We start from the raw sequence: 82,982 nt of genomic DNA, 5'->3' as shown, positions 1-82,982 counted from the left end.
TCTTAACCTCTTTCCAGGCTAACCTCCTGTTAAAAAACATATTTTCTATTGAAAATCATGTTTACATTTAGTTGACAAATAAATCTTCGTTTATGAAAGCATTTCATTCTATACAGAAATAAATGTTGGCAAAAAATCCCGCCATAACCCGGTCAGACCGCTGAACAGGCTGCTTGCCCCGTTTACTTGTCAAAATGGTCCTAATTGTAAAGCCCTCTGCGCAAATTTTATTCTGCAGAGGGAGGGCGGTAGCTATGGGCAATTCAGTCCGTCTCCGCGGCAGTGGTATTTCTCTTTTCTCTCTTTCCTCTTTTTTTATAACTCAAAACCGGATAACTCGAAATGAATGCAAATTTTGGGAAGCCATCTTTCCCACATCTGCGCCTTTTTGCCTGGCTGAATATTGTCTTTCAGGTAGTATTTCCGCTGGCAGTGTCATTTACACCAGCAATAGCCGGTGACGTCAGGGAAGCCCATTTCCTGAATAAACCGGCGGACTCTGAGTTTTCCCGCACCCGGGTCTATACGCTTTCAGTGGGGGAAACCACGGCGTCGGTGGCGAAAAAATTCAACATAAGCCTGTCTGCGTTAAGTAAGCTCAACCAGTTCCGGGTTTTTGCTCACGGATTTAATAATCTTCAGCCTGGAGATGAGTTAGATGTTCCATCCGCGCCGTTATCCTCTTCTTTGCAGAACAATCCACAAAAAAATAGAGAAAGCACAAAGGATGATGAAACGACGAATAAAATAGCCGGACTGGCCTCCCAGGCCGGGGGGTTCCTGAAAAATACCCATCAGGGGCAGGCGGCTGCCTCAATGGCCAGAGGGATGGCCACCGGTACGGCCGGCGGCGTATTACAGCAATGGCTGAGCCATTTCGGTACCGCTCGTGTGCAGCTGAACGCTGATGAAAAGTTCTCGTTGAAGAACTCCCAGCTTGACCTGCTGGTTCCCTGGTATGAGCGCAGCGACATGCTGGTGTTCTCGCAGGGAAGTCTCCACCGCACCGACGACCGTGCCCAGGGTAACCTGGGGCTAGGTACGCGCTGGTTTAATGACGACTGGATGCTGGGAGCTAACACCTTTCTGGACCACGACTTTTCTCATGAGCATACCCGTGCGGGCCTCGGGCTTGAGTACTGGCGTGATTATATGAAGCTGGGGGCCAACAGCTATATGCGCCTGAGCGGCTGGAAGGATTCACCGGACCTGACTGATTACCAGGAGCGCCCGGCCAATGGCTGGGACATTCGTGCCCAGGCGTGGCTGCCTGCGCTGCCGCAGCTGGGCGGCAAGTTGGTGTTTGAACAATACTATGGTGATGAGGTGGCGCTGTTCGGTAAGGACAACCGCCAGAGTGACCCGCATGCCATCACGGCGGGTATTAACTACACTCCGTTCCCGCTGCTGACCCTCGGCGCCGAGCAGCGTCAGGGGGGTTCCGGTAAGAACGATACGCGCTTTGATGTGAGCCTGACCTTCCAGCCGGGGGTATCGTGGCGTCAGCAGCTTGACCCGGCTGCGGTCGGGGCGATGCGCAGCCTGGCGGGTAGCCGTTACGACCTGGTGGACCGCAACAACAACATCATTCTTGAGTACCGTAAAAAGGAGGTTATTCACCTCCATGCGCTGGACCTGGTGACCGGACATCCGGGTGAGCACAAATCCCTTGGCGTCTCGGTAACCAGCAAGTACGGTCTGGACCATATAGACTGGGAGGCGTCGTCCCTGCTGGCTGCGGGTGGCCTGATTGAGGCCGACAATGCCGGCGGATATAACGCGGTGCTGCCGCCATACCATCAGGAAGCATCGGCGGTAAACACCTACACCCTCACCGGTGTGGCCGTTGATAAGAAAGGCAACCGTTCAGGGGAGAGTCATACTCAGCTCACCGTTGAGACGCCTCTGCTGGACAAAAAGAACAGCACCTTCACGCCGGCAGACAGCATTCTGGCGGCGGACGGTGAGAGCAAGGAAGTCCTGACGCTGACCGTAAAAGACAGTCAGATGAAGCCGGTGGACACGGCGGTGCAAGACATTAAGATCATCACTACCCGGGGTACCGGTGCGGTGAAAGCTGCCCGTGCGGCGGGGATGACTGAGGCAACGGTTTCTGCGCCGGTTAAAAAAAGCACCGGGGTATATGAGGTGACGGTAACGGCAGGAACCACCAGTGAAAGCCTGACGCTGACGCCGGAGATTTTTGGGGAGACATTAACGGCTGCTCAGTTGAGCATCAGCCGGGATATACCAAATTCTGGCAGATCGAAATTTTATCTCATTCAGCCCAGTATTGTTGCGAACAATACTGAATCGTCAGAGCTGCATTTTAATGCAAGGGACGTGCATGGCGAGGTCATCAGTGGCATTGCTGGCCGTCTGAGTTTTGGTGTGAAGGGCAGTGACGGACAGCCGCCAGCAAAGGGTGAAGTTACCGTGTCGGTGGTGAAAGAAGACGGCGTCACGGGTAACTATACGGCATCCCTGAGCGGCACAAAAGCGGACACCTGGACGGTCGTGCCCCTGTACAACAATATGACCCTGGGCGTCGCTGGTGAAAAGGTCACGCTGACCGCCAGTCGCAAGCCAGACGTCGTTAAGTCAGACATGAAGATAGAGGGTGAGCCTTTCGTTGCTGATGGTAAATCACAGGCGATCGTTACTTTCACCCCGGTGGATGAATATGGTAATGCCATTAAGCATCTGGGGAGTGGTGCAGTAAGCTTTTCTGTTGGATTCCTGATGGAAGAGCCAGACCAGGCTTCCCGCCGGGCGCTGACTGCGAATGCCGCTCTGCAGCAGGATCTTGATGTGGGGCCGGTGGAGGAGAGCCCGGATGGGGTGTATCATGCTACGCTTTCCGGGACCCGTACGGGGATTTTTGCCGTACGCGCATGGGTTGATGCTGTTGAGGTAAGTGGACTGGTCAGGCATCTGACCCTGACGGCGGATACAATGACTGTTAGTGGCGACTCGAAATTTCAGGCTGAACCTCCTGAAATTGAAGTGGGGGGGTGACAGAGCTGACCCTCAGAGCAATGGATGCAAATAATAACCCCATGAGGAGGCTCGCCAAAAATAACCTCCTGAGCTTCCATATAGCGGATAGCAGTGGTGCCGTGCCGGCGCATGTTACGATTTCCGGGGTGCCGACAGAGACCGAAGCGGGCGTTTATACGGTGTCACTGACGGGAACGACTGCGGGTGAGTACACGGTCACACCGGAGATTAATGGTAAGGCGATGTCCGTCACGCCGGCGCGTGTCACTCTGAATGCAGGTGCACCGGATGATACGAATGCAAACGGTAAATCCACGATTATTATAACGCCGCCGAACATTGCGGCGGATGGTGATGAACAGTCCACCCTGACGGTGTTTGTGGCGGATGCGTACGGTAACGGCGTACCTAAGCTGGAAAGCAGCCTGGTGGCGGCGGTGAAAAATGCGGCGGGAGCCACGGTCACTGCGCCGGAGGTGACGGTGATGCCAGCGCAGGCGAGCAACACGCAGGGTGAGTACACCTTTACCCTGACCGGGGAAAAGGCGGGGCACTATACCGTCAGCGTCAGCCATGGTGCCGGACAGGTGCTGAGCCTGGAAGGGGTTAACACGGTGACCCTGAATCCGGGCACGACGCCCTCTGATGCGAACGGGACATCCGAATTTGTCGTGACCCCGTCTGTTATCACGACGGATGCCAGTGAGCAGGGCCATGAGGCCACGCTGACATTCACGGCCCGTGACGGAAAAGGAAATGCTATCAATGGAGATCTTACCGGTAATCTGACGTTTAAACTGAAAGACGCCGCCACTAACACGGATGTGAATACTACTGGTTACACACTCTCTGCAGTCACGAAAGTGGCGGGTAAAGACAATGAATACACTGCAACGCTGAGGGGGACGAAAGCGGGCGCCTATAAGGTAGTTCCGGTATTCAACAGTCAGGAACTGACCGGCGCGGCACAGCCACTTGAAATGACGGCCGCCAAAGCCTCTGACGTGACTACCTCAGACTTTAATATTGAGGGTAGCCCGATAGCAGCTGATGGAACGGCCACTGCGACTCTGATATTTACGGCGAAAGACGTCAATGATAACGGTATTGGTGATCTTGTCGACAGAAATGCCCTGGCCTTCACAGTCACGGACAGTAATGGCACTGTTATGGGCAGTCCGGAGGTTACGGTAACAGATGTCGCGATGACGGGCAGCGTGGGATCCGGTCGTTACACCGCCAGCCTGAAAGGGACAAAGGCGGGTGATTATACGGTGACTCCGGTCGATGCTGGTACACCACTGACCGCGAAGGGAAAACCGGTGACGCTGCAGGCTGGCGCACCAAGTCAGGGGAACGGAGCAAGCAGTATCATTCCGAACCCCACGTCAATTGAGGCTAATGATACCGACAAGAGCAGGCTGAATCTTGAGCTTAAGGATGCTAAGGGTAATGTCCTCAGTGGCAAAGCCAGTAAACTCAATGTGTTAGTGACCAGAAATAGTGCCCCGGTTACCGGTGTTACATTTGACGGCTTTACCGAGACCACAACAGCGGGGACGTATCAAGGTCAATTACATGGTACATCGGCGGGTGCTGTGAGTGTGCAAGTGACATATGACGGCGGTAACATCCAGAACCTGAAGACGGACGTAACCCTCCGGCCGGGCGCGATTGACCCGTCACCCGCATCCGGCACCTCATTCACAATTGCCGATCCGGGGATTAAATCCGGAGCCACGACGACAGCGACCTTTGTTGCACATGATGCAAAAGGTAATGCTATTGTGGACCTGGGCAGCCGCCTGTCTTTTGTGTCTGCCAATAATCAAATGGTTTCCGTTGGCCAGATTACCTATGCGAACGGTAAGTACACCGCTACACTGAACGGGCTGTTGGCGACGCCAGTGGCAGGTATTGCTGTCCATCCTGAGATTGACAGTACTGCTGTTGGTACTCTTAGTCAGAGTCTTGTCGTGACAGCCGGCGACCCCGACTATACCAGCGGGCGCTCCGGTCTTGTCACGGACAAACCATCGGCTGTCGCAGACGGAACGGAGCGCATCACACTGACGCTGACCCTGAAGGATGCACTGAATAATCCGCTGACCAGCGCAGATGCCGGGGCGCTTGCCGGGACACTTTCCCCGACAACGGGTGCCTCGTTCAGCGGCTTTACGGCGACGGGTGCGGGCACCGGCGTGTACACGGGTACACTGACCGCAACAGCGGCTGGGGTATACACATTCACGCCAACCCGCAACGGCGCAGCGATGAATGCGTCTCTGGTGAAAAATATGACCTTTGTTGCAGCGTCTCCGGACGCCACGAGGTCGTCAGCCCTGACGTTTGTTGGCGATGGTGCCAGTACGACAGTAATAGCCGGAAGCACGGCCACACTGTCGTTCACCGCGAAGGATGTAAACAACAACCCGATCGAGACACTTGACGCAACGACGCTTGCGTTCGTACCGGATAACACCGCGAATGTGGATATTGGCCCGCTGACTCGCGCGACTGGCGGCATATACACAGCGGTCGTCACCGGAAAACTTGCCGGAGCGACGACATTCCACGTCACTTATAAGGGTAGCCAATTGGGCACCAGCACGGCGAGGCTCACGGTGAATCCGGGTACCCCGGTAGGTGGTAGTGGCAAATCAGTATTCAGCAAGTCAATGCCATCGGATGTACTGGCAGACAACGTACAGGCGCAGACATACACGCTGGTCCTCAAGGACGTGTATGGCAATATCATCACCGGCGCTTCGACCAGCGATCTGGCCCCCGGATTCAGCGACAGCGCGAGCACAGACACGTTCAGCGGTTTCACTGAGATGTCGCAGACACCGGGGACATACACAGCCACGCTCAAAACGACAAAACCACGTACAGTCAACGTCACGGCGAAATACAAGAGCAATACTATCACTGGCCTGAGCGTGCTTAGCACGACGTTCGTTTCAGCTGCGCCGGATGCCACGATGTCGTCATCCCTGACGATTGACGGTAGCACAAGCGCGACGGTAATAGCCGGAGGCACGGCTACGCTGTCGTTCACCGCGAAGGATGCAAACAACAACCCAATTGAGACACTCAACGCCTCGACGCTCGCGTTTGTAGCGGATAATGCCGCGAACGTGGATATTGCTGCGCTAAGTTACACGTCGGGTGGCACATACAAGGCGGTCGTTACCGGGAAACTTGCGGGAGTCACGGCATTCCACGTCACTTATAAAGGTAGCCAATTGGGTACCAGCACGGCGGCGCTCACGGTGAATCCGGGTACCCCGGTAGGTGGTGTCGGTAAATCAGTGTTCACCGGGACAGTGGCATCGACAGTGCTGGCGGACGGCGTAGAAGAACAGTCGTATGAGCTTGTACTCAAGGACGGGTACGGCAATCTCATCACTGGCGTGCCGGCCAGCAACCTGACTCCTGGGTTCAGCGCCAGTGTGAGCGCTGATACGTTCAGCGGATTCACAGAGGAGGTGCAGACACCGGGTGAATACAAAGCCACGCTCAAAACGACAAAAGCACGGACAGTCGTCGTTACACCGCAATACAAGGGTGCCTCCATCCCAAATCTGACATCTACGGTCAGCACGACGTTCGTCGCCGGTCCGCCGGATGCGTCTAAGTCCACGGTGCCGTCGGCATTGAGTATAAAGGAAGAGGCGACGGTCACGGGTGTAACCTGGGTACTGAAGGACAGGTTCGATAACCTGGTTACCGACAGCAGTAAAGTGGATATAGCGGTAAAGGGAACCGGCACGAGCCGTTTCGATATCGCAAATAAATCACTGGACGCGACTACGGGACATTATACGGCGGACATCAGCGGTGTCGCTCACGGCACGCCGAATGGACTCGCTCTGTTGTACGGAACTGCAGAAATAACGTCCTTCCCGGTTGTAATGGTAACGGTCGAAAAGACACTTCACGTCAATGACGACGGCACATACAATGGATCGTCAGGCATCACTATGCCATGGGAGGGCGCATTGAATTATTGCAAAGACAAGCGTCTCCCCACCAGAGCCGAAGCCCTGGCACTCGCTGACTCTGGATACTTCGATGGCATCACTAAAGCGAGCCCGGGAGAAGAAGGCGCAGAAGGCATGTTCACGGTGTGGACCTCGGATTCCAGCGACGGCGAATATGGGATAATATCAACGGCCATCCCGGTCACAGACAGTTCCAGATGGTCTGCATCGTTTGATGATGAGAACATATATCACAGCGTATTATGCGTAGCAAAGTAGTCTGCAATCGATCAACCAGGGCCATTTCTGGGTTGGTATTTTCAGGTGCGGGGTGTGCATTGCAAAATCAGGCGATGCGACGCCCGGGGAGAACCAACTCTAGATCATGCGCATAAGTCGTCGGATGGGGCGTTGTTCTCGTCAAGAGGCAGCGCCTAGGCTTACTGTTGTCGCCGGTGTATTGGATGGGACTGATACACGCCCGTCTTGCTCACCCGGCGGGTGCGGCATCAGGGTCCTGACTCACCGTCTGCGGTATAACGCCATTGGTGCAGCCTGAATGTCTTTGTTCAGGTGACGAATTTGCTTATAAAGCCGGCGACACTGCAGATGGTGTTTACTTACTGCCCGGGGTGCAATGGAATGCATCCCAGGCTTTTTAAACCATAATCCCATCCAGTCAAAACCCCGTTCTGTTTTCCCGAGCTGGGTTTTGTCCGGGAGGAGTATAACACCATGATTTTCCAGGAAATGATTGAGGTCCCGCACCGCACGACGTAAGGTCCATCGCGTGGGGGCCAGCATAATAAAGTCATGCATGTCGCGCTGGCGGCATGCAACTGGCGTGACATGGCCGCGGATTACCGGTTGACACAGGTAAACCAGCTATGTGTCTATCAGCGTACCTTAACCGCAATTACCGTCAGGACGATGGCGAAGAATACCAGGGTGGCCAGTTCCATCTTGTGCTCCTTTGTTACCCTCTGCCGAGTGTACGGGCAGGTTGCCTTGGCGGCTGAGCGCGACGTGCCGTTTTCTTTATCCGGCTGCCTGCCGGCGCTAATTTTCCCCAGAGCGGACCGTCTGTTGCCCTTGTTTGGGCGATATTGCTGGCGACAGGAGGCAATTTGACATTAGATGGCACAGGCGAGGGACTATGGGGGCTGAGGTTACTGGCCGGCGTTCCGGAACGGTGATAAATCCGCTCTGGATACGGCTGAATTTTCTGGCGGATAGCCGCGGAAAGGTTATCTGGCTGTAGTGCGGATAAGCCGGTGCAACAGACGGGGAAAATTGCAGTGATTGTCACACGGCTGTAATCTGCCCTCGCTAGCTTAGTGAGGCACACAAAAGTGATTTCCTCGTCACTTTCATCTAAAGATATGCAATGCTCGTCTTATTCCCGCTTCGTGCGGGTTTTTTTTGTCCTGGCGAATCCCTGCCGGCGGCAGGCATTCGCCGGTCAGAGGCGCTGGCAGCGTGGTAGGGACGGCCTAGTGGGGGAAATGCGCCACCACTTCCTCAATGCCGTTAATCACAAACTGCACGCCCATGCACACCAGTAAAAAGCCCATCAGACGGGAGATTGCTTCAATGCCGCCTTTACCCACTAGCCGCATAATGGCTCCGGAGCTGCGCAGGCATAACCACAGGATGATACTGATACATAAAAAGGTCAGCGGTGGCGCGGCCATTAGCACCCATTTGGGGAAGGCGTTACTGTCGTGAATAGTGGATGCGGTGCTGATGATCATGGCAATGGTACCGGGACCGGCAGTGCTCGGCATGGCTAATGGGACAAAAGCGATGCTGACCGATTTTTGTTCATTCATTTCATTCTTTTTATGCTCGGCTTCCAGAAAGCGCCCGGCCTGATGTGGCGGGAACAGCATGCGAAAACCCAGGAAGACCACTATCAGTCCGCCGGCAATGCGCAGGCCGGGAATTGAGATACCAAAGGTATCCATCACCACATTACCGGCATAAAAGGCCCCTGCCATGATGATAAACACATAAATTGAGGCCTGCAGCGACTGGCGGTTACGCTCGGTAAAATTCATTTCTCCGGCAAGGCCAAGAAACAGGGCGACGGTAGTAAGAGGATTAGCCAGCGGCAGCAGTACTATCAGGCCAAGGCCGATCGCTTGTAATAATTCCATTATGACTCCTGATTTATTGAAATAATTTGTCCGCTTAGTGATAACTGGCCAGAGTGTAAAGGAAATCGGACCGCTTTTTATAGCCGTAAACGCTAAATTTACCCTGCCATTGTTGTGGCAGACAGAGTCAGGGGAAATTTGCGTGACAGCAGCAGGAGATTAACTCTACACTGCCAGTCTGACTGCAATGGATTCAGCGGATGTTATGCTCAATGTGAATGAGTATTTTGACGGTAAAGTAAAATCAATTGGTTATGATAGCGCCAGCACCGGCCGTGCCAGCATTGGTGTGATGATGGAAGGTGAATATGCGTTTGGCACCGGTCAGAAGGAAGAAATGACGGTGGTCAGCGGGACATTGAACGTGCTGCTGCCGGGTGAAACTGAATGGAAGGTGTATGCTGCCGGTCAGCGGTTTATTGTGCCAGGACACAGTGAGTTTCATCTGCAAATCGTTGAGCCCAGCGCGTATCTCTGCCGCTATCTGTAAACAAAGAATAAAAAGGCGGCACTCCGCCTTTTTCCATAGCGCCTTAGCGCGTGGCTTCGCCACCCAGCGCTTCAATCAGACTGCTAATTAACGCGCTCAGCTCAGCGCTCATCAGGATAAAATCGGCGTCAAAGCGTTGCGCCACGTCTTCCCGCTCAATGTCATCATTCTGTTCGCGCAGCGTATCGGCGAATTTCAGCCGTTTAATTGAGGCATCGTCAGAAAGCACCAGCTGAATACGCTGCTGCCAGTCCAGCGCCAGTTTCGTCACCAGCTTGCCGGCTTCAATATGATGGGCGATTTCATCGCACACCAGTTCCTGCTTCTTGCAGCGGATTACCCCACCATCTTCCAGTATCGCTTTCAGCTCGGCTTCATCCATCAGCGTAAAGCCGCCCGGTAATTCGCCGGAGCGCACCCATTCGGTTAAAGTCAGCTCTACCGGACTTTCCAGCGTTAACGGGACCACCGGCAATGAACCGAGGCTTTTGCGCAATAGCGCCAGCGTGTCTTCTGCTTTTTTGGCACTGGCACAATCAACAGCAATCAGATGGTTATCAGCATCAATCCATAAACAGGTCTGGCTAAAGCGGCTGAAAGCGCGCGGTAAAAGGCTGTGCAGCACCTCATCTTTTAACGCATCTTTTTCGGTCTTTTTCAGCTTGCGTTGCTGCTCGTTTTCCAGTTTTTCAATTTTGGCTTCCAGCGCCTGTTTTATGACCGGTGCCGGCAGGATTTTCTCTTCTTTGCGGGCACAAATCAGCATCTGACGGCCGCTGACGTGGGTCAGCGCATCGCTGCGAGAGCCCAGCGGTGAAACCCAGCCGGTTCGTGACATATCCTGACTACCACAGGGGCTGAAGCTGAACGCGGCCAGCTGGGTTTCCATCTCTTCTGGCGATAGAGGGATATCGCGATTCAGACGATACAGCATCATGTTTTTAAACCACAGCATCAGGCATTCCTTTTTCAGCGCGCAATACGGCGCACAACGTTGAAAGTCAGCGCGCATAATAGCGAATCAGCGCCGCGGTTTCATCGCCTTTGCGTGAGTGAGTGCTAAAGGTTAGCGGGCGGGCTGCGGTGTAGCATGAGGTCGCGCTGTGCCAGGCGTGAAATCAAATATCAGTTGCCCGCTCAACCCTGGCGGTGGCGCGGGTAAATCTGTCGCGCTGCCAATTGTTTGCCAGGCGCGTAAACAGACCGGCTCATCGCCGCGCGCCGCCAGCACATTGTAACGCTGGCGGCGGGCATCCCAGTCAATGGTCAGCATACAGCGTGCGCCGGTATGGCGCTGGGGGGCGGGAGAGTGCTGTCGTATCCGCCAGGCCATTTCACGCAAAAACCGACAGTGACGCTGGGAACCGACTGGCTGGCTGCGGCATTGGGCAGCGAAATCGGGCGGTTGTGATGAGGATGTGGCTTGCGGTCGTTGCTGACAGGCACTTAACAGCAACAGCATAACTACGCTGCTTAACCAAACTGTCGCCCGCATTTGCTCCCCTTTTACATCTGTATGGCCTGAAACCGGCGCTGACCCCCATGAAATAAAGTTGCCTGGCGCGCGTAAAAAAAATCGCGGTTATTGTTACGGCTAACGCCGGTGGTGGCTATGGGACTCGTCTGTTTCATTATTGATGGTGCCATTGATGTGCAGCGCCGCCATCCGTTGGCGCGACTGCGGATCAGGCCGGATGCCCCCCGGCCATTATGCTGTTGAGGGTAATTCCAGCTTGCTGTAGCCGAGGCCATTGTGTTTTCGCACCTTAATCTGAACCGGAATGCGTTCTTTCATTGCTTCCACGTGACTGATAACGCCGATGGTTTTGCCGGCGGCGTTCAGCGCATCCAGGGCATCCAGTGCGATGTCCAGGGTTTGTGCATCGAGGGTGCCGAAACCTTCATCAAGAAACAGTGATTCAATGCGGGTTTTGTGGCTGACCAGATCAGATAACGCCAGCGCCAGCGCCAGGCTGACCAGAAAACTTTCGCCGCCGGAAAGCGTTCGGGTATCGCGCAGTGCATCAGCCTGCCAGGTATCAATCACCTGCAGTTCCAGCGCTTCACTGTCCTTGCGTTGCAGCATATAGCGACCATGCAGGCGAGCCAGCTGATTGTTAGCCAGCCAGACCAGGTGGTCAAGGGTCAGGCCCTGGGCGAATTTTCGGAAGCGATCGCCAGTTTGTGAGCCGATAAGCTGATTCAGCCGGCTCCAGTCGGCAAGCTGTTGCTCACCTGCAGTCATGCGTTGTAACAACGTTTGTTGTTGTTCACGTCGCTGCGCATCGCTGGTGAGCTGCTGGCTGATTTCACCCTGCTGGTGCGCATTGTCACGCAATTGCTGGCGCAGACTGTCCCGTTGCGCCGGCAGTGATTCGGCAGGCGCGTTGAGCGCGGCCGCCGGCAGGGCGTGGTGCGCATCAACAGCCTGTTGTGCCTGTGTCAGCAGGGCATTTTGCTGATGCAGCAACTGCGTTAGCTGTTGCTGCTGCGCCTGCAGGTGCTGCTGTTCTTCTGGCGCTAACAGCGCCTGCAGAAACAGAGCTTCACTGCTGAAATGACTGCGCTGCAGGGCGCCGGTAAATGCCGCTTCGGCGGCCTCGCTGCGTTGCTGCAGCTGCGTCAGTTGCTGGCGCTGAGACTGGTAATGGCCGCTGAGAGTATTGTACTGTTTTTCCGTCTGTTGCCAGTGGGCCTGCCGGGCGCTGCGCGTTTCATCACTCTGCTGGCGTTGTTGCTGCCATTGACGGCGTGCTTCAGCAGGCTGGCGATCGGCAAACAGCGCCTGACGCTGCTGCTGCGTTTGCTGGCAGCGTTGCATGACGTCTTCTGACTGCTGTTGCAGCTGTAGCAGGCGGGCGGCTTTCTCGTCACAGTCAGTAGTCAGCGCCTGCTGACGCGCCTGCAGTTCACTGAGCAGACGGCGGGTTTCATGCTGCGCCTGTTCATGCTGTTGCCACTGTTGCCAGCGCTGCTCACACTCAGCCAGCCAGGGCTGCCAGTCATCCTCCGGCAGCGTCAGCCCGGCGGCGCTGAGGGTGTGCTGCAGGGCCTGATGCTGGCGCTGATATTCCTGCTGCTGTGCCTGCCGCTGGCTGGCCAGCGCCTTGACGTGCTGTGCCTCACTTTGCTGGCGTTGCAGTAGCAGCTGATAGTGCTGACTGGCCTGCATTACCTGTTGTTGTTGCTGTTGATCGTGCTGTTGCGCCTGGTGACAGGCATGCTGAGCTTGTTCTATCTGCTGCAGCGCCAGCTGGCAGTCGCGCTCCTGTTGTTCCTGTTGCTGTTGCCAGCAGGTCAGCTGATCCTGCTGTTGCGGATCTAAGGTAACTGCCAGCTGGGTGCAGCACTCTGTCCAGTGGGTTGTCAGTCCGGTCAGCTGCTGGTGAATCTGTTCTGCTTCCGTGCGTGCCTGCTGATGCTGTTTTTCCAGAGCGTGCAGCTGTTCTTCGCTGACGCTTTCCTCACGCGCCAGCGCGGTCAGCTGTTGCCGCAGATTATCCAGCTGCTGGCGGGTGTCATCCCGCCCTGGGGAGGGAGCATGTCCGACGGCGGGATGCTGGCAGGCGCCGCAAAGCGGACAGGGTTCTCCGTCGACCAGCCGGGCGCGCTCGGCCTCCAGTGCAATAATGCGCTGTTCCAGCGCCTGCTGTTTTTCAAGCGCGCTGACCTGCTGCTGCTGGTTGTTATGCTGCTGACGCAACAGTTCCGTTTGCCGCTGTTTTTCGGCTATTTCGCGGTGCAGGCGGCTCAGTTGGTCGCCTAAAACGGCCTGACGGCGGATAAGCGGTTGCATTTGTGAGGCCAGAACCAGCAATGACTGACGCGCAGGACGCTGGTTGATAAAGCGGCTAAGGTGCTGCCGTAACTGGGGTTCGTCCAGTTGTTGCCTAAGTGAAGTCAGTGCCTGCCCGGCCTCCTGAGCCTGGTGATGGGCTGCATCGGCACGCTGCTGCAAGGGCACCAGCGCCTGGCGTTGCTGTGTCAGCTGTTGCTGTAATTGCTGCTGCGCCAGCGTTTGTTGCTGATGGTGTTCATCAAGCTGGGATAATTGCTGATGATGTTGCTGTAAATGGCGTAACTGCTGGCGCCAGCCGGCCAGTTCCGGTCCCCAATCTGCCACCTTTTGCTGTGCTTCACGCCACTGGGATTGTTGTTGCTGTTGTTGTTGCAGCGCGGCAATGTCAGTTTGCAGTTGCGCCAGCTGGCCGCGCCGCGCCGTCAGCGCCTGCTGCTGGCTATCACATTGTTGGGCCAGTTGCTGGTGCTGGTGCGATGCGCTGGCCAGCTGGTGGTCCAGCGGAATAACCCGATCGTTAAGCAGCATTTCCTGCTGGCTGAGATGCTGAACCAGTGCCAGATGGCTGGCTTCAGCCTGCTGGCAGGCTTGTGCAGCCTCGTCCAGCGCTTTTTCCGCCTCGTCCAGCTGCGAAAGTAATTGTTTACTTTGTTGCGAGAGCGTTAGCAGATCCTGTTGCAGCTGCTGTTTTTGCAACCAGAGCGGACGCAGGGTTTCTGCCGGTGCGGCCTGTGCCAGCCGGTCACGTTGCGGCTGGCTATCCTGCCATTGTTGCTGCAGATCCTGCTGGCGGCGTTGCGCCTGCTGCAGCTGCTGTTCCAGCTGTTGTTTTTGCGCCAGCCAGTGGCTTTGCTGCTGTACTTGTTCCAGCTGTGCTGTCAACCGGGTTTCGTCAGCCTGCAGCTGCTGCCGCTGTGTCAGCAGCGCCTCACGAGTCTGGCTATCCAGCAGGGCCATCGCGTCGGCTTCGGTTTTTAACAGATCCAGTTCACTGCGTACGTTTTTATGCTGCTCATAAACCCGGGCGGAAATCAGACCATAAATTTCCGTGCCGGTCAGCTGTTCAAGTAACTCTGCACGATCTTTCGCATTGGTATTTAAAAAGGCGGCAAACTGTCCTTGTGACAGCATCATTGAGCGGGTGAAGCGGGCAAAGTCCAGTCCGGTCAGTTTTTCCAGCAGCCGCTTTTTATCATGGACTTTGTCGGCAACGATCTGGTTATCGGCACAGCGTACCAGCTCAACGCGCGGCGGTTGCAGATTGCCGTCAGCGGCGCCGCGTGCCCGGTTTTGTCCCCAGAAAGCCCGCCAGCGTTGGCCTTTAATTTCAAATTCCACCTCCGCCAGACATTCGGCGGTGTTGCGAGTCATCAGATCATTTTGCGTTTGTGACAGGGGACCAAGACGCGGCGTTTCGTGGTAAAGCGCCAGACAAATGGCATCCAGTAAAGTGGTTTTGCCGGCGCCGGTGGGTCCGGTGATAGCAAATAATCCGCTGCTGGCAAAAGGGGCGCGGGTGAAATCAATTTGCCATTCGCCGCGCAGCGAATTAAGGTTTTTGAAACGCAGGGTGATTATCTTCATTCCGTACTCTCCGGCTGGCGTACCTGCGCCACCACCTGATTAAATAGCCGGGTGAGTCGTTCGGCGCTTTCCGTTCCCTGTTCAGGTTCGCCGGCCAGGCGCCGGGCAAACACCTCTTCAACACTGAGTTCCGCCAGGGTTTCGTTATGCTGGCGCAAAAGCGTATTGTTACGCTGTTCCCGGCTGCGACGGATCAGCAGAACCTCCACCGGTAGCTCAGTGGTAATCTGCTGTATACGTTGCTGAATATCACTCAGGTAATCCTGGCTGGTTATTTCAATATCCAGCCAGACGGGGCGGTCTTCTGCCTCAGCTGACAACTGTGCCAGCTGGTGTTCAATTTCTGCCTGGGTCCCTTTAATGACCTGCAGTAACTGAAAGCAGGGCACGGTGAGCAGCGTTACCGTCCGCAGTGTGTCGCCGCTAAATTCCACCAGACAGACGCTTTTTTCACTGGCAGCTTCATCAAAACTTAACGGGATTGGCGAGCCGCTATAACGGATATGAGACTGGCCATTGATTTTCTGCGGGCGGTGAATATGTCCCAGCGCAATATAATCGGCCGCCGGGAAACCCTGAGCCGGAAAAGCGTCCAGGGTGCCGATATAAATGTCGCGTACCGATTCACTTTTACTCACCCCAAGCGCGGTTAAATGACCGCTGGCAATAATCGGCACTCTCAGCCCTTCCGCCTGGCGTCGGGTCTGCGCATGGCGAAAACAGCGGTGATAGTGGTTGCTGATGGCGTCAAGCAGGTTCTGTTGTTTTTGTTGACTGTTCAGGCCGGCTTCGCTGCGTAGAATATCGCGAGGCCGCAAAAACGGGATGGCACACAGCAGCGCGCCAGGTTCGCCATGGCGATCGTGAAGCAGCAAAACCTGCTGTTGCAGATCGTCACTGGCGCTGGTAATCACCTGGGTGTTCAGGCAAGCCATTAATCCGCGAGATTCATTGAGCATGGCGACAGAGTCATGGTTGCCAGCCAGCACGATCATCTGACAACCGCTGTCGCGCAGCCGGACTACAAAGCGGTTATACATTTCACGGGCATAGCTCGGCGGGGAGCCGGTATCAAAAATATCACCGGCGACCAGCAACACATCGACCTGATAATCAATGATCTGCTGGTAAAGCCAGTCGAGAAAAGCCTGGTGTTCCGCGGCGCGGCTTTTGGTATAAAAAAACTGGCCCAGATGCCAGTCAGAGGTATGAATCATACGCACCGGATTTTCTCCCTGGCGAACCTGCGACAATGAAACGTCATTTGCTTTGCAGGCACCATTATGACGCGATTTTTGTTCAGTACAATTCTGTTTTCCCGCCGGCGGGTGGCTGCATTTTTCATAAATCTGTCATAAAACTGACGCATAATGACGCCGCATATAAAGCGACGACCGTCGCATAAGCAGGAGCAATGATGGCAAAGCGTATTCTGGTGGTTGAAGATGAAGCCCCGATTCGGGAAATGTTATGTTTTGTCCTGGAACAGCATGATTTTCAACCGATTGAGGCTGAGGATTATCACAGTGCCATCAATCTGCTGATTGAACCCTGGCCCGATTTGATTTTACTGGACTGGATGTTGCCCGGCGGCACCGGCATTCAGTTTATTAAACATATGAAGCGCGAAGCGATGACGCGCGATATTCCGGTGATTATGCTGACAGCACGCGGTGAAGAAGAGGACCAGGTGCGTGGGCTGGAAGCGGGCGCCGACGACTATATGACCAAACCTTTTTCCCCTAAGGAACTGGTTGCCCGGATTAAAGCCTTGATGCGGCGCATCTCTCCGATGGCTGTTGAAGAAGTCATTGAAATTCAGGGATTGAATCTCGATCCCTCTTCACACCGCGTGATGGCCGGTGAAATGCCACTGGAAATGGGACCGACGGAATATAAGCTGCTACATTTCTTTATGACGCATCCGGAACGTGTCTACAGCCGCGAGCAGCTGCTGAACAACGTGTGGGGAACCAACGTGTATGTTGAAGACCGTACCGTGGATGTGCATATCCGCCGGCTGCGTAAAGCGCTGGAGATAAGCGGACACGATCGCATGGTGCAGACAGTACGTGGAACAGGATACCGTTTCTCTGCCCGTTACTGATTTCTACTCGCTGGAGTTTTACGGTGCTGGAACGTCTTAGCTGGAAAAGGCTGGTGCTGGAACTGGTGCTGGTCTGCTTGCCGGCACTCATTGTCGGGCTACGGTTTGGCTACTTACCCTGGTTACTGATGCTGGCGTTGCTGGCGTTAATGATCTGGCATGCCAGAAACCTGATGCGGCTTTCACACTGGGTGTGGGTTGATCGTAAGATGACGCCGCCCACCGGACGCGGTAGCTGGGAGTCGGTGTTTTATGGCCTGAATCAAATGCAGTCGCGTAACCGCCGGCGGCGGCGTGAGCTGCGTCAGCTGATTAAACGTTTTCGCAGCGGTGCAGAATCACTGCCGGACGCGTTGGTTCTGGCGACAGATGATGGCATTATTTTTTGGTGTAATGGTCTGGCGCAGCAGATTCTCGGTCTGCGCTGGCCGGAAGACTACGGCCAGAATATCCTCAACCTGCTGCGTTATCCCGAATTTGCCCGTTATTTGCGTGAACGTGATTTTTCCCGGCCGCTGACGCTGGTTATCAGCCACAGCCGGCATATTGAGTTTCGTATTATGCCTTACAGTGAAGGTCAGTGGCTGATCGTGGCCCGTGATGTCACGCAAATGCATAACCTGGAAGGGGCAAGGCGTAACTTTTTTGCCAACGTCAGCCACGAATTACGCACGCCGTTAACGGTTCTGCAAGGCTACCTTGAGGTGTTGCAGGATGGGGAAATGCCGCCGGCGCTGCGTGAAAAGGCGCTGAGTACCATGCAGGAGCAGAGCCGGCGTATGGATACTCTGGTTAAACAATTGCTGACCTTATCGCGTATTGAAGCTGCGCCTTCCTTTGAGTTGCAGGACAAAATTGATGTACCGGTCATGTTGAGCATGTTACAGCGTGAGGCGGAAACCCTCAGCGGCGGTCGCCACCAGATACATTTTCATACCGATCCGCATTTGCGGGTGTTAGGCAACGATGAGCAGCTGCGCAGTGCCATTTCTAATCTGGTTTATAACGCGGTTAATCATACCCCACAAGGCACGCGGATTGACGTCAGCTGGCTGCGCACGCCACAGGGCGGGGCGCGTTTTACGGTGAAAGATAATGGTCCTGGTATTGCACCAGAGCATATTCCCCGTCTGACCGAGCGCTTTTATCGGGTTGATAAAGCCCGTTCACGCCAGACCGGCGGCAGCGGCCTCGGGCTGGCTATCGTTAAGCATGCGCTTAGCCATCATAATGCCAGGCTGGATATTACCAGCGTTGCGCATCAGGAAACGGTATTCAGTTTTACCCTGGCGCCGGGCCGGATTGTGCCACAGCCGCAAAACAGTCGCGTGACCAGCGCCCGTTAAGCGCACTGGCGCAATGCGATAGTTAAGGGTGAATCGGGCAACCGGCGCCCGGGTGATAGCAAACTTCTGCGTTAGCCGTTGACTGATACCCTGCGAGTCTTCTATGCTAGTTTAGCCATCCAGAAGTCTAAAAAATACCCATGCGTCACTGTTTCGTAACGAAACTAATGTGACGGTCTACCAGGAGTCAGATTGATGCAACGTAATAACGCGGACCTGCGGGCCGAAGTAGTGGGCAGCTTTTTGCGTCCGCAAGCGATAAAGCAGGCACGTGAACAGTTTCAGCAAGGGCAGATTGATGCCGTGGCGCTCAGGCGCATTGAAGATCAGGCCATTCGTGAGGTGGTGACACAGCAGCGCGCCTGCGGCCTGAAAGTGGTCACTGACGGTGAATTTCGTCGCGCCTGGTGGCATCTGGATTTCTTTGAAGGACTGGACGGAGTGGAGCCTTATGAATCCGCTCACGGCATTCAGTTTAATGGCGTGCAGACCAAAGCACGCAGCATCCGCATTAATGGCCGGCTGGGTTTCAGTCAGCACCCGATGCTGGAGGATTTTCGCTATCTGAAAAGCATCAGTGGTGATGCGGTGGCAAAAATGACCATCCCCAGCCCAAGCGTGCTCCATTTCCGCGCCGGTGGACGCAAGGCAGTGGATGCCGGCGTATATCCAGAGATGGCGGCGTTTTTTGACGATTTGGCCGCGACCTGGCGCCAGGCTATTACGGCATTTTACGAGGCAGGCTGTCGCTACCTGCAGCTGGACGACACCGTATGGGCTTATTTGTGTTCAGAAGATCAGCGCCGTCAGCTGCGTGAGCAGGGTGAAGATCCCGACGCGCTGGCACGCACTTATGCCCGGGTTCTCAACCAGGCACTGGCCGGCAAGCCGGACGATCTTACCGTTGGTTTGCACGTTTGCCGCGGTAATTTCCGCTCGACCTGGATTTCAGAAGGAGGCTATGAACCGGTGGCGGAAATCCTGTTTGGCGGGGTGAATGTCGACGCGTTTTTCCTTGAGTACGATAATGAACGTTCTGGTGGCTTTGAACCGCTGCGTTTTATCCGCCCGGGTAAACAGCAGGTAGTACTGGGATTGATTACGACCAAAACCGGGGAGCTGGAATCGACGGCGGCGGTGAAGGCACGTATTGCCGAGGCTGCACGCTATGTCAGCCTTGATCAGCTTTGCCTGAGTCCACAGTGTGGTTTTGCCTCAACAGAAGAGGGCAATAATATCAGCGAGGCACAGCAGTGGGATAAACTGCGGCTGGTGGTCTCCATTGCCCACGAACTGTGGAAATAAGCGGGTAACGTGCAAAAGGGGCGAATTTTCGCGCCTTTTGTGCATCCCTGGCGCTAATGATGCGGGAAGTTATCTTCCCGTGTACAAAAACTGTACAAATCATATGGCGTGATAGTGGTATTATTTGAACAGATAAACTGGTTTTTGTATTAAGTGCAATATATCACTCTGCATTATCGCCTTACACTTGCCTTCATGCGCTATAAACGTTTTACTAGCGCCCGCTGATAACAACAACTCTACGTAGTCAGTACCAGCACATAACCTTCACGACTCGCGTTTTACAGGCAACACCCACAGCTATGACACAACACTTAAAAACAAAGGATATTCTCGCACTGGGTTTTATGACGTTTGCGCTGTTCGTTGGCGCAGGCAATATCATTTTCCCTCCCATGGTTGGTATTCAATCCGGCGAACACGTCTGGACTGCGGCATCTGGCTTTCTGCTCACTGCGGTGGGATTACCGGTGATCACGGTCATTGCCCTGGCGCGGGTAGGCGGCGGTATTGATGCACTCAGTGCGCCGATTGGTAAAAAAGCCGGCGTGTTGTTAGCCACCGTCTGCTATCTGGCGGTCGGGCCGCTATTTGCTACGCCACGTACCGCAACGGTTTCATTTGAAGTCGGTATCGCGCCGCTGACCGGTAATGGTGCCGCTCCTCTGCTGATTTACAGCCTGATCTATTTCGCGCTGGTGATCCTGATTTCTCTCTATCCAGGCAAACTACTGGATACGGTAGGCCACTTTCTGGCGCCGCTTAAAATTGTGGCGCTGACGGTACTCGGCGTGGCGGCATTAATCTGGCCTGCTGGTGAGCTGGTACCGGCTACCGCTGACTATCAGCGAGCGGCATTTTCCACTGGTTTTGTTAACGGTTATCTCACCATGGATACCCTGGGGGCGCTGGTTTTTGGCATCGTCATCGTTAACGCGGCCCGTTCCCGTGGCGTGCAGCGTGCTTCACTGCTGACCCGCTATGCTATGACGGCAGGCGTGATTGCCGGTGCCGGCCTGACGCTGCTCTATCTCAGCCTGTTTAAACTGGGGTCTGGAAGCGGCCTGCTGGTGGCGCAGGATGTGAACGGTGCGGCAATCTTACACGCCTACGTCCAGCATACCTTTGGCGGTTTTGGTAGTTTCCTGCTGGCATCACTGATTTTTGTCGCCTGCATGGTGACGGCGGTCGGCCTGACCTGTGCCTGCGCTGAGTTTTTTGCCCAGTATCTGCCCTTTTCTTATCGCACGCTGGTGTTTATGCTTGGCCTGTTTTCGATGGTGGTGTCTAATCTTGGCCTTAGCCAGCTGATTCAGATTTCGGTGCCAATACTGACCGCCATTTATCCACCGTGTATTGTGCTGGTTGTATTAAGTTTCACCCTCAGCTGGTGGAATAAAAGCAGCCGGACGGTGGCACCTGCGATGCTGGTTAGCTTGTTGTTTGGCATTGCTGATGCGTTCAAATCCAGCCATTTCACCAGCCAGCTGCCGCACTTTTTGCAGCATCTGCCGCTGGCGGACCAGGGGTTATCCTGGTTGCCTCCTACGCTGTTTGTGACAGTAATTGCCGGGATCAGCGACCGGATGTTAGGGCAGAAACAGCAGACGGCACAGTAGTCAGATTTTTTCAGCAGCTGTTACAACCACGGGATAACCGTGGTTTTTCATTTTAAGGTTGAACGGAATGCAGCAATCAAGTCAGTCACTGAAACGGGGATTGAGTTCTCGTCATATCCGCTTTATGGCACTGGGTTCGGCAATTGGCACCGGATTATTTTATGGTTCTGCCGATGCCATTCAGATGGCCGGACCCAGCGTGTTGCTGGCGTATATCATTGGGGGGGCGGTAGCATATATTATTATGCGCGCGCTCGGTGAAATGGCGGTAAATAATCCTCAGGCCAGTTCTTTTTCACGCTATGCGCAGGATTATCTTGGTCCGCTGGCGGGCTATATCACCGGCTGGACTTACTGTTTTGAAATTCTGATTGTTGCCATTGCCGATGTGACGGCGTTCGGGGTTTATATGGGCGTGTGGTTCCCCGACGTGCCGCACTGGATTTGGGTACTTAGCGTGGTGCTGATTATCGGCGCAATTAACCTGATGAGCGTGCGTATATTTGGCGAGCTGGAGTTCTGGTTCTCGTTTTTCAAAGTGGCTACCATTGTAATGATGATTCTCGCCGGCTTTGCCATCATTATCTGGGGAATTGGCAACGGTGGTCAGCCAACCGGCATTGATAATTTGTGGCGTAACGGTGGTTTTTTTGCCCATGGCGTCGTAGGGATGTTGCTTTCCCTGCAAATGGTGATGTTTGCCTACGGGGGCATTGAGATTATCGGCATCACTGCGGGTGAAGCGAAAGATCCGGCCCGTTCCATTCCGCGCGCTATTAACTCTGTGCCGCTGCGTATTCTGGTGTTTTATGTCGGCACCCTGTTTGTGATTATGTCCGTTTATCCGTGGAATCAGGTGGGTACTCAGGGCAGTCCCTTTGTGCTTACCTTTCAGCATCTGGGCATTGCGGCAGCAGCATCGATTCTCAATTTTGTGGTGATTACCGCATCACTTTCAGCCATTAACAGTGATGTATTTGGTGTTGGCCGTATGCTGCACGGTATGGCGGAACTGGGGCATGCCCCGCGGGCATTTGGCCAGCTGTCAAAACGAGGCATCCCCTGGCTGACGGTAGTTATTATGATGGCGGCGCTGCTGATAGCGGTTTATCTCAACTACCTGATGCCGGAAAAAGTGTTTCTGGTTATCGCTTCGCTGGCCACGTTTGCCACCGTCTGGGTGTGGATCATGATCCTGCTGGCTAATATCGCCTTCCGTCGGCAGCTGACGCCACAGCAGCGCCAGTCGCTGCAATTCGCTATGCCGGGGGGGTGCTTTACCGCCATGGTAGGGGTGCTGTTTCTGGCGTTTATTATTCTGCTGATTGGCCACTCGCCGGACACCCGGGTGTCGCTGTACGTTGGTGCGGTCTGGATTGTATTACTGCTGCTGGGCTGGAAGCTGGTAACCCGGGCGGCGGCCCGACGCGCTGGCTCCTCCTGATAGTTGCCTGAAACTGGATTCTCAGGGTACTGGCCAGTGGAAGGGCTGTAATATGGTGTTATCCAGCCGCGCGCTGAAGGTTTTCAGGCTGGCGTTTAGCGGACAGAGTATGCCGATATCCGTTTGCTGACAGCCCGGTGCGCGGTATTCACTCTGTAACAGGTCACCGGCTGATGCCAGAGGACGCAGATGGCGAATCTGCTCCAGACGCTGGGCGCGAAAGCGGATGCGCAAGTAGCGTTTTCCGCTGAGCGTATTGCGCCAGCGCTCGAATACCAGGCTGGCGCCAGGAGGGATATCTCCCGGTGGATACCCGGCCTGCTGCCAGTGGAAATCCAGTAAAGTGCGCAACCAGGCAATGTTGTTATCATGCGCCACCAGCACCAGCCAGCGTCGGCCGACCTCAGCAGGTGCATCGGTTGACAGCGCGCGGATAATTTGTGCCAGCAGGCGTGAGCCGAGACGGCGCGCAAGGTAAGGAATGTCGTTGGTATAGCGATATTTTACGCTGTTGAGCGTCAGCAGGGGCAGCAGGTCATCGGCCCGCCGCAGATGGCCAAATCCGACTTCCGCCGCCGGCCAGCCCTCACTCCAGGCCAGGCGCAGGGTTTCGGCAGCAGCAGCCTGATGGTCAAGCGCCGGCACCGACACACGCCCGTCCGGGTTAAGGCGAAGTTGCCAGCGGCTGGAGGCCAGCGGGCAGGGATGGGCTGGCCGGCACAGCGCGCGCGCCAGCTGATTGATAGCCGGTTGCCAGCGCTGCTGAGCGGTCTGTATATTTCCGCCCATTGCCCGCAGTACCGCTAGGGTGGTTTTTTTACCGTCGAGCGCTATATGCTGCGTGCCGGTGAGAAACAGCGGGTCGTTGCCATCGTGCTGATAGTGTATCTTCAGCTGGCAGCCGGGAAATGCAACTTCACTGAAAGCCGTGGCGGTTGCCCGGGTCCGTTGTCGCGGGCTGGCATAGATATAGACATCCTGCGTTGTCGGGCAACCGGGGCTTATCAGATGATGCTGCCGGTAGTACTGACCTTCAGGCTGCGCCTTTAGCCAGACGGCGCGCCAGCCGTGTCGGGTCAGTTCGCCATCGGCTACCCGCCAGCGTGGCCATGGCCGGCCGGTAGCGGCTTCAATGGCGCGCCGATCCCAGGGCACCGGCGCACGTACGCCGTGGCGAACCACCTCTACCACTTTTTCCAGCTGCCAGTGTGAGGTAGCGTCTGCGCTGGCAGCGCCGGCTATCAGCAGCCCTATTAAGCCGGCACCGGTTGCTGTATGCATCAATTCACTTTCCGCCTGTTATCTGCCTGCCTGATTGTAACTCTGGCGGCGGCGGTACAACAGCTGGCAGGATCTGAAAAACGGCGGCTAATCGCTGACCGGCATACGGGCCTGAGCGCAAAGCGCTGTGCATCAAGGCGGGAGCGGCAAATAAAAAAAATGCCGGTCAGATTCTGACCAGCATGGTGATAGCTTGCGCGTCTGGCGCGCGTCAGACCGTTTACAGTCTGGCGGCGTTTTCGCTGAGGTATTTGGCAACGCCTTCCGGAGATGCGCCCATACCTGCCTGGCCTTTTTGCCACTGAGCCGGACATACTTCACCGTGCTCTTCGTGGAACTGCAGGGCGTCAACCATACGTAGCATTTCATCGATGTTACGGCCTAGCGGCAGATCATTAACCACCTGGTGACGTACCACGCCGGCTTTGTCGATCAGGAAAGAACCGCGCAGCGCAACGCCGGCGTCCGGATGTTCAATGCCGTATGCTTTTTGGATTTCGCGCTTAATGTCGGCAACCATGGCATAGCGCACCGCACCGATACCACCTTTGTCGACCGGCGTGTTGCGCCAGGCATTGTGCACAAATTCGGAGTCGAAAGATACACCAACAACTTCCACGCCTTTCTTCTGGAATTCTTCGTAACGCTTGTCAAAAGCAATCAGTTCTGATGGACAGACGAAAGTAAAATCCATCGGCCAGAAGAACAGCACGGTGGGTTTGCCTGCCGTGTGTTTTTTGAAGTTGAAATTTTCAACGATTTCACCATTACCCAATACTGCGGCAGCGGTGAAATCCGGGGCTTGACGAGTTACCAGGACCATTTTCACTCCTGTTAGTTGGTTAGGTTTTAGTGACAACACGGCGGCAGTATAAGCGAGGCACGCCAGGAAACCAACGTAAATAACCCTGCGCTGGCCGTCGCCGGAATGGGGTATGATGCTGTCAATCAGGCGGGGGATGTCAGAGCTGCCCGAGCCTGGCTGACGCCATCATTCGTGGATAAAACTGCCAGAAAGCCTGTTCCAGTTCGCCATAATTATCGCAAAAATCCTGCCAGGAGTCGCGCAGTGCCGACAGACGCGGTCGGCGATTCGCCATTCCATTGAAGACCTGTTGCAGATACTCGCGTTCGCTGTAGCGCTGCATCCAGTTTTCCTGCCACAGATAGCGATTAAGATCCTGAAACGCCTGCGGGGTTTGTGCCAGGCAGGGGGTAATCTCGCTTTCCGCCTGCCGTAGAAACGCCGGCAGGGTTTGCTGCGCCACCAGCCTGTCCCAGTGTAATGACAGAAAATGGTCCCAGACCACATCAAGGGTGACAGGGGCAACCCGGCGGGTAGCGGGACGAAAAAGCCTGCGCATTGCTTTCACTTCCGCTAATCCATCGGTCAGGACATCGATACGTCGGTGCAGGGTGATGCCTGCAGCCACTGCGGGTGGCCAGCTTTGCCAGGGATCGCCACGGACAAAATCGGCCATCAGGTTACCCAGCAGCGAGCTGTTGGCCAGGCTGGCAAGATGTAAATGCGCAAGAAAGTTCATTACGGCAGTATATGAGTAATTAATGTTAGCCGGCGATATTTTTTTCCGTCACCCGCCGCAGAGGTCCCCCGGCAATGACAAAGGTTCTGCTGCCGGTGCTTTTCCGTTAGACTATGCCCCCTGTTTTCACTCTGCCAGAAAGAACCATGCGCCTTGCTGATTTTTCATTCGAATTACCTGACTCGCTGATTGCCCATTATCCGCAGGCACAGCGTAGCGGCTGTCGTTTACTTTCTCTTGACGGTGAAACCGGCCAGCTTAGCCATGGCATTTTCACCGACCTGCTGGAAAAGCTTGATGCCGGCGACCTGCTGGTTTTTAACAATACCCGGGTGATTCCGGCGCGTATTTATGGCCGTAAAGCCAGCGGTGGAAAAATTGAAGTTCTCGTGGAGCGAGTGCTGGATGATAAGCGAGTGCTCGCCCACGTGCGTTCATCAAGAGCACCCCAGCCGGGAAGTGCGCTGCTGCTTGGCGATGATCACAGCGTTGCCGCCACCATGGTGGCGCGTCACGATGCGCTGTTTGAAATTGTTTTTGATGATGCGCGGCCAGTGCTGGATATTCTTAACGCAGTGGGACACATGCCGCTGCCTCCTTATATTGACCGTCCCGACGAAGACGCGGACCGCGAACTCTACCAGACGGTTTACAGCGAAAAGCCGGGGGCAGTTGCCGCCCCGACCGCGGGCCTGCATTTTGATCAGCCGCTGCTGCAGGCGCTGCGTGATAAGGGGGTCAATACCGCTTTTGTCACGCTGCACGTGGGCGCCGGTACCTTTCAACCGGTCAAAGTTGACACCATTGAAGATCACCACATGCATGCTGAATATGCTGAGGTGTCACAGGATGTTGTTGATGCGGTGCTGGCCTGCAAACAGCGGGGTAACCGCGTGGTGGCGGTGGGAACAACATCGGTACGTTCGCTGGAGAGTGCCGCGCAGGCTGCCGCTGATTCCCTTATCGCGCCTTTTTTTGCCGATACCCGTATCTTTATCTACCCGGGTTATCGCTATCAGATCATTGATGCTCTCATTACCAATTTTCATCTGCCGGAATCAACGCTGATTATGCTGGTCAGCGCTTTTGCTGGTTATCGCCATACCATGCATGCCTATCAGCAGGCGGTGGCACAGCAGTATCGCTTTTTCAGCTATGGTGATGCCATGTTTATCAGCCGCAACCCCGGCGCGCCCGACGAAAAGGTCGGCGCCTGAGCTGCTGATATAGCAAGCCGCGTTCAGCATTGCTAGAATGCGTCTCTTTTAATTAATCGCCGGACTGTTTCTCTGGTGATGGAGTTAACGTGAAATTTGAACTTGATACCACGGATGGTCACGCCCGTCGCGGCCGTCTGATTTTTGAACGTGGCGTGGTGGAAACGCCTGCGTTTATGCCCGTTGGTACCTACGGTACGGTGAAAGGTATGACCCCGGAAGAAGTGCAGGAGACCGGGGCGCAAATCATTCTGGGCAATACTTTTCATCTCTGGCTGCGTCCGGGACAGGAGATTATGAAGCTGCACGGCGATCTGCATGATTTCATGCACTGGCCTGGTCCTATTCTTACTGATTCTGGCGGTTTTCAGGTATTCAGTCTCGGTGATATTCGTAAAATTACTGAAGCAGGCGTGCATTTTCGTAATCCGATTAATGGTGACCCGATTTTTCTCGATCCTGAGAAATCGATGGAGATTCAGTACGATCTGGGTTCCGATATTGTGATGATTTTTGACGAGTGCACCCCCTATCCGGCGGAATGGGATTACGCGAAGCGTTCAATGGAAATGTCTTTGCGCTGGGCAAAACGTAGCCGTGAGCGTTTTGATGCATTAGGCAATAAAAACGCGTTATTTGGCATTATTCAGGGCAGTGTTTACGAAGATTTACGTGATGTTTCCGTCAGAGGACTGGTAGAGATAGGATTTGATGGGTACGCTGTGGGCGGTCTGGCAGTGGGTGAACCTAAAGCGGATATGCACCGGATTCTTGAACACCTGTGTCCGCAAATTCCTCAGGATAAGCCCCGCTATCTGATGGGGGTGGGGAAGCCGGAAGATCTGGTGGAAGGCGTGCGTCGTGGGATTGATATGTTCGATTGCGTGATGCCCACCCGTAATGCCCGCAACGGCCACCTGTTTGTCACCGATGGCGTGGTGAAAATCCGCAATGCCCGATATAAAGATGATACCTCCCCACTCGATGCCGAATGCGATTGTTATACCTGTCGCAATTATAGTCGTGCTTACTTGCATCATTTGGATCGTTGTAACGAAATACTGGGCGCGCGGTTGAACACCATTCATAACCTGCGTTACTACCAGCGCCTGATGGCGGGTTTACGCAAGGCCATTGAAGAGGGTACATTAGAGCGCTTTGTTTTGGGATTCTATCAACGGATGGGTAAGACGGCACCGTCCTTATCCTCTGATAATTAACAATTGAAGGAAATTGTCATGAGTTTTTTTATTTCTGATGCTGTGGCCGCGACCGGCGCCCCTTCTCAGGGGAGTCCTTATTCTCTGGTGATTATGCTGGTGGTATTTGGCCTGATTTTCTATTTTATGATCCTGCGTCCGCAGCAAAAGCGGACAAAAGAGCATAAAAAACTGATGGATTCCATCTCTAAGGGCGATGAAGTGCTGACTACCGGCGGCCTGGTTGGGCGAGTAACTAAGGTGGCGGAAACCGGTTATGTGGCCATTGCATTAAACGACACCACTGAAGTGGTCGTTAAGCGTGATTTCGTGGCTGCCGTTCTGCCGAAAGGTACAATGAAGGCGCTGTAATTATCTGTTTTCCCTAAGGGAACTACTGTGTTAAATCGTTATCCTTTATGGAAGTACCTGTTGCTGACCGTGGTGTTTATCGTCGGTCTGGTTTACGCACTTCCTAACCTTTATGGTGAGGATCCGGCCGTTCAGGTCACTGGCGTGCGCGGAGCCGCAGCCAGTGAACAGACGCTGGACCAAATCCAGAGCGTGCTCAAACAAGATAATATTCCGGCTAAGTCGATCGCCCTGGAAGAGGGCGCTATTCTGGCGCGCTTTGCCAATACCGACGTCCAGCTGCATGCGCGTGAGGCGCTGATTAAGGCGCTGGGCGAAAAATATGTCGTGGCGCTTAACCTTGCGCCGGCGACGCCCTCCTGGCTAAAGCTACTGAATGCCGAGCCAATGAAACTGGGCCTTGATTTACGCGGTGGCGTTCACTTCCTGATGGAAGTGGATATGGATACTGCGCTGAGCAAGCTGCAGGAGCAGAATATTGATGGCCTGCGCAGCGATCTGCGTGAAAAAAATATTCCTTACACTACCATCAGTAAAGCGGCTAATTACGGCCTGCAAATCCAGTTTCTTAACGCGACCGATCGTGATGCCGCCATCAGCTACCTGGCGCCGCGTCATCGTGACCTGGTGATCTCGGGCAGCGGCAGCAACATGCTGCGTGCGGTGATGACCGATGAGCGCCTGCGTGAAGCGCGTGAGTATGCGGTGCAGCAGAATATTAATATTCTGCGTAATCGTGTTAACCAACTGGGCGTCGCGGAACCTCTGGTTCAGCGTCAGGGTTCAGACCGCATTGTGGTTGAGCTGCCGGGGATTCAGGATACCGCGCGTGCTAAAGAGATTCTTGGCGCCACCGCTACGCTGGAATTCCGTCTGGTTAATAGCTCGGTTGACAGTAACGTCGCGGCAAATGGGCGTGTTCCCGGTGATTCTGAAGTGAAATATACCCGTGATGGTCAGCCAACGGTTCTCTACAAACGCGTGATTCTGACCGGCGATCACATTACGGACTCCACTTCCAGCATGGACGAGTATAACCAGCCGCAGGTTAATATCTCTCTTGACGGCAGCGGCGGCAATCTGATGTCTAATTTCACCAAGGATCACATCGGTCAGCCGATGGCGACGCTGTTCGTGGAATATAAAGACAGTGGTAAGAAAGATGCCAACGGCCGGGCGATTCTGGAGAAACAGGAGCAGGTTATCAACGTGGCGAATATTCAGTCACGGCTGGGTAACAGTTTCCGTATTACCGGTATTGGCGATCCGAACGAGGCGCGTCAGCTGTCGCTGCTGCTGCGTGCCGGCGCTCTGATTGCACCGATCCAGATTGTCGAAGAGCGCACCATCGGCCCGACCATGGGACAGCAAAATATTACCCAGGGTCTGGAAGCATGCCTGTGGGGACTGCTGGCATCGATTCTGTTTATGGTGGTGTTCTATAAGAAATTTGGTCTGATTGCCACCTCGGCGCTGCTGGCCAACCTGGTGCTGATTGTCGGCATTATGTCGCTGATACCGGGGGCGACGCTGACTATGCCGGGGATTGCGGGGATCGTACTGACGCTGGCCGTCGCAGTTGATGCTAACGTACTGATTAATGAACGTATTAAAGAAGAATTACGCAATGGGCGTAGCGTGCAGCAGGCGATTCATGAGGGCTACAAAGGTGCCTTCTCCAGTATCGTTGATGCTAACGTCACCACGCTGATTAAAGTCATTATTCTTTATGCGGTGGGTACCGGATCGATTAAAGGGTTTGCCATTACCACAGCCATTGGTATCGGCACCTCAATGTTTACTGCGATCCTCGGCACCCGCGCTATCGTTAACCTGATATACGGCGGCAAACGTATCAGCAAGCTGTCAATCTGAGGAGCGAGTTGTGGCACGTGAATACAATATTGAGCAGCTAAACCACGGGCGTAAAGTCGTTGACTTTATGCGCTGGGACACGCTGGCTTTTATCATCTCCGCTCTGCTGATCGTTGCGTCGATTGCCATTATTGGCGTGCGTGGTTTTAACTGGGGGCTTGATTTCACCGGTGGTACGGTGATTGAAATCAATCTGGAAAAACCGACCAATCTCGACAGCCTGCGCAGCGCGCTGCAAACGGCTGGTTTTGTTGAGCCGCAGGTGCAGAATTTTGGTAGCAGTCGCGACGTGATGGTCCGTATGGCACCGGATAAAGGGCCTGGCGGGCAGGAACTGGGTAACAAAGTGGTCACGGTAATTAATCAGGCATCTCAACAGCATGCTACCGTGAAGCGCATTGAGTTTGTCGGACCGAGCGTCGGAAGCGATCTGGCGCAGGCGGGGGCGATGGCGCTGCTGTCTGCCCTCGGGGCGATTCTGCTGTATATCGGCTTTCGTTTCGAATGGCGTCTGGCGCTGGGCACCGTGCTGGCATTGATCCATGACGTTATCATTACCGTCGGATTGCTTTCCCTGTTCCATATCGAGATTGACCTGACGATTATTGCTTCGCTGATGTCGGTGATTGGTTATTCACTGAACGATAAAATTGTGGTGTCAGACCGTATTCGTGAGAATTTCCGCCGTATTCGTCGCGGGTCGTCTTACGATATTACCAACGTTTCTCTGACCCAGACGTTGAGTCGTACTATTATCACTTCAGCGACGACCCTGGCGATGGTTCTGATTCTGTTCATTTTTGGCGGTGCGTTGCTAAAAGGCTTCTCGCTGACCATGCTGATTGGTGTTACTGTCGGAACCATTTCATCGATTTATGTTTCGTCGGCGCTGGCGTTGAAGCTGGGTATGAAGCGTGAACATATGATGACGCAAAAAGTGGAAAAAGAGGGGGCGGACCAGCCTTCAATTTTACCTTAATTCCTGGCGATAACGCTGACAGTGAGTTAAGAAAAACGGCACCCTGAGGTGCCGTTTTTTTATCACTGCGTTTTATCCGCCACGATATCATGTACCCTGACATAGCCCAGCTGCTGTGGCTGAATATCCTCAAGCAGCACTGCCAGCGTGACGTCGCGCGAACTTGTCAGGCCGGCATCAACGTGGATTTGCTGTATATGGCCACTGCCCGGCAGCGGTTTACCGCTGACGCTATCGCGCTCACCCCATTCAACCCGAGCGCTGAAAGCCGGCAGTGCAGCGCTGGCGCTGGTATGAACACGCAGCAAAATCCTGCTGTTATCGTTATCGGCCTGCACCGATACCAGTAACAGGCTCAGATCGGCGATTTGGCTTTGCAACACCACCGGGGTGCTGGCTTCGGGTACCAGCCAGGCACCCTGGCCGGCGTGGAGATTCAGGCTGTTTTGCAGTTCCAGCGCGCTGGCCTGGCGCGTCAGCTGACTCAGTTCTTTATTGAGTTTGCTGACTTCATTATGTAAATGATGGACCTGGCGGGGCGGCGCCGAGCAGCCCACCAACAGCAGGGCCGGCATCAGCGCCGCGTAAACAGCGTTCCTTACTGTCATCTATTGATATCTCGCTAAAACTTAATCAGGGATACGCAGAACCTGTCCGGGATAGATTTTATCCGGACTGCTGAGCATCGGTTTATTGGCTTCGAAGATTTTATTGTACTGATTGGCATCGCCATACACTTCTTTTGCTATTTTGCTCAGGTTATCACCTGGCTTGACGCTGTAGGTACGAATTTCGCGGGCATCGCTGGTGGTTACCTGATCATCAACGCTTTTAATCCCTTCAACGTTACCTACAGCCACCAGAATTTTTTCCTTCACTTCCTGTGACACGCCGTCACCGCTAATGGTGACTTTATCACCATCCACCTTCACGCTGACTTTATCACTGCCCGGTAGATTGAGCTGCTGAATATGCTTTTGCAGAGCTGCGCTCTTATCCTGTGAGCCGCCGAACAGTTTGGTTCCCACTGTTTCGAGAAAACTAAAAAGTCCCATTTTCGATCTCCACTCAGTTAAGCTCCTTTATGGAGCGATAGCATAATGATAGTCGCTTTTACCAGTTGTAACATTTATCGCGAATAATTGCGTCGGATGGCGCACGGGTAAAGGTTTCAGTTAGTCGCAACTTCGCGTTAAACTGAGAATTATTTGGTAAAGCCAGGAAAGCGTATGCACTGCCCATTTTGTTCTGCAATTGACACAAAAGTGATTGATTCACGCCTGGTGGGTGAGGGAACCTCGGTCAGGCGCAGACGTCAGTGTCTGGTTTGTCACGAGCGTTTTACCACCTTTGAAGTTGCAGAGCTGGTGATGCCACGGGTAGTGAAAAGCAACGATATTCGCGAGCCGTTCAATGAAGAAAAACTGCGCAGCGGTATTATGAAAGCGCTGGAAAAACGCCCGGTCAGTGCTGATGCGGTTGAAGATGCCCTCAGCCATATTAAAACCCAGCTGCGTGCGACCGGTGAGCGTGAGATTACCAGTAAAATGATTGGCGGCCTGGTGATGGATGAACTGAAAAAGCTGGATAAGGTCGCTTATATTCGCTTTGCCTCGGTTTACCGCAGTTTTGAAGATGTGCGCGAATTTGGTGAAGAAATCGCCCGTCTACAGGATTAATTATGAGCGATGAGCGCTTTATGGCGCGCGCGCTGGAACTGGCGCGCCGCGGTCTGTATACCACCAGGCCTAACCCTAACGTAGGTTGCGTAATAGTCCGCCAGGGGGAGATTGTGGGTGAAGGCTGGCATCAGCGTGCCGGCGAGCCGCATGCTGAAGTGCACGCGCTGCGCATGGCTGGCGAGCGTGCCCGTGGCGCCACTGCTTACGTCACCCTTGAACCCTGCAGCCATTTTGGTCGCACGCCACCCTGTTGTGACGCCCTGCTGGCGGCGGGTATCCATCGGGTGGTTGCCGCGATGCAGGACCCGAACCCGCAGGTCGCTGGCCGCGGGTTGTATCGTCTGCAACAGGCCGGCGTCACGGTAAGTGATGGCCTGATGATGGCTGAGGCTGAACGTCTGAATCGCGGGTTTTTTAAGCGAATGCGTACAGGTTTTCCCTGGCTGCAGCTTAAGCTGGGGGCGTCGCTGGATGGGCGCACCGCGATGGCCAGTGGAGAAAGCCAGTGGATTACTTCGCCGCAGGCCCGCCAGGACGTTCAGCACTTTCGGGCGATGAGTTGCGCGCTGCTTTCCACCAGCGCCACGGTTATTGCTGACGACCCTTCACTGACGGTGCGCTGGCAGGAGCTGAACCCCGAGGTACAGCAGCAGCTGAGCGCGACGCAGCTACGTCAGCCGGTGCGTGTGATTATCGACAGCCACAATCGGGTGACCCCGCAGCACCGGCTGATTCATCAGCCTGGTGAAACCTGGCTGGCGCGACTGCATGCTGACACACAGAAATGGCCTGAGTCGGTGACGCAGTTCAGCCTGCCTGCCGTGCATCAGGGGGTTGATATCGTGGCCTTGCTGATGCTACTGGGAAAACAGCAAATTAATACGCTGTGGGTCGAGGCTGGTGCCGGGCTGGCTGGTGCCTTGTTGCAGGCCGGTCTGGTGGATGAACTGATCGTTTATCTGGCGCCGAAACTGCTCGGTGATAGTGCGCGTGGCTTGTGTCAGCTGCCGGCCCTCAGTCATCTGGCCGATGCGCCGGACTTTGTTTTCAGTGATGTGCGTCAAATCGGCCCGGATTTGCGTCTGATTCTGACCCCGCGCTAACGCGGCATACAAAAGCGGAAGCAGAATCCGTGAGAATATGATAGAATCCGCCCCCCTCGGGGCCATTACACCGAATCCGATAAGGAACACTATGAAAGTCATCGAAGCTGCTGTTGCCTCGCCTGAGGCGCGCGTTGCCATTGTGATTGCCCGTTTTAATAACTTCATCAACGACAGCCTGCTGAACGGCGCTATTGATGCGCTAAAGCGTATCGGTCAGGTTAAAGACGAAAATATCACCGTGGTCTGGGTGCCTGGCGCCTATGAAATGCCGATGGCCGCACGTGCGCTGGCCCAGGCGGGTAAACATCATGCGGTAGTGGCATTGGGTACCGTTATCCGTGGTGGCACTGCCCATTTTGAATATGTTGCCGGTGAAGCAAGTTCCGGCCTTGCCAGCGTTGCGATGAACAGCGATATCCCCGTGGCATTCGGCGTACTGACGACGGAAAATATTGAGCAGGCCATTGAGCGTGCCGGTACCAAAGCCGGTAACAAAGGGGCGGAAGCCGCACTGACTGCTCTGGAAATGATTAACGTACTGAAAGCGATTAACGCTTGATTTTAAGGGGAATGTTGTGAAACCTGCTGCCCGCCGCCGCGCACGTGAATGCGCAGTCCAGGCACTTTACTCCTGGCAGTTGTCGCATAATGACATCGCCGATGTTGAATATCAGTTTCTGGCGGAACAGGACGTCACCGACGTCGATATTGGCTATTTTCGTGAGCTATTGTCAGGGGTCGCCACGAACAGCGACTATCTTGATGGATTAATGAAACCTTATCTTTCACGCCAGCTGGAAGAACTCGGTCAGGTGGAACGGGCAATCCTGCGCCTGTCGCTGTATGAACTGAGCAAGCGTAGCGACGTTCCCTACAAAGTGGCAATTAACGAAGGCATTGAACTGGCGAAAGTATTTGGCGCCGAAGACAGCCATAAGTTTGTCAACGGTGTGCTGGACAAAGCCGCACCACAAATACGTCCCAATAAAAAATAACCCTGCAAGGCCGGTTTCCCGGCCTTCCTGCTTACACTCACGGAATTTCACTATGGCCTGTGGCGAATTTGCACTCATCGGGCGTTATTTTGATCGTACCGCGGGTTTCCGGCGCGATGTTGAAAAAGGCATTGGCGACGACTGCGCCCTGCTGAATGTTCCTGAAAAACAGACTCTGGCAATCAGTACCGATACGCTGGTTGAGGGGGTGCATTTTTTACGTGATATTCACCCGGCGGATTTAGGTTACAAAGCGCTGGCTGCCAATCTCAGTGACCTTGCGGCAATGGGCGCCGATCCTGCCTGGCTGACGCTGGCGCTGACGCTGCCAGATGTCAACGAAGCCTGGTTACAGGATTTCAGTGATAGCCTGTTTGAACTGATGGATTATTACGGCGTGCAGCTGATTGGTGGTGACACCACGCGTGGTCCGTTGAGTCTGACGTTGGGTATCCATGGTCTGATTCCGGTCGGGCGGGCGCTGCGGCGCTGCGGCGCGCGGCCCGGTGACTGGATCTATGTCACCGGCACGCTGGGCGACAGCGCCGCAGGACTGGCGTTGTTGCAGCATCACCAGCGGCTGGACGATCCGGTCAGTAATGAGGCGCTGATAAAACGTCATTTGCGTCCGATGCCGCGCATTTTGCAGGGCCAGGCGTTGCGTGGCCTCGCCAGTGCGGCTATTGATATTTCTGACGGGTTGCTGGCGGATTTAGGCCATGTGCTTGATGCCAGCAATTGCGGTGCCCGTGTTGAGCTTGATGCGCTACCTTTTTCTGTGGCACTGCGCAGCCACTATAGTCGTGAACAGCAAACAGACTGGGCGTTACACGGCGGCGAAGACTACGAGCTGTGCTTTACCGTGCCGGAGATAAATCGTGGCGCGCTGGACGTGGCGTTAGGCCATCTTGGCGTACCTTATACCTGCATTGGTCAGATAAAAACGGCGGCGGAAGGCATCACCTTGTTGCGCGACGGTCAGCCGGTTAGTTGTCATAAAAAGGGATTTGATCACTTTGATCGTTAATAAAAATGAGGCAAAAAAGCGCCTGCGTATGTCAGATCCCTGGCATCTGCTGGCCACCGGATTTGGCAGCGGGCTGAGCCCCTGGCTTCCGGGAACCATGGGATCGCTGGCCGCGATTCCGTTCTGGTGTCTGCTGAGATTACTGCCGCTTGAGCTCTATTCACTGCTGTTGTTGCTGGGGATTAGCATCGGGGTTTATCTCTGCCATCGCACGGCCAGAGATATGGGGGTGCACGATCACGGTAGCATTGTCTGGGATGAATTTATCGGCATGTGGATAACCTTGCTGGCGATCCCGGCCTTTGACTGGCACTGGGTGCTGGCTGGCTTTGTTATCTTCCGTATTCTGGATATGTGGAAGCCCTGGCCGATTCGCTGGTTTGACCGCAATGTTCAGGGTGGAATGGGCATTATGGTGGATGACATTGTTGCCGGTATTATTTCAGCGATGCTGCTCTGGCTGGCCGGTATTTTCCTTTGAGGAGACCGGGTAGGGGGAAACCTACCCGGCAGCGGTATCTCTGCCGTCAGGTTGCCAGCGTTTACTCAAAGCCGCTGACTGCATGGGGCTGATACAGGCTTTCCAGCTCCGCCAGCTCACTTGCGTCCAGCTCAACGTCAAGCGCGTTGAGCAGATCGTCAAGTTGCTCTGCTCTTGAGGCGCCAATAATCGGCGCGGTAACCGCCGGTTTATGCAGCGTCCAGGCCAGCGCAATTTGCGCAAGGCTGACGCCCTTATCCCGCGCGAGGTTTGCCACCCGCTGAGCAATTGCCGCGTCGTTCTCTTCACTGCGTTGATAAAGGGTTTTACCAAATTCATCAGAAACCGAACGGGCGGTAGTTTCACCCCATGGCCGGGTCAGGCGGCCACGTGCCAGTGGACTCCACGGCATGACCGCAATGCCCTCTGACTGACAGAGCGGATGCATTTCCCGTTCTTCTTCGCGCTGAATCAGATTGTATTGGTCCTGCATGCTGACAAAGCGCGTCCAGCCATGTTTATCGGCGGTATACAGCGCTTTAGCAAACTGCCAGGCATACATTGATGATGCGCCGATATAGCGGGCTTTACCGGCTTTCACCACCTCATGCAACGCTTCCAGCGTCTCTTCCAGCGGAGTGTTGTAGTCCCAGCGGTGAATCTGTAGCAAATCAACATAATCCATGCCGAGCCGTGTCAGACTGTCATCAATGGATTGCATAATGCTGGCACGTGATAGCCCGCCGGCCAGGTTGCTGAGCGGGAAAAATACTTTGGTTGCCACGATGATGTCGTCACGACGGGCAAAGTCGCGCAGAGCACGGCCGACAATTTCTTCACTGCTGCCATCGGAATAGCTGTTGGCGGTATCAAAAAAGTTAATGCCGGCTTCCAGTGCCCGTTTAATCAGCGGGCGGCTGCTCTCTTCCGGCAGCGTCCAGGCATGGCGGCCGCGTTCAGGCTGTCCAAAGGTCATACAGCCGAGGCACAGGCGGGAAACGGTCAGGTCGGTATGGCCAAATCGGGTTGTTTTCATGTTTGCTCCTGCTTTGCTTAAAAATTAAGCCGGGCTTAAGCATAGCAGGCGCCGGCGTGCGTTTTTTAGCGGGATAAGGGGCAGACAGCGCTCGCCCCTTCGGCTTACAGTGCCAGCCAGCGAGCAATCTGCTGTGCGATCCCTGTCGCATCCAGCTGGTAATCGTGGCGGATTTCCTCCTGCGTGCCCTGCGGGATAAATTCATCCGGTAAGCCGATATTCAGCACCGGTAGCAGTTTACGCCTGGCCATCAACAGTTCGTTGACGCCGCTGCCGGCTCCGCCCTTAATGGCCCCTTCTTCCAGAGTAATAAGCGCTTCATGGCTTGCTGCCAGCTCCAGTATCCGTGCTTCATCCAGCGGTTTAACAAAGCGCATATCCACCAGGGTGGCATTCAGTTTTTCTGCTACCTCACGGGCTTCGGCCAGTAGCGTACCAAAATTGAGAATAGCCAGCTTTTCACCCTGGCGCAGGGTGCGTCCCTCACCGATTGACAGCGCGCTGAGCGGTGCCAGGTCGCTACCAGTACCGGTACCACGCGGATAGCGTACTGCGCTCGGTCCCTGACGGTAATGATAGCCGGTGTAGAGCATCAGACGACATTCGTTTTCGTCCGATGGCGTCATGATGACCATGTTGGGGATACAGCGCAGGAAGGCGAGATCAAAGGCTCCCTGATGCGTTTGTCCGTCGGCCCCGACAATGCCACCGCGATCGATGGCGAACATGACCGGCAGTTTCTGAATGGCAACATCGTGTATGAGCTGATCGTAAGCCCGCTGCAGAAAGGTGGAGTATATTGCCACCACCGGACGGTAACCGCCAATTGCCAGCCCGGCCGCAAAGGTGACGGCATGCTGTTCTGCGATAGCCACGTCAAAATAGCGTTGTGGATAGTCGCGCGAAAAGCTCACCATGCCGGAGCCTTCACGCATTGCCGGCGTGATAGCCAGCAGATCCGGCTCGTGGGCGGCCATTTCACACAGCCAGTCACCGAAAATTTTTGAATAGGTTGGCAGACCAGGTTTACTGGCCGGCAGCGAACCGCTGGCCGGATCAAACTTAGGCACTGCATGCCAGGCGATGGGATCTTTTTCCGCCGGGGCGTAGCCTTTGCCCTTTTTAGTCATGATATGCAGAAACTGGGGGCCCTTAAGGCTGCGCATGTTGCTCAGGGTTTGCACCAGGGCCAGCACGTCGTGGCCATCAATAGGGCCGATGTAGTTAAAGCCCAGCTCCTCAAACAGCGTGCCGGGCACCACCATGCCTTTAAGGTGTTCTTCAGTACGCTTTACCAGTTCTTTTATTGGCGGCAGATTGGTGAGGACTTTTTTACCGCTCTCCCGCAGGCGTGAATAGGTTTTACCGGAGAGAATTTGCGCCAGCCGGTTATTCAGTGCGCCAACGTTTTCAGAGATGGACATCTCGTTATCGTTCAGGATTACCAGTAAATCGGCGCTGATATCGCCAGCGTGATTCATGGCTTCAAACGCCATGCCGGCCGTGATGGCACCATCGCCGATAATGCAGGCGGTGCGGCGACCTTTACCCTCTTTTCCGGCGGCCACCGCCAGGCCAAGACCCGCGCTGATAGAGGTGGACGAGTGTCCGACACTCAGGACGTCATATTCACTTTCATCACGCCACGGAAAAGGATGCAGGCCATTTTTTTGTCGGATTGTACCGATGCGGTCGCGACGACCGGTCAGGATCTTGTGGGGATAGGCTTGGTGGCCGACGTCCCATACCAGATGATCGAACGGCGTGTTATAAACGTAATGCAGCGCCACGGTCAGTTCAACTACGCCCAGCCCGGAAGCAAAGTGGCCGCTGGAGCGGCTGACGCTATCAAGTAAATACTGACGAAGCTCATCACAGAGTTTTGGCAGGCTCTCTTTAGGCAACAAACGTAATTCTTGCACCGAGCTTGCCAGCGCAAGCGTCGGGTATTTCGCAGTATCAAAACTCATCAGAGACTCATTATCATTTATCGCGTTCAACAATAAAGCTGGCCAGCGCGCGTAGCGGCGCCGTGTTCAGCGACTGTGCCGCCAGCGTGTCCAGCGCATGGAGAGATTCCTGATACAGATCCCACGCCTTTGCTCTGGCACTGTCAAGGCCCATCAGTGACGGATAGGTACTCTTGCCCAGATCCTGATCGGCACCCTGACGCTTGCCGGTTACCGTGCTGTCACCGATAACGTCGAGAATGTCATCCTGTACCTGAAAAGCCAGACCAATGGCGCTGGCATAGCGATCCAGTGCTGGTAGCGCTGCCTTGCCGCGCTCGCCGGCGCACAGGGCGCCGAGCCGGACGGCGGCACGGATGAGCGCACCGGTTTTATGACGGTGAATTTGTTCCAGGGCATCCAGGGAAATCTGTGCGCCTTCGGCCGCCAGGTCTAACGCCTGTCCGCCACACATGCCAGCCACCCCGCTGGCCTGAGCCAGTTCAGACAGCATGGCGAGACGCGTTTCACTGCTGACTCCCGGTAATGGGCTGTCGGCCAGAATAGAAAACGCCAGGGTTTGCAAGGCATCGCCTGCCAGAATGGCGGTATCCTCGCCATATTTAATATGGCAGGTTGGCTGCCCGCGCCGCAGCGCGTCGTCATCCATTGCCGGCAGATCGTCGTGGATTAACGAATAAGCGTGAATACACTCCACCGCTGCTGCCGGAGCATCAAGACTTTGTTCATCGGCATTCAGCATGCCGCCGGTGGCATAAACAAGAAAAGGGCGCAGGCGCTTGCCGCCGAGCAAGGTGCCATATTTCATTGCCTCAACCAGCGGATGGCTTTGCAACGGTAGCCCGCTAAGATAGCGATTTAAGACGGCATTAATGCGTGCCTGATGGGCATTGATGAGATCGGTAAACTCCATTTACCCGGCATCCGGCGTAAAGGGGGTGAGGCTTGCGTCAGCGTCGTCACTTAATAAAATTTGTACCCGCTGTTCTGCCTGCTTCAGCTGTTGCTGACCGGTACGCGACAGCTGCACGCCGCGTTCAAATTCGTTTAACGCTTCTTCCAGCGGCAGTTCACCACTCTCCAGACGGGAGACGATCTGCTCGAGCTGTTGCAGAGCATGTTCAAAACTGACGGGCGGTTCGGCTTTTTTTGGCATAATAGCTAGTCTGGCTCAGTCGTGGTTTTCATCCGGGTGAATGCTCATGGTAGCTGACCCTAAATGATTAGCAAAATAATGATTGATATCACAGATGGCTCAGCAGCGCTGAGACAAAAGTGATATACTCCGGTGCCTTGGATGCAAAGGGCCTGACGCTGCTTTGCAATACACTGATTTTATCAGTTAAGTGGCAATAATTTTAGCCCTCAATTCACCAGATGACCCCTCGCTGCTATGAAGTTTATTATTAAGCTGTTTCCTGAAATTACGATTAAAAGCCAGTCGGTACGCCTGCGGTTTATTAAGATTCTGACCGGCAACATCCGCAATGTGCTTAAACAGTCCGACGAAGATATCGCGGTGGTGCGCCACTGGGACCATATTGTGGTACGGGTGAAGGCACCTGAAAAAGAAGAGGCGGTGCGTGATGCGCTGACGCGTATTCCTGGCATTCATCATATCCTGGCGGTTGAAGATCGGGAGTTTCGCGATGTTCACCATATTTTTGAACAGGCGCTGGCACAATACCATCAGACAATTAGCGGTAAATCTTTTTGCGTACGGGTAAAGCGTCGCGGTAAGCATGATTTCAGTTCGCAGGACGTTGAGCGCTATGTTGGCGGTGGCCTGAATCAGCACGTTGACAGTGCGCGGGTTAACCTCACCCGTCCGGAAGTGACGGTTAATCTTGAAATTGAAGATCAGCGTTTGCTGCTGGTCACCGGCCGCTATCCCGGCATTGGTGGTTTTCCGATTGGTACCCAGGAAGATGTGCTGTCACTGATCTCCGGAGGCTTTGATTCCGGCGTGTCGAGCTACATGCTGATGCGTCGCGGTTGTCGCGTACATTACTGCTTTTTTAATCTTGGCGGCGCGGCGCATGAAATTGGCGTGCGTCAGGTCGCGCATTATCTGTGGAAACGTTTTGGCAGTTCTCATCGTGTTCGCTTCGTGGCCATTAATTTTGAACCGGTGGTGGCTGAAATTCTGGAAAAAGTCGATGACGGCCAGATGGGCGTAGTGCTGAAACGTATGATGGTGCGTGCGGCGTCACAAATTGCCGGACGTTACGGTGTGCAGGCGCTGGTAACCGGCGAGGCGCTGGGACAGGTATCCAGCCAGACGCTGACTAATCTGCGCTTAATTGATAATGCCTCCGACACGCTGATTTTGCGTCCGCTGATTTCTCATGATAAAGAGCACATTATTAATCTGGCGCGGCAAATTGGCACCGAGGATTTTGCCCGCACAATGCCGGAATATTGTGGCGTCATATCCAAAAGTCCGACGGTGAAGGCGGTAAAGGAGAAGATTGAAGCGGAAGAAGCCCGGTTCGATTTTTCCATTCTCGACCATGTGGTTGAGCAGGCAACCAACGTTGATATTCGTGAAATTGCCGGCCAGGCGGCGCAAGAGGTTAGCGAAGTGGAAACCGTTGCTTCTTTTGGTCCGCAGGATGCGGTGCTGGATATTCGCTCGCCTGATGAACAGGAGAATAAGCCGCTGGTGCTGAACGGTGTTGAGGTGAAAACGCTGCCGTTTTATAAACTGGGCAGTCAGTTCGTTGATCTCGATCAGAATAAGACCTGGCTGCTTTACTGTGAACGCGGGGTAATGAGCCGGTTGCAGGCGCTTTATCTGCGGGAACAGGGTTTTGCGAATGTTAAGGTCTACCGGCCCTGAGGGCGCCGGTAGCGCCGCGAGTGGGTCTTAATCCTGATAGTTATAAATGCCCGCCGCCAGCACCAGCTGTGCGGCCACCGCAGCTGCCTGCGGTTTACCAACCAGTAACGCTATCAGCTTCAGGGCAAAGTCCATCGCCGTGCCGGGGCCCTGGCTGGTTAATAAATTAACGCGTGGGTCCCAGACGACGCGTTTTTCCATCCATTTTTCTGGCGGAATGGTCTCTTTCAGTCCGGGAAAGCCGGTCATATTGCCCAGCGGAAAAAGGTTGTGCGGGATAAATACGGTGCCGGGAACGGCGCAGATCGCTGCAACAATACGCCCCGAGAGATGAAACTGCCGGATGGTTTCAACCAGCAGCGGGCTGTCGCGAAATGCCTGGGCACCCTGCAGTCCGCCGGGCAGCACAATAGCGTCAAAGGCGCCGTCTGCCACGTCCACCAGCGGGTAGTCAGCCAGCAGCTTTACGCCGCGTGAACAGGTAATGGTCAGGGCGCCGTCGCTGGCAACGCTGGCGGTGGTGACGTCAATGCCGCCGCGTACCAGCAGGTCGATAGTGGTGACGGCTTCGGTCTCCTCACTGCCAGGCGCGAGACAGACCAGTACCGAGGCTTTCGTGCTCATAAGACTGCTCCTTACGCTTAATTAAATCATACAAACGACTGTTCTCCGGCGTGGCAACTCCTTGCGCCCGGGCACGACGGATAGCATAACCATTAATGTAGTCAATTTCAGTACGTCGCTGGGCGCGCACATCCTGCAGCATCGATGACTGATTGCCGGCGGTGCTATTCACGATTTGCATGACATAGTTAAACAGATCTTCCTGCGTACTATGATGGCCTTCCCGCGCCATGATAACGGCAATTTCCGCAGATAAACGCGCAATTTCTTCCTGATGATCTGCCAGCATGCCGTTAACGCAATCGTACTCGACGCTCAGAGGGTTAATGATGCAGTTTACCGCCAGCTTTTGCCAGGCAGCAGCGGCAACATTGTTATGCCAGGCAACATCCGGTAGCGCATGATGCAGCGGTTCCGCCAGACGACTCAGCCGCGCCGCTTCAACCGACGTCGGGCCAATGTGAGTGATACCGTTGGCGATGTGAATAATCACATTACCATCGCGCATGGCGGCGTGGGTTGTTACCCCTTGCAGAATGGGTTGCCTGAGACCTTTTAATTCGTCCAGCGTGCCGAGTCCGTTATGCAGCAGCAGCACCGGGCATGATGCATTGAGCTGCGGGGCCAGATTTCTCAGCGCAGATGCGACCTGCCAGGCTTTAAGCGTGACAATAAGCAGATCACTGTCAGCAAGAAAAAGCGGGTCGTTGGCAATATAGGTTCTGTTGCTAACGCTTTCGTCCAGTTCCACCACGTTGGCCGAACAGTAGGGTTGTGCGACACGTAACCAGCCTTGTACTTCATGTCCCTGACGTTCAAGCGCGGTCAGCCAGAGCTGACCCAAAGCACCGCATCCCAGTACGGTAATTTTCATTTTTTCCTCCCCCGGTATGGGTTGGATTTATAACATCTCTAATTGTATATCAGCAGTTTCACTTACTGTCTGCATAACGCTATTATGCATGTCACTTTGTTTTCAGGAGGACAATATATGCCATCTTTCGACATCGTTTCCGAAGTTGACATGCAGGAAGTGCGTAACGCGGTGGAAAATGCTAACCGCGAGCTGGCCACTCGTTTTGACTTTCGTCATGTTGAAGCCAGTTTTGAATTTAAAGACAAAGAGAAAAGCGTGCGTATCGCCAGTGAATCTGACTTTCAGGTCAGGCAGCTGGTGGATATTTTGCGTGAAAAACTGCTCAAACGTGGCATTGAAAACGCTGCGCTTGAGGTGCCGGAAAATATTGAGCACAGCGGTAAAACCTGGAGCATTGACGTGAAAATGAAACAGGGAATAGAAAGCGACGTCGCGAAGAAGCTGGTCAAAGCGATTAAAGACAGCAAGCTCAAAGTGCAAACCCAGATTCAGGGTGATGAAGTGAGGGTGACCGGTAAATCCCGTGACGATTTGCAAAGTGCGATGGCGCTGGTGCGTAAGGCTAACCTCGGCCAGGCATTTCAGTTCAAAAATTTTCGCGATTAATGTCGTCAGCGCGGCGCATTGCGCTGCGCTTTCGCTGCCCGGCGATACAGCGTGCTACGTGCAATGCCGAGTGCCGCAGCGGCTTTGCTCACGTTTCCCTGATAATGGCGCAGGGTTGCCGCAATATGCTCAGCGCTGTTGTTCTGCAGAGCGTTTCCAGCGTCAGCGCGTGGCTCAGGTTGATAATCGCAAGGCAAGTCGCTGATGTTTATTGTTTTTCCCTCGTCAGTCAGCGCCAGCAGTACTTTTAGCAGACTGCGTAACTGGCGTATATTACCTGGCCAGGGGTGCTGATTCAGGTGCTCCAGCAGCGAGGGGGCCAGATCAATCCCGCGCGCCGGCCCACCCAGATCCTGCCATAACTGATGAATAAAGCTTTTTAGATCCCGCCACTGGCGTAGCGGCGGGATGGCAAAGTTAAACTCCTGGAGGCGATAGAGCAGGTCTTCACGAAATTCACCGTTGGCGACCTGTTGCTGCAGGTCGCGATGGGTGGCACAGATGACGGCAAACTGGACTGGCCAGCTGCGGGTTTCACCAAGCGGTGATACCTCTTTTTCCTGTAACACCCGTAGCAGGCGGGTTTGTAAACCCAGCGGCATATCGCCGATTTCGTCAAGGAACAGCACGCCGCCATCCGCTTCACGAATCTTACCGATATAGCCTTGTTTACTGGCTCCGGTGAAAGCCCCCGCCTGATAACCAAAAAGTTCAGATTCGATTAACGATTCCGGCAGGGCGGCACAGTTAATCGCCACAAAACGGCCTTTGTTCCAGCCGCTTTGTTTATACAGCATCCGACTCAGGTACTCTTTACCGCAGCCGGTTTCGCCAGTAATGCAGAGTGAAACCCCGGCGTTGAGTAAGCGCAGTATACGTGCACCTTCGCCCTGCAAATGCGCGGGCAGACCGATGTCATCGCGCGCGGCGGGTGCCGGCGGTTGATGATAGCAGCGTGGCGGTGCCTGCAGCGTAAACCAGTAACGTTGCCGGCTGGCGGTTTCCAGCTGCTGTGGCTGAGGGGTGCTGCGCTGTTTCTGGCCGGGAAAAAGATGCCGGAAACGGAGCAGGCCAAAGCGTGCGGCGGTGATGTTGAGTGTACGCATCGCCTGGCGGTAGTCGGCATGCAGACAAAGCAGCCACTGGCTCTGATTCAGCTGCTGTTTGACCCACTGGTGTTCAATCTGGCGCACCGCCTGTTCGACCCAGTGGCGGGTATTGAGATGGGGAAAGCGCGCCGGGCCGGAAATATCCAGCACCCCGGCGATGGCGCCTTGCGGCGACTGTACCGGCATAGCCGCACAATATAAATCCTGATTACCGGTCAGAAAATGCTGCTGCCCTTTGATTTCACAACTGTTGTCAATGGCCAGCGCAGTACCTATGGCATTGGTCCCGCGACCGCATTCGCTCCAGAGATTGCCCGGTGCCAGCGCGAAACGTTGAGCTTTGTCTATCGCCTCAAGATCCCCGAAGGTTTGCAGCACCAGGCCGGCAGGATCTGACAGGATCACGACGGACTGACTATCCGCTACCCGCTGTGCCAGCTGGCTTACCACCGGCTGCGCTAGCTGCCTGAGCATCTGATGATGGGCCAGTAAATCATTGAGATGACCATGCGGCATACGCGGGAAATCCCGATCGTTACGGTCAAGACCGTAATGCTGGCTGCGTTGCCAGGAATCGTTAAGCAGCTGGCTGACGATGTCATTGCGGCTGCTCAGCGTTATCGCCTCTGCGCTGGTCATTTTACCTGCCATCTCTGACCCCGATGCAATCATTATTGTTGCTTAAGTGTAGCTTTTTGGTTTCTGTAGTGTTGCGACCTGCAACACAGTTAAGAAATGGACAGCAAAAATACGCACTACGTTGTTGAGATGTTTATTTATTAACATTTTGATTATCTGGCATTATTTATACAGTGTGACGGTATTTTTTTCTCCTGGCACGAAGCATGCTTTGTTAAGGATGTCGCGCAATATTGGCCTTGTCGGGGCTGCTGTTGCTAGCGTTCAGTCACTTACAAAGGAGTCAGCGATGCGTTATGCACATCCGGGTAGTCAGGGCTGTTTAGTTTCTTTCCGCGCCAGTTATGGCAATTACATTAACGGTGCTTTTGTTGAGCCGCTCGGGGGGAACTATTTTACCGATACCACCCCGGTGACCGGGGCGGTGGTGGCGCAATTCCCACGCTCTGATGAGCGGGACATCAATAAAGCGCTGGATGCGGCACATGCCGCTGCGGAAAAATGGGGTAAAACCAGCGTTCAGGAGCGCAGTAACCTGCTGCTGGCAATTGCTGATCGCATGCAGGCAAATCTGGAAATATTAGCCGTCACCGAAAGCTGGGATAACGGTAAACCTATCCGCGAGACGCTCAATGCCGACCTGCCGCTGGCGATTGACCACTTTCGCTATTTTGCCGGCTGTCTGCGTGCGCAGGAGGGCAGTGCGGCTGAAATTGATGCCACCACCGTCGCTTATCATATCTATGAGCCATTGGGGGTGGTAGGTCAGATTATTCCCTGGAATTTTCCCCTGCTGATGGCCGCCTGGAAGCTGGCGCCGGCGCTGGCAGCAGGTAACTGCGTGGTGCTTAAGCCGGCAGAACAAACGCCGCTCAGTATCTGCGTTTTACTGGAAATCATCGGCGATCTGATTCCCGCCGGCGTGCTGAATGTGGTGCAGGGTTTTGGCAAAGAGGCCGGCGAGGCGCTGGCCACCAGCAAACGGATTGCTAAAATCGCCTTCACCGGGTCAACCGCAGTTGGACGCCATATTATGGCTTGTGCTGCAGAAAGCATTATCCCTTCTACCGTTGAGCTGGGCGGTAAATCTCCGAATGTCTATTTCGCCGATATCATGCAGGCTGAGCCGGAATTTATTGATAAGGCAGTCGAAGGACTGGTACTGGGCTTTTTCAATCAGGGAGAAGTTTGCACCTGTCCTTCACGAGCCCTGATTCAGGAATCGATTTATCAGCCTTTTATGGAAAAAGTTATGGCGCGCGTTGCGACAATTCGCCGTGGCGATCCGCTGGATACCGCAACCATGATTGGTGCCCAGGCTTCTCAGCAGCAGTTTGATAAGATCATGTCCTATATCGATATTGCCAGAAACGAAGGCGGTCAGATTCTGGCGGGGGGCGAATCTGTCACTCTGGCGGATGCGCTGGCCAACGGCTATTACATTCAGCCAACCCTGATTAAGGGGCACAATCAGATGCGCTGCTTCCAGGAAGAGGTATTTGGTCCGGTGATTGGTGTACTTACCTTTAAAGATGAAGCCGAGGCGCTGGAACTGGCGAACCAGACAGATTATGGCCTTGGTGCCGGTGTCTGGACGCGCGATAGCAATCTTGCCTGGCGTATGGGGCGGGCAATAAAAGCCGGGCGCGTATGGACGAACTGTTATCACATCTATCCGGCCCATGCTGCCTTTGGTGGCTATAAGCAGTCAGGTGTCGGACGTGAAACCCATAAAATGGCCCTTACACAATATCAACAAGTTAAGAATTTATTAGTCAGCTATGATATTTCACCCCTGGGATTGTTTTGAGTGGTTTATTAACTAAATGGAAAGTGAGGTGAAAAATGCAGACGATGAAAGCAGCCGTAGTGAAAGCTTTTGGCGAGCCACTGGTCATTGAACAGGTGCCGGTACCGCAAGTCGGACCGGGACTGGCCGGTTAAACCGCATCCCCCTTTTATTCCCGGTCATGAAGGTGTGGGCGAAATTGTGGCGGTCGGTGCGGGTGTCAGCCACGTTAAACAGGGCGATCGGGTGGGTGTTCCCTGGTTGTATTCAGCCTGTGGCCACTGTGAACACTGTCTGGACAGCTGGGAAACCCTTTGTCACGCCCAGCAAAATGCCGGTTATTCGGTCAACGGCAGTTTTGCCGAATATTGTCTTGCCGATGCCAATTACGTTGGCATCCTGCCCGATAATATTAGCTATCAGGAAATTGCGCCGATTCTGTGTGCCGGCGTTACCGTTTATAAAGGACTGAAAATGACCGATACCCGTCCCGGGGACTGGGTGGTTATTTCAGGAATTGGCGGGCTTGGTCATATGGCTATACAGTATGCGGTTGCCATGGGGTTGAACGTTGCAGCCGTTGACATTGATGATGATAAGCTGGCGTTTGCTAAACGGCTTGGCGCCAGCGTGGTGGCGAATGCGCGTCATGTGGATCCCACAGCGGTTTTCCGCCGTGAATTCGGCGGCGCACACGGTGTGCTGGTCACCGCGGTATCACCAACGGCATTTGAGCAGGCAACCGGCATGATGCGTCGTGGCGGGACCATGGTGCTTAACGGTCTGCCGCCGGGCAAGTTCGATCTGTCCATTTTTGATATGGTGCTGGATGGTATTACGGTGCGAGGTTCAATTGTCGGCACGCGCAAAGATTTGCAGGAAGCGCTGGATTTTGCCGGCAGACATAAAGTGAAGGCTAATATTGCCGTTGAACCGCTGGAAAATATTAACGACATTTTTGCCCGTATGCATGCCGGTAAAATTGAGGGGCGTATTGTCGTTGATATGACCCTGTCGTAACCGGCACCTGCCGCTGAACGGTGCCATGGAGCAGAGGCTGATGCCCGGCTGGTGGCGCTACAGCGGCAGGTTTGTTAACTACTGGCTACCAGCGCCTCCAGTTCGGGACGGCTGGTGACTTTACTGTCGATTTTAACATAAGCACTTTTCTCTTCCGGCACCATAAATACCGCGCTCACGCCCGGTTGTGCCCGCAGACGTTGTTCCAGCTTGTTAAAATCGATATTGTCGTTAAGCACAATACGCAGGCTGCTGACATAAGGTGGTTCATGCATGGTTATACTGATCATTAGCCACAGGCTGGCAATGATTGTCCCCATCAGAAAGACTGTCTGTGCATCAAAAGTCCCGAATACCCAACCGCCGAGACTGCCGCCTATAGCCACACCGATAAACTGGCTGGTGGAGTACAGCCCCATAGCGGTGCCTTTGTAGCCAGCCGGCGATTCTTTACTGACCAGTGAAGGCAGAATTGCCTCCATCAGATTAAAACCGATAAAAAACAGCTGTACGCCGGTAACCAGCGTCCAGAAATCGTTGCCAGCGCCCCACAAAACAATTTCAGCAATCAGCAACAGCACCACGCAGCCAATGAAAGTCCGCTTCATTTTACGCTTTGCTTCTGCGTAAATAATAAAGGGCACCACGCTGACAAAGGCAATCAGCATTGTTACCAGATAGATTTTCCAGTGCTGGGAAGGTGGAAAACCGGCCTGCTCAAACTGACCCGGCAGCGCGACAAAGCTGGACATTAACAGAATATGCAGGCAAAGAATGCCTGCATTCAGCCTGGCCAGCCGCTGATTGATTAATACCTGGCGGATGGAGCCTTTGACCATGCCGGATTCACGGTTAAGTACGTGGTGTCTGGCAGACGGCACCACTAACAGGGTAATGATGATACCGACGCTGGCGAGGATGGCGATGATCCAGAACAGGGCGTGCAGGCCAAAATAGTGGGTAATTACTGGCCCAAAAACCATGGCAATTGCAAAGGTGACGCCAAAAGAGATGCCAATAAATGCCATGGCTTTGGTACGATTTTGTTCGCGGGTTAAATCGGAAAGCAGCGCCATAACCGCGGCGGCGATGGCACCGGAACCCTGTAATGCCCGCCCAAGGATAATCCCCCAGATGCTGACTGTACTGGCGGCAATAATACTACCGAGAACAAACAGCAACAGGCCACCAACGATAAGGGGCTTACGTCCTATGCGGTCGGAGAGCAGGCCAAAGGGGATTTGAAATACCGCTTGTGCCAGACCATAAATACCAATGGCCAGCCCGATCAGGGGTTCGCTGGCGCCTTGTAATGCCATGCCATAGGTTGTCAGTACCGGGAGCACCATAAACATACCCAGCATCCTGAGGGAGAAAACCGTACCCAAGCCCCATGTCGCCCGTCGTTCGATCGACGTCATTTTATTATCGTTCATCACAACCTCAGTTACTGACCCGCCGGTATTTTATGTTTGAGGCGAGGGACAGTAAAACATCACTTCTTAAGCAGTCGTTACAAGCGGATAAATGCTGACAAACAGAAAGGGCGCGATTGTCAGTCGCGCCCTTGAGTAAGGCATTGGGTTTACCAGACGAAGGTCAGCAAATCTTTTGATGCCGGAGCCATGAAGTCTACTGACATCATAACGCTCAGTGAGGTAATGGCCACGATGGAAAACACGAACAGTTTTCGTGCCCAGACCCGATCGTCGTTAGCGGTTTTGTAACCTGAAAGCGCCATACCCAGCCACCAGACGCTGACTGCTGCCGCAACCACCAGATACTTATAACCGGCATAACCGCTAAGGGTGAGCATCAGAGTGGCGACCATAAACGCCAGAATGTAGAGCGTAATATGATTTTTTGCCACGGAGATGCCTTTAACCACCGGCAGAACCGGAATACTGGCGGCCTGATAATCTTTAAAGCGGAAGATAGCAATCGCATAGGAGTGCGGCATCTGCCACAGGCTAAAGATTGCCAGCAGAATCAGCGCCCCGGCGTCAAACTGGTTGGTAACGGCACAATAGCCGATGACCGGGGGCGCGGCGCCGGAAAGACTGCCAATCAGCGTGCCATAAACGGATTTACGCTTCATATACAGACTGTATATGCCAACGTAAACCACGAAGCCCATCACCGCCAGCCACATAGCCAGCGGGTTAGCACCGAAGTACAGCAACGCAAATCCAGCTATACCCAGAACGGTTGCATAAACCAGGCTTGCCTTCGGCGAAATAAGGCCTTTTACCAGCACCCGATTTCTGGTTCTCTCCATTTTTTTGTCGATGTCACGGTCGATGACGTTGTTATAAACGCAACCCGATGCCACAACCAGCGACACGCCAACCATGGTGGTGAGAAACAAGGTGTAATCAATGCTGCCTTTCGAAGCCAGCAGAAATCCACCGATGACAGAAATTAAATTTCCGAAAATAATTCCTGGTTTTGTAACTTGCAGGTATCGCTTAATCATTACGGTAACTCGGTTAGTGGTCCATCATCATGTTGTAGTTGAGGTTCCACATAATCCATAGTGAGCCGATTACGACGATCAGGATAATGATGGAGGAGAATACAATTGCCACCATGTTCCAGCCGCCTTCAGATTTAGTGTCCAGGTGCAGGAAGTAAACCAGGTGTACGATAACCTGAATCACCGCACATAGCACCACAACACCGATAATAGTGCCATGAGAAGCTGTACCCTCCATGACCATCGAGAACGGGATAGCCGTCAGAATGATCGACAGGATAAAACCTATCATGTAAGACTTCACGCTACCGTGTGAAGCACCATGTTCGTTTACAGAATGACTCATTACATGGCCCCCATCAGATAAACTACGGTGAATACGCAAATCCATACCACGTCAAGGAAGTGCCAGAACAGACTCAGGCACATGATGCGCGTGCGGTTTGCGGCGGTCAGGCCACGGGTAGCAACCTGATACATCAGTACCGCCATCCACAGCAGGCCGGAGGTAACGTGCACTCCGTGGGTACCTACCAGGGTAAAGAACCCGGACAGGAAGCCACTGCGGTTGGGGCCATAGCCTTCCATGATCAGATGATGGAATTCATAGATTTCCATACCGATAAATCCGGCACCGAACAGGAAGGTCAGGGCCAGCCAGCCGTTAACCGCACCCTTGTTAACATGGTTCATGGCGATCACCGCCATACCGTAGGTAATGGAGCTCAGTAACAGCAGGGCGGTTTCCACGGCGACAAACGGTAATTCAAAGATGTCTTTTCCTGCCGGCCCGCCGGCAGTGTTATTAACCATAACTGCATAGGTTGCAAACAGGGTTGCAAAGATAATGCAGTCGCTCATCAGGTAGATCCAGAAGCCAAAAACTTTTCTGGCGCCGGTCTCATGCTCATGATGCGCATGGCTATCATGCGCGTCGTGGTGCTTAGTCAGAGTTTCAGTTGACATTATTTCAGGCCTGCTTTGCTGATTTCGTCAAAGTGTTGTTTTTCAATCTGCTCAATCTCTTTGACCGGAACGTAGTAATCCACGTCGTCATCGAAACTTTTGATGATCCAGGTTGCAATCATGCCAATAAAGCAGATACCAAACAGCCACCAGATATGCCAGATAGCGGCGAAACCAAATACCGTGGCAAACGCGGAGATAACAATACCGGCACCGCTGTTTTTCGGCATATGAATTTCTTCATAATGTGCAGGTTGCTGGTACGCTTCGCCTTTTTCCTTCATTTCCCAGAACGCATCACGCTCATGAATTTCAGGCACAACAGCAAAGTTATAGAATGGCGGCGGTGAAGAGGTTGACCATTCCAGCGTACGTCCACCCCAGGGATCGCCGGTGAGATCGCGATTCTGCTCACGGTCACGTATAGAAACCCAGAACTGAATAATCTGGCAGAGTACGCCACAGGCAATCAGCGCGGCGCCAAAGGCTGCCACTACCAGCATCGGATGGAACTGCGGATCGATATTCTGGCTGATACGGCGTGTCATTCCCATAAAGCCCAGCACGTAAAGCGGCATAAAGGCAGTAAAGAAGCCGATAATCCAGAACCAGAAAGCACGTTTACCCCAGGTTTCGTTAAGACTGAAACCAAAGGCTTTCGGGAACCAGTAGGTGACACCGGCAAAGCAGCCAAATACCACACCGCCGATAATAACGTTATGGAAGTGCGCAATCAAAAACAGGCTGTTGTGCAGTACAAAGTCGGCACCAGGCACTGCCAGCAGTACCCCGGTCATGCCGCCAACCGAAAAGGTGACCAGGAAGCCGACGGTCCACAGCATGGCAGAGTGCATCTGAATGCGTCCCTGATACATAGTGAACAGCCAGTTAAAGATTTTCACCCCGGTTGGGATGGCGATAATCATCGTCATAATACCGAAGAAGGCGTTTACGTTAGCGCCGGCACCCATGGTAAAGAAGTGGTGCAGCCAGACGATAAACGACAGGATGGTAATAGCAATGGTCGCCCATACCAGTGAGGTGTAACCAAACAGGCGTTTTTTAGAGAATGTCGCCGTGACTTCTGAGAACACGCCGAATACCGGCAGCACCAGAATGTAGACTTCCGGGTGACCCCAGATCCAGATCAGGTTGACATACATCATCATGTTACCGCCCATTTCGTTAGTAAAGAAATGGAAGTCAAGGTAACGGTCGAGCGTCAACAGCGCCAGGCTAACGGTCAGCACCGGGAATGCGGCAATAATCAGGACGTTAGTACAGAGTGCCGCCCAGGTGAACACCGGCATTTTGAACAGACTCATGCCTGGCGCACGCATTTTCAGGATGGTGACAAAGAAGTTGATACCGGTCAGCGTGGTACCAATACCGGATAGCTGCAAACTCCAGATCCAGTAATCAACCCCGGTGCCTGGACTGTATTCAAGCCCCGAAAGCGGGGGATAAGCCAGCCAGCCGGTCTGGGCGAACTCACCAATACCCAGCGACAGGTTGACCAGAATCACGCCGATTACGGTAAACCAGAAACTGATGTTATTCAGGAACGGGAAGGCAACATCACGTGCGCCAATTTGCAACGGAACCACGACGTTCATCAGGCCAACCACAAACGGCATGGCAACGAAGAAGATCATGATAACGCCGTGGGCGGTGAAAATCTGATCATAGTGATGCGGTGGAAGGAATCCGGCTTCACCGGCAGAGGCCAGCACCTGCTGACTACGCATCATAATGGCGTCAGCAAAGCCACGTAACAGCATGACGAAAGCCAGAATGACGTACATGATACCAAGGCGTTTGTGGTCAACGCTTGTCAGCCACTCTTTCCAGAGATATTGCCACTTGCCAAAGTAGGTAATGGCCGCGACAAGCGCCAGGCCAGCAATGACGATGGCGGCACAGGTAACCATGATAATCGGTTCATGGTACGGAATCGCATCCAGTGTTAATTTTCCAAACATCGTATTATTCCTCGGCGCCGGCGTGAGCGGAATGGTCCATGTTCATGCCCTCGTGCTCAGACATCTTCATGTTAGTTCCGTGACTCATGAACTTTTCAATAATGTCTTTGAACAATTCAGGTTTGACACTGGAAAAGAACTCAACCGGGTGGTTTTCACTCGGGGCGGCCAGCTTTTCGAAATCTTCCATAGAATTAAGTTTCTCAGGAGACTGTTTAGCCTGGGCTACCCACTGCTCAAAGGTCGCATTATCCGGGGTGGCAATGGCTTTAAATTTCATGCCAGAAAAGCCGCGACCGCTGAAACTCGAAGAAATACCGTCATAAGTCCCTGCCTGATTGGCAATCAGGTGCAGCCTGGTTTGCATGCCGGCCATGGCATAAATCTGGCTGCCGAGGGTAGGAATAAAGAAGGAGTTCATCACGGAGTTTGAAGTGATACGGAAACTCACCGGGGTGTTAGCCGGGAAGGCCAGCTGATTTACGCTCGCGATACCTTGTTCCGGATAGATAAACAGCCATTTCCAGTCAAGTGAGACCACTTCCACTTCTATCGGTTTCACATCTGAGGCCAGTGGTTTGCTTGGTTCCAGCGCATGCGTTGACTTCCAGGTCAGGATACCGAGGAACATAATGATAAGGATTGGTATTGTCCAGACCACGGCTTCCACCTTGTTAGAGTGGGACCAGTTAGGACTATATTTAGCATTTGTATTGGATGCCCGATATTTCCAGGCGAAGATGACAGCCATAGCAATCGCGGGAATGACGACGATCAGCATCAGGCCGAAGGCGGTCAGAATCAGAGAGCGTTGCTCCAGCGCGATCTGGCCTTTGGGATCTAACAATGCACTGTTGCAGCCACTTAACAATAACGTGCCTGCAATTAATGACAAAATCCCCAAACTATTTTTGTATTTCCTGAGTCTCATTTAACGACCTCAATGACAAGGGCTCTATTGTCGCTTAAGTGTGGCCGCATTTTACGGGAAGGTTTCCGGACTGTAAACCAACTTCAGGGGCTGGCAGAAAAGAGCTGGCACCTTTTGCTAAGGGGGTCACAATTGATTTTATCAGGATGAAAAAGTTAGCAGTAGCAAGGAGTTGGGCTGATATAACAAAATCCAATTAAGGATGGTTTTTAAAACTGACATTGCTATAAAAGAGATGAAGTGGCTGCATTTACTTAACAATATTTTATCATTCGCGAGATGAACAAGTCACATAATTAATTACTCACCGGTTTTAATTTTAGCAGAAAAAAAGAAAATTACTTAATTATAAAATCAATAAAAAAAATATTATTGATCGCGAACAATAGACCGGCAGTTGTTTATCAGCCGCCTAATTAACAATTAATATATGTTATTAACATTGCCGGCGCTCATCACCGCTGCCATCAGCATCCGGTAATCGCTGGGCAAAAAAGCAGGCAGTCCGCCAGCCGAGGCGGACAATATGGTTGACCTGCAGGCTAATCTGCCTCTTTATTTTGCACAGTACGCAGGCCCTGAGAGAACAAATCCAGAAGTGTGCCGATTGTGACCCCAGCCAGCAGACAGAGTATGCCGGTTTCAAACAGCCTTTCACTGACGCCCGACGCGTTTAGCCACTGTAGCGCGCGCAGTGCAATAAATAGTAGCCAGCTGGCCAGTAATAGTGCGCCGGCGCTCACCAGGCAGAAAGCCAGTCGGTAACCGCCAGCAAAACGCTGGCGCAGCTGGAAGGTCGTGTCTGACTGCAGGCAGGTAAAACTGTGCCGGCTGGCGGCTAATAATAACAATCCCGGTAGCGAGACAATAATGGAAATGGCAAACAGTGTCGGCCATCCCCACCCGGCAGCAATCCAGCCCGCTGCCGGGCCTGCATACACCCGGCCAATAGCCGATAGCGCTGAAAGTAAAGCAAACTGGGTGGCGGAAAAGGACTTATTACATAGCGTCATCAGCAGTGCGACAAAGGCGGCGGTGCCCATACCACCGCACAGATTTTCTATTGTCACCGCCAGCGCCATGCTCCACAGGTGAGGCGGTGTGACGGCCAGCAGCCAGTAGCCGAGATTAGAAACCGCCTGCAAAATACCGAATAGCATCAGAGCGCGAAATAACGTCAGTCGTTGCATCAGTATTCCGCCAAATAGCGCGCCAATAATAGTGGCGGCCAGGCCGAGAGTTTTATTTACGATGCCAACCTGGGCTGGTTCGAATGCTAACCCTTTCAGTAAAAAAAGCGTCGACAGGCTGGTGGCGAAGGCATCACCCAGTTTGTAGAGGATAATCAGTGATAACATCATCCAGGCGTTGCCACGGCTGAAAAACTCTTTCAGTGGCGTAAATACCGCAGCCTGCAAAGTACGCGGGGCCTCGATTTTTTGATCCGGCTCCGGCGCAAACAGGGTGGCAATAACCCCTGGCACCAGGGTGAGCGCCATTAACCAGTAAGTTGCCTGCCAGCCGAGATACTTATCCGCCAGCCATAATGCAAGCCCGCCTGAGACCATCATTGCCAGGCGATAGCCCAGCACGCTAATCGCCGCACCGGTTCCCCGTTCTTCTGCCGATAACACATCGGTTTTCCAGGCATCAAAAACAATATCCTGGGAAGCGGAACAAAAGGCGACTACCACGGCAAGGGTTGCCAGCAAGGTCAAATCACGCGCCGGTTGTAAGGTGCCCATCAGGGCGATGGTGGCAATTAATGCCAGTTGGGTTAACAACAACCAGCCCCGGCGCCGTCCGCAAAAGGGCAGAGAAAAGTGGTCCATCAGTGGAGACCAGAGAAATTTCAGCACATAGGCCTGGCCCACCAGAGAAAAGAAACCGATGGTTTTGGTGTCAACGTTTTCCACCGACAGCCAGGCCTGGAGCGTGCCAGCAGTCAGCGCCAGCGGAAGTCCGGAAGCAAAACCAAGGACTAACAGGATGGCGGATTTACGCTGAGTAAAGATTTGCAGATAGTGGCTGGTCATACGGCCCCGAAAAGTACGCCCGGCTGTATCACCGGGCGATAAGCAGATTAACGGGCGTTTTGTTTAATAAAGTCCTGCATGCTGTTGTCCTGGGCCATATCCGCAATCACATCGCCCAGCGTCTGATTAACCGCTTTGGCTATTTTGTCGTTGCTGGCGGCAAAAGCCCCTTCTTCATTGTAGGTCTGACGGTAATTTTTAACCTGCTTACTGCCATTTTTGGCCGTGGCGATAATTGAGATATCGGCGTTGGTTGTAATGCTGTAACGCACATTGCCCTGGGTGACGTCAGCATAAAGCTTGTTCACCACAATCTGTAAATCGACCTGACCGTTTGGTCCAATCATGTAGCCACGTGCGGTCATCTGTTTTTCCAGTGCTTCCTGTAACAGGAAGCGCAGATCGCGTTGGGCCGTCAGCGTTACCATCTGTCCATCACGGTTGACTTTTGCCAGCGCCTGGTCGGGACGTTGATCGGCACCGTTGATACTGATAGTCATCGCGGTGAGCGTAGGATCGCGCAGCGGCAGCTGAATTTTAGGATTAATATCCAGAGTATTGCTGCTGCTGGCACAACCGGCCAGGAACAGAGCAGCCAGGAAAGGCACGACAATCTTTTTCAACATGGTTTGGTCTCTTGCGTGTGAGTAGATGTGCTGCGAAATTTGCGCACATCATAACATTGCCTGTTATAAGAAAAAGCCCCTGGGCAAGTAAAGTCGTCCGTAGGCGGCGGTTCAGAAGGGATAAATTGATTTATTGCCTGTCAGACATAAGAATAGGCCGGTCAGTTTGTCTATCATCAGGCGGAGTGTTGAAGGTTTCATCTGGCGTTCAGGCAAATAAATGTGTCTGTAATTCTGAAAAACCGCGCGGGCGGAATAAAAGGTGTATGTGATGCGTGAGCATATTGAAACAAAGTTGCGGGCAGCGTTTTCGCCTCAGCATCTGCAGGTTATTGATGAAAGCCATCGTCACAATGTGCCCGCAGGAGCCAGCAGTCATTTTAAAATTGTGCTGGTCAGCGATCAGTTCATCAATCAGCGGGCTTTACAGCGTCATCGCGCAATTTATAGCTTGCTGGCAGAGGAGCTTGCTGCTGGTGTTCATGCGCTGGCACTGCATACCTATACCGGCGAGGAGTGGCAGCAACGGCAAAATCAGGCGCCGGCGTCGCCGGATTGCTGCGGGGCAGGTACTCAGGCCTGATCGCGTGTTGTGATGTTGACGATAGCGCGCCGTCTGACTGCCTGATTTAACAAGCGTTCCCCGTCCCGATGGCGGCTAATCTATCTGGTTATCCAGCATGCCTTATTAGCCCGGCGCGCCTCTTTTTGCGGCCCGGCAAGCGTACTTGTGTGCACTTTGCTGGCCGGATGCACGCAGGCAGCCTCGACGCGCTGAATTGATGCCGCTATAATGCCGCGTCTGATTATTCCTGAATGTCTTCGGGACGCTTCTGGTAACAGGGAATACGGTTCTGACATCAGAAGCCGTCCCGGTTGTTAGACCGTCGTCAGGCTTCACTAAGCCGCTGGCGGTCTGAAGTTGACCGAGCACGTGATTTTTTGAGGTAACAAGATGCAAGTTTCAGTAGAAACAACTCAGGGCCTTGGCCGTCGCGTAACCATCACGATCCCTAAAGATGTGATTGAGAATGCGGTAAAAAGCGAGCTGGTCAATGTCGCTAAAAATGTTCGTATTGACGGTTTTCGTAAAGGCAAAGTGCCGATGAATATCGTTTCCCAACGCTATGGCGCCTCTGTTCGCCAGGACGTTCTGGGTGATTTGATGCAGCGTAATTTCGTTGACGCGATTATCAAAGAAAAGGTAAATCCGGCCGGTGCACCGAAATATGCGCCGGGCGAATACAAAGTGAATGAAGACTTCACCTATTCGGCAGAATTTGAAGTTTATCCGGAAGTCGAGCTGAAGGGTCTGGAAAGTATCGAAGTTGAAAAACCGCTGGTGGAAGTCGCCGATAGCGATGTTGATACTATGCTGGAAACCCTGCGTAAGCAGCAGGCAACCTGGAAAGAAAAAGACGGTGCCGTTGCGGCAGAAGATCGCGTGACCCTGGACTTCTCAGGCTCGGTTGATGGTGAAGAGTTTGAAGGCGGCAAAGCGTCTGACTTTGTTCTGGCAATGGGCCAGGGCCGCATGATCCCTGGTTTTGAAGACGGTCTTCTTGGCCACAAAGCCGGTGAAGAATTTACCCTTGACGTGACCTTCCCGGAAGACTACCACGCGGAAAACCTGCAAGGTAAAGCCGCCCGCTTCGCTATCGTACTGAAGAAAGTTGAAGAGCGTGAGCTGCCGGAACTGACCGAAGAGTTCATCAAACGTTTTGGCGTGGCTGATGGTTCTGTTGAGGGGTTACGCACTGAAGTGCGGAAAAATATGGAGCGTGAACTGAAAGGTGCGGTGCGTAATCGCGTTAAATCTCAGGCCATTGATGGACTGATTAAGGCCAACGAGATTGACGTCCCTTCAGCTCTGGTTGACGGTGAAATTGATGTGCTGCGTCGTCAGGCGGCTCAACGCTTTGGTGGTAACGAACAGCAGGCGCTGGAACTGCCGCGTGAACTGTTCGAAGAGCAGGCAAAACGCCGGGTGGTTGTCGGACTGTTGCTGGGTGAAGTGATTCGCACCCATGAGCTTAAAGCCGATGAAACCCGGGTTAAAGGTCTGATCGAAGAGATGGCCTCTGCCTACGAAGATCCGCAGGAAGTTATTGAGTTTTACAGCAAAAATAATGAGCTGATGGATAATATGCGTAACGTTGCCCTGGAAGAGCAGGCGGTAGAAGCGTTACTGGAAAAAGCAAAAGTGACTGAGAAAACGACTAATTTCCAGGAACTGATGAACCAGACTACGCCAGCTTAAGTTGTTCTGCATTCGCGTATAAGGCAAGCTCGCAGCTTTGGCTGCGGGCTTTTTTCGTCTTTAAACGTGGCAATTAGCGGTGGCTGACAGGCGGAATCGTGTATTTAAACGGTAAATTTCGGGTTAAGCTGTTTTTCCTGGTTAGGAAATAAAAAAAGTTGTTATGCTTGAATTATTGGGCTGCGACCCCAAAATCGAACCTCATGCAAACCAAGCTGTCTGATTGACCGTCCTGATAGCAGCGGGGAGAGGTAATGAGCGCAGAATGGATAACGAACTGCCTCGTGCCCGGATAGAATTGGCAAAAATTTTTTCAGGAGACGGAAATGTCATACAGTGGCGAACATGAACAAATGGCACCTCATATGGCGCTGGTGCCAATGGTGGTGGAGCAAACCTCGCGCGGTGAGCGTTCTTACGATATTTACTCCCGCCTGCTGAAAGAGCGTGTGATTTTCCTGACCGGCCAGGTGGAAGATCATATGGCGAATCTGATCGTCGCTCAGATGCTGTTTCTGGAGGCAGAAAATCCGGAAAAAGATATTTACCTGTACATCAACTCGCCCGGTGGCGTGATCACGGCGGGTATGTCAATTTATGATACGATGAAGTTCATCAAGCCGGATGTCAGTACTATTTGTATGGGCCAGGCCTGTTCGATGGGTGCCTTTTTGTTAACCGCAGGCACTAAAGGTAAACGTTTTTGTCTGCCAAATTCACGTGTGATGATTCATCAGCCGCTTGGTGGCTACCAGGGGCAGGCGACGGATATCGAAATTCATGCGCGCGAAATTCTCAAGGTTAAGCAGCGGATGAATGAGCTGATGGCCGAACATACCGGCAAATCCCTCGAAGAAATCGAGCGGGATACTGAAAGGGATCGTTTCCTGTCGGCCAGCGAAGCGGTAGAGTATGGTTTAGTGGATTCTATTCTGACGCACCGCAAGTAAGGCTAAGGTGGCTTGCCCTGGCTATAGTATTTCTGTAGCGTTGATGAAACTGGTATTGAATATCGGGTATTGCCAGCGATGCCCGCGCCGCATCTGGCGAATAAAGACTAATAAAGAGGTTTGCAGATGACAGATAAGCGCAAAGACGGTTCAGGAAAGTTACTGTACTGCTCTTTCTGCGGTAAAAGTCAGCATGAAGTGCGCAAGCTGATTGCCGGACCGTCCGTGTATATCTGCGATGAGTGTGTCGATCTTTGTAACGACATTATTCGCGAAGAGATCAAAGAAGTCGCACCGCATCGCGAGCGTAGCGCACTGCCTACACCCCATGAAATCCGCGAGCATCTTGACGAATATGTCATTGGTCAGGAGCGCGCGAAGAAAGTACTGGCCGTGGCGGTTTACAACCACTACAAACGTTTGCGTAACGGCGATAGCAGCAACGGTGTTGAGCTGGGTAAAAGCAACATTTTGCTGATAGGGCCGACCGGTAGTGGTAAAACCCTGCTGGCAGAGACGCTTGCGCGCCTGCTGGACGTTCCTTTTACTATGGCCGATGCCACCACCCTGACGGAAGCCGGGTATGTTGGTGAGGACGTAGAAAACATTATCCAGAAATTGCTGCAAAAATGTGACTATGATGTACAAAAAGCCCAGCGGGGTATCGTGTACATTGATGAAATCGATAAAATTTCCCGTAAATCGGACAATCCGTCGATCACCCGTGACGTGTCCGGTGAAGGGGTTCAGCAGGCGCTGCTGAAACTTATCGAAGGCACCGTCGCAGCGGTACCTCCTCAGGGTGGCCGTAAACATCCTCAGCAGGAATTTCTGCAGGTTGATACCTCGAAAATCCTGTTTATCTGTGGCGGCGCATTTGCCGGCCTGGATAAAGTGATTTCGCAGAGAACTGAAACCGGCTCGGGCATTGGTTTTGGTGCGACGGTGAAAGATAAGTCACAGAAAGCGTCTGAAGGTGAACTGCTGGCGCAGGTGGAACCGGAAGATTTAATTAAGTTCGGGCTGATTCCTGAATTTATCGGTCGTCTGCCGGTGGTGGCCACGCTGAATGAACTGAGTGAAGAAGCACTAATTCAGATTCTGCGTGAACCGAAAAATGCGCTAACCAAACAGTATCAGGCGCTGTTTAATCTGGAAGGCGTTGAGCTTGAGTTTCGCGATGAAGCATTGACCGCTATTGCTAAAAAAGCCATGTCGCGCAAAACCGGCGCACGCGGATTGCGTTCAATTGTTGAAGGTGCGTTGCTGAATACAATGTACGATCTGCCTTCAATGGATGATGTCGAAAAAGTGGTTATCGACGAGTCGGTTATTGGCGGCGAAACCGATCCCATGCTGATATACGGTAAGCACGAGGCGCAACAGGCATCCGGTGAATAAATAACCGCATTAATCCAGCTAGTTAGCATAAAGGGGGAAAAATTTCCCCCTTTCGCTTTTCTGATGGTCATAAGCATTGAATGTCAGATAATCATCCCCATATACTCGAATTAGCGGGTGCAGACTGCACAGATGCATGCAGGGTAAAAGTCCCGCAACCTGGCGGAAATTAAACTAAGAGAGAGCTCTATGAATCCTGAGCGTTCTGAACGCATTGAAATCCCAGTGTTGCCGTTGCGTGACGTGGTGGTTTATCCGCACATGGTGATCCCATTGTTTGTTGGCCGTGAAAAGTCGATTCGCTGCCTGGAAGCGGCGATGGATCATGATAAGAAGATCCTGCTGGTTGCACAGAAAGAAGCTTCAACGGATGAACCAGGTATTAACGATCTTTTCTCTGTGGGGACGGTTGCATCCATTTTACAGATGCTGAAATTGCCTGATGGCACGGTAAAAGTGCTGGTTGAAGGCTTGCAACGCGCACATATCACTACCCTGGCGGATAACGGTGACCATTTCACCGCACAGGCTGAATATCTGGCTTCTCCTGAGATTGAAGAGCGTGAACAGGAGGTGCTGGTACGCACGGCAATTAATCAGTTTGAAGGCTATATCAAGCTGAATAAAAAGATTCCGCCGGAGGTGCTTACCTCATTAAACAACATTGATGATGCAGCCCGCCTGGCTGACACCGTTGCTGCTCATATGCCGCTAAAACTGGCGGACAAGCAATCGGTGCTTGAAATGTCAGATGTTAATGAGCGCCTTGAATATTTAATGGCGATGATGGAGTCTGAGATCGATCTGCTGCAGGTAGAAAAACGCATTCGTAACCGCGTGAAGAAGCAGATGGAAAAAAGCCAGCGTGAATACTATCTGAATGAGCAGATGAAAGCGATTCAGAAAGAGCTGGGGGAAATGGACGATGCGCCTGACGAAAACGAAGCGCTGAAGCGAAAAATCGATGCGGCTAAGATGCCAAAAGAGGCTCGCGAAAAAGCCGAAGCTGAACTGCAGAAACTGAAAATGATGTCGCCCATGTCAGCAGAAGCTACCGTGGTACGTAGCTATGTTGAATGGATGGTACAGGTTCCCTGGAACGCACGCAGCAAGGTAAAAAAAGATTTACGTAAAGCGCAGGAAACGCTGGATACCGATCATTATGGTCTTGAACGCGTTAAAGATCGCATCCTCGAATACCTTGCGGTGCAGAGTCGCGTCAGCAAAATTAAAGGGCCGATTCTGTGTCTGGTAGGGCCGCCGGGGGTGGGTAAAACCTCGCTTGGTCAGTCAATAGCCCGTGCGACAGGGCGTAAATACGTGAGGATGGCGCTGGGCGGCGTGCGGGATGAAGCAGAGATCCGAGGTCACCGCCGGACTTATATCGGCTCTATGCCAGGTAAACTTATCCAGAAGATGGCAAAGGTCGGGGTAAAAAATCCGCTGTTTCTGTTGGATGAGATCGACAAAATGTCCTCCGATATGCGGGGAGATCCGGCATCAGCGTTGCTGGAAGTGCTTGATCCTGAACAGAACGTAGCTTTTAATGACCACTATCTGGAGGTAGATTATGACCTGTCAGATGTGATGTTTGTTGCGACCTCCAATTCAATGAATATTCCGGCACCGCTGCTGGACCGCATGGAAGTTATTCGTCTTTCCGGCTACACCGAAGATGAAAAACTGAACATTGCTAAACAGCATCTGCTGCCGAAACAGATTGAACGTAATGCGTTGAAAACCAGTGAACTGACGCTGGAAGACAGCGCTATCGTTGGTATTATTCGCTACTATACCCGCGAAGCCGGCGTGCGTAGCCTTGAGCGGGAACTGTCCAAACTGTGTCGTAAAGCGGTAAAAGCGCTGCTGATGGATAAATCACTGAAGCACATCACAATCAGTGGCGATAATCTGAAAGATTATCTTGGTGTGCAGCGCTTTGACTATGGTCGTGCCGACAGTGAAAACCGCGTTGGTCAGGTGACAGGATTGGCGTGGACTGAAGTGGGAGGCGACCTGCTGACCATTGAAACGGCCTGTGTGCCGGGTAAAGGTAAACTGACTTATACCGGTTCACTGGGTGAAGTCATGCAGGAGTCAATTCAGGCTGCGCTCACCGTGGTACGTGCGCGCGCGGAGAAGCTGGGGATTAATGGCGATTTTTATGAGAAGCGTGATATTCACGTGCATGTACCGGAAGGCGCTACGCCGAAAGATGGCCCCAGTGCAGGTATCGCTATGTGTACCGCATTGGTTTCCTGTCTGACCGGTAATCCGGTGCGGGCGGATGTCGCTATGACCGGAGAGATTACTCTGCGTGGTCAGGTGTTACCGATTGGCGGTCTGAAAGAGAAATTGCTGGCTGCTCATCGCGGTGGCATCAAAACGGTCCTGATTCCGGATGAAAACAAACGCGATTTGGAAGAGATTCCGGATAATATTATTGCCGATCTGGATATCCATCCGGTAAAACGCATTGAAGAAGTTTTAACATTAGCGTTACAAAATGCCCCCTATGGCATGCAGGTTGCTACCGCGAAATAGTGATATAAGGCAAAAACAGCGTAAAACACGGGCTGTCAAGTGAAATGGTGCTTGCCAGCCTTTTTTTGTGCCGCTAACTTAGAGACTGTCAAACCCGCTGTGGTATGATGATGATTCCGCAGTCTGACACACTTGGGCGATTAAATGCCCGTATAGTTGCTGTGCGATAGCGGCAGGTCCCACGACCTGACCGTAAAGTAAATAATAAAGAGGGGATGAATAGCGTGAATAAGTCACAACTGATCGACAAAATTGCTGCAAATGCTGATATTTCTAAAGCAGCCGCTGGACGAGTATTGGACGCTTTTATGGGTTCAGTTTCTGACGCTCTGAAAGCGGGCGACGAGGTTGCATTAGTTGGGTTTGGTACGTTCTCCGTGCGTGAACGCGCTTCCCGCACCGGTCGTAATCCACAGACCGGTAAAGAAATTACTATTCCTGCCAGCAAAGTTCCCGGCTTCCGCGCCGGTAAAGCGCTGAAAGACGCCGTTAATAAATAAGGCTTTCTCACCGCAGGTCGCAGAATTATGCGGCTGGGTGAGGATCGTTCTGGCGTTATCAGGTAACATACCGGGCACATCAAGATGTTGATGTGCCTTTTTTTATCTTTCAGTGACAATCCCGTTTTCCGGTTGTCATACTACGCGAGAACGCGCGGCGAAAGACGACTCAATGGACCGGTCGCCCGAGCGCTGAGATTTACATTCATACTACAGCGGAGTGTTGTCACACCATGATGGACAATTTACGCACGGCGTCGAGCCATGTCGTGCTCAAAATCATACTGGGGCTGATTATTATATCCTTTGTGCTGACCGGGGTAGGCAACTATCTGGTTGGCGCTAATGCCGACTACGCAGCCAAAGTCAACGGAGACGAAATTGGCCGGGCGCAGCTGGAACGTGCTTATGCCAGTGAGCGGGCGCGTCAGCAGCAGATGCTGGGCGAGCAGTTTTCTACGCTGGCCAGTAATGAAGGCTATATGCGTCAGATGCGCCAGCAGGCACTCTCACAGCTCATTGATGAAAAGCTGCTCGATCAATATGCCAGTAAGATTGGCCTCGCCATTGGCGATGAACAGGTCAAACAGGCTATTTTCAGCCAGCCTGCTTTTCAGAGCAACGGGAAGTTTGATAACGCGAAATATAACGGCATTCTGGCTAATATGGGTTATACCCCCGATCAGTATGCTGAAGCTCTGCGTAAACAACTTACTATACAACAGCTTATTCAGCCGATTGCCGGGGCTGATTTCATGCTAAAAGGTGAGGAAGAGGCGCTGACCGCACTGGTCTCCCAGCAACGTCTTGTTCGTGAAGCCACGCTCAACGTGGCGGCGCTGATTGCAAAACAAAACGTCAGCGATGAGCAGATAAAAAATAACTACGCGCAGAATAAAGCCAGCTTTATGGCGCCGGAACAGTTCCGGGTAAGTTACATTGAACTGGACGCGGCCGCGATGAAGACGTCCGCCAGCGAGAGCGAAATCCAAAGCTGGTATGATCAGCACAAACAGGAATATACCCAGCCGGAGCGTAGCCGCTTTAGTATTATTCAGACTAAAACGGAAGCGGATGCCGGGGCGGTGCTGACGGCGCTGAAGCAGGGTGCAGACTTCGCGAGCCTGGCTAAACAGAAATCAATCGACCCGATTACCGCGCGTAAAGGCGGTGATATGGGGTGGCTGGAGCCGGAGACGATGCCTGATGAGCTGAAAAATGCCGGGCTGAAAGAGAAAGGTCAGCTGTCCGGCGTGATTAAATCTTCTGTGGGTTACCTGATTGCCCGCCTGGATGATATCACACCTCAGCAGGTGAAGCCGCTGGCCGAGGTTCATAGCCAGGTAGCGGATAAAGTGAAGCAGGAAAAAGCGATAGATGCTTATTATAAGCTTCAGCAAAAGGTCAGTGATGCTGCCAGCAACAACAATACATCGCTGGCAGGCGCTGAGCAGGCTGCCGGCGTGAAGGCGATTGAAACCGACTGGTTCAGTCATGACAATGTGCCGCCAGCGCTCGACTTTCAGCCGGTGACTCAGGCGATCTTTAACGGTGGCCTGCTGGGGCAGAATGGCGCCCCCGGCAGCAATTCCGACATTATCACCGTTGATGGCGACCGGGCATTTGTCGTGCGTATTGCCGACCATAAAGCGCAAGCGGTGAAGCCACTTTTTGAAGTACATGACCAGATTGCACAAGATATCCGGCGCGACAAGGCGACTCAGGAAGCCAGAATGCAGGCGGAAAAACTGCTGGCAGCGCTGAAAGCGGGCAAAGGCGATGACGCGATGAAAGCTGCAAAGCTGACTTTTGGCACGCCGCAGACATTGAGCCGGACTGACCGCTCACCGTTGACTCAATCGGTGTTTGAAATGCCGTTACCTTCAAAAGGTGGCGTCACCTACGCAGTCAGTGAAGACGGCAAAGGCAACCTTGTGTTGCTGGCGCTCGACAGCGTGAAGAGCGGTAGCCTGCCCGATGGGCAAAAAAATGCGCTGGTGCAAGGGGTGATTCAGAACAATGCTCAGATTGCTTTTGAAGCCCTACTGAGCAATCTGCGCCAGCAAGCCAAAATAAAATATGGTTCAGGGGTGGACGTGCAGTAATCACGTTAGCCAGTACGATAAAAGGCCGGTGCAGATTGCCCGGCCTTTTTTATTGCCCGCAATTGCTGAGTGGCTGAGTGGATTTGCGTCAGCGGACGCAAAACCCCTGCAGGCAGAGTGCAAGCCGGGAGTTTATTGTCGAGCAGCCCTGCGGCTTCTGTTCATCAGCGTTGTCGGGTTTGCTGCCGGTGATTAGCCTGTCTCCACTGCGATAAACAAGGAGAAAGGTAATGGAGAAATCATGGCGTTACGCGATTGTTCTCAGCGGGTTGCTGCTGGCTGGCATGGGGCAAGGGCAGGCCATCGCCGCACCGAAAGACGTTGCTGATGCTGCACCTGCGTCAGTACAGCCAGAAAAAACACCCGGTCAGCCGGGTACGGTCAGCGAAGAAAAGGTCAGTATTAACCATGCCAGTGCGGCTGAACTGGCAAGCGTGCTGAACGGTGTCGGCCTCAGGAAAGCGGAAGCCATCATCCGCTATCGTGAGCAATATGGCCCATTCACGGCTGTTGAACAGCTCAGCGAAGTCCCGGGTATTGGTAAGGCGCTGCTGAAACGAAATTTGCCAAATCTGAAGCTGTGATCAGGCTCTCATTGTGCTGGTAAGGTTATGGCATTGTCGTTGTCAGCTGCCAGGCTTAGAGGTCATACCAGTTGGCGTGACCTTTAGCGGAGCCACAATTATGCAAACAACGATCAAAGTCAGGGGTTACCACCTTGATGTTTACCAGCACGTCAACAATGCCCGCTACCTGGAGTTCCTTGAAGAAGCGCGCTGGGCATGGCTTGAGCAGGAAGATGCCTTCCACTGGTTACAGAAAAATCAGTATGGTTTCGTTGTGGTGAATATCAATATTAATTACCGTCGTCCGGCGGTATTAGGCGACCTTCTTCAGGTGGAAAGTGAGCTGGTGGCGCTGAGCAGCCGCAGTGGTGTTATCAGCCAGCGGGTCTGTCTGTCACCTGGTGGGGAAGATATTGCGGATGCCCGGCTGACTTTTGTCTGTATCGATCTGAATACTCATAAAGCGCTGCCGATGGAAGGCGAGTTACAGCAGCGGCTAAGTAGTCTGATAAAAGCGGCGCCCCGGGCGGCGACGTCAGCGGATTGATGCTGACGCATGCCCGTTTCAGGCCAGGCCGGTTTTCTTTTTCATCGCCTGCATAATCGTGGCGGGTTGCTGCTGATAATCACGCAGGCCCCTGGCGCGCAACTGACAGGCTGCACATTCGCCGCAGCCATCGCCCTGGATGCCGTTGTAACAGGTCAGCGTCTGCTGACGGATTAAATCGAGCTGCTGCCAGTAGTCGGCCAGCGCCCAGGTTTCTGCCTTATTCAGCCACATCAGTGGGGTTTCAAAGCGCAGTGGACGCGCGATTCCCAGCACTACCGCCTGATTCAGGGCTTTGACAAACTCATCCCGACAGTCGGGATAGCCCGAAAAATCGGTTTCGCAGACGCCGGTAATAACCGCTTCTGCATTTACCTGATAGGCATAAACTGACGCCAGCGTCAGAAACAGAATGTTACGGCCGGGAACGAATGTGCTGGGTAAGTCGCTGGCGTCCGGATCGTAATCCGGTACCGGGATGTTATCGCGCGTCAGGCTGCTGATAGCCAGTTCATTAAGCAATGAGACGTCCATGACCTTGTGGGCACTCACCGCCAACTGCTGACTGAGTTGTCTGGCAATATCGATTTCTGCCCGATGGCGCTGACCGTAATCAAAAGTGATACAGTGAACGTCATCATACTGCTGTTGCGCCTGAATCAGGCAGGTCGTGGAATCCTGGCCACCGCTAAATACAACCACTGCACGTTTCATATTCACTGCTCCTTTTAAACCCGGGCGCTATGGTAGCGCCGCTGGTGCAGAAAGCCTAGTCGGATTATGCCGGTGGCGGGATCCAGGCACGGGTAAAATCGAACCATCCCCAGGCGTTAAGATGAATACCCTGTACGCCGGGCGGTGCGCTGACCTGATAACGGTAGTTAAATAACGGGGTGATGATGGCAGCGGCCATTAACTGTTGTAATTTCTTGCGCAGCTTATCGCAGCGCGCCGCTTCATTTTCAGATTGTTGTATGCGTTGTAGCCCGGTTAATAGCTGTTGCCAGCCGCTATCCTCCAGCACTATCGGCCAGAGTGGATCAAGACGCAGCCAGCTTTCAAGGGTAAACTCGGGTGCCTCGCCAATCAGCCGATCGCCCATGATGATATCGGCCTCAGCCAGGGCAGGGTAGTCGCGCCAGCTTTTAGCCGGATGAAAATGCACGTCAAGCTGACAGCCATGGCGGGCCAGCACCTGGCGCAGGGCTTCGGCTACTGCATGCAACTCCATCGGCAGGTGATAGCAAAGTTTCAGGGTCGCCGGCAGCGGGGCTTCTGCGCCCGCCAGTGGCGGAACTGGCCAGCCTGGTAGCATTGCCCGTGTCGGGGTAATCAATCCCTCTTCCAGCGGAAGATGTTCAATCAACCGCGCTTCCTTGAGCAACCGCAGTAAGGTCCGGGCCTGGGCAGCAGTAAAACCGTTATGATGTCGTAACGCCATATAACAAAAACCAAGGCTGACGCTGTGTTCAACCGGACGCAGTGCATTAAGTTCATTTTCGCTGCCAATAGCAATTTGCACCGGGTGGCGGCAGCTGGTTCCCTGTGTCCGGTCAAACAGTGCCGGCGTAATCCAGTATTCAATGGTTTCTACCAAAGGATGGCGGAGATGATACTGACTATGGCTTTCAATTCTGACCAGTGCACTGGAAAAGCAGGTGAGGCGGTATGGTCCGGCGCCGGTTTGCGGCAAAGAGGGATGGGCCATAAGACAGGGGACGGAGGCCAGGCGGTGAGCCAGCCAGTTATCCGGTGAGTGTAAATCAAAGCGCAGGCACAGGGCATGAGGCAGTGAAATAGCGCTGACGCTGCTCAGCAAACGCTGGCCACAATCCGAGTGTAAAATGGTGTGCAGCCGGACCAGTAATTGTCTGCCTTCAATCTGGTCACCGTTATGCCAGTGAAGCTGTGGGCGCAGATAAAAATGCCAGCTCAGTCCGTCGGCACTTTGCTGCCAGTGGTGGGCCATATCCGCCACGACACGGTTATTCACAAAGCGGGTTAATCCCGCATGTAGCTGGCTGACAAGCTGCTGCTCTGCACGTCCGCTCAATGTTAACGGTTCCAGGCTGTCAAAAGGGCGATAATAGGGAATACGCAGCGTTGGCCGGTTATTGAGCCATTGACCGCCCATCAGCGGCGACAATAATTTTTCCAGTTTGCCGGGATCGACCTGGGCGAGAGCCAGCGCATTCTGAGCCTGGCCACGATCCAGTTCTTCACGCAAGAATGCGGCCCGCAGGGCTTCAGGATGTCGGTAAAAGCGCAGCGTACCGCGTTTACCTCTGCCTGCGACGGCCTGCCATTCTGCCCAGCCGAGCTGTTGCCAGCGTGAGAGCAGGGTACGCATATGACGTTCGCTGCAAAGACATCTGGCCGCCATCGCCGCCACGCTGGTTGACTGAGGCGAGCCTTCACTGCTTTGCCAGAGACGTAAATACTGATTAAGACGCTGTAGCTGTCGCATAAATACGGAACATAATTTTTAATGATATCACTGTTTGTTCCGTAAATATCGTTCAATACTGGCAGGGTGTAAATCAGATGCCGGAAAAATTATGGCCCGTCTTGCTGCTTTTGATATGGATGGTACGTTGTTATTACCTACTCATACCCTGGGAGAGGCCACGCTGGCGACGTTGCGGGCTTTGCTGAACAAGCAAATTACCATCACGTTCGCTACGGGACGCCACTATCTTGATATGCAACCGCAGATTGCACCGCTGGCGTTGGATGCCTGGTTAATTACCGGTAATGGTACCCGTATCCATGATAGCCAGGGACGGGTGCATTATGCTGCTGATCTAGCCCCGGATGTAGTGGAAGAGGTGATTCATTCCTGCTGGATGACAGAAGCTACGCTGCATGCTTTTAATGACGCAGGGTGGTATACCGCGGAGGATCGACCGGCCCTGCTGGATGCGCACCGCGCCAGCGGGTTCTGCTATCAGCTGCGGGATCTGAGAACACTACCGGCCCATCAGGTGACCAAACTGTGTTTTATTGGCGAACACACGCAGTTATGCCAGCTTCAGTCGCGTCTGCGGGCGGCCCTTGGCGAACGGGCGCATCTCTGTTTTTCAGCATGGGAATGCCTGGAGGTATTACCGCTCGCCTGTAATAAAGGGGAAGCGCTGAGCTGGCTGGTTTCTTCGCTTGGTCTGACGCTGAATGATTGTATGGCGTTTGGTGACGCCATGAATGATCAGGAGATGCTTGCCAGGGTTGGTAAAGGCTACGTGATGGGTAATGCCATGCATCAACTGAAAGCCGCGCTACCTCATCTTCCTGTTATTGGTACCAGCGCGACACAGAGTGTGTCGCATTTTCTTAATCACTGGCTGAACACACCGCACCTCACCTATTCCCCTGAATATTGAGGCCTGTTGCCGTGAACCGGGCGGGAAGCCCGGTTTTTTTATTTGGGTAGCACGCTATTTTGCTGCCTGAGGCTGTTTAGGGCCTTTACTATCTGGCCGAGGCGCGCCGGGCCGCGATACAGGGTCAGCAGAATGCCGGATAAAAAAGGAACCATCAGTAGCAATGAGTCCTGGCTGATACTGGCTCCCCTTAACTGATTTTCAATACTGATTGCCACCAACGGAAACACCAGAAAGACCATTGATGCCTGAAATGGTCGGGCAAATTGCTGAAGAGCAAAATAACTCAGAATCCCTCCCACCCCTGCAATAACACCGAGATAGCAAATTGCCAGAATTGCCTGCGGCGCAAACTGGCTAAAGTCTGGCGATTCACTCAGGCCGGTAAGCGTTAATAGCACGCCGGCACCAAGACAGGGTAGCGCGTTATAACTGAGTACTGAAATGCCGGCACAGCGTTTTTTACATTGTACATACATGGTGGCATGCATCAGCACAGCAACCACCAGCGCCACTACGCCCTGTAACAGAGTCTCACCGCTGGAACGCGTTTCGTGCCAGAGAATAACGCAAAGCGTGCCGGTACTGATCACCAGGCCGGTAAGCTGCTGCAGGCTGGTTTTTTCCCCAAGAAAAATCATGGATGCTGCCAGAACGGCCGCCGGCATGGTGGCAAAGATAATGGCCGCAAGACTGGCAGTGGTAAAACGCTCACCATAAATCATCAGGGTGAAGGGGATGGCAAAATAACACAGCATCACGGCCAGCTGAAACAGGCGCTGTCCGGGGGGAAATAGAAGCGGTGCTTTTTGATAGCGAGCCAGGGCTATCAGCAGCGGTGATGCACAGAGAAAACGTAAACCGGTAGCAAAGATAGGGGGAACCGTAGCCACGGTAATTTTCATGGCCATCCAGGTGGTGCCCCATGTCAGGGTGACTGCTACAAACAGCACGCAGACCAGCAAATTGCGTCTAAATTTTTCACTCATACTGTTCCTTCCCTGCGGTCGATATCTACCGAAACAGATTAGCGAATAACCCGGAGAAAAAGTTGCTATAATCATGCTGCTATATGCCGCGTGAGGAGAAAATTTTGCTAACAAATGGGCTTGATGACAAAGACCTGATGCTGCTTAATCTGTTGCAGCAGGACTGTATGCTGTCACTTCAGACGCTGGCCGATAAGGTGCACCTGACTACCACACCCTGCTGGAAGCGGCTTAAACGCCTGGAGGATGAGGGCTATATCTGCGCTAAGGTTGCGCTGTTAAATAATGAAAAACTCGGGTTATCGCTCACGGCGTTTATGATGATTAAGACACAGCACCATAGCCGGGAGTGGTATAAACATTTTGTTGACGCGGTGCAGATAATGCCTGAAGTCATGGCATTTTATCGCATGGCAGGAGAGTATGATTATCTGCTCCGTGTGCAAATTGCCGATATGAAAACCTATGATGCGTTCTATAAAAAGCTGCTTAATAGCGTTTCCGGGCTAATTGACGTGACTTCCAGTTTTGCCATGGAGGAAATAAAATACACCACTGCGCTGCCATTGCTGGCGCGTCAGGGGTAAGTTGCCCCCGCTGATCGAGGTTCTTTTGTGAGACTGTTTAGTCAGCTACGTGGTTTTTTCCGGCGCGAGTGGCGTCGTTATCTTGGTGCGGTATCCCTGCTGGTCGTTATCGCATTACTCCAGTTACTGCCACCAAAACTGGTTGGTGTTATTGTTGACGGTATCAGCCAGCATCATATGAGCAGCAGCACCCTGCTGATGTGGGTTGCCGTTATGCTTCTTGCTGCACTGATAACCTACCTGCTGCGCTATGTCTGGCGTGTTTTACTGTTTGGTGCCTCCTATCAGCTGGCGGTGGAATTAAGATCCGATTTTTATCGTCAGCTAAGTCGCCAGCATCCGGCGTTTTATTTGCGTCATCGCACCGGCGACCTGATAGCCAGAGCCACGAATGATGTTGATCGGGTGGTATTTGCTGCCGGGGAAGGGGTGCTGACACTGGTTGATTCACTGGTGATGGGCGTGATGGTCTTGCTGGTGATGAGTAGCACCATCAGCTGGCAGCTGACGTTGCTGGCGCTGGTGCCAATGCCGGTAATGGCTGTGATTATTAATCGGTATGGTGAACAGTTACACCAGCGCTTTAAAACCGCGCAGGCTGCATTTTCGTCCCTGAACGATCAGGCTCAGGAAAGTCTCACCAGTATCCGCATGATCAAGGCATTCGGTCTTGAAGATCTTCAGTCAGCAAAGTTTTCCGCGATTGCCGCCGACACCGGAGCAAAAAATATGCAGGTAGCGCGGGTTGATGCCCGTTTTGACCCGGTTATTTATCTGGCGGTGGGTTTATCCAATTTACTGGCAGTGGCCGGCGGCAGCTGGATGGTCTGGCAGGGCGTACTCACCCTTGGGCAGCTAACCAGCTTCGTGATGTATCTTGGGCTGATGATCTGGCCAATGCTGGCACTGGCGTGGATGTTCAATATTGTCGAGCGAGGCAGTGCCGCCTGGAGCCGTATTCAGGCGTTGCTGGCGGAAACGCCGACGGTGGTGGATGGAGAACGTCTAATCCCGGAGGGAAACGGCGATCTGCATATCGCCGTGCGTCAGTTCAGTTATCCTGGTAGTCAGCAGACGGTCTTGCATCAGCTAAATGTCAGCCTCAGACCCGGCGAGATGCTGGGAATCTGTGGTCCGACCGGTAGCGGGAAAAGCACGCTGTTAAATTTGATACAGCGCCATTTCGATATTGAGCAAGGTGACATTCGCTTTCATGGTGAATCGCTACGACATTATCGGCTGGACAGCTGGCGTAGCCGGCTGGCGGTGGTCAACCAGACGCCCTTTTTGTTTTCTGATTCGGTTGCCAGCAATATTGCCCTTGGGTATCCGGGGGCCAGCCGGCAGGATATCGAGCAGGCAGCCCGGCTGGCCTGCGTGCATGATGATATTTTGCGCCTGCCGCAAGGTTATGAAACTGAAGTAGGTGAACGGGGCGTGATGCTGTCGGGTGGCCAGAAACAGCGGATTTCAATTGCACGTGCACTGCTGCTTAATGCCGGGATTCTGATCCTTGACGATGCATTATCCGCTGTGGACGGTCGTACTGAGCACCAGATTCTGCATAATCTACGGCGCTGGGGTGTGGGTAAGACGTTGATTATCAGTGCGCATCGCTTGTCTGCGCTGGCGGAGTCGAATGAAATTCTGGTACTGCAAAATGGCAGGATCAGCCAGCGGGGAACCCACCCTCAGTTGAGCCAACAGTCCGGCTGGTATCGGGAAATGTACCGTTATCAGCAGCTGGAAGCGGCCCTGGACGAAGACGATGGGAGAACACATCATGGCTGATACGGTTCGTTTGTGGCCAACCTTACGTCGTCTGCTGGGGTACAGTACGCCCTGGCGCCTTTCGTTGGTTAAAGCCGTGATTATGCTGTGGGTCGCTGCCGGGGCAGAAGTGCTCGGGCCCGTGTTAATCAGCTATTTTATCGATAGCATGGTGGCATTGCATCGGATGCCTGTCGCACCGGTTGCCGGCTTGTTTGTCGCTTATCTGCTTTTGCAAATGCTGGCGGCGCGGCTGCATTATGCCCAGTCTTTGCTGTTTAATCAGATAGCGGTTGGCGTGGTGCAACGTCTGCGTAGCGATGTGATGGATGCGGCACTCCGCCAGCCGTTAAGCACTTTCGATCAGCAGCCGGTTGGTCAGGTAATATCCCGAGTGACCAACGATACTGAGGTGGTAAGGGATCTTTATGTCACCGTTGTTGCTACGTTATTGCGCAGTGCGGCGCTGATTGGCGCAATGCTGATTGCTATGTTCAGCCTTGACTGGCGTATGGCGCTGATTGCGTTAACCATTTTTCCTCTGGTGATGACGGTAATGCTGATTTATCAGCGATACAGTACCCCGATTGCGCGACGGGTAAGAAGCTATCTTGCCGATATTAATAATGGTTTTAATGAAGTGATCAATGGCATGAGCGTTATCCAGCAGTTTCGTCAGCAGGCGCGATTTGGCGAACGTATGGCACAGGCAAGCCGTTTTCACTATCTCGCCCGCATGCAAACGTTGCGCCTTGATGGTTTCCTGCTGCGGCCATTGCTGAGTCTGTTTTCTGCCTTAATTTTATGTGGACTGATGCTGCTGTTTGGTTTTTCTAAAGCCGGCTCGGTGGAAGTGGGGGTGTTGTATGCCTTTATCAGCTATCTGGGCCGGCTTAATGAGCCGCTGATTGAGCTAACGACACAGCAATCGATACTTCAGCAGGCGGTTGTCGCCGGGGAGCGGATTTTCGAGCTGATTGATGCTCCGCGCCAGCGCTATGGTTCCGACGTGCAGCCGATGCAAAATGGTGAGATCCGAATTGAGAATGTGAGCTTTGCTTATCACAGCGGGCATCCGGTTTTGCAGCACATTACTCTCAGGGTGCCGTCGCGCAGTTTTATTGCGGTGGTAGGGCATACCGGCAGTGGTAAAAGCACGTTGGCCAGTCTGCTGATGGGCTATTACCGACAACAGCAAGGTGAGATTTTACTGGCCGGTCGCCCGTTGTCAGATTATTGCCACCGGGCGTTACGTCAGGGAATTGCGATGGTGCAGCAAGATCCGGTAGTGCTGGCCGATTCGTTTTACGCTAACGTTGCTCTGGGGCGTGATTTGAGTGAAGAACAGGTCTGGCAGGTGTTGGAGCAGGTACAGCTGGCCGGACTGGCCAGGGCAATGAGCCAGGGGTTATACACGCCGCTTGGCGAACAGGGTAATACGCTCTCTGTTGGGCAAAAGCAGCTGCTGGCGCTGGCTCGCGTGCTGGTTGAGCCGCCACAGATCCTGATCCTCGATGAGGCAACCGCGAATATTGATTCCGGCACTGAGCAAGCTATTCAGCAGGTACTATACAGGATACGTGAACATACTACGCTGGTGGTGATTGCCCACCGTCTTTCAACGATCGTCGACGCCGACACCATTATGGTTCTGCACCATGGTCAGGCGGTTGAGCAGGGCCAGCATCAGGCGCTGCTGGCGCGCCGGGGACGTTACTGGCAAATGTATCAGTTGCAGCAGGCGGGTAATGCGCTGTCAGTAAACGATATGGTTAAGACTTAACTACCTTTTGCACTACAAATAAGCGCCCGGAGCCATATTCTGTCGCTTGTGCACTGAAAAATCGCATTGCGCACTATTATGGTGCGCGTCTTTCGCTTTCTGCGCTTTTTTTTCTTTTTTTCCAGGGTCATCTCAGGGCAGAAATCCGGTTTGCTATCAGCGCATGCCGGAAAATGTCACTTTTAGCATTTATGGCACAGCCTTTGCTTAGAAAACAGCAGATCGGGCGTTTAGCCAAATTCAATACCTGGGGGATCAAATGAAGCTGGTTACCGTAGTCATTAAGCCATTCAAACTGGAGGACGTTCGCGAAGCGCTCTCTTCAATAGGTATTCAGGGGCTGACAGTAACTGAAGTTAAAGGCTTCGGTCGTCAGAAAGGGCATGCTGAGTTGTATCGTGGTGCGGAGTACAGTGTCAATTTTCTGCCCAAAGTGAAAATTGATATTGCGATTGCCGACGATCAGCTTGATGAAGTTATTGATGTAATCAGTAAAGCTGCCTACACCGGTAAGATTGGCGATGGCAAGATTTTTGTTGCTGAATTGCAGCGGATTATCCGCATTCGTACCGGTGAAACAGATGAAGCCGCACTGTAATGACCAGGCTGTGACATGGGAAGGGGATGGAGAAAATGAATAAAAAAATGATTAAATCCGCATTGGTCAGTCTTGCTTTATCGCCTTCGCTGGCGATGGCGGCGGCGCCAGCGGTAGCCGATAAGGCTGACAATGCCTTTATGATGATCTGCACGGCGCTGGTGCTGTTTATGACCATCCCCGGCGTGGCGATGTTTTACGGCGGGTTGATTCGCAGCAAAAACGTTTTATCAATGATGACGCAGGTGTCAGTTGCTTTTGCTCTGGTCTGTGTGCTCTGGGTACTTTACGGCTATTCACTGGCATTCAGTGAAGGTAATGCTTTTTTCGGTAGCTTTGGCTGGGCGATGCTGAAAGGGATCGCGCCAACAACATTGATGGGTACATTTTATCAATATATCCACGTCGCTTTTCAGGCGTCGTTTGCCTGCATTACGGTAGCGCTAGTGGTGGGGGCGTTGGCGGAGCGAATCCGTTTCTCCGCGCTGCTGATTTTTTCCGCCATCTGGTTGACGCTGGCTTACCTGCCGATTGCGCATATGGTGTGGGCGGGTGGTTTTCTTGCTGCCGATGGCGCAATGGATTTTGCTGGCGGTACCGTGGTACACATTAATGCGGCTGTGGGTGGCCTGGTCGGTGCTTATCTGCTTGGCAAGCGCACTGGATTTGGTAAAGATGCCTTCAAACCTCACAATCTGCCGATGGTCTTTACTGGTACTGCCATTCTGTACGTTGGCTGGTTTGGTTTTAACGCGGGTTCTGCCAGCGCGGCTAATGAAATTGCCGGACTGGCGTTCCTCAATACCGTTACTGCAACGGCCGGCGCGATGCTAAGCTGGACATTTGCTGAGTGGGCCGTGCGCGGTAAACCCTCTCTGCTTGGGGTGTGTTCCGGTGCCATTGCCGGTCTGGTGGCTATTACACCTGCCTGTGGTTACGTAGGCGTGGGTGGCGCTCTGATTATTGGTCTGGTAGGCGGTGTGGCCGGCGTATGGGGTGTTTCCAGCCTGAAACGCTGGTTACGGGTTGATGACCCGTGCGATGTTTTTGGCGTCCACGGCGTGTGCGGTATCGTTGGCTGTATTCTGACCGGCGTTTTTGCTTCGCCTTCTCTGGGGGGAGTTGGTTACGCCGAAGGCGTTACTATGGGCCATCAGGTATGGGTACAGCTGTTCAGCGTCGGCGTGACCATTGTCTGGACAGCCATCGTAGCGTTGATCGGTTTTAAAGTGGCAGACCTGATCGTCGGACTGCGTGTCCCTGAAGATCATGAGCGTGAAGGGCTGGATGTTAACAGCCATGGTGAAAATGCTTATAACCAGTAACGCAATGCTAAGCTGATAACGACAGGGTGAGCCGAAGGCTCACCCTATTTTTACTTGTCATTACCGGGTGGCAGGAGTCGCATTACCCCTTCCTGTACGCTGGAAGCCACAAGCCGTCCGTCCTCGGTATAAAATTCACCGCGAACAAAGCCTCTTGCGCTTGAGGCAGACGTACTCTCCACGCTGTAAAGCAGCCATTGGTTTAAATCGAAAGGCCGGTGAAACCACATGGAATGATCGATGGTGGCTACCCGCAAGCCCGGCTCAAGGAAACCTTTGCCGTGTGGTTGTAGTGCGACCACCAGAAAGTTAAAGTCCGATACGTAACCCAGCAGATACTGATGGAAATGGGGATCGGCAGGTATCTTGCCATTGGCACGCAGCCAGACATAACGGCGCGGCTCGTCAACATGTCCTTTCAATGGGTTGTGGAAGGTCACCGTTCGCACTTCAAACGGCTTTTCAGCCAGCAACTTATCACGCAGTGCAGCAGGGAGCTGATGTGCCAGCTGCCGCGCGATATCAGTTTCAGAGGGCAGACCATCGGGGCCGGCCGTGTCGGGCATGGTTTTCTGATGTTCGAAACCCTGTTCCGGTTGCTGAAAAGAGGCCGTCATGTAAAAAATGGGCTGGCCATTCTGGATTGCACTAACGCGACGCGCGCTAAAGCTTTTGCCGTCGCGCAGGTTTTCTACGTCATAAATGATCGATTTCTGGCTGTCACCAGGCCGCAGAAAATAGCTGTGAAATGAGTGAATAATCCGCTCTGCGGGGACCGTCTGTTTAGCGGCGTAAATCGCCTGGCCAACAACCTGTCCGCCAAAAACCTGACGCAGCCCCAGGTCTTCGCTCTGACCACGAAACAAACCTTCTTCAAGTTTTTCAAGATGTAGCAGAGCAAGTAAGTTACTGAGCGCCTGACTCATAGCCATTCTCTCCCGGTACAAAACGCCAGTTTGCGAGAACAGGGCGGCTAACGCAATCACTTGTTGGTGAGAAATTTCTTAACTGGTATGAATAAAGCGGCGCCAGTGAGGATCAGGAAAAAATCAGTAACTTGTGCCAGAATTAATCTAATGGGCGACAAGCCGGTGATGTGTTACCGGCGCCTTGTTTCACATTGATCATAAGGAGAAGACGTCAATGAAATTCTGGCAGGTATTAAGTGGCGCCGCGCTGGCGGTGATTATCTCTGGCTGTGCAGATAAAAGTAACGACGTTGCAACACCGACCCTGGGATCGCAGGTGAGCGGACAGCAGGCGGTGTTAAAACAACCTAACGTGAGCGGTAACGTCTGGATCCGCCAGAAAGTGGCTTTACCTCCGGACTCCGTGCTGACGGTGACGGTTTCTGATGCTTCGGCGTCTGATGCCCCTTCCAGGGTCATTGCTCAGCACGTAGTGAGAACGGAAGGAAAACAATCTCCCTTCCATTTCGTACTGCCTTTTAACCCTGGCGACATTCAGCCGAAAGCACGTATTCTGCTGAGCGCAGCGGTTACGGTGAAAGGTAAGCTGGCGTTTATCACTGAAACCGCCCAGCCGGTGATTAATCAGGGAGGTACCAGGCAGGATCTGGTGCTGGTTCCGGTGCCTTCAGTAGCTATTCCGGCTGCGGCCGGGGCAGCAACCACCGTGCCATCGACTTCGCCGACTCAGGTTACCCCCTCTTCGGCGGTACCGGCACCCACTAATTTGTAATTATCCGGTGGCGGCGTGCTGCGCCGCCTTATTATCAGATATGCCAGCGATAACGTGACAGGGAAATTCTGCCGTCCTCGCTAACGTCGACACCTTCAGCCAGTAGTGCCCTGCGCTGTCGGTGCAGATCCGGCCCGGTGAGCGAAATTTTGCCACTGCGGTTAACCACCCGATGCCACGGAAGTTTGCTGCCTTCAGGTAGCCGTTTCAGAACACCGCCTACCTGACGGGCAGCGCGCGGCGAGCCCGCCAGCATCGCAACCTCACCGTAAGTGGTGACGCAACCGCGGGGAATAGCCGCAACCACCTGATATACCCGTTGGTAAAAATGATCCTGCTGGTTCAAGGTGGCGCCTCCGGAGCCGCAATTGTCCTTACGCGAGGGAATGAAACCAGGGCCGAACCTGAAATGCGCAAGAAAACATCGCTTGTCTGGCCTGCGCTTGCAATTGGCAGGGGCATCGTTAATAATGCCTGCGCTCTGGAAACAGGGCACTCAATGGAGGCTCTGTTGGTTCTCCCGCAATGCTAACCTGTGAACCCGGTCAGGTCCGGAAGGAAGCAGCCGCAGCAGATGACGCGTGTGCCGGGATGTAGCTGGCAGAGCCTCCACCACTATGATGCCCTGTCATGTCAGTGATTTTTTCTTTTTTCATCTATTTCAGCGAACGTATTTCCAGACAGAGACCGGAACTTTGTCATAAAGTTTATTCATTGTCAGTTCCGCCAGACGATGATCGGCAGCGGAATAGAATACGGCCAGTTCTTCATCGGATAATTCGTATTTATTTTTTTCAATTACGCGTTCAAGTGTGTCAATAGAACGACAACGGCGCAGGCGCATCAGGTAATCTGTTTTGGTAAGGATTTTTTCAGTCATCTTTAAACCGTAGTGAAAATAATGGGTTACTGGTACGTGTGGCTGGCGTGGGCTGTCCACTGCCGGCACTCTTCATCAAAAATATTAAACAGACTACTGGCAGAGCTTTGCCAGGTTTGTAGCTCTTTTGCGTTTATGCCGTAATTGCTGAAAAGCATGAAAGTATCATCCAGGTACTGATCAACCCGGGCGGAGAAGTCACTATCTTCCTGATGCTTAATCTTATAATTCATCATAAACGCAGCAATATGTTCAACCAGCTCATTAAGTTGAATATTGAGTGCTGAAGTTGGATCATTTACCCAGCCATGATGACTGTCTCCCAGACTGGTGAGACTTTCGTCATAAAGGTGCTGGCACAAGAATTTTAACTGGGCAATATCATGCCTTTTTGGTGAGTATTCGTCCATCATTTTCCCCTCTGTAGCAAACAAATTAGCTACGTTAAACACAATGATACAGCGAGTGGTTAGTCTGGAAACGAGCAAAACTCAATGTTAGCTAACATATTTCTTCTGACAGAACCTGGTAGCTAATGCCATGCCAGCCATGATGGATAATTATCACCTATTTTCGACCACGACCAGATTCAGTAATACATATTATAAATAATGTTGTCATTCACGAAAAAATTATTGGTTAAATTGCAAATTGCTGTCGGCAGTGTAATGCAGCAGGGGCGGCTGGAACACTGAGCCATCTCTTATATTATTGTGTCTGTACTTCAAAGATACCAGCCAATATATATAATAATAATCAGATAAAATGCGTGTTTCTCACTGTAAACAATCGGGTGATGCCTCCAATTAGTAGAACATGTGTTTCTCGATAAACGCTCCAATGACTTTTTCGTGGATCTCAACTGAGCGCGAAAAGCAGATTGTTTTACGAGCCAACCGTTTAATGCGGGTGCGGAGCGTCAGGTTATTACGTTCAATGCGTTGGGTGAAAATTTTGCCCGTCAGATGCT

Annotated in this window: 71 protein-coding genes, 1 other RNA gene and 1 pseudogene; 40 read left to right on the top strand and 33 right to left on the bottom strand. The window is 53.3% G+C overall.

From position 1 onward, the window contains the following. Nucleotides 1-342 precede the first annotated feature (342 nt). A complete protein-coding gene (locus BL249_RS13650; protein ID WP_099706099.1) occupies nucleotides 343-3,018 on the top strand; it encodes an inverse autotransporter beta domain-containing protein in 2,676 nt (891 codons plus the stop codon). Further along, nucleotides 3,015-7,265, top strand: a complete 4,251-nt coding sequence (locus tag BL249_RS13645; RefSeq protein ID WP_099706100.1) for a beta strand repeat-containing protein — start codon at nucleotides 3,015-3,017, stop codon at nucleotides 7,263-7,265. The genes BL249_RS13650 and BL249_RS13645 overlap by 4 nt, the downstream gene beginning before the upstream one ends. Before the next feature lie 1,214 nt (nucleotides 7,266-8,479). Here BL249_RS13645 and BL249_RS13630 read toward each other — a convergent pair. After that, nucleotides 8,480-9,148: a MarC family NAAT transporter gene (locus BL249_RS13630; protein ID WP_099706103.1), complete on the bottom strand. Its 669-nt coding sequence runs from the start codon at nucleotides 9,146-9,148 to the stop codon at nucleotides 8,480-8,482. 202 nt (nucleotides 9,149-9,350) lie between these two features. On the opposite strand from BL249_RS13630, the gene ppnP reads away from it, so the two are divergent. Further along, on the top strand, nucleotides 9,351-9,635 hold the full coding sequence (gene ppnP / locus BL249_RS13625; protein ID WP_099706144.1) for a pyrimidine/purine nucleoside phosphorylase: 285 nt from the start codon (nucleotides 9,351-9,353) through the stop codon (nucleotides 9,633-9,635). Between the two features lie 43 nt (nucleotides 9,636-9,678). Here the strand turns inward: ppnP and rdgC are convergent, their stop codons facing one another. The 4 genes from rdgC to sbcD form a co-directional block, all read right to left on the bottom strand. Further along, a complete protein-coding gene (gene rdgC / locus BL249_RS13620) occupies nucleotides 9,679-10,590 on the bottom strand; it encodes a recombination-associated protein RdgC (protein WP_099706104.1) in 912 nt (303 codons plus the stop codon). Between the two features lie 111 nt (nucleotides 10,591-10,701). After that, on the bottom strand, nucleotides 10,702-11,130 hold the full coding sequence (locus BL249_RS13615; RefSeq protein ID WP_143354761.1) for a hypothetical protein: 429 nt from the start codon (nucleotides 11,128-11,130) through the stop codon (nucleotides 10,702-10,704). A gap of 213 nt (nucleotides 11,131-11,343) precedes the next feature. After that, on the bottom strand, nucleotides 11,344-15,018 hold the full coding sequence (locus BL249_RS13610; RefSeq protein WP_099706106.1) for an SbcC/MukB-like Walker B domain-containing protein: 3,675 nt from the start codon (nucleotides 15,016-15,018) through the stop codon (nucleotides 11,344-11,346). Further along, the gene (gene sbcD, locus BL249_RS13605; RefSeq protein ID WP_099706145.1) at nucleotides 15,015-16,241 is read right to left on the bottom strand and encodes an exonuclease subunit SbcD; all 1,227 of its coding nucleotides are present in this window, start codon (nucleotides 16,239-16,241) and stop codon (nucleotides 15,015-15,017) included. Before sbcD ends, BL249_RS13610 begins: the two co-directional genes overlap by 4 nt. Nucleotides 16,242-16,435: 194 nt before the next feature. Here sbcD and phoB point away from each other — a divergent pair, with 194 nt between their 5' ends. The 5 genes from phoB (at nucleotide 16,436) to proY (ending at nucleotide 22,839) form a co-directional block, all read left to right on the top strand. Beyond that, nucleotides 16,436-17,125, top strand: coding sequence for a phosphate response regulator transcription factor PhoB (gene phoB / locus BL249_RS13600; RefSeq protein WP_099706107.1), 690 nt, complete (start codon nucleotides 16,436-16,438; stop codon nucleotides 17,123-17,125). A gap of 23 nt (nucleotides 17,126-17,148) precedes the next feature. After that, on the top strand, nucleotides 17,149-18,471 hold the full coding sequence (phoR, locus tag BL249_RS13595; protein ID WP_099706108.1) for a phosphate regulon sensor histidine kinase PhoR: 1,323 nt from the start codon (nucleotides 17,149-17,151) through the stop codon (nucleotides 18,469-18,471). A gap of 195 nt (nucleotides 18,472-18,666) precedes the next feature. Continuing rightward, entirely contained in the window at nucleotides 18,667-19,776 is a 1,110-nt protein-coding gene (locus BL249_RS13590; RefSeq protein WP_099706109.1) for a cobalamin-independent methionine synthase II family protein, read from the top strand. A gap of 302 nt (nucleotides 19,777-20,078) precedes the next feature. Next, the gene (gene brnQ / locus BL249_RS13585) at nucleotides 20,079-21,395 is read left to right on the top strand and encodes a branched-chain amino acid transport system II carrier protein (protein ID WP_099706110.1); all 1,317 of its coding nucleotides are present in this window, start codon (nucleotides 20,079-20,081) and stop codon (nucleotides 21,393-21,395) included. 67 nt (nucleotides 21,396-21,462) lie between these two features. After that, nucleotides 21,463-22,839: a proline-specific permease ProY gene (proY, locus tag BL249_RS13580; protein WP_099706111.1), complete on the top strand. Its 1,377-nt coding sequence runs from the start codon at nucleotides 21,463-21,465 to the stop codon at nucleotides 22,837-22,839. 21 nt (nucleotides 22,840-22,860) lie between these two features. Here the strand turns inward: proY and BL249_RS13575 are convergent, their stop codons facing one another. The 3 genes from BL249_RS13575 to BL249_RS13560 form a co-directional block, all read right to left on the bottom strand. Continuing rightward, nucleotides 22,861-24,120: a histidine-type phosphatase gene (locus BL249_RS13575; protein ID WP_099706112.1), complete on the bottom strand. Its 1,260-nt coding sequence runs from the start codon at nucleotides 24,118-24,120 to the stop codon at nucleotides 22,861-22,863. Nucleotides 24,121-24,340: 220 nt separating this feature from the next. Further along, a complete protein-coding gene (locus tag BL249_RS13565) occupies nucleotides 24,341-24,943 on the bottom strand; it encodes a peroxiredoxin C (RefSeq protein WP_099706114.1) in 603 nt (200 codons plus the stop codon). 139 nt (nucleotides 24,944-25,082) lie between these two features. Further along, nucleotides 25,083-25,664: an ACP phosphodiesterase gene (locus BL249_RS13560; RefSeq protein ID WP_099706115.1), complete on the bottom strand. Its 582-nt coding sequence runs from the start codon at nucleotides 25,662-25,664 to the stop codon at nucleotides 25,083-25,085. Nucleotides 25,665-25,810: 146 nt separating this feature from the next. Between BL249_RS13560 and queA the strand changes: the two genes are divergently transcribed. The 5 genes from queA to secF all read left to right on the top strand — a co-directional run bounded on the left by queA (nucleotide 25,811) and on the right by secF (nucleotide 31,306). Further along, on the top strand, nucleotides 25,811-26,881 hold the full coding sequence (queA, locus tag BL249_RS13555) for a tRNA preQ1(34) S-adenosylmethionine ribosyltransferase-isomerase QueA (protein WP_099706116.1): 1,071 nt from the start codon (nucleotides 25,811-25,813) through the stop codon (nucleotides 26,879-26,881). Between the two features lie 89 nt (nucleotides 26,882-26,970). Then, on the top strand, nucleotides 26,971-28,101 hold the full coding sequence (gene tgt, locus BL249_RS13550; RefSeq protein WP_099706117.1) for a tRNA guanosine(34) transglycosylase Tgt: 1,131 nt from the start codon (nucleotides 26,971-26,973) through the stop codon (nucleotides 28,099-28,101). Nucleotides 28,102-28,119: 18 nt separating this feature from the next. Beyond that, complete coding sequence (yajC, locus tag BL249_RS13545) at nucleotides 28,120-28,452, top strand: preprotein translocase subunit YajC (protein WP_099706118.1); 333 nt, start codon at nucleotides 28,120-28,122, stop codon at nucleotides 28,450-28,452. Between the two features lie 27 nt (nucleotides 28,453-28,479). Further along, the gene (secD, locus tag BL249_RS13540) at nucleotides 28,480-30,327 is read left to right on the top strand and encodes a protein translocase subunit SecD (RefSeq protein WP_099706119.1); all 1,848 of its coding nucleotides are present in this window, start codon (nucleotides 28,480-28,482) and stop codon (nucleotides 30,325-30,327) included. Between the two features lie 10 nt (nucleotides 30,328-30,337). Continuing rightward, on the top strand, nucleotides 30,338-31,306 hold the full coding sequence (secF, locus tag BL249_RS13535; RefSeq protein ID WP_099706120.1) for a protein translocase subunit SecF: 969 nt from the start codon (nucleotides 30,338-30,340) through the stop codon (nucleotides 31,304-31,306). A 62-nt stretch (nucleotides 31,307-31,368) separates the two neighbouring features. Here secF and BL249_RS13530 read toward each other — a convergent pair whose 3' ends face one another. Together BL249_RS13530 and lysM are read right to left on the bottom strand one after the other, a co-directional pair. After that, a complete protein-coding gene (locus BL249_RS13530) occupies nucleotides 31,369-31,914 on the bottom strand; it encodes a DUF3251 domain-containing protein (RefSeq protein ID WP_099706121.1) in 546 nt (181 codons plus the stop codon). Between the two features lie 21 nt (nucleotides 31,915-31,935). Next, nucleotides 31,936-32,361 carry a peptidoglycan-binding protein LysM gene (lysM, locus tag BL249_RS13525; RefSeq protein ID WP_099706122.1) on the bottom strand — a complete coding sequence of 142 codons (426 nt, stop codon included), beginning with the start codon at nucleotides 32,359-32,361 and terminating at the stop codon, nucleotides 31,936-31,938. Between the two features lie 174 nt (nucleotides 32,362-32,535). On the opposite strand from lysM, the gene nrdR reads away from it, so the two are divergent. From nrdR to pgpA, 6 genes are all read left to right on the top strand, one after another. Further along, on the top strand, nucleotides 32,536-32,985 hold the full coding sequence (nrdR, locus tag BL249_RS13520; RefSeq protein ID WP_099706123.1) for a transcriptional regulator NrdR: 450 nt from the start codon (nucleotides 32,536-32,538) through the stop codon (nucleotides 32,983-32,985). Nucleotides 32,986-32,987: 2 nt separating this feature from the next. Continuing rightward, nucleotides 32,988-34,091 carry a bifunctional diaminohydroxyphosphoribosylaminopyrimidine deaminase/5-amino-6-(5-phosphoribosylamino)uracil reductase RibD gene (gene ribD, locus BL249_RS13515; protein WP_099706124.1) on the top strand — a complete coding sequence of 368 codons (1,104 nt, stop codon included), beginning with the start codon at nucleotides 32,988-32,990 and terminating at the stop codon, nucleotides 34,089-34,091. A gap of 91 nt (nucleotides 34,092-34,182) precedes the next feature. Further along, a complete protein-coding gene (ribH, locus tag BL249_RS13510) occupies nucleotides 34,183-34,653 on the top strand; it encodes a 6,7-dimethyl-8-ribityllumazine synthase (RefSeq protein WP_099706125.1) in 471 nt (156 codons plus the stop codon). A gap of 16 nt (nucleotides 34,654-34,669) precedes the next feature. After that, the gene (gene nusB, locus BL249_RS13505; protein ID WP_099706126.1) at nucleotides 34,670-35,089 is read left to right on the top strand and encodes a transcription antitermination factor NusB; all 420 of its coding nucleotides are present in this window, start codon (nucleotides 34,670-34,672) and stop codon (nucleotides 35,087-35,089) included. A gap of 52 nt (nucleotides 35,090-35,141) precedes the next feature. After that, nucleotides 35,142-36,116 (top strand): thiamine-phosphate kinase, encoded by a 975-nt coding sequence (gene thiL, locus BL249_RS13500; protein ID WP_099706127.1) that lies wholly within the window; start codon nucleotides 35,142-35,144, stop codon nucleotides 36,114-36,116. After that, nucleotides 36,106-36,597, top strand: coding sequence for a phosphatidylglycerophosphatase A (pgpA, locus tag BL249_RS13495; RefSeq protein WP_099706128.1), 492 nt, complete (start codon nucleotides 36,106-36,108; stop codon nucleotides 36,595-36,597). Before thiL ends, pgpA begins: the two co-directional genes overlap by 11 nt. A 61-nt stretch (nucleotides 36,598-36,658) precedes the next feature. On the opposite strand, the gene BL249_RS13490 is transcribed toward pgpA, so the two are convergent. The 4 genes from BL249_RS13490 to xseB form a co-directional block, all read right to left on the bottom strand. Then, nucleotides 36,659-37,633, bottom strand: a complete 975-nt coding sequence (locus BL249_RS13490; RefSeq protein WP_099706129.1) for an aldo/keto reductase — start codon at nucleotides 37,631-37,633, stop codon at nucleotides 36,659-36,661. A 104-nt stretch (nucleotides 37,634-37,737) separates the two neighbouring features. After that, nucleotides 37,738-39,603, bottom strand: coding sequence for a 1-deoxy-D-xylulose-5-phosphate synthase (gene dxs / locus BL249_RS13485; RefSeq protein WP_099706130.1), 1,866 nt, complete (start codon nucleotides 39,601-39,603; stop codon nucleotides 37,738-37,740). Nucleotides 39,604-39,616: 13 nt separating this feature from the next. Then, complete coding sequence (ispA, locus tag BL249_RS13480) at nucleotides 39,617-40,516, bottom strand: (2E,6E)-farnesyl diphosphate synthase (protein WP_099706131.1); 900 nt, start codon at nucleotides 40,514-40,516, stop codon at nucleotides 39,617-39,619. Next, on the bottom strand, nucleotides 40,517-40,759 hold the full coding sequence (gene xseB / locus BL249_RS13475) for an exodeoxyribonuclease VII small subunit (protein WP_099706132.1): 243 nt from the start codon (nucleotides 40,757-40,759) through the stop codon (nucleotides 40,517-40,519). A 237-nt stretch (nucleotides 40,760-40,996) separates the two neighbouring features. Here xseB and thiI point away from each other — a divergent pair, with 237 nt between their 5' ends. After that, nucleotides 40,997-42,445 carry a tRNA uracil 4-sulfurtransferase ThiI gene (thiI, locus tag BL249_RS13470; protein ID WP_099706133.1) on the top strand — a complete coding sequence of 483 codons (1,449 nt, stop codon included), beginning with the start codon at nucleotides 40,997-40,999 and terminating at the stop codon, nucleotides 42,443-42,445. Nucleotides 42,446-42,472: 27 nt separating this feature from the next. On the opposite strand, the gene yajL is transcribed toward thiI, so the two are convergent. Then, nucleotides 42,473-43,069: a protein deglycase YajL gene (gene yajL, locus BL249_RS13465; protein ID WP_099706134.1), complete on the bottom strand. Its 597-nt coding sequence runs from the start codon at nucleotides 43,067-43,069 to the stop codon at nucleotides 42,473-42,475. Beyond that, nucleotides 43,023-43,943 (bottom strand): 2-dehydropantoate 2-reductase, encoded by a 921-nt coding sequence (gene panE / locus BL249_RS13460; protein ID WP_099706135.1) that lies wholly within the window; start codon nucleotides 43,941-43,943, stop codon nucleotides 43,023-43,025. Before panE ends, yajL begins: the two co-directional genes overlap by 47 nt. A 117-nt stretch (nucleotides 43,944-44,060) precedes the next feature. On the opposite strand from panE, the gene BL249_RS13455 reads away from it, so the two are divergent. Next, nucleotides 44,061-44,552 carry a YajQ family cyclic di-GMP-binding protein gene (locus BL249_RS13455; RefSeq protein ID WP_099706136.1) on the top strand — a complete coding sequence of 164 codons (492 nt, stop codon included), beginning with the start codon at nucleotides 44,061-44,063 and terminating at the stop codon, nucleotides 44,550-44,552. Between the two features lie 5 nt (nucleotides 44,553-44,557). On the opposite strand, the gene BL249_RS13450 is transcribed toward BL249_RS13455, so the two are convergent. Beyond that, the gene (locus tag BL249_RS13450; protein WP_446717683.1) at nucleotides 44,558-46,300 is read right to left on the bottom strand and encodes a sigma-54-dependent Fis family transcriptional regulator; all 1,743 of its coding nucleotides are present in this window, start codon (nucleotides 46,298-46,300) and stop codon (nucleotides 44,558-44,560) included. Nucleotides 46,301-46,589: 289 nt separating this feature from the next. Between BL249_RS13450 and exaC the strand changes: the two genes are divergently transcribed. After that, nucleotides 46,590-48,110, top strand: coding sequence for an acetaldehyde dehydrogenase ExaC (gene exaC / locus BL249_RS13445; RefSeq protein WP_099706137.1), 1,521 nt, complete (start codon nucleotides 46,590-46,592; stop codon nucleotides 48,108-48,110). A gap of 35 nt (nucleotides 48,111-48,145) precedes the next feature. Then, nucleotides 48,146-49,109: pseudogene (locus BL249_RS13440) on the top strand (zinc-dependent alcohol dehydrogenase). A 74-nt stretch (nucleotides 49,110-49,183) separates the two neighbouring features. Here the strand turns inward: BL249_RS13440 and BL249_RS13435 are convergent. The 8 genes from BL249_RS13435 to BL249_RS13400 all read right to left on the bottom strand — a co-directional run bounded on the left by BL249_RS13435 (nucleotide 49,184) and on the right by BL249_RS13400 (nucleotide 58,126). Further along, the gene (locus BL249_RS13435) at nucleotides 49,184-50,545 is read right to left on the bottom strand and encodes an MFS transporter (protein ID WP_099706138.1); all 1,362 of its coding nucleotides are present in this window, start codon (nucleotides 50,543-50,545) and stop codon (nucleotides 49,184-49,186) included. Nucleotides 50,546-50,694: 149 nt separating this feature from the next. Further along, nucleotides 50,695-51,585, bottom strand: a complete 891-nt coding sequence (gene cyoE / locus BL249_RS13430) for a heme o synthase (RefSeq protein WP_099706139.1) — start codon at nucleotides 51,583-51,585, stop codon at nucleotides 50,695-50,697. Between the two features lie 13 nt (nucleotides 51,586-51,598). Continuing rightward, on the bottom strand, nucleotides 51,599-51,931 hold the full coding sequence (locus BL249_RS13425) for a cytochrome o ubiquinol oxidase subunit IV (protein ID WP_099706140.1): 333 nt from the start codon (nucleotides 51,929-51,931) through the stop codon (nucleotides 51,599-51,601). Then, nucleotides 51,931-52,551, bottom strand: a complete 621-nt coding sequence (locus BL249_RS13420; RefSeq protein ID WP_099706141.1) for a cytochrome o ubiquinol oxidase subunit III — start codon at nucleotides 52,549-52,551, stop codon at nucleotides 51,931-51,933. The genes BL249_RS13425 and BL249_RS13420 overlap by 1 nt, the downstream gene beginning before the upstream one ends. Further along, on the bottom strand, nucleotides 52,551-54,533 hold the full coding sequence (gene cyoB / locus BL249_RS13415) for a cytochrome o ubiquinol oxidase subunit I (RefSeq protein ID WP_099706142.1): 1,983 nt from the start codon (nucleotides 54,531-54,533) through the stop codon (nucleotides 52,551-52,553). Before cyoB ends, BL249_RS13420 begins: the two co-directional genes overlap by 1 nt. Nucleotides 54,534-54,537: 4 nt before the next feature. Then, nucleotides 54,538-55,464, bottom strand: a complete 927-nt coding sequence (gene cyoA / locus BL249_RS13410) for a cytochrome o ubiquinol oxidase subunit II (RefSeq protein ID WP_099706143.1) — start codon at nucleotides 55,462-55,464, stop codon at nucleotides 54,538-54,540. A gap of 542 nt (nucleotides 55,465-56,006) precedes the next feature. Then, nucleotides 56,007-57,500, bottom strand: coding sequence for a muropeptide MFS transporter AmpG (ampG, locus tag BL249_RS13405; protein ID WP_099706831.1), 1,494 nt, complete (start codon nucleotides 57,498-57,500; stop codon nucleotides 56,007-56,009). A 47-nt stretch (nucleotides 57,501-57,547) separates the two neighbouring features. Next, the gene (locus tag BL249_RS13400) at nucleotides 57,548-58,126 is read right to left on the bottom strand and encodes a lipoprotein (RefSeq protein WP_099706832.1); all 579 of its coding nucleotides are present in this window, start codon (nucleotides 58,124-58,126) and stop codon (nucleotides 57,548-57,550) included. A 268-nt stretch (nucleotides 58,127-58,394) separates the two neighbouring features. Here BL249_RS13400 and bolA point away from each other — a divergent pair, with 268 nt between their 5' ends. The 9 genes from bolA (at nucleotide 58,395) to BL249_RS13355 (ending at nucleotide 68,999) form a co-directional block, all read left to right on the top strand. After that, a complete protein-coding gene (gene bolA / locus BL249_RS13395) occupies nucleotides 58,395-58,709 on the top strand; it encodes a transcriptional regulator BolA (protein WP_099706854.1) in 315 nt (104 codons plus the stop codon). 372 nt (nucleotides 58,710-59,081) lie between these two features. Further along, entirely contained in the window at nucleotides 59,082-60,386 is a 1,305-nt protein-coding gene (gene tig, locus BL249_RS13390; protein ID WP_099706833.1) for a trigger factor, read from the top strand. A 326-nt stretch (nucleotides 60,387-60,712) separates the two neighbouring features. Then, the gene (clpP, locus tag BL249_RS13385; RefSeq protein WP_099706834.1) at nucleotides 60,713-61,336 is read left to right on the top strand and encodes an ATP-dependent Clp endopeptidase proteolytic subunit ClpP; all 624 of its coding nucleotides are present in this window, start codon (nucleotides 60,713-60,715) and stop codon (nucleotides 61,334-61,336) included. A 126-nt stretch (nucleotides 61,337-61,462) separates the two neighbouring features. Then, complete coding sequence (gene clpX, locus BL249_RS13380; RefSeq protein ID WP_099706835.1) at nucleotides 61,463-62,737, top strand: ATP-dependent protease ATP-binding subunit ClpX; 1,275 nt, start codon at nucleotides 61,463-61,465, stop codon at nucleotides 62,735-62,737. Between the two features lie 189 nt (nucleotides 62,738-62,926). After that, nucleotides 62,927-65,281 (top strand): endopeptidase La, encoded by a 2,355-nt coding sequence (gene lon, locus BL249_RS13375; RefSeq protein ID WP_099706836.1) that lies wholly within the window; start codon nucleotides 62,927-62,929, stop codon nucleotides 65,279-65,281. A gap of 224 nt (nucleotides 65,282-65,505) precedes the next feature. Further along, a complete protein-coding gene (gene hupB, locus BL249_RS13370; protein WP_099706855.1) occupies nucleotides 65,506-65,781 on the top strand; it encodes a nucleoid-associated protein HU-beta in 276 nt (91 codons plus the stop codon). Nucleotides 65,782-66,014: 233 nt separating this feature from the next. Further along, nucleotides 66,015-67,886 (top strand): peptidylprolyl isomerase, encoded by a 1,872-nt coding sequence (gene ppiD, locus BL249_RS13365; RefSeq protein WP_099706837.1) that lies wholly within the window; start codon nucleotides 66,015-66,017, stop codon nucleotides 67,884-67,886. Nucleotides 67,887-68,116: 230 nt separating this feature from the next. Beyond that, a complete protein-coding gene (locus BL249_RS13360; protein ID WP_099706838.1) occupies nucleotides 68,117-68,470 on the top strand; it encodes a ComEA family DNA-binding protein in 354 nt (117 codons plus the stop codon). Between the two features lie 100 nt (nucleotides 68,471-68,570). After that, nucleotides 68,571-68,999: an acyl-CoA thioesterase gene (locus BL249_RS13355; protein ID WP_099706839.1), complete on the top strand. Its 429-nt coding sequence runs from the start codon at nucleotides 68,571-68,573 to the stop codon at nucleotides 68,997-68,999. An 18-nt stretch (nucleotides 69,000-69,017) separates the two neighbouring features. Here the strand turns inward: BL249_RS13355 and queC are convergent, their stop codons facing one another. Both queC and BL249_RS13345 read right to left on the bottom strand, forming a co-directional pair. Further along, entirely contained in the window at nucleotides 69,018-69,713 is a 696-nt protein-coding gene (gene queC, locus BL249_RS13350) for a 7-cyano-7-deazaguanine synthase QueC (RefSeq protein WP_099706840.1), read from the bottom strand. A gap of 64 nt (nucleotides 69,714-69,777) precedes the next feature. Beyond that, nucleotides 69,778-71,466, bottom strand: a complete 1,689-nt coding sequence (locus tag BL249_RS13345) for an SgrR family transcriptional regulator (RefSeq protein ID WP_099706841.1) — start codon at nucleotides 71,464-71,466, stop codon at nucleotides 69,778-69,780. A gap of 91 nt (nucleotides 71,467-71,557) precedes the next feature. On the opposite strand from BL249_RS13345, the gene cof reads away from it, so the two are divergent. Further along, nucleotides 71,558-72,379: an HMP-PP phosphatase gene (gene cof / locus BL249_RS13340; RefSeq protein ID WP_099706842.1), complete on the top strand. Its 822-nt coding sequence runs from the start codon at nucleotides 71,558-71,560 to the stop codon at nucleotides 72,377-72,379. A gap of 38 nt (nucleotides 72,380-72,417) precedes the next feature. Here cof and BL249_RS13335 read toward each other — a convergent pair whose 3' ends face one another. Further along, entirely contained in the window at nucleotides 72,418-73,368 is a 951-nt protein-coding gene (locus tag BL249_RS13335; RefSeq protein ID WP_099706843.1) for a DMT family transporter, read from the bottom strand. Between the two features lie 83 nt (nucleotides 73,369-73,451). Here BL249_RS13335 and BL249_RS13330 point away from each other — a divergent pair, with 83 nt between their 5' ends. The 5 genes from BL249_RS13330 to amtB all read left to right on the top strand — a co-directional run bounded on the left by BL249_RS13330 (nucleotide 73,452) and on the right by amtB (nucleotide 79,431). Beyond that, entirely contained in the window at nucleotides 73,452-73,955 is a 504-nt protein-coding gene (locus tag BL249_RS13330) for an Lrp/AsnC family transcriptional regulator (protein WP_099706844.1), read from the top strand. A gap of 27 nt (nucleotides 73,956-73,982) precedes the next feature. After that, nucleotides 73,983-75,746: a SmdA family multidrug ABC transporter permease/ATP-binding protein gene (locus BL249_RS13325; protein ID WP_099706845.1), complete on the top strand. Its 1,764-nt coding sequence runs from the start codon at nucleotides 73,983-73,985 to the stop codon at nucleotides 75,744-75,746. Beyond that, entirely contained in the window at nucleotides 75,739-77,508 is a 1,770-nt protein-coding gene (locus tag BL249_RS13320; RefSeq protein WP_099706846.1) for a SmdB family multidrug efflux ABC transporter permease/ATP-binding protein, read from the top strand. Before BL249_RS13325 ends, BL249_RS13320 begins: the two co-directional genes overlap by 8 nt. Before the next feature lie 259 nt (nucleotides 77,509-77,767). Continuing rightward, entirely contained in the window at nucleotides 77,768-78,106 is a 339-nt protein-coding gene (glnK, locus tag BL249_RS13315) for a P-II family nitrogen regulator (protein WP_099706847.1), read from the top strand. Nucleotides 78,107-78,141: 35 nt separating this feature from the next. Then, nucleotides 78,142-79,431, top strand: coding sequence for an ammonium transporter AmtB (gene amtB, locus BL249_RS13310; RefSeq protein ID WP_099706848.1), 1,290 nt, complete (start codon nucleotides 78,142-78,144; stop codon nucleotides 79,429-79,431). A gap of 50 nt (nucleotides 79,432-79,481) precedes the next feature. Here the strand turns inward: amtB and tesB are convergent, their stop codons facing one another. Then, a complete protein-coding gene (gene tesB, locus BL249_RS13305) occupies nucleotides 79,482-80,357 on the bottom strand; it encodes an acyl-CoA thioesterase II (protein WP_099706849.1) in 876 nt (291 codons plus the stop codon). A gap of 217 nt (nucleotides 80,358-80,574) precedes the next feature. Here tesB and BL249_RS13300 point away from each other — a divergent pair, with 217 nt between their 5' ends. Continuing rightward, a complete protein-coding gene (locus tag BL249_RS13300; RefSeq protein ID WP_099706850.1) occupies nucleotides 80,575-81,132 on the top strand; it encodes a YbaY family lipoprotein in 558 nt (185 codons plus the stop codon). A gap of 34 nt (nucleotides 81,133-81,166) precedes the next feature. Here BL249_RS13300 and BL249_RS13295 read toward each other — a convergent pair whose 3' ends face one another. Continuing rightward, entirely contained in the window at nucleotides 81,167-81,478 is a 312-nt protein-coding gene (locus tag BL249_RS13295) for an MGMT family protein (RefSeq protein ID WP_099706851.1), read from the bottom strand. A gap of 163 nt (nucleotides 81,479-81,641) precedes the next feature. Here BL249_RS13295 and ffs point away from each other — a divergent pair. After that, an RNA gene (gene ffs / locus BL249_RS13290) (signal recognition particle sRNA small type) lies at nucleotides 81,642-81,738 on the top strand. Between the two features lie 55 nt (nucleotides 81,739-81,793). Here the strand turns inward: ffs and BL249_RS13285 are convergent. The 3 genes from BL249_RS13285 to BL249_RS13275 form a co-directional block, all read right to left on the bottom strand. Further along, the gene (locus tag BL249_RS13285) at nucleotides 81,794-82,012 is read right to left on the bottom strand and encodes an HHA domain-containing protein (protein WP_099706852.1); all 219 of its coding nucleotides are present in this window, start codon (nucleotides 82,010-82,012) and stop codon (nucleotides 81,794-81,796) included. Between the two features lie 26 nt (nucleotides 82,013-82,038). Continuing rightward, on the bottom strand, nucleotides 82,039-82,422 hold the full coding sequence (tomB, locus tag BL249_RS13280; RefSeq protein WP_099706853.1) for an Hha toxicity modulator TomB: 384 nt from the start codon (nucleotides 82,420-82,422) through the stop codon (nucleotides 82,039-82,041). A 396-nt stretch (nucleotides 82,423-82,818) separates the two neighbouring features. Then, the coding region (locus tag BL249_RS13275) for an IS1 family transposase (RefSeq protein ID WP_241898819.1) at nucleotides 82,819-82,982 on the bottom strand (164 nt) is incomplete at its 5' end.

The organism is Erwinia sp. OLFS4, assembly GCF_002752165.1.
Classification (GTDB): Bacteria; Pseudomonadota; Gammaproteobacteria; order Enterobacterales; family Enterobacteriaceae; genus Izhakiella.
The sequence above is the reverse complement of the archived record's forward strand: the minus strand, read 5'-3'. Positions and strand labels throughout refer to the sequence as shown.

What these genes read in the sequence shown, in the direction of transcription:
- BL249_RS13590 (WP_099706109.1), top strand. Translation starts at nt 18,667, where the DNA reads ATGCAACGTAATAACGCGGACCTGCGGGCCGAAGTAGTGGGCAGCTTT.
- exaC (WP_099706137.1), top strand. Translation starts at nt 46,590, where the DNA reads ATGCGTTATGCACATCCGGGTAGTCAGGGCTGTTTAGTTTCTTTCCGC.
- BL249_RS13450 (WP_446717683.1), bottom strand. Translation starts at nt 46,300, where the DNA reads ATGACCAGCGCAGAGGCGATAACGCTGAGCAGCCGCAATGACATCGTC.
- BL249_RS13330 (WP_099706844.1), top strand. Translation starts at nt 73,452, where the DNA reads ATGCCGCGTGAGGAGAAAATTTTGCTAACAAATGGGCTTGATGACAAA.
- BL249_RS13615 (WP_143354761.1), bottom strand. Translation starts at nt 11,130, where the DNA reads ATGCGGGCGACAGTTTGGTTAAGCAGCGTAGTTATGCTGTTGCTGTTA.
- amtB (WP_099706848.1), top strand. Translation starts at nt 78,142, where the DNA reads ATGAATAAAAAAATGATTAAATCCGCATTGGTCAGTCTTGCTTTATCG.
- cyoB (WP_099706142.1), bottom strand. Translation starts at nt 54,533, where the DNA reads ATGTTTGGAAAATTAACACTGGATGCGATTCCGTACCATGAACCGATT.
- BL249_RS13435 (WP_099706138.1), bottom strand. Translation starts at nt 50,545, where the DNA reads ATGAACGATAATAAAATGACGTCGATCGAACGACGGGCGACATGGGGC.
- ribD (WP_099706124.1), top strand. Translation starts at nt 32,988, where the DNA reads ATGAGCGATGAGCGCTTTATGGCGCGCGCGCTGGAACTGGCGCGCCGC.
- queC (WP_099706840.1), bottom strand. Translation starts at nt 69,713, where the DNA reads ATGAAACGTGCAGTGGTTGTATTTAGCGGTGGCCAGGATTCCACGACC.
- tig (WP_099706833.1), top strand. Translation starts at nt 59,082, where the DNA reads ATGCAAGTTTCAGTAGAAACAACTCAGGGCCTTGGCCGTCGCGTAACC.
- tomB (WP_099706853.1), bottom strand. Translation starts at nt 82,422, where the DNA reads ATGGACGAATACTCACCAAAAAGGCATGATATTGCCCAGTTAAAATTC.
- brnQ (WP_099706110.1), top strand. Translation starts at nt 20,079, where the DNA reads ATGACACAACACTTAAAAACAAAGGATATTCTCGCACTGGGTTTTATG.
- BL249_RS13285 (WP_099706852.1), bottom strand. Translation starts at nt 82,012, where the DNA reads ATGACTGAAAAAATCCTTACCAAAACAGATTACCTGATGCGCCTGCGC.
- ispA (WP_099706131.1), bottom strand. Translation starts at nt 40,516, where the DNA reads ATGGAGTTTACCGATCTCATCAATGCCCATCAGGCACGCATTAATGCC.
- BL249_RS13490 (WP_099706129.1), bottom strand. Translation starts at nt 37,633, where the DNA reads ATGAAAACAACCCGATTTGGCCATACCGACCTGACCGTTTCCCGCCTG.
- BL249_RS13355 (WP_099706839.1), top strand. Translation starts at nt 68,571, where the DNA reads ATGCAAACAACGATCAAAGTCAGGGGTTACCACCTTGATGTTTACCAG.
- lysM (WP_099706122.1), bottom strand. Translation starts at nt 32,361, where the DNA reads ATGGGACTTTTTAGTTTTCTCGAAACAGTGGGAACCAAACTGTTCGGC.
- ribH (WP_099706125.1), top strand. Translation starts at nt 34,183, where the DNA reads ATGAAAGTCATCGAAGCTGCTGTTGCCTCGCCTGAGGCGCGCGTTGCC.
- phoB (WP_099706107.1), top strand. Translation starts at nt 16,436, where the DNA reads ATGGCAAAGCGTATTCTGGTGGTTGAAGATGAAGCCCCGATTCGGGAA.
- BL249_RS13650 (WP_099706099.1), top strand. Translation starts at nt 343, where the DNA reads ATGAATGCAAATTTTGGGAAGCCATCTTTCCCACATCTGCGCCTTTTT.
- clpX (WP_099706835.1), top strand. Translation starts at nt 61,463, where the DNA reads ATGACAGATAAGCGCAAAGACGGTTCAGGAAAGTTACTGTACTGCTCT.
- BL249_RS13400 (WP_099706832.1), bottom strand. Translation starts at nt 58,126, where the DNA reads ATGTTGAAAAAGATTGTCGTGCCTTTCCTGGCTGCTCTGTTCCTGGCC.
- ppiD (WP_099706837.1), top strand. Translation starts at nt 66,015, where the DNA reads ATGATGGACAATTTACGCACGGCGTCGAGCCATGTCGTGCTCAAAATC.
- BL249_RS13565 (WP_099706114.1), bottom strand. Translation starts at nt 24,943, where the DNA reads ATGGTCCTGGTAACTCGTCAAGCCCCGGATTTCACCGCTGCCGCAGTA.
- tesB (WP_099706849.1), bottom strand. Translation starts at nt 80,357, where the DNA reads ATGAGTCAGGCGCTCAGTAACTTACTTGCTCTGCTACATCTTGAAAAA.
- BL249_RS13560 (WP_099706115.1), bottom strand. Translation starts at nt 25,664, where the DNA reads ATGAACTTTCTTGCGCATTTACATCTTGCCAGCCTGGCCAACAGCTCG.
- rdgC (WP_099706104.1), bottom strand. Translation starts at nt 10,590, where the DNA reads ATGCTGTGGTTTAAAAACATGATGCTGTATCGTCTGAATCGCGATATC.
- clpP (WP_099706834.1), top strand. Translation starts at nt 60,713, where the DNA reads ATGTCATACAGTGGCGAACATGAACAAATGGCACCTCATATGGCGCTG.
- cof (WP_099706842.1), top strand. Translation starts at nt 71,558, where the DNA reads ATGGCCCGTCTTGCTGCTTTTGATATGGATGGTACGTTGTTATTACCT.
- ppnP (WP_099706144.1), top strand. Translation starts at nt 9,351, where the DNA reads ATGCTCAATGTGAATGAGTATTTTGACGGTAAAGTAAAATCAATTGGT.
- BL249_RS13320 (WP_099706846.1), top strand. Translation starts at nt 75,739, where the DNA reads ATGGCTGATACGGTTCGTTTGTGGCCAACCTTACGTCGTCTGCTGGGG.
- cyoA (WP_099706143.1), bottom strand. Translation starts at nt 55,464, where the DNA reads ATGAGACTCAGGAAATACAAAAATAGTTTGGGGATTTTGTCATTAATT.
- yajL (WP_099706134.1), bottom strand. Translation starts at nt 43,069, where the DNA reads ATGAGCACGAAAGCCTCGGTACTGGTCTGTCTCGCGCCTGGCAGTGAG.
- BL249_RS13335 (WP_099706843.1), bottom strand. Translation starts at nt 73,368, where the DNA reads ATGAGTGAAAAATTTAGACGCAATTTGCTGGTCTGCGTGCTGTTTGTA.
- thiL (WP_099706127.1), top strand. Translation starts at nt 35,142, where the DNA reads ATGGCCTGTGGCGAATTTGCACTCATCGGGCGTTATTTTGATCGTACC.
- proY (WP_099706111.1), top strand. Translation starts at nt 21,463, where the DNA reads ATGCAGCAATCAAGTCAGTCACTGAAACGGGGATTGAGTTCTCGTCAT.
- panE (WP_099706135.1), bottom strand. Translation starts at nt 43,943, where the DNA reads ATGAAAATTACCGTACTGGGATGCGGTGCTTTGGGTCAGCTCTGGCTG.
- BL249_RS13455 (WP_099706136.1), top strand. Translation starts at nt 44,061, where the DNA reads ATGCCATCTTTCGACATCGTTTCCGAAGTTGACATGCAGGAAGTGCGT.
- BL249_RS13530 (WP_099706121.1), bottom strand. Translation starts at nt 31,914, where the DNA reads ATGACAGTAAGGAACGCTGTTTACGCGGCGCTGATGCCGGCCCTGCTG.
- cyoE (WP_099706139.1), bottom strand. Translation starts at nt 51,585, where the DNA reads ATGATTAAGCGATACCTGCAAGTTACAAAACCAGGAATTATTTTCGGA.
- BL249_RS13300 (WP_099706850.1), top strand. Translation starts at nt 80,575, where the DNA reads ATGAAATTCTGGCAGGTATTAAGTGGCGCCGCGCTGGCGGTGATTATC.
- queA (WP_099706116.1), top strand. Translation starts at nt 25,811, where the DNA reads ATGCGCCTTGCTGATTTTTCATTCGAATTACCTGACTCGCTGATTGCC.
- BL249_RS13610 (WP_099706106.1), bottom strand. Translation starts at nt 15,018, where the DNA reads ATGAAGATAATCACCCTGCGTTTCAAAAACCTTAATTCGCTGCGCGGC.
- thiI (WP_099706133.1), top strand. Translation starts at nt 40,997, where the DNA reads ATGAAGTTTATTATTAAGCTGTTTCCTGAAATTACGATTAAAAGCCAG.
- glnK (WP_099706847.1), top strand. Translation starts at nt 77,768, where the DNA reads ATGAAGCTGGTTACCGTAGTCATTAAGCCATTCAAACTGGAGGACGTT.
- yajC (WP_099706118.1), top strand. Translation starts at nt 28,120, where the DNA reads ATGAGTTTTTTTATTTCTGATGCTGTGGCCGCGACCGGCGCCCCTTCT.
- BL249_RS13575 (WP_099706112.1), bottom strand. Translation starts at nt 24,120, where the DNA reads ATGCATACAGCAACCGGTGCCGGCTTAATAGGGCTGCTGATAGCCGGC.
- BL249_RS13425 (WP_099706140.1), bottom strand. Translation starts at nt 51,931, where the DNA reads ATGAGTCATTCTGTAAACGAACATGGTGCTTCACACGGTAGCGTGAAG.
- BL249_RS13420 (WP_099706141.1), bottom strand. Translation starts at nt 52,551, where the DNA reads ATGTCAACTGAAACTCTGACTAAGCACCACGACGCGCATGATAGCCAT.
- BL249_RS13345 (WP_099706841.1), bottom strand. Translation starts at nt 71,466, where the DNA reads ATGCGACAGCTACAGCGTCTTAATCAGTATTTACGTCTCTGGCAAAGC.
- dxs (WP_099706130.1), bottom strand. Translation starts at nt 39,603, where the DNA reads ATGAGTTTTGATACTGCGAAATACCCGACGCTTGCGCTGGCAAGCTCG.
- lon (WP_099706836.1), top strand. Translation starts at nt 62,927, where the DNA reads ATGAATCCTGAGCGTTCTGAACGCATTGAAATCCCAGTGTTGCCGTTG.
- ampG (WP_099706831.1), bottom strand. Translation starts at nt 57,500, where the DNA reads ATGACCAGCCACTATCTGCAAATCTTTACTCAGCGTAAATCCGCCATC.
- BL249_RS13360 (WP_099706838.1), top strand. Translation starts at nt 68,117, where the DNA reads ATGGAGAAATCATGGCGTTACGCGATTGTTCTCAGCGGGTTGCTGCTG.
- xseB (WP_099706132.1), bottom strand. Translation starts at nt 40,759, where the DNA reads ATGCCAAAAAAAGCCGAACCGCCCGTCAGTTTTGAACATGCTCTGCAA.
- nrdR (WP_099706123.1), top strand. Translation starts at nt 32,536, where the DNA reads ATGCACTGCCCATTTTGTTCTGCAATTGACACAAAAGTGATTGATTCA.